Source organism: Bradyrhizobium sp. BTAi1 (assembly GCF_000015165.1).
In the GTDB taxonomy this organism is placed as follows: Bacteria; Pseudomonadota; Alphaproteobacteria; order Rhizobiales; family Xanthobacteraceae; genus Bradyrhizobium; species Bradyrhizobium denitrificans.
In genome coordinates this window covers 281725-395011 of record NC_009485.1, presented here as the reverse complement: position 1 = coordinate 395011, position 113287 = coordinate 281725, and the positions used below count along the sequence as shown (strand labels likewise).

At 66.1% G+C, this 113287-nt stretch carries 108 protein-coding genes, 2 tRNA genes, 1 pseudogene and 1 riboswitch (2 of these 112 running past the window's edge); of the genes and pseudogenes, 69 read left to right on the top strand and 42 right to left on the bottom strand.

Annotated elements, in window-relative coordinates:
- The 6 genes from sucD to BBTA_RS01860 form a co-directional block, all read right to left on the bottom strand.
- Nucleotides 1-467 carry the 5' portion of a succinate--CoA ligase subunit alpha gene (gene sucD / locus BBTA_RS01885; RefSeq protein ID WP_012040734.1) on the bottom strand. 418 nt of this gene lie to the left of the window's left edge, so only the first 467 of its 885 coding nucleotides appear in the window; its start codon is at nt 465-467; the stop codon falls past the left edge of the window.
- A 56-nt stretch (nt 468-523) separates the two neighbouring features.
- Nucleotides 524-1720: an ADP-forming succinate--CoA ligase subunit beta gene (gene sucC / locus BBTA_RS01880; RefSeq protein ID WP_012040733.1), complete on the bottom strand. Its 1197-nt coding sequence runs from the start codon at nt 1718-1720 to the stop codon at nt 524-526.
- A gap of 122 nt (nt 1721-1842) precedes the next feature.
- Complete coding sequence (mdh, locus tag BBTA_RS01875; RefSeq protein WP_012040732.1) at nt 1843-2811, bottom strand: malate dehydrogenase; 969 nt, start codon at nt 2809-2811, stop codon at nt 1843-1845.
- Nucleotides 2812-3036: 225 nt separating this feature from the next.
- Nucleotides 3037-4218: a cell division protein ZapE gene (gene zapE / locus BBTA_RS01870; protein ID WP_012040731.1), complete on the bottom strand. Its 1182-nt coding sequence runs from the start codon at nt 4216-4218 to the stop codon at nt 3037-3039.
- A gap of 204 nt (nt 4219-4422) precedes the next feature.
- Nucleotides 4423-4962, bottom strand: a complete 540-nt coding sequence (gene thpR / locus BBTA_RS01865; RefSeq protein WP_012040730.1) for an RNA 2',3'-cyclic phosphodiesterase — start codon at nt 4960-4962, stop codon at nt 4423-4425.
- Between the two features lie 205 nt (nt 4963-5167).
- Nucleotides 5168-5800, bottom strand: a complete 633-nt coding sequence (locus BBTA_RS01860; RefSeq protein ID WP_012040729.1) for an arylesterase — start codon at nt 5798-5800, stop codon at nt 5168-5170.
- Between the two features lie 55 nt (nt 5801-5855).
- On the opposite strand from BBTA_RS01860, the gene BBTA_RS01855 reads away from it, so the two are divergent.
- From BBTA_RS01855 to BBTA_RS01840, 4 genes are all read left to right on the top strand, one after another.
- Nucleotides 5856-6590 carry an ABC transporter ATP-binding protein gene (locus BBTA_RS01855; RefSeq protein WP_041750262.1) on the top strand — a complete coding sequence of 245 codons (735 nt, stop codon included), beginning with the start codon at nt 5856-5858 and terminating at the stop codon, nt 6588-6590.
- On the top strand, nt 6587-9157 hold the full coding sequence (locus BBTA_RS01850) for an ABC transporter permease (protein WP_012040727.1): 2571 nt from the start codon (nt 6587-6589) through the stop codon (nt 9155-9157). The genes BBTA_RS01855 and BBTA_RS01850 overlap by 4 nt, the downstream gene beginning before the upstream one ends.
- Before the next feature lie 263 nt (nt 9158-9420).
- Nucleotides 9421-10212 (top strand): Bax inhibitor-1/YccA family protein, encoded by a 792-nt coding sequence (locus BBTA_RS01845; protein WP_012040726.1) that lies wholly within the window; start codon nt 9421-9423, stop codon nt 10210-10212.
- 182 nt (nt 10213-10394) lie between these two features.
- Entirely contained in the window at nt 10395-10925 is a 531-nt protein-coding gene (locus BBTA_RS01840; RefSeq protein ID WP_012040725.1) for a GNAT family N-acetyltransferase, read from the top strand.
- A gap of 85 nt (nt 10926-11010) precedes the next feature.
- Here BBTA_RS01840 and BBTA_RS01835 read toward each other — a convergent pair whose 3' ends face one another.
- From BBTA_RS01835 to acnA, 3 genes are all read right to left on the bottom strand, one after another.
- Nucleotides 11011-11376, bottom strand: a complete 366-nt coding sequence (locus BBTA_RS01835) for a DUF2794 domain-containing protein (protein ID WP_012040724.1) — start codon at nt 11374-11376, stop codon at nt 11011-11013.
- Nucleotides 11377-11802: 426 nt separating this feature from the next.
- Nucleotides 11803-12543, bottom strand: a complete 741-nt coding sequence (locus tag BBTA_RS01830; RefSeq protein ID WP_012040723.1) for a thioredoxin family protein — start codon at nt 12541-12543, stop codon at nt 11803-11805.
- Nucleotides 12544-12732: 189 nt separating this feature from the next.
- Nucleotides 12733-15450: an aconitate hydratase AcnA gene (gene acnA, locus BBTA_RS01825; RefSeq protein WP_012040722.1), complete on the bottom strand. Its 2718-nt coding sequence runs from the start codon at nt 15448-15450 to the stop codon at nt 12733-12735.
- Between the two features lie 223 nt (nt 15451-15673).
- Here acnA and ccmA point away from each other — a divergent pair, with 223 nt between their 5' ends.
- From ccmA to BBTA_RS01800, 5 genes are all read left to right on the top strand, one after another.
- A complete protein-coding gene (gene ccmA / locus BBTA_RS01820; protein ID WP_041750261.1) occupies nt 15674-16285 on the top strand; it encodes a heme ABC exporter ATP-binding protein CcmA in 612 nt (203 codons plus the stop codon).
- A gap of 385 nt (nt 16286-16670) precedes the next feature.
- Nucleotides 16671-17339 carry a heme exporter protein CcmB gene (gene ccmB, locus BBTA_RS01815; protein ID WP_012040720.1) on the top strand — a complete coding sequence of 223 codons (669 nt, stop codon included), beginning with the start codon at nt 16671-16673 and terminating at the stop codon, nt 17337-17339.
- A 92-nt stretch (nt 17340-17431) separates the two neighbouring features.
- On the top strand, nt 17432-18208 hold the full coding sequence (locus tag BBTA_RS01810) for a heme ABC transporter permease (protein WP_012040719.1): 777 nt from the start codon (nt 17432-17434) through the stop codon (nt 18206-18208).
- A 1-nt stretch (nt 18209) separates the two neighbouring features.
- A complete protein-coding gene (ccmD, locus tag BBTA_RS01805) occupies nt 18210-18389 on the top strand; it encodes a heme exporter protein CcmD (RefSeq protein ID WP_012040718.1) in 180 nt (59 codons plus the stop codon).
- Nucleotides 18386-18982 (top strand): DsbE family thiol:disulfide interchange protein, encoded by a 597-nt coding sequence (locus BBTA_RS01800; RefSeq protein ID WP_012040717.1) that lies wholly within the window; start codon nt 18386-18388, stop codon nt 18980-18982. The genes ccmD and BBTA_RS01800 overlap by 4 nt, the downstream gene beginning before the upstream one ends.
- 106 nt (nt 18983-19088) lie before the next feature.
- On the opposite strand, the gene BBTA_RS01795 is transcribed toward BBTA_RS01800, so the two are convergent.
- Both BBTA_RS01795 and ftsY read right to left on the bottom strand, forming a co-directional pair.
- The gene (locus BBTA_RS01795) at nt 19089-19691 is read right to left on the bottom strand and encodes a septation protein A (protein WP_012040716.1); all 603 of its coding nucleotides are present in this window, start codon (nt 19689-19691) and stop codon (nt 19089-19091) included.
- A gap of 86 nt (nt 19692-19777) precedes the next feature.
- A complete protein-coding gene (gene ftsY / locus BBTA_RS01790; RefSeq protein WP_012040715.1) occupies nt 19778-20725 on the bottom strand; it encodes a signal recognition particle-docking protein FtsY in 948 nt (315 codons plus the stop codon).
- A gap of 60 nt (nt 20726-20785) precedes the next feature.
- Between ftsY and BBTA_RS01785 the strand changes: the two genes are divergently transcribed.
- The gene (locus tag BBTA_RS01785; protein WP_041750260.1) at nt 20786-21703 is read left to right on the top strand and encodes an RluA family pseudouridine synthase; all 918 of its coding nucleotides are present in this window, start codon (nt 20786-20788) and stop codon (nt 21701-21703) included.
- A gap of 52 nt (nt 21704-21755) precedes the next feature.
- On the opposite strand, the gene mtaB is transcribed toward BBTA_RS01785, so the two are convergent.
- Complete coding sequence (mtaB, locus tag BBTA_RS01780) at nt 21756-23060, bottom strand: tRNA (N(6)-L-threonylcarbamoyladenosine(37)-C(2))-methylthiotransferase MtaB (protein ID WP_012040713.1); 1305 nt, start codon at nt 23058-23060, stop codon at nt 21756-21758.
- A complete protein-coding gene (gene dapF / locus BBTA_RS01775; protein WP_012040712.1) occupies nt 23057-23926 on the bottom strand; it encodes a diaminopimelate epimerase in 870 nt (289 codons plus the stop codon). Before dapF ends, mtaB begins: the two co-directional genes overlap by 4 nt.
- A 169-nt stretch (nt 23927-24095) precedes the next feature.
- Between dapF and BBTA_RS01770 the strand changes: the two genes are divergently transcribed.
- Entirely contained in the window at nt 24096-24818 is a 723-nt protein-coding gene (locus tag BBTA_RS01770) for a GyrI-like domain-containing protein (protein WP_012040711.1), read from the top strand.
- Nucleotides 24819-24823: 5 nt separating this feature from the next.
- On the top strand, nt 24824-25534 hold the full coding sequence (locus tag BBTA_RS01765; RefSeq protein ID WP_012040710.1) for an SIMPL domain-containing protein: 711 nt from the start codon (nt 24824-24826) through the stop codon (nt 25532-25534).
- A gap of 86 nt (nt 25535-25620) precedes the next feature.
- Here the strand turns inward: BBTA_RS01765 and BBTA_RS01760 are convergent, their stop codons facing one another.
- Nucleotides 25621-26613 (bottom strand): MBL fold metallo-hydrolase, encoded by a 993-nt coding sequence (locus tag BBTA_RS01760; protein ID WP_012040709.1) that lies wholly within the window; start codon nt 26611-26613, stop codon nt 25621-25623.
- 345 nt (nt 26614-26958) lie between these two features.
- Here BBTA_RS01760 and ffh point away from each other — a divergent pair, with 345 nt between their 5' ends.
- The 7 genes from ffh to BBTA_RS01725 all read left to right on the top strand — a co-directional run bounded on the left by ffh (nt 26959) and on the right by BBTA_RS01725 (nt 33336).
- The gene (gene ffh / locus BBTA_RS01755) at nt 26959-28506 is read left to right on the top strand and encodes a signal recognition particle protein (protein ID WP_012040708.1); all 1548 of its coding nucleotides are present in this window, start codon (nt 26959-26961) and stop codon (nt 28504-28506) included.
- A 139-nt stretch (nt 28507-28645) separates the two neighbouring features.
- Nucleotides 28646-28978 carry a 30S ribosomal protein S16 gene (gene rpsP / locus BBTA_RS01750; RefSeq protein ID WP_008964221.1) on the top strand — a complete coding sequence of 111 codons (333 nt, stop codon included), beginning with the start codon at nt 28646-28648 and terminating at the stop codon, nt 28976-28978.
- 128 nt (nt 28979-29106) lie between these two features.
- Nucleotides 29107-29703, top strand: a complete 597-nt coding sequence (rimM, locus tag BBTA_RS01745; RefSeq protein ID WP_012040707.1) for a ribosome maturation factor RimM — start codon at nt 29107-29109, stop codon at nt 29701-29703.
- 167 nt (nt 29704-29870) lie between these two features.
- Nucleotides 29871-30629 (top strand): tRNA (guanosine(37)-N1)-methyltransferase TrmD, encoded by a 759-nt coding sequence (trmD, locus tag BBTA_RS01740; RefSeq protein WP_012040706.1) that lies wholly within the window; start codon nt 29871-29873, stop codon nt 30627-30629.
- Between the two features lie 107 nt (nt 30630-30736).
- Nucleotides 30737-31120 (top strand): 50S ribosomal protein L19, encoded by a 384-nt coding sequence (rplS, locus tag BBTA_RS01735; RefSeq protein ID WP_012040705.1) that lies wholly within the window; start codon nt 30737-30739, stop codon nt 31118-31120.
- Nucleotides 31121-31522: 402 nt separating this feature from the next.
- Complete coding sequence (leuC, locus tag BBTA_RS01730; protein WP_012040704.1) at nt 31523-32929, top strand: 3-isopropylmalate dehydratase large subunit; 1407 nt, start codon at nt 31523-31525, stop codon at nt 32927-32929.
- A gap of 191 nt (nt 32930-33120) precedes the next feature.
- A complete protein-coding gene (locus BBTA_RS01725) occupies nt 33121-33336 on the top strand; it encodes a hypothetical protein (RefSeq protein ID WP_012040703.1) in 216 nt (71 codons plus the stop codon).
- An 84-nt stretch (nt 33337-33420) separates the two neighbouring features.
- Here the strand turns inward: BBTA_RS01725 and BBTA_RS40600 are convergent, their stop codons facing one another.
- The gene (locus BBTA_RS40600; protein WP_012040702.1) at nt 33421-34128 is read right to left on the bottom strand and encodes a hypothetical protein; all 708 of its coding nucleotides are present in this window, start codon (nt 34126-34128) and stop codon (nt 33421-33423) included.
- Nucleotides 34129-34323: 195 nt separating this feature from the next.
- Here BBTA_RS40600 and BBTA_RS01715 point away from each other — a divergent pair, with 195 nt between their 5' ends.
- Nucleotides 34324-34638, top strand: coding sequence for a DUF1330 domain-containing protein (locus BBTA_RS01715; protein ID WP_012040701.1), 315 nt, complete (start codon nt 34324-34326; stop codon nt 34636-34638).
- Between the two features lie 418 nt (nt 34639-35056).
- On the opposite strand, the gene BBTA_RS01710 is transcribed toward BBTA_RS01715, so the two are convergent.
- Both BBTA_RS01710 and BBTA_RS01705 read right to left on the bottom strand, forming a co-directional pair.
- Nucleotides 35057-35329 carry a hypothetical protein gene (locus BBTA_RS01710; RefSeq protein WP_012040699.1) on the bottom strand — a complete coding sequence of 91 codons (273 nt, stop codon included), beginning with the start codon at nt 35327-35329 and terminating at the stop codon, nt 35057-35059.
- 278 nt (nt 35330-35607) lie between these two features.
- On the bottom strand, nt 35608-35913 hold the full coding sequence (locus tag BBTA_RS01705) for a hypothetical protein (RefSeq protein WP_012040698.1): 306 nt from the start codon (nt 35911-35913) through the stop codon (nt 35608-35610).
- A 141-nt stretch (nt 35914-36054) separates the two neighbouring features.
- On the opposite strand from BBTA_RS01705, the gene BBTA_RS01700 reads away from it, so the two are divergent.
- The 5 genes from BBTA_RS01700 to BBTA_RS01680 all read left to right on the top strand — a co-directional run bounded on the left by BBTA_RS01700 (nt 36055) and on the right by BBTA_RS01680 (nt 38970).
- Entirely contained in the window at nt 36055-36453 is a 399-nt protein-coding gene (locus BBTA_RS01700; protein ID WP_041750257.1) for a metallopeptidase family protein, read from the top strand.
- A gap of 93 nt (nt 36454-36546) precedes the next feature.
- The gene (gene leuD, locus BBTA_RS01695; protein ID WP_012040696.1) at nt 36547-37149 is read left to right on the top strand and encodes a 3-isopropylmalate dehydratase small subunit; all 603 of its coding nucleotides are present in this window, start codon (nt 36547-36549) and stop codon (nt 37147-37149) included.
- 85 nt (nt 37150-37234) lie between these two features.
- Nucleotides 37235-38032, top strand: a complete 798-nt coding sequence (locus BBTA_RS01690) for a hypothetical protein (protein ID WP_012040695.1) — start codon at nt 37235-37237, stop codon at nt 38030-38032.
- A 110-nt stretch (nt 38033-38142) separates the two neighbouring features.
- A complete protein-coding gene (locus BBTA_RS01685; RefSeq protein WP_012040694.1) occupies nt 38143-38559 on the top strand; it encodes a DUF6455 family protein in 417 nt (138 codons plus the stop codon).
- Nucleotides 38560-38598: 39 nt separating this feature from the next.
- The gene (locus BBTA_RS01680; protein ID WP_012040693.1) at nt 38599-38970 is read left to right on the top strand and encodes a cytochrome c; all 372 of its coding nucleotides are present in this window, start codon (nt 38599-38601) and stop codon (nt 38968-38970) included.
- Between the two features lie 3 nt (nt 38971-38973).
- On the opposite strand, the gene BBTA_RS01675 is transcribed toward BBTA_RS01680, so the two are convergent.
- Nucleotides 38974-39852: a CoA ester lyase gene (locus tag BBTA_RS01675; RefSeq protein ID WP_012040692.1), complete on the bottom strand. Its 879-nt coding sequence runs from the start codon at nt 39850-39852 to the stop codon at nt 38974-38976.
- A 100-nt stretch (nt 39853-39952) separates the two neighbouring features.
- On the opposite strand from BBTA_RS01675, the gene BBTA_RS01670 reads away from it, so the two are divergent.
- Nucleotides 39953-40597, top strand: a complete 645-nt coding sequence (locus BBTA_RS01670; RefSeq protein ID WP_012040691.1) for a carbonic anhydrase — start codon at nt 39953-39955, stop codon at nt 40595-40597.
- A gap of 66 nt (nt 40598-40663) precedes the next feature.
- Here BBTA_RS01670 and BBTA_RS01665 read toward each other — a convergent pair whose 3' ends face one another.
- The gene (locus BBTA_RS01665; protein WP_012040690.1) at nt 40664-41230 is read right to left on the bottom strand and encodes a TIGR00645 family protein; all 567 of its coding nucleotides are present in this window, start codon (nt 41228-41230) and stop codon (nt 40664-40666) included.
- A gap of 42 nt (nt 41231-41272) precedes the next feature.
- Nucleotides 41273-42307 (bottom strand): aspartate-semialdehyde dehydrogenase, encoded by a 1035-nt coding sequence (locus BBTA_RS01660; RefSeq protein ID WP_012040689.1) that lies wholly within the window; start codon nt 42305-42307, stop codon nt 41273-41275.
- Nucleotides 42308-42421: 114 nt separating this feature from the next.
- Between BBTA_RS01660 and BBTA_RS01655 the strand changes: the two genes are divergently transcribed.
- Together BBTA_RS01655 and BBTA_RS01650 are read left to right on the top strand one after the other, a co-directional pair.
- On the top strand, nt 42422-43222 hold the full coding sequence (locus BBTA_RS01655; protein ID WP_012040688.1) for a hypothetical protein: 801 nt from the start codon (nt 42422-42424) through the stop codon (nt 43220-43222).
- A 228-nt stretch (nt 43223-43450) separates the two neighbouring features.
- Nucleotides 43451-43819, top strand: coding sequence for a hypothetical protein (locus tag BBTA_RS01650; RefSeq protein WP_012040687.1), 369 nt, complete (start codon nt 43451-43453; stop codon nt 43817-43819).
- A gap of 1037 nt (nt 43820-44856) precedes the next feature.
- Here the strand turns inward: BBTA_RS01650 and leuB are convergent.
- Nucleotides 44857-45969: a 3-isopropylmalate dehydrogenase gene (gene leuB, locus BBTA_RS01645; protein ID WP_012040686.1), complete on the bottom strand. Its 1113-nt coding sequence runs from the start codon at nt 45967-45969 to the stop codon at nt 44857-44859.
- Between the two features lie 268 nt (nt 45970-46237).
- Between leuB and BBTA_RS01640 the strand changes: the two genes are divergently transcribed.
- Nucleotides 46238-47437, top strand: coding sequence for a YbfB/YjiJ family MFS transporter (locus BBTA_RS01640; RefSeq protein ID WP_012040685.1), 1200 nt, complete (start codon nt 46238-46240; stop codon nt 47435-47437).
- A gap of 73 nt (nt 47438-47510) precedes the next feature.
- Here BBTA_RS01640 and BBTA_RS01635 read toward each other — a convergent pair whose 3' ends face one another.
- The 3 genes from BBTA_RS01635 to BBTA_RS01625 form a co-directional block, all read right to left on the bottom strand.
- Complete coding sequence (locus tag BBTA_RS01635; RefSeq protein ID WP_012040684.1) at nt 47511-48293, bottom strand: molybdopterin-dependent oxidoreductase; 783 nt, start codon at nt 48291-48293, stop codon at nt 47511-47513.
- Between the two features lie 14 nt (nt 48294-48307).
- Nucleotides 48308-48937 (bottom strand): cytochrome b/b6 domain-containing protein, encoded by a 630-nt coding sequence (locus tag BBTA_RS01630; RefSeq protein WP_012040683.1) that lies wholly within the window; start codon nt 48935-48937, stop codon nt 48308-48310.
- A gap of 207 nt (nt 48938-49144) precedes the next feature.
- Entirely contained in the window at nt 49145-49699 is a 555-nt protein-coding gene (locus BBTA_RS01625) for a fasciclin domain-containing protein (protein ID WP_012040682.1), read from the bottom strand.
- A gap of 453 nt (nt 49700-50152) precedes the next feature.
- Here BBTA_RS01625 and BBTA_RS01620 point away from each other — a divergent pair, with 453 nt between their 5' ends.
- Nucleotides 50153-50569, top strand: coding sequence for a hypothetical protein (locus BBTA_RS01620; RefSeq protein ID WP_244424294.1), 417 nt, complete (start codon nt 50153-50155; stop codon nt 50567-50569).
- Between the two features lie 12 nt (nt 50570-50581).
- Here the strand turns inward: BBTA_RS01620 and BBTA_RS01615 are convergent, their stop codons facing one another.
- The gene (locus BBTA_RS01615; protein WP_012040680.1) at nt 50582-51769 is read right to left on the bottom strand and encodes a DNA topoisomerase IB; all 1188 of its coding nucleotides are present in this window, start codon (nt 51767-51769) and stop codon (nt 50582-50584) included.
- A 381-nt stretch (nt 51770-52150) separates the two neighbouring features.
- Between BBTA_RS01615 and acs the strand changes: the two genes are divergently transcribed.
- The 7 genes from acs to cysC all read left to right on the top strand — a co-directional run bounded on the left by acs (nt 52151) and on the right by cysC (nt 61824).
- Complete coding sequence (gene acs, locus BBTA_RS01610; RefSeq protein ID WP_012040679.1) at nt 52151-54103, top strand: acetate--CoA ligase; 1953 nt, start codon at nt 52151-52153, stop codon at nt 54101-54103.
- Nucleotides 54104-54151: 48 nt separating this feature from the next.
- The gene (locus BBTA_RS01605; RefSeq protein ID WP_012040678.1) at nt 54152-54928 is read left to right on the top strand and encodes a hypothetical protein; all 777 of its coding nucleotides are present in this window, start codon (nt 54152-54154) and stop codon (nt 54926-54928) included.
- Between the two features lie 175 nt (nt 54929-55103).
- Nucleotides 55104-55640 (top strand): L,D-transpeptidase, encoded by a 537-nt coding sequence (locus BBTA_RS01600; RefSeq protein ID WP_012040677.1) that lies wholly within the window; start codon nt 55104-55106, stop codon nt 55638-55640.
- A gap of 167 nt (nt 55641-55807) precedes the next feature.
- A complete protein-coding gene (locus tag BBTA_RS01595) occupies nt 55808-57838 on the top strand; it encodes a methyl-accepting chemotaxis protein (RefSeq protein ID WP_012040676.1) in 2031 nt (676 codons plus the stop codon).
- 106 nt (nt 57839-57944) lie between these two features.
- A complete protein-coding gene (locus BBTA_RS01590) occupies nt 57945-58964 on the top strand; it encodes a hypothetical protein (RefSeq protein WP_041750255.1) in 1020 nt (339 codons plus the stop codon).
- On the top strand, nt 58961-59929 hold the full coding sequence (gene cysD / locus BBTA_RS01585; RefSeq protein ID WP_012040674.1) for a sulfate adenylyltransferase subunit CysD: 969 nt from the start codon (nt 58961-58963) through the stop codon (nt 59927-59929). The genes BBTA_RS01590 and cysD overlap by 4 nt, the downstream gene beginning before the upstream one ends.
- Entirely contained in the window at nt 59929-61824 is a 1896-nt protein-coding gene (gene cysC, locus BBTA_RS01580) for an adenylyl-sulfate kinase (RefSeq protein ID WP_012040673.1), read from the top strand. Before cysD ends, cysC begins: the two co-directional genes overlap by 1 nt.
- Nucleotides 61825-61851: 27 nt before the next feature.
- Here the strand turns inward: cysC and BBTA_RS01575 are convergent, their stop codons facing one another.
- The gene (locus BBTA_RS01575; protein WP_012040672.1) at nt 61852-62082 is read right to left on the bottom strand and encodes a DUF1674 domain-containing protein; all 231 of its coding nucleotides are present in this window, start codon (nt 62080-62082) and stop codon (nt 61852-61854) included.
- 196 nt (nt 62083-62278) lie between these two features.
- Between BBTA_RS01575 and BBTA_RS01570 the strand changes: the two genes are divergently transcribed.
- The 3 genes from BBTA_RS01570 (at nt 62279) to purH (ending at nt 67339) form a co-directional block, all read left to right on the top strand.
- Nucleotides 62279-63631: an RsmB/NOP family class I SAM-dependent RNA methyltransferase gene (locus BBTA_RS01570; protein ID WP_012040671.1), complete on the top strand. Its 1353-nt coding sequence runs from the start codon at nt 62279-62281 to the stop codon at nt 63629-63631.
- A gap of 241 nt (nt 63632-63872) precedes the next feature.
- Nucleotides 63873-65588: a heparinase II/III family protein gene (locus BBTA_RS01565; RefSeq protein ID WP_012040670.1), complete on the top strand. Its 1716-nt coding sequence runs from the start codon at nt 63873-63875 to the stop codon at nt 65586-65588.
- 53 nt (nt 65589-65641) lie between these two features.
- Nucleotides 65642-65722, top strand: a riboswitch (ZMP/ZTP riboswitch).
- Between the two features lie 24 nt (nt 65723-65746).
- Nucleotides 65747-67339 carry a bifunctional phosphoribosylaminoimidazolecarboxamide formyltransferase/IMP cyclohydrolase gene (gene purH / locus BBTA_RS01560; protein WP_012040669.1) on the top strand — a complete coding sequence of 531 codons (1593 nt, stop codon included), beginning with the start codon at nt 65747-65749 and terminating at the stop codon, nt 67337-67339.
- A 75-nt stretch (nt 67340-67414) separates the two neighbouring features.
- Here the strand turns inward: purH and BBTA_RS01555 are convergent, their stop codons facing one another.
- On the bottom strand, nt 67415-68818 hold the full coding sequence (locus BBTA_RS01555) for an MFS transporter (RefSeq protein WP_012040668.1): 1404 nt from the start codon (nt 68816-68818) through the stop codon (nt 67415-67417).
- Between the two features lie 100 nt (nt 68819-68918).
- Between BBTA_RS01555 and ggt the strand changes: the two genes are divergently transcribed.
- Both ggt and BBTA_RS01545 read left to right on the top strand, forming a co-directional pair.
- On the top strand, nt 68919-70688 hold the full coding sequence (ggt, locus tag BBTA_RS01550) for a gamma-glutamyltransferase (protein ID WP_012040667.1): 1770 nt from the start codon (nt 68919-68921) through the stop codon (nt 70686-70688).
- A gap of 242 nt (nt 70689-70930) precedes the next feature.
- Complete coding sequence (locus BBTA_RS01545; protein WP_041750254.1) at nt 70931-72337, top strand: serine hydrolase; 1407 nt, start codon at nt 70931-70933, stop codon at nt 72335-72337.
- Between the two features lie 4 nt (nt 72338-72341).
- On the opposite strand, the gene BBTA_RS01540 is transcribed toward BBTA_RS01545, so the two are convergent.
- A complete protein-coding gene (locus tag BBTA_RS01540; RefSeq protein ID WP_012040664.1) occupies nt 72342-73007 on the bottom strand; it encodes a glutathione S-transferase family protein in 666 nt (221 codons plus the stop codon).
- A gap of 167 nt (nt 73008-73174) precedes the next feature.
- Between BBTA_RS01540 and BBTA_RS01535 the strand changes: the two genes are divergently transcribed.
- The 5 genes from BBTA_RS01535 (at nt 73175) to panE (ending at nt 77761) form a co-directional block, all read left to right on the top strand.
- Nucleotides 73175-73747, top strand: coding sequence for a DUF2239 family protein (locus tag BBTA_RS01535; protein ID WP_012040663.1), 573 nt, complete (start codon nt 73175-73177; stop codon nt 73745-73747).
- A gap of 105 nt (nt 73748-73852) precedes the next feature.
- Nucleotides 73853-75199, top strand: a complete 1347-nt coding sequence (locus BBTA_RS01530) for an MATE family efflux transporter (protein WP_041750253.1) — start codon at nt 73853-73855, stop codon at nt 75197-75199.
- A 106-nt stretch (nt 75200-75305) separates the two neighbouring features.
- Nucleotides 75306-75911, top strand: a complete 606-nt coding sequence (locus BBTA_RS01525) for a 2-hydroxychromene-2-carboxylate isomerase (protein ID WP_012040661.1) — start codon at nt 75306-75308, stop codon at nt 75909-75911.
- A 71-nt stretch (nt 75912-75982) separates the two neighbouring features.
- A complete protein-coding gene (locus BBTA_RS01520) occupies nt 75983-76720 on the top strand; it encodes an SDR family oxidoreductase (protein WP_012040660.1) in 738 nt (245 codons plus the stop codon).
- 117 nt (nt 76721-76837) lie between these two features.
- Entirely contained in the window at nt 76838-77761 is a 924-nt protein-coding gene (panE, locus tag BBTA_RS01515; RefSeq protein ID WP_012040659.1) for a 2-dehydropantoate 2-reductase, read from the top strand.
- 65 nt (nt 77762-77826) lie between these two features.
- Here panE and BBTA_RS01510 read toward each other — a convergent pair whose 3' ends face one another.
- Entirely contained in the window at nt 77827-78408 is a 582-nt protein-coding gene (locus BBTA_RS01510; protein WP_012040658.1) for a cytochrome c, read from the bottom strand.
- A 142-nt stretch (nt 78409-78550) separates the two neighbouring features.
- The gene (locus tag BBTA_RS01505; RefSeq protein ID WP_012040657.1) at nt 78551-79828 is read right to left on the bottom strand and encodes a sorbosone dehydrogenase family protein; all 1278 of its coding nucleotides are present in this window, start codon (nt 79826-79828) and stop codon (nt 78551-78553) included.
- Nucleotides 79829-80157: 329 nt separating this feature from the next.
- On the opposite strand from BBTA_RS01505, the gene BBTA_RS01500 reads away from it, so the two are divergent.
- The 3 genes from BBTA_RS01500 (at nt 80158) to BBTA_RS01490 (ending at nt 84439) form a co-directional block, all read left to right on the top strand.
- Nucleotides 80158-81504, top strand: a complete 1347-nt coding sequence (locus BBTA_RS01500) for an amidase (protein ID WP_012040656.1) — start codon at nt 80158-80160, stop codon at nt 81502-81504.
- A 98-nt stretch (nt 81505-81602) separates the two neighbouring features.
- Nucleotides 81603-82907 (top strand): nicotinate phosphoribosyltransferase, encoded by a 1305-nt coding sequence (pncB, locus tag BBTA_RS01495; protein WP_012040655.1) that lies wholly within the window; start codon nt 81603-81605, stop codon nt 82905-82907.
- Between the two features lie 113 nt (nt 82908-83020).
- A complete protein-coding gene (locus BBTA_RS01490) occupies nt 83021-84439 on the top strand; it encodes a caspase family protein (RefSeq protein WP_012040654.1) in 1419 nt (472 codons plus the stop codon).
- A 70-nt stretch (nt 84440-84509) separates the two neighbouring features.
- Here the strand turns inward: BBTA_RS01490 and BBTA_RS01485 are convergent.
- Nucleotides 84510-84584: transfer RNA gene (locus BBTA_RS01485), tRNA-Gly, on the bottom strand.
- A gap of 285 nt (nt 84585-84869) precedes the next feature.
- On the opposite strand from BBTA_RS01485, the gene trxA reads away from it, so the two are divergent.
- On the top strand, nt 84870-85787 hold the full coding sequence (trxA, locus tag BBTA_RS01480; RefSeq protein ID WP_012040653.1) for a thioredoxin: 918 nt from the start codon (nt 84870-84872) through the stop codon (nt 85785-85787).
- A 54-nt stretch (nt 85788-85841) separates the two neighbouring features.
- Complete coding sequence (locus BBTA_RS01475; RefSeq protein ID WP_012040652.1) at nt 85842-86516, top strand: LON peptidase substrate-binding domain-containing protein; 675 nt, start codon at nt 85842-85844, stop codon at nt 86514-86516.
- Here BBTA_RS01475 and BBTA_RS01470 read toward each other — a convergent pair whose 3' ends face one another.
- From BBTA_RS01470 to BBTA_RS01460, 3 genes are all read right to left on the bottom strand, one after another.
- A complete protein-coding gene (locus BBTA_RS01470) occupies nt 86517-87347 on the bottom strand; it encodes an FTR1 family protein (protein ID WP_012040651.1) in 831 nt (276 codons plus the stop codon).
- An 11-nt stretch (nt 87348-87358) separates the two neighbouring features.
- Nucleotides 87359-87706 carry a cupredoxin domain-containing protein gene (locus BBTA_RS01465; protein WP_012040650.1) on the bottom strand — a complete coding sequence of 116 codons (348 nt, stop codon included), beginning with the start codon at nt 87704-87706 and terminating at the stop codon, nt 87359-87361.
- A 318-nt stretch (nt 87707-88024) separates the two neighbouring features.
- Nucleotides 88025-88375 carry a hypothetical protein gene (locus BBTA_RS01460; RefSeq protein WP_012040649.1) on the bottom strand — a complete coding sequence of 117 codons (351 nt, stop codon included), beginning with the start codon at nt 88373-88375 and terminating at the stop codon, nt 88025-88027.
- Nucleotides 88376-88464: 89 nt separating this feature from the next.
- On the opposite strand from BBTA_RS01460, the gene BBTA_RS01455 reads away from it, so the two are divergent.
- Genes BBTA_RS01455 through BBTA_RS01445 form a run of 3 tightly spaced genes read left to right on the top strand, consistent with a single transcriptional unit; the run spans nt 88465 to nt 90187 of the window.
- Complete coding sequence (locus tag BBTA_RS01455) at nt 88465-89007, top strand: TetR/AcrR family transcriptional regulator (RefSeq protein ID WP_012040648.1); 543 nt, start codon at nt 88465-88467, stop codon at nt 89005-89007.
- Nucleotides 89008-89063: 56 nt separating this feature from the next.
- The gene (locus BBTA_RS01450; RefSeq protein ID WP_012040647.1) at nt 89064-89261 is read left to right on the top strand and encodes a Trm112 family protein; all 198 of its coding nucleotides are present in this window, start codon (nt 89064-89066) and stop codon (nt 89259-89261) included.
- 2 nt (nt 89262-89263) lie between these two features.
- A complete protein-coding gene (locus tag BBTA_RS01445; RefSeq protein WP_012040646.1) occupies nt 89264-90187 on the top strand; it encodes an alpha/beta hydrolase in 924 nt (307 codons plus the stop codon).
- Between the two features lie 60 nt (nt 90188-90247).
- Here the strand turns inward: BBTA_RS01445 and BBTA_RS01440 are convergent.
- Nucleotides 90248-91471: pseudogene (locus BBTA_RS01440) on the bottom strand (ubiquinone biosynthesis hydroxylase); the annotation flags it as partial.
- Between the two features lie 151 nt (nt 91472-91622).
- On the opposite strand from BBTA_RS01440, the gene tesB reads away from it, so the two are divergent.
- Nucleotides 91623-92498, top strand: coding sequence for an acyl-CoA thioesterase II (gene tesB / locus BBTA_RS01435; protein WP_012040644.1), 876 nt, complete (start codon nt 91623-91625; stop codon nt 92496-92498).
- Between the two features lie 6 nt (nt 92499-92504).
- Here tesB and BBTA_RS01430 read toward each other — a convergent pair whose 3' ends face one another.
- Nucleotides 92505-93377, bottom strand: coding sequence for a DUF4339 domain-containing protein (locus BBTA_RS01430; RefSeq protein WP_012040643.1), 873 nt, complete (start codon nt 93375-93377; stop codon nt 92505-92507).
- A gap of 205 nt (nt 93378-93582) precedes the next feature.
- On the opposite strand from BBTA_RS01430, the gene BBTA_RS01425 reads away from it, so the two are divergent.
- The 4 genes from BBTA_RS01425 (at nt 93583) to BBTA_RS01410 (ending at nt 97529) form a co-directional block, all read left to right on the top strand.
- Nucleotides 93583-93921 carry a P-II family nitrogen regulator gene (locus tag BBTA_RS01425; protein ID WP_009031848.1) on the top strand — a complete coding sequence of 113 codons (339 nt, stop codon included), beginning with the start codon at nt 93583-93585 and terminating at the stop codon, nt 93919-93921.
- 84 nt (nt 93922-94005) lie between these two features.
- A complete protein-coding gene (locus BBTA_RS01420; protein ID WP_012040642.1) occupies nt 94006-95316 on the top strand; it encodes an ammonium transporter in 1311 nt (436 codons plus the stop codon).
- A 332-nt stretch (nt 95317-95648) separates the two neighbouring features.
- The gene (locus BBTA_RS01415) at nt 95649-95987 is read left to right on the top strand and encodes a P-II family nitrogen regulator (RefSeq protein WP_006611147.1); all 339 of its coding nucleotides are present in this window, start codon (nt 95649-95651) and stop codon (nt 95985-95987) included.
- Between the two features lie 39 nt (nt 95988-96026).
- Nucleotides 96027-97529 carry an ammonium transporter gene (locus BBTA_RS01410; RefSeq protein WP_012040641.1) on the top strand — a complete coding sequence of 501 codons (1503 nt, stop codon included), beginning with the start codon at nt 96027-96029 and terminating at the stop codon, nt 97527-97529.
- A 536-nt stretch (nt 97530-98065) separates the two neighbouring features.
- Here BBTA_RS01410 and BBTA_RS01405 read toward each other — a convergent pair.
- The 3 genes from BBTA_RS01405 to tsaD all read right to left on the bottom strand — a co-directional run bounded on the left by BBTA_RS01405 (nt 98066) and on the right by tsaD (nt 100973).
- The gene (locus BBTA_RS01405) at nt 98066-98479 is read right to left on the bottom strand and encodes an EVE domain-containing protein (protein WP_012040640.1); all 414 of its coding nucleotides are present in this window, start codon (nt 98477-98479) and stop codon (nt 98066-98068) included.
- 214 nt (nt 98480-98693) lie between these two features.
- On the bottom strand, nt 98694-99674 hold the full coding sequence (locus BBTA_RS01400; RefSeq protein WP_012040639.1) for an NAD(P)H-dependent glycerol-3-phosphate dehydrogenase: 981 nt from the start codon (nt 99672-99674) through the stop codon (nt 98694-98696).
- A gap of 231 nt (nt 99675-99905) precedes the next feature.
- Complete coding sequence (gene tsaD / locus BBTA_RS01395) at nt 99906-100973, bottom strand: tRNA (adenosine(37)-N6)-threonylcarbamoyltransferase complex transferase subunit TsaD (protein WP_012040638.1); 1068 nt, start codon at nt 100971-100973, stop codon at nt 99906-99908.
- 140 nt (nt 100974-101113) lie between these two features.
- Between tsaD and BBTA_RS01390 the strand changes: the two genes are divergently transcribed.
- The 5 genes from BBTA_RS01390 (at nt 101114) to BBTA_RS01370 (ending at nt 107119) form a co-directional block, all read left to right on the top strand.
- Nucleotides 101114-101851 (top strand): uroporphyrinogen-III synthase, encoded by a 738-nt coding sequence (locus BBTA_RS01390; protein ID WP_012040637.1) that lies wholly within the window; start codon nt 101114-101116, stop codon nt 101849-101851.
- Between the two features lie 50 nt (nt 101852-101901).
- Nucleotides 101902-103200: a COG4223 family protein gene (locus BBTA_RS01385; RefSeq protein WP_012040636.1), complete on the top strand. Its 1299-nt coding sequence runs from the start codon at nt 101902-101904 to the stop codon at nt 103198-103200.
- A 7-nt stretch (nt 103201-103207) separates the two neighbouring features.
- Entirely contained in the window at nt 103208-105133 is a 1926-nt protein-coding gene (locus BBTA_RS01380) for a heme biosynthesis protein HemY (protein ID WP_012040635.1), read from the top strand.
- A gap of 155 nt (nt 105134-105288) precedes the next feature.
- Nucleotides 105289-105364 (top strand) — tRNA-Thr (locus BBTA_RS01375).
- Nucleotides 105365-105715: 351 nt separating this feature from the next.
- Nucleotides 105716-107119 carry a GSCFA domain-containing protein gene (locus BBTA_RS01370; RefSeq protein ID WP_012040634.1) on the top strand — a complete coding sequence of 468 codons (1404 nt, stop codon included), beginning with the start codon at nt 105716-105718 and terminating at the stop codon, nt 107117-107119.
- A 33-nt stretch (nt 107120-107152) separates the two neighbouring features.
- On the opposite strand, the gene BBTA_RS01365 is transcribed toward BBTA_RS01370, so the two are convergent.
- A complete protein-coding gene (locus tag BBTA_RS01365; protein WP_371260222.1) occupies nt 107153-107716 on the bottom strand; it encodes a hypothetical protein in 564 nt (187 codons plus the stop codon).
- A gap of 429 nt (nt 107717-108145) precedes the next feature.
- Here BBTA_RS01365 and BBTA_RS01360 point away from each other — a divergent pair, with 429 nt between their 5' ends.
- Complete coding sequence (locus BBTA_RS01360; RefSeq protein WP_012040632.1) at nt 108146-108574, top strand: hypothetical protein; 429 nt, start codon at nt 108146-108148, stop codon at nt 108572-108574.
- A 94-nt stretch (nt 108575-108668) separates the two neighbouring features.
- Here the strand turns inward: BBTA_RS01360 and BBTA_RS01355 are convergent, their stop codons facing one another.
- Nucleotides 108669-109721: a polysaccharide deacetylase family protein gene (locus tag BBTA_RS01355; RefSeq protein WP_012040631.1), complete on the bottom strand. Its 1053-nt coding sequence runs from the start codon at nt 109719-109721 to the stop codon at nt 108669-108671.
- 327 nt (nt 109722-110048) lie between these two features.
- Here BBTA_RS01355 and BBTA_RS01350 point away from each other — a divergent pair, with 327 nt between their 5' ends.
- Both BBTA_RS01350 and BBTA_RS01345 read left to right on the top strand, forming a co-directional pair.
- Nucleotides 110049-110336 (top strand): hypothetical protein, encoded by a 288-nt coding sequence (locus tag BBTA_RS01350; RefSeq protein WP_012040630.1) that lies wholly within the window; start codon nt 110049-110051, stop codon nt 110334-110336.
- A gap of 128 nt (nt 110337-110464) precedes the next feature.
- Nucleotides 110465-110668 carry a hypothetical protein gene (locus BBTA_RS01345; RefSeq protein WP_012040629.1) on the top strand — a complete coding sequence of 68 codons (204 nt, stop codon included), beginning with the start codon at nt 110465-110467 and terminating at the stop codon, nt 110666-110668.
- A gap of 45 nt (nt 110669-110713) precedes the next feature.
- On the opposite strand, the gene BBTA_RS01340 is transcribed toward BBTA_RS01345, so the two are convergent.
- A complete protein-coding gene (locus BBTA_RS01340) occupies nt 110714-112396 on the bottom strand; it encodes an MFS transporter (RefSeq protein ID WP_012040628.1) in 1683 nt (560 codons plus the stop codon).
- A gap of 179 nt (nt 112397-112575) precedes the next feature.
- Here BBTA_RS01340 and BBTA_RS01335 point away from each other — a divergent pair, with 179 nt between their 5' ends.
- Nucleotides 112576-113287 carry the 5' portion of a hypothetical protein gene (locus BBTA_RS01335; protein ID WP_012040627.1) on the top strand. It continues 653 nt past the right edge of the window, so 712 of the gene's 1365 nt are visible here — the first part of the coding sequence; its start codon is at nt 112576-112578; its stop codon lies off the right edge, out of view.

Below are 113287 nucleotides of genomic sequence, written 5' to 3'. Positions count from 1 at the left end.
GTGCCGGAGCGTGACACGATGCCGACCGAGCCGGGCTTGAAGATATTGGCCGGCATGATGCCGATCTTGCACTCTCCGGCGGTCATGACGCCCGGGCAGTTCGGGCCGATCAGGCGCGACTTGGAGCCCTGCAGCGAGCGCTTGACCCTGACCATGTCGAGCACCGGGATGCCCTCGGTGATGCAGACGATCAGCGGGACCTCGGCGTCGATCGCCTCGCAAATGGCGTCGGCCGCACCCGGCGGCGGCACGTAGATCACCGACGCGTCAGCGCCAGTGGCCTCGCGAGCCTCCTTGACGGTGTCGAACACCGGCAGGCCGAGATGGGTCGAGCCGCCTTTGCCCGGCGAGGTGCCGCCGACCATCTTGGTGCCGTAGGCGATCGCCGCCTCGGAGTGGAAGGTGCCGTTCTTGCCAGTGAAGCCCTGACAGATGACCTTGGTGTTCTTGTCGATGAGAATGGACATCGTGCTTTCTCTAAAAGCGTTGCGGTGAGGAGCTAAGCGAGCGCCTGAAACGGCGCTCAGCCTCCCTTGACGGCCTTGACGATCTTCTGCGCGGCGTCGTCGAGATTGTCGGCGGGCAGCACGTTCAGACCGGACTCGCTGATGATCTTCTTGCCGAGATCGACATTGGTGCCTTCGAGGCGCACCACCAGCGGCACCTTCAGGCCGACTTCCTTGACCGCGGCCACGACGCCCTCGGCGATGACATCGCACTTCATGATGCCGCCGAAGATGTTGACCAGGATGCCCTTCACGTTCGGGTCGGCGGTGATGATCTTGAACGCCGCCGCGACCTTCTCCTTGCTGGCGCCGCCGCCGACGTCGAGGAAGTTGGCCGGCTCCATGCCGTAGAGCTTGATGATGTCCATCGTCGCCATCGCGAGGCCGGCGCCGTTGACCATGCAGCCGATGGTGCCGTCGAGCGCGACATAGTTGAGATCGTATTTGGAGGCCTCGATCTCCTTGGCGTCTTCCTCGGTCTCGTCACGCAGCGCCACGACCTCGGGGTGCTTGAACAGCGCGTTGGAGTCGAACGACACCTTGGCGTCGAGCACACGCAGCTGGCCCTGCTTGGTGACGACCAGCGGGTTGATCTCGAGCATCGCCATGTCCTTGGCGACGAAGGCGGTATAGAGCTGGATGGTCAGCTTCTCGGCCTGCTTGGCGAGATCGCCCGAGAGCTTCAGCGCCTTGGCGACGGCGCGACCGTGATGCGGCATCACGCCGGTGGCCGGATCGACTGAGAAGGTGATGATCTTCTCAGGCGTGCTGTGAGCAACGTCCTCGATGTTGACGCCGCCTTCGGTCGACACCACGAAAGCGACCTTCGAGGTCTCGCGATCGACCAGCAGCGACAGGTAGAATTCCTTGTCGATATCCGAGCCGTCCTCGATGTAGAGGCGGTTGACCTGCTTGCCATCGGGGCCGGTCTGCACGGTGACGAGGGTTGCGCCGAGCATCTGCTTGGCGAACGCATTGACCTCGTCAATCGACTTGGCGAGGCGGACGCCGCCCTTGTCGCCGGCCGAGGCCTCCTTGAACTTGCCCTTGCCACGGCCGCCGGCGTGGATCTGGCTCTTCACGACCCAGACCGGACCGCCGAGCGCCTTCGCCGCCGCATCCGAGTCCTCCGGACGGAGCACCGGCACGCCCTTGGAAATCGGCACGCCGAACTCGTGCAGCAGTGCCTTGGCCTGATATTCGTGAATGTTCATAAGCGGTTGCTCCCCGAACCCGCGAGAGGGTGACGTATGGAATTGTTTCGAGGATGCTTGGTATACCATATACCAAGCATCCTGCAACTCGATCGGGCGGGCTTGGGGTCCGCCCGGCCAGGTCAGCGACCGAGCAGGTCGGGCGCGATCTTCTTGCAGGCGTCGACCAGGCCCTGCACGGCGGCCACCGACTTGTCGAACGCCTCGCGGTCCTTGCCGGCCAGCTCGATCTCGACAATGCGCTCGACGCCCTTGGAACCGATCACGACGGGAACGCCGACATACATGTCCTTGACGCCGAACTCGCCGTTGAGATGGGCGGCGCAGGGCAGCACGCGCTTCTTGTCGCGCAGATAGCTCTCGGCCATCGCGATCGCCGAGGCCGCCGGCGCGTAATAGGCCGACCCGGTCTTGAGAAGGTTGACGATCTCGGCGCCGCCATTGCGGGTGCGGTCTACGATCTCGTCGATGCGGGCCTGCGAGGTCCAGCCCATCTTGACGAGGTCGGGCAGCGGAATGCCGGCGACGGTGGAGTACTTGGTCAGCGGCACCATCGTGTCGCCATGACCACCGAGCACGAAGGCGGTGACGTCCTCGACCGAGACGTTGAACTCATCGGCCAGGAAGTAGCGGAAGCGCGCGGAGTCGAGCACGCCGGCCATGCCGACGACCTTCTTGGCCGGCAGGCCCGAGGCCTTCTGCAGCGCCCAGACCATCGCGTCGAGCGGGTTGGTGATGCAGATGACGAACGCGTCGGGGGCGTACTTCTTGATGCCGGCGCCGACCTGCTCCATGACTTTGAGGTTGATCGACAGGAGATCGTCGCGGCTCATGCCCGGCTTGCGCGGCACGCCGGCGGTGACGATGCAGACCTTGGCGTTATCCAGCGCTTCGTAGGAGTTGGCGCCACTGTAATGGGCGTCGAAGCCATCGACCGGGGAGGACTGGGCGATGTCGAGCGCCTTGCCCTGCGGGACGCCTTCAGCAATGTCGAACATGACGACATCGCCGAGCTCCTTGAGGCCGATGAGGTGAGCCAGCGTTCCGCCGATCTGACCGGAGCCAATCAAAGCAATCTTGTCGCGCGCCATGGGAAATTTCCTTTGAACCCGAAGGGGTGAGGGAGGTTAAAAGTCGATTGGGTGGTTATCCCTTTCGCCCCGGCCGTTCAAGTCACGCTATGGCCAATTGACAGGCCTGCCTTGATTTCGATCAGGTCCGAGGCGGACGGGCGCTAATGATCCTTTCAGCCTGATTGACGTGGCCTTTTCACGGCTGTGTGCCCGAAGGCAGGCGCTCCCGAAATCCGGTGTTTGTCAGGTTTCGACCAGCCCCGTAGAAGTCCCGGAGGCTGCCGAGTCCTTCCGGCCGTGCGGCAGAGCCAAGTAGGATTCCGACCCCATCTCGATCAGGCGCGAGGACGTCCGCTTGAACTCCATGGCCTCGATGCCGTCGGTCGCGACGTAAAGCGAGATCGGATCCGCTTCGGCGGAAGCGATCAGCTTCACGGCGTTGTCATAGAGCGTGTCGATCAAGGTGATGAAGCGCTTGGCGGCATTGCGCTCCGCGTAGTCCATCACCGGAATATGGTCGATCAGGATGGTGTGATAGTCGTGCGCCAGGCGCAGATAGTCCGACGCTGCGAGCGGCTTCTCGCACAGGTCGGCAAAGCCGAAACGGGCAACGCCATTGGCCGAACAGGGCACATGCAGAAGGCGCCCCTTGATGGTGATGTCGCGCGACCTGCAGCGGGCGTGGCCGGTCAGCCTGCCCCAGGCGTTGTCGAGCGCGGTGCGGGCCTCGACGTCCGCCGGCACCAGCCACATCTTGACCCCGGCCAGTTTCTCCAGCCGGAAATCGGTCCGCGCGTCCAGCCGTACCACGTCCATGTGGTCGGCAATATGCTTGATGAAGGGCAGGAACAGCGCGCGGTTGAGGCCGCCCTTGTAGAGGTCCTCCGGCGCAACGTTGGAGGTCGCCACGACCACGGTGCCGAGCTCGAACAGCCTGGCGAACAGCCGGCCCAGGATCATCGCGTCGGCGATGTCGGTGACGTGGAATTCGTCGAAGCAGAGCAGCCATGACTGCTCGAAGATGGCCTGCGCCGTCAGCCCGATCACATCCGTATCGGCGAGCTCGCCGCGCGCAATGTTCTGGCGGTAGCCGTAGATGCGCTCATGCACCTCGGCCATGAATTCGTGGAAATGCGCCCGCCGCTTATGCTCGACCGGACAGTTCTGATAGAACAGGTCCATCAGCATGGTCTTGCCGCGGCCGACCTCGCCGTGAACGTAGAGGCCGCGCGGCGGCTCGCTCTTGTCGAAGAACAGGCGCCCCAGCAGGCTCTGCTTGCGCGCCGGCTTGTAGGTGGAAAGCCTGCGCTCGAGCGCGGCCAGCGCGTCGGCGACCTCGGCCTGGGCCGGGTCGGCCTCGATCGCTCCAGTATCGACCAAAGACTGATATTGCGCGCGGAACGCGTCTGACGGAGTGGACAGCATGAGCCCACTCTAGGTCATGAGACTTACGGAAAATGCAATCCGCAAATGGTGGAAGCGGCCATGCAGCCGAGCCGTAAGGACTTGGTATATGGCACGCAAACGCCGGCCGGCCCGTTAGTCCCGGGGTAACGACGTTGTTCTGCGGCTTGGCGTCCGTGGCTCGGCGCTTGCGAGTTGGCGTTTGCGGCCCGGCTCCGGCAATCTTTAGACGGCGCAGAGGTCGTAGGCATCCTCCACGACATAGGGCCCGCCCCCCGTCGAAGCACGGGACGAGAACAACACGAAGCGCTCGGCGACGAACACCCGGCTCGGGAAGTAGCCCCGGACCGACAGATAATCGGCGACGTCCTGGCTCGATGCGTCGTGCAGCCGCGCCAAGGTCACATGCGGCACGAATTTGCGTCCCTCGGGATCGAGCCCGATCCGCTGCATCATGCGTTCCAGCTCGGCCTGCAGCTCGATCAGCGGCCGGCTGGGCGCGATGTTGGCGACGACAGCGCGCGGCTTGCGGCCGCCGAAGCTCGAGAGACCCTGCACCGTGACTTCGAACGGCTTGCGGTTGACCCGCCACAGCATCGCGGCGATCTCGTTGGCCGACGCGCCGTCGATATCGCCGATGAAACGCAAGGTGACGTGGTAATTTTCCGGATCGATCCAGCGGGCGCCGGGAAGGCCACCCCGCAAATTGGAGAGAGTCTGGCCGACCTCGGCCGGGATCTCCAGTCCAGTAAACAGACGCGGCATCGTTGCAGGACTCCCGATGCTGGAGGCTGATCCCGAAAATTGACGAGATCATGCCTTGACGAAAGGATCGACGACGAATCGCCAATGCATAATTCCTACCGAATTTATATGACTCCGCGACGGACGCAGCGTTAACGCCGGTAAAAGCTGCGGAAAACCTCGCCCGCAAGGTGACCGCGAATGATCCGACCGCGGCTTCGTTCCATCATTGCTCACGAAGCGGACGCAGGAATGCTTCCACCATAGGCAACATCCGGGAGACGATGATGTCGACGCCCGCGGCCGTGGGGTGAATGCCGTCGGCCTGGTTCAACTTGGGATCGGCGGCAACACCGTCGAGAAAGAACGGGTAAAGCTGGACGTCGAACTGCTTGGCGAGGTCGGGGTAGATCGCGTTGAATTTCGCAGCGTAATCGCTGCCGTAATTCGGCGGCGCCAGCATGCCGCACAGCATCACCGCGATGCCCCGCGCCTTCAGCCGCTGGACGATCTCGGTCAGCGCCTGCCGCGTGACCGACGGATCGATGCCGCGCAAAGCATCATTGGCGCCGAGCTCGACGATCACGGCCTCGGTGCCATCGGCCACCGACCAATCGAGCCGGTCGCGTCCGCCCGAGGAGGTGTCGCCGGACACCCCGGCATTGGTCATCTCGACCTTCAGCCCCTTGTCGTTCAACGCCTTTTGAAGCTTGGCCGGAAACGCATCCGAAGCCGACAGGCCGAGGCCCGCGCTCAAGGAGTCGCCAAGCACCACCAGCTTGATCGGCTTGCCGGCCTCGGCGCCCGCGAATGCCGGCCCCATTGTCATCATGGCGAGCATCAACACGAGTATGTGCACGAAGATGCGCCCGCGCCTCTCGACCCGGCTTGCGGAGTTGCCATATGACCGAGCCATGGACAGTCTCATCGAAACCTCGCCTTTGGCCGGCACAGCGCCGGACACCATTACCATCGCCAACGTCAATCTCTCGCTCGGCACCGGAGCGGCGCGTGTTCACATTCTCAAGGACATCAGCCTGCGGGTGGGACAAGGCGAGACGATCGGCCTGATCGGACCGTCGGGCTCCGGCAAGTCCACGCTGCTGATGGTGATGGCGGGATTGGAACGTCCAGACAGCGGTCAGGTGGTGGTCAATGGCACCGCTTTCAATGCCCTGGACGAGGACGCGCTGGCCCGGTTCCGCGGCCGCCAGGTCGGCATCGTCTTCCAGTCCTTCCACCTGATCCCGACCATGACCGCACTCGAGAATGTCGCGGTGCCGCTGGAGCTGGCCGGGCATTCCGGCGCCGCCGAGCGGGCCGCGCGCGAGTTGGACTCGGTCGGCCTCGGCCACCGGCTGCACCATTATCCGACCCAGCTGTCCGGCGGCGAGCAGCAGCGCGTGGCGCTGGCGCGCGCCCTCGCCCCCGACCCGGCCATCCTGGTGGCCGACGAGCCGACCGGCAATCTCGACGAGACCACCGGCCGGCAGATCGTCGACCTGCTGTTCACCAAGCATGCCGAGCGCGGCATGACCCTGGTGCTCGTGACCCATGACAGCGGGCTTGCGCATCGCTGCGACCGTGTCGTGCGGCTGCGCTCGGGACGGATCGAAGCCGACGGCGCACACGAGCCTGCCCTGGCATGAGCAGCGTCGCCGAACCGATCCCCGCCGGCCGCATGGCCTGGCTGCCGGTGCGTTACGCCCTGCGCGAGCTGCGCGGCGGCCTGCGCGGCTTCTACGTCTTCATCGCCTGCATCGCGCTCGGCGTGCTCGCCATCGCCGGCGTCGGCTCGGTGGCCGCGAGCCTCAATGACGGTCTCGTTCGCGAGGGCCGCACGCTGCTCGGCGGCGACGTCGCGTTTTCGCTGTTTCAGCGCGAAGCCAAGCCGGAGGAGATCGCGTTCCTGCGTTCGCGCGGCGAGGTGTCGCTGGCGGCGACCTTACGGGCCATGGTGCGCTCCAACGACGCCAAGCTGGCGCTGGTCGAGCTCAAGGCTGTCGACGACGCCTATCCGCTGCTCGGCAAAGCCGAGCTGCAGCCCGACCTGCCGCTCTCCGACATTCTGGCCGAGCGCGGCGGCGCTTATGGCGCGGCCGCCGATCCGGCGCTGCTGGCGCGGCTCGACCTCAAGGTCGGCGACACCGTCAGCATCGACACCGTGCGCTTCCAGATCCGCAGCGCGCTGCAGGCCGAGCCGGACAAGCTGTCGGGCGGCATCGGGCTGGGACCGCGCTTCCTGATCAGCGAGGCCGGCTTGCGCGCCACGCCGCTGCTGCAGCCGGGCAGCCTGGTGCGCTGGACCTACCGGGTCCGGCTGCCGGACAACGCCAAGGACGATCATGCCGCGGCGTCCTTCATCGCCGACACCCGTCTGACCTTGCCATCGGCCGGGTGGGAGATCCGCAGCCGCAGCAATGCCTCGCCGCAATTGGAGCGCACCATCGGCCGCTTCACCCAGTTCCTGACCCTGGTCGGTCTCGCCGCGCTGCTGGTCGGCGGCGTCGGCGTCGCCAATGCGGTCAAGAGCCATGTCGACCGCCGCACCGAGGTGATCGCGGCGTTCAAGGCGCTGGGCGCCACCAGCCGCGACGTGTTCGGAATCTACCTCGTGCAGGTCATGGTGCTCGCCACGATCGGTTCGATCATCGGACTTTGTGCCGGCGCCGCCCTGCCCTTTGTGATCGTCGGACTGTTCGGCAAGATCCTGCCGCTGCCAGTGATCCCGGCGCTGCATCCGGACGAGCTGGCGCTGTCCTTCGTCTACGGTCTGCTCACCGCCCTCGCCTTCGGCCTGTGGCCGCTCGGGCGCATCCGTGACGTGCCCGTGGCGGCGCTGTTCCGCGAGGCGGTGATCGCCGAGTGGCACCGTCCGCGCTGGAGTTATCTGGCCCTGATCGCCGGCACGGTGGCGCTCTTGGTGGCGGTGGTGATCGGCCTGTCCTACGACAAGAATATCGCCGCCGTGTTCGTGGTCGCCGCTGCGCTCGTGTTCGTGCTGCTGCGGGGCATCGCCGCTGTCGTGATGGCGAGCGCGCGCGCCATGCCGCGCAGCCGCTTCCCGATGCTGCGGCTCGCCGTCAGCAACATCTATCGCCCGGGCGCGCTGACGCCGTCGGTGGTGCTGTCGCTCGGACTGGGGCTCGCGGTGCTGGTCACGATCACCCAGATCGACGGCAATCTGCGGCGGCAGTTCCTCGCGCAGCTGCCAGAACAGGCGCCGTCATTCTTCTTCATCGACGTGCCCTCCGGCGAGGCCGAGCGCTTCCGCGGCTTCCTGAAGGAGCTTGCGCCACAATCCTCGGTCGACGACGTGCCGATGCTGCGCGGCCGGATCGTCTCCGCCCGCGGCGTGCGCGCCGAGGACCTCAAGGCCACGGCGGAGACCGAATGGGTCCTCCAGAGCGACCGCGGCCTGACCTATACCGGCGAGATCCCCAAGGGCTCCAAGGTCGTCGAGGGCGAATGGTGGGGCGAGAGCTACAGCGGACCGCCACTGGTCTCGATCGAGAAGCGGATCGCGGATGGCCTCGGCCTCAAGCTCGGTGACGACATCGTGGTCAACGTGCTCGGACGCGATATCGCGGCGCGGATCGGTAACATGCGCACCATCGACTGGCAGGGGCTCGGCATCAATTTCGTGCTGGTGTTCTCGCCGAATGCCTTCAAGGGCGCGCCTCATACCCATGTCGCCACCCTGACCGAGGTGCGCTCCGATGCGGCCGAGGATGCTCGCGTCATCCGCAAGGTCGCCGACGCGTTCCCGATGGTGACCAGCGTGCGCGTGCGCGAGGTCATGGAGACGGTCGGAACTGTCGTTTCCAACCTGGCGCTCGCGATCCGCGGCGCCAGCGCGGTGACCCTGATTTCGGCGATCCTGGTGCTGGGCGGCGCGCTCGCCGCCGGCCACCGTCACCGCGTCTATGACGCCGTCATCCTGAAGACGCTCGGCGCCACCCGGCTGCGCTTGCTGGGCGCCTACGTGCTTGAGTATCTCATGATTGGCTTCGCAACCGCTGCGTTCGGTGTGATTGCCGGCTCGGTCGCCGCCTGGTTGATCGTGACCCGGCTGATGACGTTGAGCTTCGCCTGGCAGGCCGGAAGCGCCGCTATGGTCGTCCTGGCGGCGCTGGTCGTGACCGTCGGCCTCGGACTGGCCGGAACGCTGCTGGCGCTCAATCAGAAGCCGGCAAGCGTTCTGAGGAATCTGTAGCGGCTTGCGCGATCATGCCGCACGGTTAACGCGCGTTATAGAGGGCGAACGCCTGCGGAGCGACATTCAGCCGCGCGTGGAAGCTTGCAGCGGATATGCTAGTTTCCCATCTAGGGAATGGGCTCAGAGACCTGCCAAAGATGGCAAATTTGCCGATGACGCAAATTTAATGTCTGTGGTGGGGGGTATGAGATAGGGTTTTTCGAGAACCGGCATAAGGTCCGTCAGGACCTCTGTTCCGGGCAACCAACGGGAATTCGACCATGTCGGACCTAGACCGCAACTATGCTTCACCCTTTGGCCGGGTGGCCGGGCGCGCCGATGCCGCGACCGTCGACGCCGGTCTGCGCGCCTACATGCTGCGCATCTACAATTACATGAGCATCGGCTTGGCGATCACCGGTCTGGCGGCGCTCGGCGTCTACATGGCGTCGGTGACCGGCGACCCGGCGGCGGGCGTGTTCAAGTTCGGCAACGCCTACCTGACGCAGTTCGGCTACGCGATGTTCGTGAGCCCGCTGAAGTGGCTGTTCATCCTGGCCCCCTTGGTCATGGTGTTCGCGATCTCGGCCGGCATCAACCGCCTGGCGCCGTCGACCGCGCAGATCCTGTTCTGGGTGTTTTCGGCCCTGATGGGTATCTCGCTGTCGTCGATCTTCCTGGTGTACACCCACACCTCGATCGTGCGGGTGTTCTTCATCACCGCGGCGACTTTTGGTGCGCTCAGCCTGTACGGCTACACCACCAAGCGTGACATGACCGGCATGGGCTCGTTCCTGTTCATGGGCCTGATCGGCATCGTGCTGGCGAGCCTCGTGAACCTGTTCCTGGCGAGCTCGATGCTGCAGTTCATCGTCTCGGTGGTCGGCGTGTTCGTGTTCGCCGGTCTCACGGCCTGGGATACGCAGCGCCTGAAGAACGAGTACATCTATGGCTACGCCTCCGCGGGCGGCGACATCGCCGAGCGTGCAGCGATCACCGGCGCCCTGTCGCTGTACTTGAACTTCATCAACCTGTTCACGCTGCTGCTGCAGCTGCTCGGACAGCGCGACTGATCCAGCGGGCCACAGTCACAGCCTTCGGAAGCCCCGGCCTCACCGCCGGGGCTTTTCGTTGTGCCGGCCCGCTTAGACCTGCTCGCTCGTACCCTGCTCGTTTGCGCCGCGCGCAGACACGCGACGACAGCCATGCCGCAACGGCGGATTGATCGTCCGATCCGCCTTGCTATGGTTTCGCCATGCCTGACATCGACATCCGGCCCACCGGCGAGGCCGATCTTCCCGCCATCACCGCCATCTACGGTCAGGCCGTGCGCGAGGGCACGGCCACCTTCGAGCTCGATGCTCCGGACTTGACCGAGATGACCCGCCGCTTCCGCGCGCTCACGGATGGCGGCTTCCCTTATTTCGTCGCCCTGCTGGACGGAGAGGTGGTCGGCTATGCCTATGCCGGACCGTACCGGCCCCGCCCTGCCTATCGTTTCACGGTGGAGAATTCGATCTATCTGGCTCCTGCGAGCCAGCGCCGGGGCATCGGAAGGCGGCTGATGCAGCGCTTGATCACGGCTTGTGAGGAGCGGGGCTTCCGCCAGATGATCGCGGTGATCGGCGACTCCGCCAATGCCGGATCGGTCGGACTGCATCGCGCCTGCGGCTTCCAGATGATCGGCACCCATCCGAGCGTCGGGCTCAAATTTGGCCGATGGCTCGACACGGTCATGATGCAGCTGCCGCTCGGCGCCGGCGGGAGCAACGTGCCCGCCGCGTAACCACGGCGGGTCCTCTCCGCGATCGCGCCTCTCGAGCGCACCGGTCGGCGCGCAGGGATCACATGACGCGAGTCAAATCACCGGATCAAACCAGGGCCGGCTTTGGCGCGATCACCAGCAGCACGCGCTCGAGCTCGTGGCCGCGCCGCAGGATCAGGCCGGTCGCCGAGATGACGCTGTACATACCCTGCTTGCGGGCGAGGCGCGGGTCCTTCTCGATACGGTAGATCGGCACCTCGGACGCGCGACGAAATACGGAAAACACCGCCCGGTCGCGCAGGAAGTCGATCGAATAGTCCCGCCATTCGCCATCGGCGACCATGCGGCCGTAGAGATTGAGTATCCGGTTCAGCTCAAGCCGGTCGAACGTCACCCGATTGGGCGCTGCGGCCGCGCTGCGGGCCGCCGCGCGGTTCTCGCTCGGATCGGCATCCTCCGGGGTGAGCTTCATCGGCGTCCTCCTGTCATCTCTGTGACATGATCGCGCCATCCGCCGGAAGCCGCAAGGGGCGGCTTTGAGTGTTGAAGTGCGGCTCCAGCTACGACCAACACGAGTTCCGCGAACACGTCAGCGTCACGGGATCGTTAGCAGAATCATAATCGCGCCGTCTTTCCGCCCAGGGACCGCCCCCGATCTTGGGCATAAGATTCGTGTGCGTTGGCCCGGTCCTTTCGGTTCCGGATTCCTCAGCCCCCAGCCCCCCGGGGTCGTCAGGATCGGGTCTATTCACAAGTGATGGCAAAGGGCCAACGCAAGTTGGTCCTTTTGCTTTTTGGACCAGCGCAAGGCTGCGTCGCTGCCGGTTGTGCGCGATCAAGCCGGACGCACCTGAACGCGGCCGGGAACGGCTCCAAGACCAGCGGATTTGGACAGGCGCTAATGCAGCTCGGAATAGGCTGCGCCGAGCATCGGACCCGGCCGGTCACGGCTGCCGTCCTGCACATAGACAACGGCACCGTCGACGCCCTCTTTGGCGATCTTCTCCAGCGGCACGCTCCAGCTGGTCGACGCTCCGGTCCAATCGCCAAGCTTCAACAGATTGCGAACGACGTTGTAGTAGGTCAGCTCGCGCCCGCTGTTCTCGCCACGCCCGACCTGGATCGGGACGGCCCGCGAGATCGAGCAGACCCAGACCTCGCCATGTCTGCGCGGCATGTGCTCATCGGCCGCGGCGATCGAGACGGTCAGCTCCTGGCCCTCGATCGACAGTCTGACCGGCACCGACATGGCGGCACCGCCCTGCGCGGTCTCCTCAATGGCGCCCTCGATCGCCTCGCGATCACTGCCGATGACATGAACCGAGCCGTTGACCACGGCCTGGGGCGTATAGACCTCACGATCGCCGCGAACGCGCGAATAAGCGCGCTGCCGCGCCGTGAAGCGGGAATCCGCCAGGGTGTCCTTCCAACCGAGATAGTCCCAATAGTCGATCGGTAGCGACAATGCGATCACCGACGGATCTCTGGCCAGATCGCCAAGCACCTTGTCGGCCGGCGGACAGGAGGAGCAGCCCTGAGAGGTAAATAGTTCGATGACCGCACGCGGATCGGAGGCGGCTGGCCGGACGAAAGCGATGACCGCACAGACACTGAGCGCCGCGCGCGACCACCACGACATCTGTCCACCCATCATCACTGTCCTGTCCGGAACAACACTGTCCGCCGCACCCTGCCGCGTCAATAACTGCGAAGCCGCCCTCGGCGTTGACAACCAAAAATGCAAAGGAGGCGGCCTATGTCATAGGCCGCCTCCTTCATCACCCGCTACTCACTTCAGAGTGAGCCAATCTGTCGCATCGCGCCTTGGTTAAGCGGCGAGCTTGCGCAGCACGTAGTGCAGGATGCCGCCGTTGCGATAGTAGTCGAGCTCATCGAGCGTATCGATGCGGCAAAGCAGCGGCACCTGCTGCGCCGCGCCGTCAGCCGAAACGATCTCGGCGGTCAGCGTCTGACGCGGCTTCAGGTCGCCCTGCAGCCCCTTGATGGTGACCTTCTCATCGCCCTTGAGCCCGAGCGAGGACCACGACGTGCCTTCCTGGAAGGTGAGCGGGAGCACACCCATGCCGACCAGGTTGGAGCGGTGGATGCGCTCGAAGCTCTGGCAGATCACGGCACGGACGCCGAGCAGACGGGTGCCCTTGGCCGCCCAGTCACGCGACGAGCCGTTGCCATATTCGGCACCGGCGAACACGACCAGCGGCACGCCCTCTTCCTGGTACTTCATCGCGGCATCGTAGATCGACATCTGCTCGCCGTCGGGCCAGTGCTTGGTCAGGCCGCCCTCCGGGATGTTGCCGTCGGCGCCCTTGAGCATGAAGTTCTTGATGCGGATGTTGGCGAAGGTGCCGCGCATCATGATTTCGTGATTGCCGCGGCGGGTGCCGTACTGGTTGAAGTCGGCCGGGCGGACCTGGTGCTCGCTGAGGAATTTACCGGCGGGCGAGGTCAGCTTGATCGAACCGGCCGGCGAGATGTGGTCGGTGGTGATCTTGTCGCCGAACAGCGCCAGCACGCGGGCCTCGACGATGTCCTTGATCGGCTCCGGCTCCTTCTTCATGCCCTCGAAATACGGCGGGTTCTGCACGTAGGTCGACGACATGTTCCAGCGATAGGTCTCGCTCTCGACCGTCTTGATCTTGCGCCAGTTGGTGTCGCCCTTGAACACGTCGGCGTAGCGCTTCTTGAAGATCGAGGCCTTGACGAACTTCTTGACGAAGTCATTGACCTCCTTCGTCGTCGGCCAGATGTCCTTCAGGTAGACTGGCTTCTTGTCCTTGCCGATGCCGATCGGCTCGACCGCCAGATCCTTGGTCACGGTGCCGGCGAGCGCATAGGCGACGACCAGCGGCGGCGAGGCCAGATAGTTGGCCTGCACGTCCGGCGAGACGCGGCCTTCGAAGTTGCGGTTGCCCGACAGCACGGCCGCCGCGACGACGCCGTTGTCGTTGATCGACTTCGAGATCTCCTCCGGCAGCGGCCCGGAATTGCCGATGCAGGTGGTGCAACCGAAGCCGACCAGGTTGAAGCCGACCTTGTCGAGGTCTTTCTGCAGGCCCGAATTTGCCAGGTATTCGGCAACCACCTGACTGCCCGGGGCGAGCGAGGTCTTCACCCACGGCTTGGCCTTGAGGCCCTTGGCCGCAGCGTTGCGGGCCAAGAGGCCGGCGCCGATCAGCACGCTCGGGTTCGAGGTGTTGGTGCAGGAGGTGATGGCGGCGATGACGACGTCGCCGTGGCCGATGTCGAAATCCTTGCCCTCGACCGGGAAGCGCTGGGTGGCATCGCTCTTCTTGTACTCGCCGGCCAGCGCGGTGGCGAAGCCCTCGGCGACGGCGGGCAACGCGATGCGGCCCTCGGGACGCTTCGGACCGGCCATCGACGGCACGACGTCGCCCAGATCCAGCGTCAGCGTCTGCGTAAACACCGGATCCGGCGACTTGGCGGTCCGGAACAGGCCCTGGGCCTTCGCGTAGGCTTCAACAAGCGCGACGCGCGGTGCCTTGCGGCCCGAGGTCTTGAGATAATCGATCGTGGCGGCGTCGACCGGGAAGAAGCCGCAGGTCGCGCCATACTCCGGAGCCATGTTGGCGATCGTCGACTTGTCGGCGACCGAGAGATGGTCGAGGCCGGGGCCGAAGAATTCGACGAACTTGCCGACCACGCCGAGCTTGCGCAGCATCTGGGTGACGGTCAGCACGAGGTCGGTGGCGGTCACGCCTTCCTTGAGCGCGCCGGTCAGCTTGAAGCCGACCACGTCGGGCAGCAGCATCGACAGCGGCTGGCCGAGCATGCAGGCCTCGGCCTCGATGCCGCCGACGCCCCAGCCGAGCACGGCGAGACCATTGACCATGGTGGTGTGCGAATCAGTGCCGACCAGCGAATCCGGATAGGCGACCTCGAAGGTGCCCTTGGTCCGGCCGACCGTCATCTTCTCCTTCTTGGTCCAGACGGTCTGCGCCAGATATTCGAGGTTGACCTGGTGGCAGATGCCGGTGCCGGGCGGCACGACGGAGAAGTTCGAGAACGCCTTCTGACCCCATTTCAGGAATTCGTAACGTTCCTGGTTCTGCTTGTACTCCTCGGCGACGTTCTTGCCGAACGCCTTGTTGTCACCGAAGTAGTTGACGATCACCGAGTGGTCGATGACGAGATCGACGGGGACCAGCGGATTGATCTTCTCGGCATCGCCGCCGAGCTTCTGCATCGCATTGCGCATGGCCGCGAGGTCGACGACGGCGGGCACGCCGGTGAAATCCTGCATCAGCACGCGCGCCGGGCGAAACGCGATCTCGTGCTCCAGCGATTTCTTTCGCAGCCATTTCGACACCGCGACGATGTCGTCCTTGGTGACGGTGCGACCGTCCTCGTTACGCAGCAGGTTCTCGAGCAGCACCTTCATCGAGTAGGGCAGCTTGGAGATGTCCTTGAGACCGTTCTTCTCGGCTGTGGGCAAGCTGTAATAGATGTAGCTCTTCGTTCCGACCTTGAGGGTCTTGCGACACTTGAAGCTGTCGAGCGAGGTCATGCGTGGGAATCCCAATTGATCTGTATACCCTGAGGGGGTATTTAAGAACCGTCAGCGCGAGGCGCCGGATGGCTTGCAGCGGACGATTGTGTGCTGCATCAAGGTCGGGCTTATAGAAGCTTTCTAACTGCGCCGCCACAGCCACAAGCAAGTCGCGACGTGGCATCACCCACAAATTCTCACACGCTAGCCTTCAATTTCGTAAGGGCTGTCACGACGGGCCATGCAGCTTGCTCCCAGATTGTTCGGACACGACGTCAGATGCGTGCGCGGCGGCCGCGAGGTGTTCGCCGGCCTTGCCTTCGAGGCGGTCGCGGGCGAGGCGCTGGCGGTGACCGGGCACAATGGCGCAGGCAAGACCTCGCTGCTGCGGCTGATCGCAGGGCTCCTGCTGCCTGCCGGCGGCACCATCGCCATCGAGGGCAGCGAGGCCGAACTGACGGTGCCGGAGCAGGCGCATTATCTCGGCCACCGCGACGCGCTGAAGCCGGCGCTCAGCGTGCGCGAGAATCTGGCGTTCTGGGCCGACTTCCTCGGCGGCGGCACGACGCGGCCGATCCCCGACTGTCTCGCCGCCGTCGGCATCGCCCACGCGATCGATCTGCCCGCCGGCTATCTCTCCGCCGGCCAGCGCCGCCGACTGTCATTGGCCCGCCTGCTCGCCGTTCCCCGGCTGCTGTGGCTGCTCGACGAGCCGACCGCAGCGCTCGACGTCGCAGGCCAGGCGATGTTTGCCGGCCTGATGCGCGAGCATCTCGCCGGGGGCGGGCTGATCGTGGCGGCAACGCACGGCCCGCTCGGCATCGACACGCGCGAACTGCGGATCGGAGCATGAGTACGATGACCGTCAGCATTGTTTGCGCCAAGCCCACCGCGCTTTCCGTTCCCTCCCCCCTTGTGGGGGAGGGTCAGGGAGGGGGGTCCCCCACGACGGGCCCTATCGCTTTGGACAAGATCCCCTTCCGTCAGATTCCGTCCCATCGGCTTGCGCTCCCCTTCCCCTTGCGGGGAGGGCAACCGGCCGCATTCGCGGCCAGCTTCTTTAAGGCACGCCGAAGCAAAACTTCGGCTATAGGTGGGGGTCCCCACGGGCAGTATCGCCCGGAGCCACCCCCCTCCCTGACCCTCCCCCACAAGGGGGGAGGGAACGCAGTGTGCGGGTGGAGGGAGGGTGGCTCGCCCAATGACCACGCGGCATCAACATCCGAGACCCTTCCCGCATGACCGCCCTCGCTGCCCTCATTCGCCGCGACATCAGAATCGCGCTGCGCATCGGCGGCGGCGCGCTGATTGGGGTGCTGTTCTTTCTCACCGTCGTGGTGCTGATGCCGTTCGCGGTCGGGCCCGACCTCGCGCTGCTGACCCGGCTCGGCCCGGCGATCCTGTGGCTCGGCGCCCTGCTCGCCAGCCTGCTGACCCTCGACAGGTTGTTCACCGCCGACCATGAGGACGGCTCGCTCGACCTGATCGTGATGAGCCGGACGCCGCTGGAGCTCGCCTGCGCCGCCAAGGCGCTGGCGCACTGGCTCGCCGCCGGCCTGCCGCTGGTGATCGCCACGCCGGTTCTCGGCCTGCTGCTGAACCTCGACGCGACCGCCACCGGCGCTGTCGCGCTGACCTTGCTGGCCGGAACGCCGGCGCTGACCTTCATCGGCATGATCGGTGCGGCGCTGGCGGTGACGATGTCACGCGGCGGGTTGCTGTTGGCCGTGCTGGTGCTGCCACTATCGATCCCGGTGCTGATCTTCGGCGTGGCGGCGTCGCAGGCGGCGATTGTAGGCCCGCTGCCGTTCGGCGCGCCGTTCTCGATCCTTTGCGCCTTGTCGCTGGTTAGCTTCGTGATCGGTCCCTTCGCAGCCGCAACAAGCCTCCGCAACGGCCTGGACTAACGGAACACCGGCGGGGTTTGACCATGATCAACTCTTGCCGAGCGGCACCGTGCTGATTGCCTGCAACTGCTTCCGCCTTTAACAAGGTTCTCATGTCGCTGATCGACCTCGCCAATCCCACCCGGTTCCTTGCGCTGACGGCACGGCTGCTGCCGTGGCTGGCGCTGGTCACGGTCGTGCTGCTGGCCGCCGGCCTGTACCTCTCGGCGCTGGCGCCCGACGATTATCAGCAGGGCGCCACCGTCAAGATCATGTTCATCCACGTGCCGAACGCGTGGCTGTCGATGTTCGTCTGGGGCGTGATGAGCCTCGCCTCGCTCGGCACCCTGGTGTGGCGGCACCCGCTCGCCGATGTCGCGGCAAAAGCAGCCGCCCCGATCGGCGCCAGCTTCACCTTTCTCGCCCTGCTGACCGGCTCGCTGTGGGGCCGGCCGATGTGGGGCACCTATTGGGAATGGGATGCGCGGCTGACCTCGGTGCTGATTCTGTTCCTGATGTATCTCGGCCTGATGGCGTTGTGGCGCGCGGTCGAGGATCCGACGCGCGCCGCCCGCGCGGCCGCCGTGTTGACGCTGGTCGGCGCGATCAACCTGCCGATCATCAAGTTCTCGGTCGACTGGTGGAACACGCTGCACCAGCCGGCTTCGGTGATGCGGATGGGCGGACCGGCGCTCGACAAGTCGTTCCTGATTCCGCTTCTGGTGATGGCGATCGGCTTCTCGTTCCTGTTTGTGACCTTGCATGTCGCTGCCATGCGCAACGAGATTCTCCGCCGGCGCGTGCGCAGCCTGCAGATGATGCAGGCGCGCGCCTATACTGGCAGCGCCCCTGCGAGCGGGGCAACCGGTCCGATCGTGGGAGCCGCCTGACATGGACCTCGGTCCCTACACCTCCTTCATCGCAACCTCCTATCTCGCCGCCGCGCTCGTCGTGGTGCTGCTGATTGCCTGGATCGCGATCGACTACCGCACCCAGAAGGCGCGGCTGCGCGCGCTTGAGGAGAGCGGCATCGTCAGGCGCTCGGGCCGCGCGGCGACGGACATCCAATGACCGAACAGGCTGCAACGGAGCCTGCGCCGCGGCGCCGCTCATTCCTCATGCTGCTGCCGCTCGTGGTGTTTCTCGGGCTTGCGGCGCTGTTCTGGTTCCGGCTCGGCAATGGCGATCCGTCGCGGATTCCCTCCGCCTTGATCGGCCGCCCCGCCCCGAACACGCCGCTGCCGGCGCTGCCCGAGCTGGCCAAAGACGGTACGCCGGTGCCCGGACTCGACCCGGCCGCGCTCAAGGGCAAGGTCAGCATCGTCAACGTCTGGGCGTCGTGGTGCGTGCCGTGCCACGACGAGGCGCCTCTGCTGGTCGAGCTCGGCCGCGACAAGCGCTTCCAGATCATCGGCATCAACTACAAGGACGGCGCCGACAACGCCCGCCGCTTCCTCGGCCGCTACGGCAACCCCTATGACGTCGTCGGCGTCGACGGCAACGGCCGCGCCGGCATCGAATGGGGCGTCTATGGCGTGCCCGAGACCTTCGTCGTCGGACGAGAAGGCACCATCGTCTACAAGCTGGTCGGCCCGATCACGGCCCAGAACCTCGACGCCGTGCTGAAGCCGGAAATCGAGAAGGCGCTGAAGGCGGGCGGGTAGTTCGAAGGCAAACAGGTCGTTTCTCGTCATTGCGAGCGAAGCAATTCAGGGCGTCACCCGGAGCTCTGGGTTGCTTCGTCGCTTGCGCTTGACGGCGGTGGTGGAACTACCCCTTGCTCACATCCCCTTCCGCTGCATCGCTGGCTTCCAGCGACGCCGGGTCCTGGTGGTAGCGCTTGATCAGCGGCATCTGGGCAATGGCGAAGATCATGGTCAGCGGCACCACGCCGAACGCCTTGAAGCCGACCCAGAAATCCGTGCTCTGGGTGCGCCAGATGATCTCGTTCAGCACCGCCATCGCGGCGAAGAACAACGCCCAGCGGAAGGTGAGGATGCGCCACCCCGCCGGCGTCAGATTGAACATCTGATCGAACATGATCGCGATGAAGGAGCGATTGAACAGCAGCCCGCCGCCGAGCACGGCCGCGAACAGGCCGTAGATGATGGTCGGCTTCAGCTTGATGAAGGTCTCGTCGTGCAGCACCAGAGTGAGCGTGCCGAACACCAGCACGACGATGCCGGTGACGATCGCCATCAGCGGCACGTGCTTCGTCACGACGTAGGAGGCGATCATCGCCGCCACGATCGCGACCATGAAGGCGCCGGTCGCCGCGAACAGATTGAACTTGGCGTTGACGACGAAGAACACGATCAGCGGACCGAGTTCGGTCGCGAGCTTGAACAGCGGATGCGGCTGGGTCTTGTCCATTCCATGTCCCGTTGGCTGTCATCAGCCGCGGCCGCGGCTGATCCAGTAGTCCGTTACGCGTCGCCCGCCAGGAGCCCGCCGCGGTGTCAATCGTCGATGCCGGCAATCGCCCGCGCAAAATCCCTGGCGGCGAAGGGCTGCAGGTCGTCGACGCCTTCGCCGACGCCGATGAAATGCACCGGCAGCTTGAACTTCTCCGACAGCGCCACCAGGATGCCGCCGCGCGCCGTGCCGTCGAGCTTGGTCATCACCAGGCCCGTCACACCTGCCGTACGATGGAACGCCTCGACCTGCGACAGCGCATTTTGTCCCACCGTCGCATCGAGCACGAGCAGCACCGCGTGCGGCGCCGAGGCGTCGACCTTGCGAATGACACGCACCACCTTTTCAAGCTCGTTCATCAGCTCGGCCTTGTTCTGCAGCCGGCCGGCGGTGTCGATCAGCAGGATGTCACGGGCCTGCTCCTTGGCCGCGGTGATCGCCGTGAAAGCGAGGCTCGCCGAATCCGAGCCCTGCGCTCCGGCGATGACAGGCGCCTTGGTCCGCTCGCCCCAGACCTTCAGCTGCTCGATGGCCGCGGCGCGGAACGTATCGCCCGCCGCCAGCATGACCTGCTTGCCGTCGGAAGCGAATTTCGCTGCCAGCTTGCCGATGGTCGTGGTCTTGCCGGAGCCGTTGACGCCGACGACGAGGATGACGAACGGTTTGTGACTGGCCTCGACGACGAGCGGCTTGGCCACCGGGGACAGCACCTTTTCGACCTCGGTCGCGACCACCGCCTTGACCTCGTCGGCGCTGATCGCCTTGTCGTAGCGGCCGGCCCCGACCGCCTCGGCGATGCGCGCGGCCACCTGGGTGCCAAGATCGGCGCGCAGCAGGACATCCTCGATGTCGTCGAGCATCGCGCGATCGAGCTTGCGCTTGGTGACGAGATCGGCCACGGCCGTGCCGAGCGCGCCGGAGGTGCGCTTCAGGCCGGCCGACAGCCGCCGCCACCACGACAGCTTGGGTGTTTCGGAGGTGGTATCGTTCATGGCGTGGTGTTAGCCCTTTCCTCCCGCAAACGAAAGCCTCGCACCCGCTTTACGGTTTCCATGGACATTAACCAACCTTCCGATGAGGAGATGCTCGCCCGCGTGCTCCACCGCGACGGGCTGATGCTGGTGATCGACAAGCCGGCCGGCATTCCCGTGCACAAGGGACCGAAGGGCGGAGCCAATCTCGAAGCCTCGTTCGACGCGCTGCGCTTCGGCCTGCCGCGCCCACCGGTGCTGGCGCATCGGCTGGACAAGGAAACCTCGGGCTGTCTGGTGCTCGGCCGCCATCGCAAGGCAACGGCCTCGCTCGGGCTTTTGTTCAAGCACGGCAAGATTTCGAAGACCTACTGGGCGGTCGTCGAGGGCGGCCCCGACGCTGACGAAGGCGTGATCGAACTCCCGCTGGGCAAGCTGAATGCGGAACGCGGCTGGTGGCAGAAGCCGGACCCGCAGGGCCAGCCGGCGGTGACGAAATGGCGCGTGCTGGGGCGGTCGTATTCCCTCGTCCCTCCGTCTCCGAACTCGGCTTCCACTTGCAGCACCGACTCCCCTCCTCCTTATGGAGGCCAGACGAGCGAATCTCGCTCTGCAGGGTCGGGGGTGGGGGTCCCCACCGGCAGTCTCGCCCGGAGCCACCCCCCTCCCCAACCCTCCCCCACAAGGGGGGAGGGAGCGCAGGGTGCCGGAGGTGAGTCGGTACACGCCACTGGCAGCCCGCGCCTCACCTGGCTCGCCATGGAGCCCATCACCGGCCGCACGCATCAATTGCGCGTCCATGCGGCATCTCAGGGCTGGCCGATCGTCGGCGACAACATCTATGGCAACGGCCCCCGCTTCGGCGAGCCGCGGCTGCACCTGCATGCGCGCGAGATTTCCATTCCGCTGTCGAAGAACAAGCCGCCGGTCCATGTCGTCGCGCCAGCGCCGATGCACATGCATGAGCGGCTGCGGCTGTGCGGATGGAACGGGGAGTGAGGCCCCGATCAGGCACGAGTGAGACCCAGCGCTCTCGCCACGCCCTCAGCTGTCATCGCCCGGCTTGACCGAGCGATGACAGCGAGGACTGGACTAATAGCTTCGACTCATCATGCCCGGCGATTTTGAGCCGCTGCACCGTCCCCGACGCCGCGCCGGTGACTGCGACAGGCAGGTAGTGCTCCGTCCTGCCCTGCGTCGCGCTCTCGATCAGCACCTCGCGCTCGCAGCCGATCTCAGCATCCAGCCGCTGCCGCAACGCGACTTCGCCTGCGGCCCGTAGCCGCCGTGCACGCTCGCGGATGACGGCGCCATCGACCTGCGGCATGCGCGCCGCCGGCGTGCCCGGGCGCGGCGAGTAGGGAAAAACATGCAGGAAGGCCAGTCCGCATTCCTCGACGAGTTCGAGCGAGCGCACGAACATGTCCTCCGTCTCGGTCGGGAAGCCCGCGATCAGATCCGCCCCGAGCGCGATATCCGGCCGCAGCAGCCGCACATGGTCGCAGAACGCGACCGCATCGGCGCGCGAATGCCGCCGCTTCATCCGCTTCAGGATCAGGTCATCGCCGGCCTGCAGCGACAGATGCAGATGCGGCATCAGCCGGGCGTCGTCTGCGAGCGCGTCGAGCAGATCGGCATCGGCCTCGATCGAATCGATCGAGGAGATGCGCAGCCGCTGCAGTTCCGGCACGTGGCGCAGGATCTGCTTCACCAGCCGGCCGAGCTTCGGCGTCCCCGGCAGGTCGTGGCCGTAGCTCGTCAGATCGACGCCGGTCAGGACGATCTCGGCATGACCGCGCGCGGCCAGCGCACGCACCTGGTCGACGACCGCCCCCATTGGCACCGAGCGCGAATTGCCGCGACCGAACGGGATGATGCAGAAGGTGCAGCGATGATCGCAGCCGTTCTGCACCTGGACGAACACCCGCGGCAGGCCGCGCTGAAAACCCTCGACCAGATGCGGCGCCATCTCCGTCACGGCCATGATGTCGGAGACGGCGACCTTCTCGGATGTATCGATGCCGAAGCGCGGCGGCGCCAGCGCCTGCGCCGTCGCGCGCCAGGCATCGAGTTGCAGCTTGTCCTCATTGCCCATGACGCGATCGACCTCGGGCATGTCAGCAAACATGCCGGCCTGCGTCTGCGCCGCGCAGCCGGTCACGACGATGCGCGCCGCCGGGCGCTCGCGTTTCAGCTTGCGGATCGTTTGCCGTGCCTGCGCCACGGCCTCATTGGTGACCGCGCAGCTGTTGATGACGATGGTGTCGGAGGCGCCCGCCGCCTCCGCGTGTCGCGCGATCAGCTCGGACTCGAACGCGTTCAGCCGGCAGCCGAAGGTGACGACATCGACGCTCATGCCACGCTGGCGAACAGCTGTGGCTCGAACCGGCCCTCGAACTCGAAGGTCGCGGTGCCCGTCATCAGCACGTGATCGTCGCGCTCGCGCCATTCGATTGTCAGCTCGCCACCGGGCAAGGTCATCTGGACGATGCGATTGGCCCGCTTCAGCCGGGCGGCCGCGACCGCCGTGGCGCAGGCCGCCGAGCCGCAGGCCTTCGTCAGCCCCGCGCCGCGCTCCCAGGTGCGCATCGTGATGTGATCGCGATCGACGATGTGGGCGAGCGTGATGTTGGCGCGCTCCGGGAAGATCGGGTGGTTCTCCAGCAGCGGTCCGAACCGCTCCAGGTCATAGGAGTTGACGTCGCCGTCCACCCAGAACACCGCGTGCGGATTGCCCATGTTGACGACCGAGGGCGAGTGCAGGATGGGCGCATCGATCGGCCCGATCTGCAGCTCGATATAGCGGGTGTCGCGGAACTCCTCGGCCAGGGGAATCTCCTGCCAGCCGAATTTCGGCACACCCATGTCGACGGTGTAGAGGTCGGGCGCGGGCCCCTGCCAGCAGTTCAAGAGTCCGGCACGGGTCTCGAAGGTCGCGCTGGCCTGGCCGGTCTTCTCGAACACCTGCCGGACAACGCAGCGCATGCCGTTGCCGCAGGCGCCGGACTCCGACCCGTCATTGTTGTAGATGCGGATGAACGCCTCGGTGCCGTCGAGCCGGGGCGGCTGCAGCACCATCAACTGGTCGTAGGGAACGCGGGCTGCAACCGCCCGCGCCTCGTCGGGCGTGACCACATGCTTCACGTCACGCAGATCAAGCACGACGATCTCGTTGCCGATCCCGTTCATTTTGACGAAGCTGTGGTTGGCCAGCGCGCTCATGAAATTATCCAAATTTTGTCCGCTTTATATGGCCTCAGCCGCGGCCTTGACCAGTCCGCAGACTGACATGACGCATCTGTCATGGGACGCCGCGCCGCCGGGCATGTTAGGACCGGTCGTTCGCCGGCACGAACCGGGCAAAGGCAGCACGGCACTGGAGAATAGTCGAATGAATTTCAGCACTTTCCGCCTCGTTCTGGCCGTGAGCTCGGTCGCCGTTGCGCTGGGCGGTCCGGTCGCCCGGGCGCAGGCGCCGGCAGCCCCCACGGCTCCGGCGGTATCGGCGACGCCCTCCCCTGCCCCGAGCACGCCCCCGGCGCCGGCCGCGGCGGCCCCCGCAGCCAGCCCGACGCCGGCTGCCAGCGCCAGCCCCTCACCGCCACCGTCTCCCGCTCCCGGCCAGGCGCCGGCCGCGGCGCCCACCCAGACGACCGACGCCTTCGGCGACGAGATCAAGCTCGAGGCCAAGAAGGTGGTCCTCGTGAAGGGCACCGCCAATTGGGACAATGCCTTCGACACGCTGATCGATTCCTTCAAGGCGCTGTCAACCATGTTGGACAAGCAAGGCGTGAAGCCCGCCGGCAACGGCATGATCGTCTACACGTCGACCGACGACAACGGCTTCACCTTCCTGGCCGAGATGCCGATCGAGCAGGAGCCGAAGACGCTCGGCAAGGGCATGAGCATCGGCCAGTCGCCGGAGGGCAAGGCCCTGAAGTTCGTGCATCGCGGCTCCTACGACAACATGGACAACACGTATGAGGCGATCACGAACCATCTCGACGAGCGCCGCCTCGAAGCCAAGGACACGTTCATCGAGGAGTATATGACCGACCCCTTGAAGACCGCCGAGGACAAGCTCGTCATCAACGTCTATGTGCCGCTGAAATGAGCGCCATGATGATCAGACCGATCCTGGCAGCCGCGATCGCGAGCTGCGTCGCGCTTCCTGCGGTCGCGCAGGACGGACCGCGGCTGGACATGCCGGCCATCACCGTCAGCGGCGAGGCCAGCGTCTCGGCGCCCCCGGACCTGGCGCAGATCGATGCCGGGGTGGCGTCCGACGCCAAGACCGCGCGCGAGGCCGCCGAGGCCAACAATGCCGCGATGGCCAAGGTGCTCCAGGCGCTGAAGACGGCGGGATTGGCCGACAAGGATGTCCAGACCTCGCGGCTGTCGCTGCAGCCGCAATATGCCCCGAACCGACCGGGCCAAACGCAGGTCACCGGCTATCGGGCCTCGAACCGCGTCACCATCAAGCTACGGGAAGTGGGCAAAGTGGCCAGCGTGATCGACACGGTGGTCGGCGCCGGCGCCAACGATGTCGGCAACGTCTATTTCACCGTTGCCGAGCCGTCGAAGCTGCTCGATGACGCGCGCGAGAAGGCTGTTGCCGACGCGCGGCGAAAGGCCGAGATCTACGCCAAGGCGGCCGGCGTCACGCTCGGCAAGCCGCTCAGCATCTCCGAGGACGGCGCCTCCGCGCCGGTGTTCCGCGCCAAGAACTTCGGCGCACCGATGGCCGCGACGCCGACCCCGGTGGCGCAAGGCGAGGAGACGCTGTCGATCACGGTCAATGTCACCTGGGCGATCAAGGCCGGGCCGTAGGGCGCCGCCCCCTTCGGCGCGCGGCCCATTCACGCGCGGCCGCAAACCGACAGCGCGACAACACCTTTTGCGATTGCGAGGGCGAACTAAACCTCCACAACTTGTCCCGGCTTGAGCGTGCCAAAACGGTCGCGCGGGATGCCTGCCAAATCGAGCGCGGCGTGCAGCGCGTGAACCGGCGCGTCGATCGCCTCGTCGGTGAGCTGGAACGTGCCGTGATGATGCGCCAGCGCGGTCTCGGCGCCGCAATCCTGCAGCGCCTGCACGGCCTCCTCCGGGTTCATGTGCTGGTCGCGCATGAACCAGCGCGGCTCATAGGCGCCGATCGGCAGGATCGCGAGCCTGATGGGCGCATGCAGCTCGGCGACACGGCGGAAATGTTTGCCGGTGCCGTAGCCGGAATCGCAGACGATGTAGAACTTGCCACGCGGCGTCTCCAGCACGAAGCTCGCCCACAGCGCCTTGTTGCGGTCGAACACGCCGCGCGCCGTCCAGTGCCGCGTCGGCACCAGGGTGACCGCGACCTCGTCGTTCAGCGCGACGCGGTCATGCCAGTCATAAGCCTCGGCGCGGATCTTCGCATCCGCTGCGGTCATGGTGAGGTCGTTACCGAGCGGCGTGACGACACGCGGGGCAAAGCGCGCGGTCAGCCGCGACAGTGTGCGGAGGTCGAGATGGTCGTAATGGCCATGCGAGACAAGCACGACGTCGATATGAGGCAAGGCCTCGAAGGCGATGCCGGGATCGTTGTGCCGGCGGGGGCCGGCGAACGAGAACGGCGACACCCGCTCCGACCATACGGGGTCGATGAGGATGTTGAGCCCTCCGGTCTGGACCAGCCAGCTGGCATGGCCGATGAAGGACAGCCGCGCCGCCTGGCCATGAACCTTGTGCGGCGGCGTATCGGCATGAGGGCTCGGCGCCCATTTCGGCCAGCGGGCGCGCTTGCCGTTGCGGTCGAATTGCCAGCGCAGCACTTCAGAGAGGGATTTGGGCGGGGCGCCGTCGGGATCGTAGAAGCGTTTACCGTCGAAATGGTCGGTGACGGGGCCGGAATAGGTCCTGGAACGGCGGAGCAAGGCGTCCTCGCGGAAAAGCTGAACTGGCGCAAGAGGTAGGGAGCCCCGCAAGGTCCGGCAACGGGACACCAGGACGCAAGTTTCCTTGACTTTTCGGTCTCCCAAGGGTTTAACCCGGCCGAATTTCGGAAAGTTTCGTCTTTTCGAGCCACCGCCCGGCCCTGGAGGCCGGAGGTCAACGCCCGACAGCGCTATGCGCCCTCGGGCGCAAATGTGTTTGGACGACCCTCATCCTGAGGAGCCGCGAATGCGGCGTCTCGAAGGATGGGGCCGACGATGTGGCCGCCCTTCGAGACGCAGGCTTTGCCTGCTCCTCAGGGCGAGGCAGCAACAGGGATAACGGCATTGTTCGACAATCTGTCGGAAAGGCTTGGCGGCATTCTCGATCGGCTGACGGGGCGTGGTTCGCTCTCGGAAGCCGATGTCGACGCCGCGATGCGCGAGGTCCGCCGGGCCCTGCTCGAGGCGGACGTCGCGCTGGAAGTTGTCCGCAGCTTCACCGAGCGCGTGCGCGAGCAGGCGATCGGCGCCACCGTCGTCAAGTCGGTGACCCCTGGCCAGATGGTCGTCAAGATCGTCCATGACGAGCTGGTCAAGACGCTCGGCGACGACGGCCAGACCATCGACCTCAACGCCGTGCCGCCGGTGCCGATCATGATGGTCGGCCTGCAGGGCTCCGGCAAGACCACCACCACCGCAAAGCTCGCGCGCCGCATGGTCCAGCGCGACAAGCGCAAGGTGCTGATGGCCTCGCTCGACGTCTACCGTCCGGCCGCCATGGAGCAGCTCGCGGTGCTCGGCCGCGACCTGGACATCCCGACCTTGCCGATCGTCGCCGGCCAGATGCCGCCGCAGATCGCGCGCCGCGCCATCGAGGCTGCCAAGCTCGGCGGCTACGACGTCGTGCTGCTCGACACCGCCGGCCGCACCACGCTGGACGAGGACATGATGAAGGAGGCCGCCGAGATCAAGGCGGTCGCCAACCCGCACGAGGTGCTGCTGGTCGCGGACTCTCTGACCGGCCAGGACGCCGTCAATCTCGCCCGCGCGTTCGACCAGCGCGTCGGCCTCACCGGTATCGCGCTGACCCGGATCGACGGCGACGGCCGCGGCGGCGCCGCGCTGTCGATGCGTGCCGTCACCGGCAAGCCGATCAAGCTGCTCGGCACCGGCGAAAAGACCGATGCGCTGGAGGATTTCTATCCTTCGCGTATCGCCGGCCGCATCCTCGGCATGGGCGACATCGTCTCGCTGGTCGAGAAGGCCGCGGCGAACATCGACGCCGAAAAGGCCGCCCGCGCCGCCGAGAAGATGCGCAAGGGTCAGTTCGACCTCAACGACATGCGCGAGCAGCTCCTGCAGATGGCGCAGATGGGCGGCATCAGCGGGCTGATGGGCATGATGCCCGGCATCTCCAAGATGAAGAACCAGATCGCGGCCGCCGGGATCGACGACAAGATCCTCAAGCGCCAGGTCGCGATCATCGATTCGATGACCCGAGAGGAGCGCAAGCATCCCGACCTGCTCAAGGCCAGCCGCAAGAAGCGCATCGCCGCCGGCTCCGGCCAGAGCGTCGAGCACGTCAACAAGCTGCTCAAGATGCACCGGAACATGGCCGACGTGATGAAGGCCATGGGCTCCGGCAAGCGCGGCCCGCTGGCCGGCATCGCCCAGGCGATGGGGTTTGGCGGCGGTGGCGGCATGCCCTCGCCCGAGCAGCTCAAGGCGCTCGCGGAAAAGATGCCGGGTGGCATGCCCGGCGGTCTGCCGAACCTGCCGAAGGATCTTCCCGCCGGCCTGCGCGGCGGTTTGCCCAATCTGCCGGGCCTCACCGGCCTCAGCGGCAAGCCGACGCTGCCGGGCCTTGGCCTGCCTCCGGGGAAAAAGAAATGACGTCACTCTCGTCATTGCGAGGAGCGAAGCGACGAAGCAATCCAGAGTCGCGCATGCCGCTCTGGATTGCTTCGCTTCGCTCGCAATGACGACTTCCATCCAACTTCACATCGATACATCGACCTAAAGGAGAACCTACATGTCCGTCGTCATCCGTCTCGCCCGTGCCGGCACCAAGAAGCGCCCGGTCTATCATGTCGTCGTCGCCGACTCGCGCTTCCCGCGTGACGGCCGCTTCATCGAGCGTCTCGGCTATTTCAATCCGCTGATGCCGAAGGACAACGAGGCGCGCCTCAAGCTCGACATGGAGAAGGTGAAGGGCTGGCTCGCCAAGGGCGCGCAGCCGTCCGACCGCGTCGCCCGCTTCCTCGATGCCGCCGGCGTCAAGAAGCGCGAAGCCCGTCAGAACCCGATCAAGGCCGTGCCACGCAAGGAGCGCAAGGCGCAGGCCGAAGCCGCCGCCAAGGGCTAAGGTCCCTTGACGCTGATGGCCTCATGCTTCGAGACGCACAGCTTACGCCGTGTTCCTCAGCATGAGGACGTGGCTCCTCGTCGTGAGGCGCGCGCCGTTGCACGCGTCTTGAAGGACGAGGCCTTCTGATGTCCAAGCTCATCTGCGTTGCCAAAATCGGCGCCGCGCACGGCGTGCGCGGCGAGGTTCGCCTGTGGACCTTCACCGAGGATCCGCTGGCCGTGCTGCATTACGGCCCGCTCACGACCAAGGACGGCAGCCGATCTTTCGAGGTCGCCAAGGCGCGCGAGGCCAAGGATCATCTCGTCGCAACGATCAAAGGCGTCACCGACCGCAATGCGGCCGAGCGGCTCAACGGGCTCGAGCTCTATGTGCCGCGCGACCGCCTGCCGGAGACCGATGACGACGAATACTACCATGCCGACCTGATCGGCCTGGCTGCAGAGACGACGGCGGGCGCACCGCTCGGCCGTGTGCTCGCGATCCATAATTTCGGCGCCGGCGACATCATCGAGATCGCCCCGCCCTCCGGCAGCACGCTGATGCTGCCGTTCACAAATGCTGTGGTGCCGACGGTGGATCTCGCCGGCGGGCGGGTGATCATCGAACTGCCCGCGGAGATCGAGGGCGAGGATCAAGACTCGTCTGACAATGCAGGTTCACCAGAGGGCGATGCTGCCGCCTCAAACTCAGCTCGTCATCCCCGCGAAAGCGGGGATCCATAGCCACCGCGGCTGATTTGCTTGTGCGGGACAGGCCACGTGCCTCCTCCTAACATCACGCGTTATGGGTCCCGGATCGGCGCTGGTGGTGGAGCCGCAGCCGTGGGAGATGACAGCGCCGCATTGATCGGGGGCTCGATCTCACCGCTCCGGTGCCGTAACAGAGCATCATGACCGCTTCACCTGCCGCACCCTGGCGCGCCACCGTGCTGACCTTGTTTCCCGAGATGTTTCCCGGGCCGCTAGGCGTCAGCCTGGCCGGCCGCGCGCTGACGGGCGGCATCTGGTCGCTGGAGGCGCGCGACATCCGGGCGTCGGCCACCGACAAGCATCGCAGCGTCGATGACACGCCGGCCGGCGGTGGGCCCGGGATGGTGCTGCGCGCCGACGTGCTGGCGGCAGCGATCGACGCGGCGGACGTCGCGCCGGAGCGGCCGCGGCTGCTGATGAGCCCGCGCGGTCGGCCATTGACCCAGGCCGCGGTCCGCGACCTCGCGGCCGGCCCAGGGCCGTTGATCGTGTGCGGCCGGTTCGAAGGCATCGACCAGCGCGTCATCGATGCCCGGGAGCTCATCGAGGTCTCGATCGGCGACTATGTGCTGTCGGGCGGCGAGATCGCGGCGCTGGTGCTGATCGATGCCTGCGTACGGCTGCTGCCGGGCGTGATGGGCAAGCTCGAATCGGGCACCGATGAGAGCTTCTCGGACGGCCTACTCGAATACCCGCAATACACCCGCCCGCAGCTGTTCGAGGGCCGGACCATTCCGGATGTACTCACCTCGGGCGATCACGCCAAGGTCGCCGCCTGGCGGCGGTCGCAGTCCGAGGCGCTGACGCAAGCACGCCGGCCGGATCTCTGGGCCGAATGGCAGACCCGAGAACAAAGCAGGACCGGCCAAAAAGCGCCAAAAAGCACGACAGACGGGTGACAAGCCTCGCGCTTTGGCTTATAGGAGCGCCCAATTCCGCAAGTGACGGCAGGAACAAGCGCAGCCCGCGTGACCCGGCTGGGCGCGCCGCCGATGGAGATTTACCCGTGAACCTGATTCAGCAGCTCGAAAAAGAGCAGTTCGATAAGCTGTCCGCCAACAAGACCATTCCGGAGTTCGGACCCGGCGACACCGTGATCGTCAACGTGAAGGTGGTCGAAGGCGACCGCACCCGCGTGCAGGCCTATGAGGGCGTCTGCATCGGCCGCTCCGGCGGCGGCATCAACGAGAGCTTCACGGTGCGCAAGATCTCCTATGGCGAGGGCGTGGAGCGCGTGTTCCCGATCCTCTCCCCGATGATCGACTCGATCAAGGTCGTGCGCCGCGGCAAGGTGCGTCGCGCCAAGCTGTATTACCTGCGCCAGCTGCGCGGCAAGTCGGCCCGCATCGTCGAGAAGCAGGACCGCCAGCAGGCCGCCGTCAACGAGTAATCGTCGCCACCTTTGGATTGACGAAGAGCGCGGGCCGGTCCCGCGCTTTTTTGTTTCGCCACGTCGTCATGGCGAGCGAAGCGAAGCAATCCAGGGCCGAGCAAGGACTCTGGATTGCTTCGCTTCGCTCGCCATGACAGCGGCCACAAACGCATCTCGCACTCCGCGCCGTGCGTGCTATATATCGCCCTGAAATGGTTCTAGATCGCACCAGCATGGCCTGCCGCCGCGTCGTCATCGACGATCGCCGCCGGCTGCCCGGGCGGTTCTTCGGACGCTTCGCCACCTCGGCGACATCGGAGCTTAGGCGCGCGCTGTAAGTCGCAGCGCCTCAGTCCCGATCGTTCACGCGTGCCCGTCACGCGTCCTGATTCAAACCTTCATTCCCGGGAGCATTCGCTCATGTCGAAACCGACCACGCTGTACGACAAGATCTGGAACGACCATCTGGTGCACGAAGCCGAGGACGGCACCTGCCTGCTCTACATCGACCGTCACCTGGTGCACGAGGTGACCTCGCCGCAGGCGTTCGAGGGCCTGCGCATGACCGGACGCAAGGTGCATGCGCCGGAGAAGACGCTCGCCGTCGTCGACCACAACGTGCCGACCACCGATCGCTCCAAGCCCAATCCGGATCCGGAGAGCATCGAGCAGATCAAGACGCTGGCCGAGAACGCCCGCGAATTCGGCATCGAATATTACAACGAGTTCGACCGCCGCCAGGGCATCGTCCACGTCATCGGCCCCGAGCAGGGTTTTACGCTGCCCGGTACCACGATCGTGTGCGGTGACAGTCACACCTCGACGCATGGCGCGTTCGGCGCGCTGGCGCACGGCATCGGCACTTCCGAGGTCGAGCACGTGCTGGCGACGCAGACGCTGATCCAGAAGAAGGCCAAGAACATGCGCGTCACCGTCGACGGCAAGCTGCCGGACGGCGTGACAGGCAAGGACATCATCCTCGCCATCATCGGCGAGATCGGCACCGCGGGCGGCACCGGCTACGTGCTCGAATACGCCGGCGAGGCGATCCGTGCGCTGTCGATGGAGGGCCGCATGACCGTCTGCAACATGTCGATCGAGGGCGGCGCCCGCGCCGGCCTGGTTGCGCCGGACGAGAAGGCCTACGACTTCCTGCGCGGCCGTCCCAAGGCGCCAAAGGGCGCGGCCTGGGATGCGGCGATGCGCTACTGGGAGACGCTGCGCTCCGACGACGGCGCGCATTTCGACCACGAGATCCGGCTCGATGCCGCCAAGCTGCCGCCGATCGTGACCTGGGGCACCTCGCCCGAAGACGTGATCTCGGTGACCGGCGTGGTGCCGGATCCGGACAAGATCGCCGATGAGGCCAAGCGCATCTCCAAGCACCGCGCGTTGAAATATATGGGCCTGACCGCCGGCACGAAAATCACCGACATCAAGCTCGACCGCGTCTTCATCGGCTCCTGCACCAATGGCCGCATCGAGGATCTGCGCGCCGCCGCCAAGATCGCCGAGGGCAAGACCGTCAGTGCTCACGTCAACGCGATGGTCGTGCCGGGCTCGGGCATCGTCAAGGAGCAGGCCGAGGCTGAGGGTCTCGACAAGATCTTCATCAAGGCCGGCTTCGAATGGCGCGAGCCGGGCTGCTCGATGTGCCTCGCCATGAACCCGGACAAGCTGACGCCGGAAGAGCGTTGCGCCTCGACCTCGAATCGCAATTTCGAGGGTCGCCAGGGCTTCAAGGGCCGCACCCATTTGGTGTCGCCTGCGATGGCCGCAGCGGCCGCGATCGCCGGCCACTTCGTCGACGTGCGCGACTGGCGCTGAAGCCCTGATACGCCGACGCAGCAGAGCTGCTCGGCGACCGATCTGCGACCACGCGCGATGGCCCCGAGCCATCGCGCTTTCATTTTGACTCAATGTCGACCCCGCCCGGCAAGGGCTCCTTAAGCTTCCGCATGCATGATGCTACCGCCGGACGCGCGGCGTCTGCAGAGGAACGTGCCGAGGAGCCTGCCATGGCCGACAAGCCGGAATTCGTTGACCTCATCCGCGACGCAACGCGGCAGCGCCGGCGGACGCCGCCAGCCAAGATCATTGCCAAGCCCGAGGCACCGAAGGACGAGCGTCGGCTGTCCAACTGGCCGCCAGGACGCTTTGCCAAATGGCGACTGGAGACGCTGGTGCCGTGGAAGCTGACGGTGAAGAACTGGCAGTTCAAGGACTGGCTCTGACCACCGCACCGGATCGGGCGCGCTCAAACGACAGAAGGACGCCGTTGGGCGTCCTTCCATGTCGTGCTCGAGCTCTCGGCCTCGTCAGTAATAGCGCCAGTGGTGGCGGTGATGACGATGGTGCCAGCGGTGATGGTGCCGCCAATGATGTCCCCGCCAATGCCGGTAGTGGCAGATGCGGCGTGGTCCGTAATGGGTCCAGACAACGCGGCAGCGACGGTAGGGATAATAATAGCCGGTCGTGTAGGTCGGATAATAGTAACTGCGATAGCCGTAGAAGTGCCGCCGATGGTGGTGGAAGTACGGCCGGTAGGCATAGTGCGGATGATGATGATAGCCGCCGCCATGGAAGATCGGCCGTGGACCGCCGCCGCCATGAAACACCGGGCCACCGCCATGGAACACAGGACGCGGTCCGCCGCCTCCGAAGGCGTGGCCCCCATGGAAAGCAGGGCCTCCACCACCTCTGAACATGGCCCCGCCGCCGTGGAAGGCGGGACCAGCGTGGAAGCCACCGCCGCCACCGTGGAACCCGCCACCGCCATGGAAGCCGCCACCACCGTGAAATCCGCCGCCGCCGTGAAAGCCGCCGCCTCCACCATGACCGCCAGGGCCACGCACCTGGATGGTCAGTGCGTCGGACGGCGCTTGCGCCCTCGACCCGACACCGGGACTGACCGGCGACATCGCAAGCGCAGGCCGACTGGATGCGCCCGCCAGTAGGAACAAAGCTGCCGCCGCAAGACTGAGGCGACGAGCAAGACCAGCACGCTGGTCTTTCATCCTCATCATGGTCCCTTCTCCCTGAATGCTGTGCAACGATGGACCCATGCAGCGCCCTTGCTGGTCGTCCGATCGGTGGATTGGCGCACCCCCAACATGAACGTAGTGATAGGGACGTGAATGCGGCATGAATGATACACGTAACGCGCGCATCTGCGGCGTGGCGTCGCGGCAGGGAGACTCTGCATCGGCGTCTCCATCGTCGTGCAACTCAAGATCATCGATCGCGCCGCCTATGATCGTTACCTCGCCGGCTTCTTCGACGTCTTTCGCAACTACAACGTCCGGCTGCCCGCCGCCGACGAGGCACCAATCTCGGTCGAAGGACGCTGGGACGGTGACAAGATTGTGCTGATATCGTTTCCCGACGAATACGATTTTCGCGCCTGGGCAGAGTCGGCTGCGTACCAGGAGCTTGCGCCGGATCGCAAAGCCGGCGCTGAGGCCATCGTGCTACTCGTGCGTGGATTTGGCGAGCGACCCGACCGCACTGCAACGTTGATACGCCGACGATCTTGATCGCTGGCGTTCTTAGTGAAGGAACGGCGTGAACAGCACCACGGGCCCTGGTGGATAGGACGGCCTATAATGCACCGGACGACCGTAATAATGCGGTGCTTCGACCCAACAATCGGCCGGTTTGCAGGGACGAGGCCGCAGGCGGAGATCGAGTGCAGTGACCATCGCTTGGCGGCTTGCCTGTCGCTTCTCCGGTGATGAGACAACGGGAGATGTTGCGGCAGAGCTTGCAAGCAACATCGCCACGGTCACGATGCCGATCCCAAGCCAAGTCTTATTGTGCCAAGTCGTATTATGCCGAATCGTGTCGAGCGGTGCATTCATGGCAGACCCCATCGCCAGCCCGCCATGAAACTACAGGCCCGCGAAGCGGGCCTGTTTGATTTCGATCATGACCCGCAAAGCAGGGTCGCGAGGCTCACCAGTGCCGGTGATGCCGATGCCAGTGGCGGTGCGGATGCCAATGGCGATGCGGGTGCCAGTGACGCCGCGGGTGCCAATAGTGCCGGCGGGGATGCCAATGGCGGCGTCCGTGCCAATGCACCTGAGAGGTCTCCTGGACCGTGCCCTGCTGCACCGCCGTCGCGGCGCCCGGATTGATGAGCGACAGCGCTTGCGCGCGTTCGGCCGGTGCCGCCAGCGCCAGGACAGCACCGATCGCCGCGATGCCCAACAGCTTCGTCACAGTCATGAACTTCTCCTTGGATCGGCTGAGATCACGTCAGGCACCGAACGCTCGTTCATCAACTGAATGATGGCGACCGTCACGGCACGACGCAGATCAATCTCGAACGAGCGACGTGAATAGGACCTGAAGACCTGCGCACGGAGCAGAATGCCGAATCGCCGCGCGCGGTTCCGCCGCAGCGCGCGACATATCGCGCACTGTGTCGAGAAGGTCACGCCAGATGAAAGATCATGACAGCCCGATGGGGACTATGCCGCTGCTCCGTGCCGCACGCGCGTCGATCAGCCTCGCCGCCATGTGCAGCTCATATGGGGGACGATGACGGTCCCGCTCGGCCGATTCTCTTGGACATAGGTCGCGTCGCACACCCTGACCGCATTCGGCCCCGGATTATAGCGCGGCACCACGTCCGGCTCCCAATGCCCCTCATAGCGGGGATAGATCGGAACCCGCCGCGGACGGCGCTGCGCCGAAACATCCGTGCTCGCGCCGCTCGGGATGGAGCGCAACTGCGCACCGGTCGGCTGCTCCGCCCGGGCCGGGATCGAGATCAGGAACGCCGCTGCGAGCGCTGTTCCAGCGAGCATCATCGACATCCGGCTCATGCATCCCCCTACCCAAATCGTGCGGCACGACGGTCGCCGTTTTCACCCCTCGCGTCAACGGCCACCGCGCCTGAGGACATAAACCAGGATGCATCATGATCAAAGCCGGGCTAGAAGGCGGCGATGTGGACAGATTTGAAAGCTCCCTCGCTCGCCGACATGGAAGTCATGGCGCATGAGATGTTCGAGCGCCTGCCCGAGCATTTCCGCACCATGTGCGAAGGCGTCATCATCCGGGTCGACGACTTCCCGACCGAGGAGGTGCTCGACCAGTTGGACGCCGAGAGCGAATTCGACCTGCTCGGCCTGTTCCAGGGCACCGGGGTGCCGTTCCGCAGCAATGACGACCTGCCACGCCTGCCCAACATGATCTGGCTCTATCGGCGCCCGATCCTCGATTACTGGGCCGAGCACGACGAAAGCCTCGGCCACATCGTCCGCCATGTCCTGATCCACGAGATCGGCCACCATTTCGGAATGTCCGACGACGACATGGCCGCGATCGAGGCCTCCGTCGACTGACGATCGCGGCCGACTCTCCGGGGATTTTGACTTTATCCGCCTCGGCAATCGGGCTAAACAGCAGCCTGAACGATATTCTCGAAGGTGCCCCCGATGGACAAGTTCACCACGCTGGAAGGCGTCGCTGCGCCGCTGAAGATCATCAATGTCGACACCGACATGATCATCCCCAAGCAGTACCTCAAGACCATCAAGCGCACCGGTCTCGGCAAGGGCCTGTTCTCGGAGCAGCGCTACAAGGACGACGGCAGCGAGAACCCTGATTTCGTCCTCAACCAGCCGGCCTATCGCAACGCCAAGATCCTCGTCGCCGGCGACAATTTCGGCTGCGGCTCGAGCCGCGAGCACGCCCCCTGGGCGCTCCTGGACTTCGGCATCCGCTGCGTGATCTCGACCTCGTTCGGCGACATTTTCTACAATAACTGCTTCAAGAACGGAATCTTGCCGATCCGCGTCTCGCAGGCCGATCTCGACAAGCTGTTCGACGACGCCGAGCGCGGCGCCAATGCGACCCTGACGGTCGACCTTGCGAGCCAGGAAATCCGCGGCCCCGACGGCGGCACGGTGAAATTCGACATTGACCCGTTCCGCAAGCACTGCCTGCTCAACGGGCTCGACGATATCGGGCTGACGCTGGAGAAGAAGGCCTCGATCGACAGCTACGAGGCCAAGCTGGCGGAGCGCGCCTGGGCCTGATCACGGGGCTCAGCACCAGAGTTCACAGGCCCCGGACCTTGTCCGGGGCTTTGTTTCGAGCGTGGTTCACGAGAGCGGTCCTCATTTGACGCGTGTATTGCCCGAGGTCGTCACCTTCTGGCGCGGACCGCTCGACCGGCTGCGCCAGACCTGCCTGCGCTCGCAGCTCGCCGCCGGTCACAAGGTCACGGTCTACAGCTTCGACCCGCTGCCCGGGCTGCCCGATGGCGTCGGTAACGCCGAGGCCGAGGCGATCCTGCCTTATGCGTTCTCCGAACGTCTCAGGCCGCCGCAGCCCGACGGCAGCTGGCGCGACTGGACCACCTTGCAGTTCAGCGACTTCTTCCGCATGCGGCTGATGGCGCAAGGCGCCGGACTCTGGCTCGACGCCGACGTGCTGCTGCTGCGCCCGGTCGAGATCGATCCGGCCAAGCCTTATTTCGCCTGGGAACGGCCGCGGCAGCTCGGCAACTCGGTGCTCTATCTGCCGCCGAACGATCCGATCGTCGCCGAATTCGACGCGCTGATGGCGCAGGAGGAGCTGACGCCGAACTGGCTGTCGCTGCGTCACCGGCTGACCTTTGCGCTCCGGCGGCTGCGCGGCGTCTCGAACCGCCTGTCGGACATCCGCGTCGCCATTTTCGGCCCGGCGGCGCTGACCGCGCTGGCCCGCCGCCACGGCTTGCTCCGCCATGCGCTGCCGAAGCGCAGCTTCTATGCGGTGCATGCCGAGCCCAAGGCGTTCTTCGATCCGTCCGACTTCGCCGGGCTGATCGGCGACCCGGCCATCATCGGGCTGCACATCTCGCCCAAGGGCCGCGGCGGCGAAGCCCCGCTGCCCGGCAGCCTGTACGGCTGGGCGGCCGACCGCTTCGGCGCCTGAGCCCTCCGCCTGCTCCCTGCGCGGTCCGCACGGCCGCCCCCCTGCTTGATCTAACGCAACGTCGGTTCGCCGGCCCGGTGATTGATTGCAGCCATCATCGGAGACGAGCCATGACCGCCCAAGCGAAGCCCTATCCACGCGTCCAATTCCTGATCGACACGTTCGCGCAATGGCTCCGGCATCGGCGCGAGCTCAGCGAGCTGAGGCAGCTCGATCGCGACGATTTCGAGCGCATCGCGATGGACCTGCAGGTCACGCCGGCGGATCTCGACGAATTGGTCCGGCACGGCGAGCACGCCGCCGACGAGCTGCCGCAAATGCTCAAGGCGCTCGGCATCGACGAGGCCGCGCTCGGCCGCGCCGAGCCGCTGGTGTTGCGCGACATGGAGCGGGTTTGCGCCATGTGCAAGGACAAGCCGCGCTGCCATCGCGATCTGGCGGCGGGCACATCCGCCGCGCATTACGAGGACTATTGTCTCAACGCACCGACCATCGACCGCCTGGGCGCCGCCGCCGCGAAGCACTGACGGCGTCTCACCTCACGTCCCCGAGAGCGGAGCAACGCGATGAGCCTGCCAAAGCTGCACCGCAACACCTGGCTCCATGTCGGCGCCGCGATCCTGCTCGCGCTCGGCGCGATGCTGCTGATCCGGCTGCACAATGCCGGCGGCGTCACGCCGGCCACCGAAAGCGTTCAGGCCGGCCGCAAGCTGGCGGAAGCGTGGTGCAGCTCCTGCCACGCCATCGACGCCGGGGGATCCCGGGCCCAGACCACGACGGCGCCTGATTTCGTCGCCGTCGCCAACATGCCGTCGACCACGGAGCTGGCGCTGAAAGTGTTCCTGCAGAGCAGTCACCCGACGATGCCCAACGTCGTCCTGACGGCCGAGCAGCGCGGCGACCTCGTCAACTACATCCTCAGCCTGAAGCACATCTGAGAACTACTTCCCCACCGCGGCGATCGCATCCGCGATCGCGATCGTCCGTCGCGCCATGTCGGCATGCAGCCGCTCGACCATGCGGCCATCGATCTGAATCGCTCCGCGCGACGCGTTTTCCGGCAATTCGAAGGCGGCGATGATCCTGCGCGCGGCCGCGACCTCCTCGGCCGGCGGCGTGAAGATGGCGTTGCAGGCATCGATCTGGCCGGGATGAATCAGCGTCTTACCGTCGAAGCCGAGGTCGCGGGCCTGGATGCATTCCTGCGCGAAGCCGTCAGTATTGGCGAAATCGCTGTAGGGCCCGTCCAGAATCTCCAGCCCATGGGCGCGCGTCGCCAGGATGCAGTGGCTGATCATCGGCAGCATCGTCGCGCGACCCGGCAGCATGCGGATGCGGGTCTCGCGCGAGATGTCGTTCGGGCCGAACACGAAGCCCGCCAGCCGCGAGCCCGCCTCGTGCACCGTCGCCGCGAGGCGATCGGCATCGAGCACGGCCCGCGCGGTCTCGATCATCGCCCACACCTTCAACGCCGGATCGGCGCCGACCTCGGCCAGGCGGTCGCTCACCAGGCGCAGATCCTCCACCGTCGAGACCTTGGGAACCAGGATGCCGTCGGTCGCGGCCTGGCCGGCCATCGCGACGTCGTCAGCCCACCACGCCGTGTCCAGGCTGTTGATGCGGATCAGCAGTTCCCGCTTGCCGTAACCGTCGGCGGCAACCGCCTTGGCGATCTGCTCGCGCGCGGCGGCCTTGGCATCGGGCGCCACGGAATCCTCGAGATCCAGGATCAGCCCGTCGGCCGGCAGGTTCCGGCCCTTCTCCAGCGCGCGTGCATTGGAGCCGGGCATGAAGAGAAGACTGCGGCGCGGGCGGATCATTCGGCGTTTCCCTTGGTTTATCGAAGCGGCCCGCGATACCATTTCGGCGGCCGCCCCGAAAGGCTTGTTCCCGTCAGCCGCATGTGTTTAGGCATGGTCCATGGTCTCGTTTCCGCAACGCCTGCTCGACGGCTATCGCGCCTTCACCACCCAACGCCTGCCCACCGAACAGAGCCGCTATCTGGAGCTGTCCGAGCGCGGCCAGTCGCCCGACGTGATGGTGATCGGCTGCTGCGATTCCCGCGTCTCGCCGGAGGTGATCTTCGACGTCGGTCCGGGGGAATTGTTCGTGCTCCGGAACATCGCCAATCTGGTGCCGATCTATCAGCCTGATGCCAATGCCCATGGCGTGTCGGCGGCGCTGGAATATGCCGTCACCGTGCTCAAGGTGAAGCACATCGTCATCCTCGGCCATGCCCAATGCGGCGGCATCCGCGCCTTCGTCGACAAGGCGGCGCCGCTGTCGCCTGGCGATTTCATCGGCCGCTGGATGTCGATGTTCATCAAGCCGGGCGAGGTGGTCGAGCAGCGCAACCACGAGTCCTTCCAGGATTTCGTGACAAGGATCGAGAAGGCCGCGGTGTTCCGCAGCCTCGAGAACCTGATGACCTTTCCGTTCGTGCGCAGCCGCGTCGAGGCCGGTGACCTCCAGCTGCACGGCGCCTATTTCGGTGTCGCCGAGGGATCGCTGTTCGTACTCGACACGGCCACCAAGGAATTCAAGAGCGCGCGAAGTGGCGAATAGCGAATTGGGCGTGGCGAGTAGTTCGTCTGCCCTCTTCGCCATTCGCTACTCCCTATTCGCCCCGCGTCAGTGCCCGCCGCTCCAGCGATCCGACAGCGCCAGCATCACGGTCGAGACGACGAAGGTCATGTGCACGCCGACCAGCCAGGCGAGCTTGACCGAGTCGTAGCCCGCGTCGAGATTCATGAACGCCTTGAGCAGCTGGATCGCCGAGATCGCGACGATCGAGGCGAGCAGCTTCTGCTTCAGGCCGGCGAAGTCGACCTTGGTCATCCATTCCGGCCAGTCCGGATGGCCGCCGGGATCGATGCGCGAGACGAAGTTCTCATAGCCTGAGAACACCACGATCAGCACCAGATTGCCGGTCAGGCAGACATCGATCAGGCTGAGCACGCCGAGGATGATGTCGCTCTCCTTGGCGGTGGGAAGATGCACGACATTCTCCCACAGCAGCAGCACGAATTTGAACAGGAGCACGGCGAGGCTGACGATCAGCCCGACATAGAAGGGCGCCATCAACCAGCGGCTCTTGAACAGGAAGCCCTCGAGCCCGCGCTCCAGCTTCGACGGCGCATGCTGGCCGGACACGGGCGCCTGCACCCGCGTCGGCTCGGTCGTTGTTTTTTCAGCCACGTTCGATCCCACCCCGAAGCCGCTGCGTGCTGAAATCCTCGCTCAGGCGGCCTTCTTCTTGGCCGTGATCAACTTGCGATTGATGAGGACTTCCGCGATCTGGATGGCGTTGAGGGCCGCGCCCTTGCGCAGATTGTCCGACACGCACCAGAAGGCGAGGCCGTTCTCGACCGTCGCGTCCTCGCGGATGCGGCTGATATAGGTCGCGTCCTCGCCAGCGGCCTCATAGGGCGTCGCGTAGCCGCCGGGCTCCTGCTTGTCGATGACCAGGCAGCCCGGCGCACGGCGGAGAATCTCGCGCGCTTCATCCGCGGTGATCGGCTGCTCGAACTCGACGTTGACCGCCTCGGAGTGGCCGACGAACACCGGCACGCGCACGCAGGTCGCGGTCAGCTTGATCTTCGGATCCAGGATCTTCTTGGTCTCCGCCATCATCTTCCACTCTTCCTTGGTGAAGCCGTCTTCCATGAAGACGTCGATGTGCGGGATGACGTTGAAGGCGATGCGCTTGGGGAATTTCTTGTTGACCAGCTCGTCATTGGTGTAGACGGCCTTGGTCTGCGAGAACAGCTCGTCCATCGCGTCCTTGCCGGCGCCCGAGACCGATTGATAGGTAGACACCACGACGCGCTTGATGTGGGCCTTGTCATGCAGCGGCTTCAGCGCGACGACGAGCTGCGCGGTCGAGCAGTTCGGATTGGCGATGATATGCTTCTTGGTGAAGCCCGCGGCGGCATCGGCATTGACCTCGGGCACGATCAGCGGCACGTCGGGATCCATGCGCCAGGCCGACGAATTGTCGATCACGACCGCACCGGCGGCGCCGATCTTCGGCGACCACTCCTTCGAGACCGTGCCACCGGCGGACATCAGGCAGATGTCGACATCGGCAAAATCGTAGTGCTCGAGCGCTTTGACCTTCAGCGTGCGGTCGCCATAGGACACTTCGACGCCGACGCTGCGGCGTGAGGCGAGCGCCACGACCTCGTCCGCGGGGAATTTGCGCTCATCCAGAATATTGAGCATTTCCCGTCCGACATTGCCGGTCGCGCCGACCACTGCGACTTTGTAACCCATCATTCACTCTCCGAAGAAAAATGGCCGACCGCGCATATCAGCGGAAACGGAAGCGGCAGCGCTTCTATGCGAGAAACGTCCCTGACACAACGTTACCACGATGTCTCGCCTTTGATGCATTCCGATTCGGCCAGAACAGCCACCGCCTCCCGATCCGCATACGTCCTGCAGGGGCTTGAAAGCTTCGCGGACGAGGTCTGCGGCACGGTGGCGCGCCTGTTCGCTTATGTGGGGGCTCTGGCGCTGCTCGCCATGCTCGGCGTGGCCGGCTGGCAGCATCTCGACGGCGACGACGCGCCCACCGGCCGGGCCGGCTGGACGCTGGCCGACGGGGCGGTGCCGGCATTCTCCCTCCGTCTGACCGACCAGCCCGACAAGACGGCCACCTATACGGTGCTCACCCATCCCGAGGGCGGCCGCAAGGACGTGCTGCGCTGGGGCGAGCCCGCTGACCGCCCCGCGGCGGAACTCGAGGTCTATCGATTCGGCCCAGAGCGCGATGCGCGGCGTGACCCCCGCGCCGATCTCGCAATCCGGATGGGCCAAGGCGGCGCCGCCGACCTGGAGACCGCCGGGGTGATCGACAGCCGGTTCGGGCCGGTCAGCCTGATCCGGCCGGCCGGCGCGTCCGAAGGCCCCCGCGCCTGCCTCGGTTTTCTGAAGACCATCGCCGAGCCGGCCTTGCGGATCTCCGGCTGGTCCTGCCAGGGCGTCACCATGCCGACGCGGCGCGCGATGGTCGGCTGCATGCTCAACCGGCTGACCTTGCTCGCACCTGAACAGGACCGCGCGCTGGGCCAATTGTTCGCCGGACCCGAGCCGCGGCGCGGCGGTTGCGACGCGCCCGCGACGGCCGGCAGCGCCGGCGATTGGGTGATGTCGACCGCCAATCCGAGGCTGCGCGGCGCGCTTTGAATGTCTGAATGGGTCTGCCCGTTGCTGCACGCGACAGCGCCACATTGGCGCCGCCGCCCTTGCTGCCAAGTGACGGATTTTGATGCAACTTTCCCGCCACAGCGGGAATTTATCTTGCGGCCGGCCGCCGGAATGACCTTGTGATGCCACAGCCGACGCAGATATTGTGCGGGCCAAATCATGCGCATGGCGTGCGCCGGCCGCTTGAGGCGCGAGGAAGAGGACGTGATGATTGAATTTTCTGCCGCAACCCGGGCCTTGACCCTGGCGGTGATCGCCGCGACCGGTCTTGCCGTCACGTCTGCCGATGCCGCCCCGACCAAGCGCCGCGCCACCGTGGCCTATTCCGGCAACGGCCCGAACTATTCCTATCAGTCCGGCCCGCGGACCCGCGTGTATGTCAGCAAGCGCTCCTGGCTCGATGGCGGCACCGAAGTGCTGCCGGGTGACCGCAAGTTCAGCGACTATGCCTTCCCGCCGGCCGTCGGCTATCCATCGTTCGCCCGCGAGAACCTCAACCGTCCGATCGATCGCCAACCGCTGATGGCGCCGTCCGATCTCGGCGGCTATCCGACCCGGATTCCGATCCCCTACTGAGGGCTGCGGCATCACCCGATCACCAAGGCCGGGCTCTGCCCGGCTTTTTGCGTTCGGAGGGCGATCCAAGCATTCTCTCGTCATTCAAGCATCTTCGAGCAACTCACGCTGCCATCGCCCGGCCCGACCGGGCGATCCAGTAGTCCAGAGGCGGCGAAGAGTGAGCCGAGAGGCCGCGGCGTACTGGATGTCCCGCCTGCGCGGGACATGACGATCGCGACAACAAGCGAGCGCTTTCTCGCGGCGCCGTCGCGTCCGAGTCATCCGGCACGTTCCGCCCTCATCCAAAGCAAGGGCGCAGGGAAGGCCAGGCCTCCGCTGAGGCCTGCGGCCCGCCTGCGAAAGAAAATGCAGGCGGCAGGTACCACAGGTCCAGCCGGCGCGACCCGGCCCTCCCTGCGCGATGGGCTCACGCTTACTCTGCGCTCTCCTCGGTGTCCGGCTTGATAGCCACCGTCGCCATGGGGATGATCACCCCACAGGCTTGGCGCCGGCATCGGGGCGCCAGGACCACGCAGCTTCGCGTCCGCAAGAGCCTCGTTCGTCCGCACGTCCGTCAGGACATGCTGCGCGCCCGCGCGGCCACCGCATCCCCGCCTCACGCCTCGTGACGATCGCGAAACGCCCCTTGCAAGCGAAGCGGGATGGCCCGAGAAACCATGAATTCTGGAAAAGAGAAAGCCGATTCTTGCCCGCGGCATGGACGGATCGTCCGATCCATTTGAAGGCGCGGATGAAATCAGTTTTTCGCCGCAGCAGATTTGGCGGATGAGTGCGTCTGTAGGAGCCCATGATTGGCTGCAATCGCGCAACTGCGCCGCACTGATTTGCCCGACGAGTCGTCTTTGTGGATCAGCCCGCGGAAGCGGTCTTGATCGTCACCCCATCGCAACCACAGATCACGTCATGGCAGCAAAGTCGCATCTGCGATGCTTCGAGCTATGCAGATGCGCCGCGACGGCTCACCTCCCCTTGCGGGGAGGGGAGCGCAAAGTTCGCGCGGCGGGACCTCGGCTCCGATGAGCATCCGCGTCCGACTACGCGGTGAGCTTCTCCAGCTCCTTGATGATCGCCTCGCCCATCTGCGCGGTCGATGCGGGCGTCGAACCTTCGGCCTTGATGTCGGCGGTGCGCAGGCCTGATGCGAGCACGGCGGCGATCGCGGCATCGAGCTTGTCGGCGAGGGCGCCGAGATCGAACGAATAGCGCAGCGCCATGCCGAACGAGGTCAGCATCGCGATCGGATTGGCGAGACCCTTGCCGGCGATGTCGGGGGCCGAGCCATGCACCGGCTCGTACAGCGCGCGGCGCTTGTGGGTCTTCGCATCGACCTCGCCGAGCGAGGCCGAGGGCAGCATGCCGAGCGATCCCGTCAGCATCGCCGCGATATCCGACAGCATGTCGCCGAACAGATTGTCGGTGACGATGACGTCGAACATCTTCGGATATTTCACCAGGTTCATGCCGCCGGAATCGGCGAGCTGGTGTTCGAGCGTTACGTCCTTGTACTCGCGATTGTGGACCGCAGTGACGACCTCGTTCCAGAGCACGCCCGACTTCATGACGTTGCGCTTCTCCATCGACGTCACCTTGTTGCGGCGCTTGCGCGCGAGGTCGAAGGCGACGCGGGCGATGCGCTCGATCTCATAGGTGTCGTAGACCTGGGTGTCGACGGCGCGCTTCTGGCCGTTGCCGAGATCGGTGATGGTCTTGGGCTCGCCGAAATAGACGCCGCCGGTGAGCTCGCGGACGATCATGATGTCCAGCCCCTCGACGATCTCGCGCTTCAGGCTCGAGGCATCGGCCAGCGCCGGATAGCACACCGCCGGACGCAGATTGGCGAACAGGCCGAGATCCTTGCGCAGGCGCAACAGACCGGCCTCGGGCCGCACCTCATAGGGAACGCCGTCCCATTTCGGACCGCCGACGGCGCCGAAGATGATCGCGTCGGCCGCCTTGGCCTTGTCCATGTCGGCTTCCGAGATCGACGCGCCGTGGGCGTCATAGGCCGCGCCGCCGACCAGGCCCTCTTCGGTCTCGAACGACGCGAGACCCTTGCCGTTCAGCCAGCCGATCAGCCGCTTCACCTCGGCCATGACTTCGGGGCCGATGCCGTCGCCGGGCAGCAGAAGGAGCTTGTGGGTCGCCATGGTCGTTGTCCTCATGTGGGTCGTTGTCATGGCCGGTCTCGTCCGGCCATCCGCGCCTCTGCGAGCAGGGACGGGAGGCCCGGCGTGCGGCCGGACATGACGAAGAGCGGCTTTAAAATCCGCGCGGAGTGCTAAAGCCCTCCTGCGCCGTTGGCAAGCCACCAATGTCACCGCCCGTCTTCTGTACCTGCAGACCGCGCTGTAATGTGCTCGAAAATGGCGGCCAAACAGCATGAATTGCCCGATCATCGCCGCACCGGAGCATTTCTTGCCAACATCCCAATCCGTCCCGACAGCGGTCCGCCCGGCGTTGACCAACCTCACGCTCTCGCTCGGCCCGATCATCGGTCTCGGCATCGGCCGCTTCGCCTATGCGCTGGTCCTGCCGGACATGCGCGACTCGCTGCACTGGTCGTATTCGGCCGCCGGCTTCATGAACACCGTCAATGCCGCCGGCTATCTGCTCGGCGCCCTGATCGCAGCACAACTGGCGCAGCGCGTCGGCGGGCTGGCCGCAGTGCGCGGCGGAACGCTGGCAGCGCTGGCGTCGCTTGCCGTCTGCGCCATGACGAGCGACTTCGCGGCGCTCAGCTTGGCGCGGCTCATGACCGGCATCGGCGCCGGCGTGGCGCTCGTGGCCGGCGGCGCGCTGGCGGCGCGGGTTGCACTGGCCCAGCCGGCGCGGGCGAGCTTCGTGCTCAGCCTGTTCTATGCCGGGCCGCCGCTCGGCATCGTGGTCTCCGGCCTGATCGCACCGTTCGTGCTGCAGGCGTTCGGGCCCGGCTCGTGGTGGATCGTGTGGGCGGTGCTGGCGGCGCTCGGCGCGGTGCTGATCGTGCCGCTGCTCGTGATGCCGATCCCGGCGAGCGCAGCGGCGGTGGAGACCCGCGCCGACCGCGTCTCGCTGCGGCCAATGGCGATCTATCTGGTCAGCTACTTCCTGTATGGTGCCGGCTACATCGCCTATCTCACCTTCATGATCGCCTATGTCCGCGATCTCGGCGGCGGCGCGGTGGCGCAATCCGCCTTCTGGTGCCTGATCGGGGTTGCCGGCTTCAGCACGCCCTGGGTCTGGCGCCGCGTGCTGGCGCTGGACCGCGGCGGCCGGCCGACCGCCTTCATCCTCACGGTGAACGCGATCGGCGCTGCGCTGCCATCGCTCGGCCATTCACCGGCGATGCTGGCACTGTCGGCCGCCGTGTTCGGCATCGCGTTCTCCACCGTCACCACGGCGACCACCGCCTTCGTGCGTTTCAACCTGCCGCAGAGCGCCTGGCCGCGCGCGATCGCCGCGCTGACGATCTCATTCGGTATCGGCCAGACGATGGGCCCATTCGGCGTCGGCGCGATCACCGATGCGATGGGGAGCCTGACTTATGCGTTGAACGTGTCGGCGGCGTTGTTGCTGCTCGGCGCCGCGATGGCGGCGATGCAGAGCAAGTTGAAGCGCACGGACCGCGCCTCATAAACGCTGTCGTCCCCGCGTTCGCCGGGACGACAGCGGAGATCGTGAGCACCATCTGGGCTCGACCAGCTGGAGGTCAACTCCCGCTGAACGAATTGTAGCCCTGGTCCTCCCAGTAGCCGCCCTTGTAGTCGTTGGTGACCTCCATCGCGACCACGTATTTGGGGTTCTTGAAGCCGAGCTTGGTGGGGACGCGGATCTTCATCGGGTAGCCGTAGGCGCGCGGCAGGATCTGGTCGGCGAATTTGAACGTCATCTGGGTCTGCGGATGCAGCGCGGTGCGCATATCCAGCGGCGAGTTGTAGCCGTCCTTGTCGGCGCAATTGAACCAGACATATTTCGCGCGCGTATCGGCACCGATCAGCTTGAGGAAGTCGCGCAAGGGCGTGCCGGTCCAGGAACCGATCGCGCTCCAGCCCTCGACGCAGATGTGGCGTGTCACCTGCGTGACCTGCGGCAGCGCGTGCAACTCGTCGAGCGTCCACGACTTCTTGTTGTCGACGAGGCCGCGCACATCGAGCTTCCAGTCGGCGGCATCGATCTCCGGTGCCTCGTCGAGCGTGTAGTAGGCGTTGAACGGGAACGGCTTGGTGATCGCGCTCTCCGGGAAGGTCGGCGCCAGCGCGTCCGGATTGAACATCCAGGCCTGCACCGCATCGTTGAACTTGGAGACCTTCTTCAAGAGTTCCTCGGCCGTGTCGCTGTCGACGACGTCGCAACCGGTCAGCAAGGTCAGCGCACCCAGGCTGGCACCGCCGGTGAGGAAGCGGCGTCGGGTCAGGTCAGGCATCGTCTTGAGCGAGTCCTTGATCAAGAGCCGCTTGTCGACGCCGGGAATCAGGAACGGGCGTTTGGCCATGACGATGTCTCCTCTCAGCGCCCTGTGATCATCGCGCGCAGGCTCTTCGGCACCAGCAGCGCGAGCAGGATGTGAATGACCAGGAAGGCGCAGATCAGCGCCATGCAGACGAAATGGACATAGCGCGCGGCAGGATAGTCGCCGAACAGGCTGACCAGCCAGTGCAGCTGCACCGGCTTCCACATCGACAGGCCCGTCAGCACGACGACGATACCGACCAGGATGATGCCGAGATAAAGCAGCTTCTGCACCGCGTTATAGGCGGAGAGGTCGTCATGCGACAGCTTGAAGGTCAGCGCCGCCTTGAGGTCGGCGATGACGGACGCCGGCGAAAGCGGCAGCAGCTTGCGGCGGAACCGGCCGGTGACGAGACCGGTGACGAGATAAGCGAGCCCGTTCAGCATCAGCACCCACATCGCGGCGAAGTGCCACAGCAGCGCGCCGCCGAGCCAGCCGCCGAGCGTGATGCTGCGATCGAAGCGGAAGTCGAACAGCGGCGAAGCGTTGTAGATCTGCCAGCCCGACATGATCATGACGATCATCGCCGCGGCGTTGATCCAATGCATGACGCGGACCCAGGCCGGCTGGATCACCTTGGTGCGGGACGTGCTGATCGTCGTTGCGGTGGCGGCGATGCTGGACATGACAGGCTCGGTCGTTCGGGGGTGGTCGAAAGGTTCCAGACGAATATACGCGACCTGATGACTGGTCGTTACGGGCGCAAACCGGCAAATCGATGCAGATTGCGTCCAAGCTCTCACAAAAAAGCGAGCCGGGGTGGGCCCGGCTCGCTCGTGGTCACATCCGCGAGGAGGAGGATGAACGGATGTGGCCGGTATTCCCGGGCGCGATCAGGAGGCCGGCATCAGCACGGTGTCGACCACATGGATCACGCCGTTCGACTGATTGACGTTGGGGATCGTGACCATCGAGGTTCCGCCCTTGGCGTCGACGATCATGACGTTCTTGCCCTCGCGCTTGACGGTGAGCTGCTCGCCCTCGACCGTCTTCAGAGTCTGGCCATCCTTGAGGTCGGCGGCCTCGAGCTTGCCGGGCACGACGTGATAGGTGAGGATCTTGGTCAGAGTTGCCTTGTTCTCGGGCTTGACCAGCGTGTCGACGGTGCCGGCCGGCAGCTTGCCGAAGGCGGTGTTGGTCGGCGCGAACACCGTGAACGGGCCCTTGCCCTCCAGCGTCTGCACGAGGCCCGCAGCCTTCACGGCGGCGACCAGCGTCGTGTGATCCTTCGAATTGACGGCGTTCTGGATGATGTTCTTCGACGGATACATCGCCGCACCTCCGACCATCACGGTCTTTTCCTCGGCGCGCGCGGGCGCAACGAAGGTCGAGGTCAGTGACAACGCGCTGAAGGCGGCGGCGGCGAGATAGGCAATGCGCTTGGACATGGGTAGCTCCCTAATGAAGGCGGCGGCAGTGCCGCGTGATCAGTTCGACTGCGACACCGATGCGATGGTGAGCGATGTTGCTCTTGCGTCGTGTCGGACCGAGTTACGCCGCCTCAGGCGAGCGGGTTTCGCGCCATAATTTAACGTGATGTTTGAAACCTCGGCGCGTCGAGATCGTCTCGCTCTCCGCATCGCCGGTCGATCGACGACAGAATGTCGCGCGCCGCGATGTCACAAGCGCGGAACTGATTGCGTGCCTGTCGGTCAATGGCCGATGACGCTCGACGGCGCGCACGCGCTTGAACGCGTTAACTACAATCACAACCGGCGGCGCTGCCGCACCCGGAAATTATTGCAGTTAACAATCTCTTAAGGTTGACTGATCGGCACACGGCGCCATTGCGGGAAGGGGATGTCCCGCAACTCCGGCGCTCTCGGCGGGGGTTTCCTAAAGTGAACAGAACGATCTGGATCGCGGGGTTTTGCCTCGTGATAATCTGCTGCTTGCTTGCAACAAAGATGGTGCTGGCGGCGGTTTCGCCAGCAGATCTCGACAACGAGACGACGTCGACAGTGATCGGCACGTCGGTTCCCGGCGTTGATACTCTAAGCGACACCGATCGTAGCTTCGGCACGCCGATTGACGTCAGGGAAACAACGGCTTTGCCGTTGGTCTCAAGATCGGTGCGCGCGGAAGCGCGCGGCGCGTCTGCCGCACGCCGTGTGCGAGCGGCTCATAAGAAGCAGGTGCTGCGTCCGCTCAAGCGGCATGTCGAGCCGGTGAAGACCGTGGCCGTGCCATGCCGCGAGCTCGATCCGATCGCGCGCTTCCTGGCATCGTCCAAGATCGGTCCGGGCTGTCAGGCCTGAGCTCATGGGCCGCTAGGCCGCCACGGCCATCACCACCTGGGCCAATAATTGCTCGCGCCGCGTCTGCGAGCGCTGGCCCTTCATGGTGGCCGCGAAGCGCTCAAGGATGCCGTCCTCGAACGCGGTCACGATGGTGTCGTGCACATAGCTCTTGCGACAGATCGCCGGCGTGTTGGTGAGCTCGTCGGCAGCGGCGCGGATCGCTTCCAGGATCTGCTTCTTGCGGCCGCGCGCGCTCGCCGCCGGCGTGATCCGCGACAATGTCTCCAGCGCCACCGCCGAGGCCATCAGCGTGCGGAAATCCTTCAGCGAGATCTTGATGCCGGCGATCTCGCGCAGGAAGGCGTTGACCTGCGTGGTGGAGACGGCGCGCACCACGCCCTGGGCATCGCGATACTGGAACATGCGGCGGCCGGGCAGGCCGCGCAGGATCCCGACGGCGCGCACCAGCTTGGCGGCGTCGCATTCCTTGCGCACCGCCTTGCCGCCCTTGGCCTTGAAGGTCAGCACCAGGCCGTCGTCTTCGAGAATGACGTTCGACTTCAACAATGTGGTGGCGCCGCGGGTGCCGTTCAGCCGCGCATAGGATTCATTGCCGGGGCGAATGGCGGTGCGCGCGATCAGTTCGATGACGGCCGCGAGCGCGAACTCGCGCGTCGGCTCGTCGCCGGCGAGATTTTTGGACACCGCGCGGCGGATGCGCGGCAGCGCGCCGACCAGCTTCGCCAGCCGATGCGCCTTGCGATGCTCGCGCACCTTCTCCCAGTCGGCGTGATAGCGATATTGCAGCCGCCCGGCGGCATCGATGCCGACCGCCTGCAGATGCAGACTCGGATCGGGCGCGTAGCGGACGTCGCGATAGGCCGGCGGCACCGCCATCGCGTGCAGCCGGCGAATCGTGCCGGCATGGCGGATCGGCGTGCCGTTGGCCCGGATGAAGCTGTAGCTCTTGCCGCGCTTGATGCGACGGATGGTCAACTCGGTCTGGTCGCCGAGCTTGAGGCCGATGCGCTGGGCAAGTTCCTCGACCGAGGTCTTGGCATTGGCTTGCGCGTTGGCGGCCTTGGTATGGGCGAGGTCCTTCAGCGTCAGCTTGCGCCGGGGCGGCTTGGGCGGCCACTGACCCAGCGCTTTCGCGAGCGCCACCTCGGCATCGGCCGGGCCGACCCGCGAGCTCTCGAAATTCTGCTGATCCGTCATTGCTTTAGACGCCCTGCCGTCGTGCTTATCCGCTCAATGCCCCGCGCCGCAATTTGGTTCCGGCGAGGTTATCCACAGCTTCAAGGCGATTTAGGGCGTCATCGCCCGGAAGGCGAGTCCTGAAATTTAGGCAAAACGGTTTCAGGATACCGCAAACCGACCGGTTTCGGGGTAACCTTGATGATTGGCAGCCCTCCCTGCGGCAAACCGATCTCACCTGCTGCAACCTCCACGCACAATTCTTTGATCCTGCGCAGACCGCCTCCCCGCCGAAGGTTCTACTTGTCTTGCCTTGTCGCCGCCGGTTACGCGGACGCATAGTGGAAACAACGACGGCCTGTGACGGGGTCCATCCGCAGGCCGCATGGTGGAGGGTGTGAAATGTCCGAGAAGATCTACGACGTCCCGGCTGAGTGGGCGAAACGCGCCTTCGTCGACGACGCGAAATACCAGGAGATGTATGCGCGCTCGATCAAGGATCCGAACGGCTTCTGGGCCGAGCAGGCCAAGCGCGTCGACTGGGTGAAGGCGCCTACCATCATCGAGAACGTCTCCTACGCCCCCGGCAACATCTCGATCAAATGGTTCGAGGACGGCGTCCTCAACGCCGCCTATAATTGCATCGACCGCCACCTCGCCACCCGCGCCAACCAGACCGCGATCATCTGGGAGGGCGACGATCCCTCGCAGTCCAAGAACATCACCTATCGCGAACTGCACGACGAAGTGTGCAAGATGGCCAACATCCTGCGCAACCGCAACGTCAAGAAGGGCGACCGCGTCACCATCTACCTGCCGATGATCCCGGAGGCGGCCTATGCGATGCTGGCCTGCGCCCGCATCGGCGCCATCCATTCGGTGGTGTTCGCCGGCTTCTCGCCGGATTCGCTCGCGCAGCGCATCAAGGACTGCGACTCCAAGGTCGTCATCACCGCCGATGAAGGCCTGCGCGGCGGCCGCAAGGTGCCGCTGAAGGCCAATGTCGACGCGGCGCTGAACAAGGTGGACAATGTCGACTGGGTCGTCGTGGTCAAGCGCACCGGCGGCAAGGTCGAGATGAACCCGACGCGCGACCTCTGGTATCATGAGGCCGCGGAGATGGTGACGACGGAGTGCCCGTGCGAGCCGATGCATGCGGAGGATCCGCTGTTCATCCTCTACACGTCGGGCTCGACCGGCCAGCCCAAGGGCGTGCTGCACACCACCGGCGGCTATCTCGTCTACGCCGCGATGACGCATCAATATGTGTTCGACTATCACGAGGGCGACGTCTACTGGTGCACCGCCGATGTCGGCTGGGTCACCGGCCACAGCTACATCCTCTATGGGCCGCTGGCGAACGGCGCGGTCACGCTGATGTTCGAAGGCGTGCCGAACTATCCGGACAATTCGCGGTTCTGGAACGTCATCGACAAGCACAAGGTCAACATCTTCTACACCGCGCCGACCGCGATCCGTGCGCTGATGCAGGGCGGCGATGCGCCCGTGACGAAGACCTCGCGCGCGTCGCTGCGCCTGCTCGGCTCGGTCGGCGAGCCGATCAATCCGGAGGCCTGGGAGTGGTATCACCGCGTCGTCGGCGGCGGCCGCTGCCCGATCGTCGACACCTGGTGGCAGACCGAGACCGGCGGCATCCTGATCACGCCGCTGCCCGGCGCAACCAAGCTCAAGCCCGGCTCGGCGACGCGGCCGTTCTTCGGCGTGGTTCCCGAAATCGTCGACGCCGACGGTAAGACGCTGGAGGGCGCGACCGAGGGCAATCTCTGCCTGACCCGCTCCTGGCCGGGCCAGATGCGCACCGTCTATGGCGACCATGCCCGGTTCGAGATGACCTACTTCTCGACCTACAAGGGCAAGTACTTCACCGGCGACGGCTGCCGCCGCGATGCCGATGGCTATTACTGGATCACCGGCCGCGTCGACGACGTCATCAACGTCTCCGGTCACCGCATGGGCACCGCCGAGGTCGAGAGCGCGCTGGTCGCGCATGCGAAGGTCTCGGAGGCCGCCGTGGTCGGCTATCCGCACGACATCAAGGGCCAGGGCATCTACGCCTATGTTACCCTGATGGCCGGCGAGACGCCGAGCGAGGAGCTGCGCAAGGAGCTCGTCGCCTGGGTGCGCAAGGAGATCGGACCGATCGCCTCGCCCGACCAGATCCAGTTCGCACCGGGCCTGCCCAAGACTCGCTCCGGCAAGATCATGCGCCGCATCCTGCGCAAGATCGCCGAGGACGAGCCGAGTGCGCTCGGCGATACGTCGACCCTGGCCGATCCCGGCGTGGTCGACGATCTCGTGCAGCACCGGCAGAACCGCAAGGAGAAGCAGGCCTAGCGAATGCCTGCGGGGCTGATCAGGAAACGGTTGGAGAACGTAGCCCGGATGGGCTGCGTTCTCTGGCTTTTTGCGGGTGGGATCGGGCCCTCGGCCGCGCAGCTCATCCCGCAGTCGCCCGAGCTGAAGACATCGATCGCGTTCTTCTACAGGGATCCGCGGATCGAAACCCTCACCCATGTCTTTGCGACCCTGACCACGGAAGGACGCGATTGGACGGCCTACCCGCCGGTTGCCGGCTTGCTGGGACGGACGTTTGCGCTGCATCCGGACTGGATCGACCGGCTGGCACCATCACCCGGAAACAGCAAGGCCGCTTCGGCCTTCCTCGCCGCCGTTCGGCTCTCGGGCCATGCCGCGGAAGCCGGCAAGTATCGCAGCCGCTTCGGCCCGAACGACCTCGACTCCACGCTGGAGGATCAGTTCGGCAGCGCTCCCGACCGGCTCGAGGATATCAGGATCCGGACGCCGACAGACCTGGACCTGCTGTGGGGCGCCTCGTTCGCCGAGGGTGACGGCCGTTACGTGCGCATGATCCTCGACTTCTTTGCTTCGATCACCAATCAATCTGAGCTGATTGCACTCGACACCGCGCGCATCACGGTCGCGATGGTCGGCGGTCCGAAGGACATCTACGACGCCCTGAAACATCGCTATGACGCGGCACAGCGCGGCCGGATGGTCGTTGCAGCCGCTGCGCTCTGGGCCACCGGGTCGAACGTGCGCCAGCACGACTATGTCCGGCAAGCGACGACGGCCTACATCCACGACCATCCCGGCACCTACGCCGTCCGGGCCCTGTCGGCGATCACCGGCATCAAATAGGGCTGCCCGGCGCCGGCGCAGCCCCTGTCAGGAACCGATCAGACCCACCACAACCCGGTTTGCGGGCGAGTGTTGTTTTCGGGTCATTTACTTGGGCGAGAAGTTTTTCTTTCCTCGAATGGCCCGGTGTGGCCCGGCGCGCACGGGAACCAGGCCGACAAAAGAGAGAATGACGATGCGGTTCGCGGCGATCAGGACGGCGACGGCAAAGGCGGTGGTGTTCGCAGCGGCCGCTCTGGGCGCAGGCCTTGCCACGACCGCTCCCGCGTCGGCCCGCCCCGAGCTGGTGGACATGGCCGGCGACTTTTCGCCCGGCACGATCGTGGTGAAGACCGGCGAACGAAAGCTCTACCTTGTGCTCGATGGCCGCCACGCGATGCGCTACCCGGTCGGCGTCGGCAAGGCCGGGCGGCAATGGGCCGGCACCACCAAGATCGACGGCAAGTACAAATATCCGGCCTGGGCGCCGCCCGCCGAGGTGAAGCGCGACAAGCCCAACCTCCCCGACGTCATCGCCGGCGGCTCGCCACACAACCCGATGGGCGTCGCCGCCATGACCTTGGCGGGCGGCGACTACGCCATCCACGGCACCAATGTGCCGGGCTCGGTCGGCGGCTTCGTCTCCTATGGCTGCATCCGCATGCTCAACGCTGACATCACCGATCTCTATGAGCGGGTGTCGATCGGCACGACTGTCGTGGTGACGCGCTGAAGCGCGGTCCGGCTGAAGCTATCGCAGCCGAAGCCCCCACAGAACGAACTCTCCGTTAACGACATATCCGTGGAACTTTTCACCTGTAGTTGTACGGGGTGGAGGATTTATATCTTGTTTATCTTGGTTGCGCCAACTACCCAATTACAACTTTGGGGAGTTGGTGCATGTTTCGGTTCAATTTCAAGATAGGGACGAAACTCGGGATTACGGCCGGGATCGGGGTGGTTCTGGTGGCCGGCATGTTGGCCAACCAGATCATCGGCAACCAGTCGATCGAACAGTCCAGCAAACTGGTCGTGATCAACACGGCCAACCGGGCCAACGCCCAGGCCGCAGAAGCGGCGATGCTGCGGGCGCAGATCAGCGCGCAGGACATCGGCAGCGTGGCCGCCCCGGATCGCCTGCAGGCCAGCCTGCAGGCGCTGCAGGACCATCTCGCCGCCGCAGCCAAGGAAGTTGACGCCGCACGCCAGCGCGCAACCCGTGCGGTGGCGCGGGAGATGTATGGCGAGATCCGCACGCTGATCGACAAAGCGGCGGCCGCCGGGACCGACTATGCCAAGGCGCAAGCCGATGTGCTCGCCAAGGTCGCAGCCCGCGGCCAGGCGTCTGAGGCCTGGGAACGAAGCTTTCCCAAACTCCTGACCAACCCCAGCCTCGCCGCTTCCCCCAATCATTTCAGCCTCGAGGCCGAGTTGCGAGCCGCCGACGCGGCGCTGGCGGCCGTCCGCGCGGCAAGCTGGCATTTCGCCAAGACCGGCGATGTGAAGCAGCGGGATGTCGCAACCGCGAGCGTCGACCGGCTGGTCGCAGCCCTGCAGAAGGCACGCAGCCTTGCGACCGAGAAGGACCTGCAAGCGGGAATCGACGAACTGATCGCCATCGCGACCTCGTTCAAGACGGCCGCGCTGGATTATTTCAGGGCCGATGAGGTCAGCAAGCGCGTCTTCAACGACAATGTCGCGACAACCTCGAAGGAGATCGCGAAGCGGATCGGCGAAGCCGCCACCATGGGCTCCGAAATGATGGCGCTGCGCCAGAATCAGCTGGTCGCAGAGCTGGAGCGGGTCGGCACTGTCGCGCTGATCGTCGGCGCGCTGGTCGTGCTGGTGCTGATTGGCTCCGCGGTCTTCTCCTCGCTGAGCATCGCGCGTCCGATCCGGCGGGTCGGCGAGGTGCTGCTCGAGCTCGCCGGCGGCAACAAATCGGTGACGATTCCCTACACCGAGCGCGGCGACGAGGTCGGCGACAACGCGCGCGCGGCCAGCACCTTCAGGGACAACCTGATTCGCATCGAGCAGATGGAGCTCGCCCAGAAGAACCAGGACAAGATCGCCGCGCAGCAGCGCAAGGCGGAGATGATCAAGCTCGCCGACGCGTTCCAGGCCGCCGTCGGCGGCATCGTCACCACCGTCTCGTCAGCGGCGCATCAGTTGGAGGGGGCCGCAGGCACGCTGTCCGGCACCGCCAACCAGACGCAGGTCCTGTCCAGCATGGTGGCCGCAGCCTCGGAGGAAGCCTCGACCAATGTTGGCGCGGTGGCCTCGGCGACGGAGGAGATGAGCGCCTCCGTCACCGAGATCAGCCGCCAGGTTCACGATTCCAGCCGCATCGCCAACGAAGCGGTCAAGCAGGCGGAACGCACCGACGCCCGCATCAACGAACTGCAGGCCGCCGCGGGCCGCATCGGCGACGTCGTCAAGCTGATCACCGCGATCGCCGAACAGACCAACCTGCTGGCCCTGAACGCCACGATCGAAGCCGCTCGCGCCGGTGAATCCGGACGCGGATTTGCCGTCGTGGCCAGCGAGGTCAAGGCGCTTGCGGCCCAGACCGCAAAAGCCACCGAGGACATCGGCACCCAGATCGCCGGAATGCAGGCGGCGACGCAGGAATCGGTCGCTGCGATCAAGGAAATCGGCGCAACCATCACGCAGATTTCCGACATCGCCGCGACGATCGCCGCCACGGTCGAGCAGCAAGGCGCTGCCACCCGCGAGATCGCGCGCAATGTCGGCGAGGCAGCCAAGGGGACCGCGGAGGTCGCGGAGCGGATCACGGAAGTGAACCGCGGCGCCAGCGCGACCGGCAACGCATCCGGCCAGGTGCTGGACTCGGCGCGCTCGCTCACATCCCAGAGCAGCAATCTCAAGACGGAGGTGGAGAGATTTCTAGAGACCGTGCGCGCGGCGTGACCCATTCGGCACTGCCGCGCGCCACGGCCGTGCCGTCGCCCGCCGACACGCGGGCCGGATTTTTTCGAACTTAAAGATTTTTTTAAACTCATAAGGGAGCGAACACATGATTCTCGATGTGACATCGGCTGACTCCATTGCCCAAATGGCCGCGCTGATCAGGGCCGAACACCCATCGCTTGACACGATGCCGCTGTCGCCCGTCGGCGCATTCCAGAGCCGGACGGTCGCGCTCGCGACCTTGATGCGCGAGGTGACGGATTGCCTGGCTGACAATTTTCGTGATCGCGCGGCGCAGGATTTCCCGATGCTCTATTTCGCATGCGGCAAGGCGCGCGTCGGATCGACCGCGCTGAGCAACCTGTTCGGCATGACCGGAATGCCGTCTTATTATCAGCCGTTGAAGGCCATGCTGCGCGATGCGATGGTCGGCCGGCCGCTGACGCCCTGGGTCATTCCATCCGCCACCGGCGAGCCGAACCTGTTCAGCAAGGAGACGATCGGCCCCTACGTCCTCGCGGAGAGCCTGTTCAATCCGCTGCAGCTGCTGATCGAGGCCGGTTACCCGCCGTCGCGGCTGCATCTCATCGCACTCGACCGCGAGCCGGCGAGCGCGCTCGCTTCCTGGCTGGACAAGCTGATCTCGCGAGCGTCGCACAGCACGCTCCTGGCGCATTACGTCATCGCCGCGCTCAGTGCCGCCCGGGTCGCAAGCTACGCCAGGCAGCACGGCATTCCTGTCACCCATTATGTCTACGAGGTCAGCAAGGAGCCGCTTTCCTCGATCCGGGTGCTGTTCGACCGCCTCGGCCTGTCCGGCATCTTCGCGGAGAAAGCCGTGACCTCCTGGCAGGAGCCGGGGCATGCGCAGGGGACCAATGCGAGGGTGATCTTTCCCGCCGAGGCGACCATCTACAAGGTGCCCAATCTCCACACCTCCGACAGCGCCTATCGCTACCAATTCCGGGCGACAAGCTCGCTCAGCGACCATCAGCTCGCCGTCCTGGAGCGCTGCGGCGTCAACGACGTCTATCGCAATTCGGTCGCGGCCTGCGTTCGTGACCTCGACCTGAATGCGTCGACGGCGGCGCGCCTGTTCGGCGAGCGCGCGGGAGTGGCGGCATGAGTTCACTGCGTCACGCGACCGAGATCGCAACCACGCGCTGGCCGGCGGCTGCTGAGCCGCGGCCAGCGGCGCTCAACCATCTGCACCAATTGGAGGCCGAGAGCATCGCCATCCTGCGCGAGGTCGCAGCCGAGTTTCGCAAGCCGGTCATGCTGTATTCGATCGGCAAGGATTCCTCGGTCCTGCTGCATCTGGCCATGAAGGCGTTTCATCCGGCCAAGCCGCCATTCCCGCTGCTGCACATCGACACGACCTGGAAGTTTCGTGACATGATCGCATTCCGGGACCAGCGGGCACGGGAGCTCGGACTCGAGCTCCTCGTCCACGTCAATCCGGAGGGGCTGGCGCAGAAGATCAGTCCCTTCACCCATGGCTCGGCGCTCTACACGGACGTGATGAAGACCCAGGCGCTGCGCCAGGCGCTCGATGCGCATGGCTTCGACGCGGCGATCGGCGGGGCGCGGCGCGACGAGGAGAAATCACGCGCCAAGGAGCGCATCTTTTCCCATCGCAGCGCCACGCATCGCTGGGATCCCAAGAACCAGCGTCCGGAGCTCTGGCATCTGTACAACACCATGCTGGCGCCGGGCGAAAGCATGCGGGTGTTTCCGCTGTCGAACTGGACCGAGCTCGACGTCTGGGACTACATCCAGCTCGAACGCATCCCGATCGTGCCGCTGTATTTCGCCGCACGACGCCCGGTGGTCGAGCGCGACGGCGCGCTCATCATGGTCGACGACGAGCGTATGCCGCTGCGGCCGGGGGAGACGCCGCAATGGCGATCAATCCGATTCCGGACGCTCGGCTGCTATCCGCTGACCGGCGCAACGCCATCGACGGCCTCTGACCTTGCCGCCATCATCCGCGAGATGAGGACGTCGCGGACATCGGAGCGGCAGGGCCGCGTGATCGATCGCGACAGCGCCGCCTCGATGGAGCGAAAGAAGGTGGAGGGCTATTTCTGATGGCCGTTCACGAACCAGTTCTGGGACGGACGCGCGAGTCCGCCACAATATCCACCGACGACCGGCCGACGCTGCACCTGGTCACCTGCGGCAGCGTCGACGACGGCAAGAGCACGCTGGTCGGGCGCCTGTTGTATGATTCGAAGATGCTGCTCGACGATCAGCTCGACGCGCTCGCCTCGGACAGCAAACTCGCGGGCACGGCTGGTCCGGCGCTCGATTTCGCGCTGCTGGTGGACGGGCTGCAGGCCGAGCGCGAGCAGGGCATCACGATCGACGTCGCCTATCGCTTCTTCGCGACACAGCGCCGCCGCTTCGTCATCGCCGACACGCCGGGCCACGTCCAGTACACCCGCAACATGGCCACAGGCGCCTCGCATGCGGACCTTGCCGTGGTGCTGATCGATGCCCGCAAGGGCGTTATCAGCCAGACCCGACGGCATACCCACATCCTCGCGCTGCTCGGCGTGCGTCACGTCGTGCTGGCGGTCAACAAGATGGACCTGATCGGCTTCGACGCCGACCGCTTCATGGCAATATCGGCTGATTTCCGGAGCATGGCGAAGCGGCTCGGCATCGCCGACGTACAGTGCATCCCGGTGGCAGCTCGCGACGGCGACAACATCTTCCGCGCCAGTCCGCGCATGCCTTGGTATGCAGGACCAAGCGTGATGGCGCATCTCGAATCCATCGACGTCACCGACGGCATCGATGACCGGCCGTTCCGCTTCCCGGTGCAATGGGTCAATCGGCCAAACGCGGACTTCCGGGGCTATAGCGGCCGTGTCGTCAGCGGCACCGTCCGGTGCGGCGACGCCGTGGTGGTGCACCCGTCCGGACGCCGGAGCCGCATCTCCGGCATCGTCACCGCCGATGGCCGGCTGCAACAGGCGGTGGCGGGAGAGTCCGTGACCCTGCTGCTTGCCGACGAGGTCGATGCAAGCCGCGGCGACGTGCTCGCATCGGGCGCACCGCCGATCGTGGCAGATCGGATCGCGTCCCATCTGATCTGGCTCGACGATGCCGCCATGCAGGCCGGTCGCCGCTACCTGCTCAAATCCGGAACCTCGTCGACCGGCGCCGTGATCTCGGCGTTGAAGCATCGCGTCTGCATCGATTCGATGGCGCAGGAGAGCGCGCAGACGCTGGAGGCCAACGAGATCGGCTACGCCGATCTGACGCTCGATCGGCCCCTGGTCTGCGATGCCTATCGCGACAGCCGCGAGCTCGGCAGCTTCATCCTGATCGATCCGGTGAACCGGCGAACGGTGGCAGCGGGCTTGATCGATGCGCCGCTGCGGCACGCGACCGATGTCCGCTGGCACACACTCGATATCGATAAGTCGGTGCGCGCCGGGCTGAAGCAGCAGAAGCCCTGCGTGCTGTGGTTCACCGGACTGAGCGGTGCCGGCAAATCGACCATCGCCAACTTGGTCGACCGAAGGCTGTGTGAGCTCGGCCGTCACAGCGCACTGCTCGACGGCGACAATCTCCGTCACGGCATCAACCAGGATCTCGGCTTCGCGCCGGAAGCACGGGTCGAGAACATTCGACGGGTCAGCGAGATCGCGGCGCTGTTCGTCGATGCCGGCCTGATCACCCTGGTGTCCCTGATCTCGCCGTTTCGCGCCGATCGTGACGCCGCGCGCCGGCGTTTCGCCGATGGCGAGTTCATCGAGGTCCACGTGGCCACCCCGCTCGCCACCTGCGAGGCGCGCGATCCCAAGGGTCTGTATAAGCGCGCACGCGCAGGCGAGCTGTCGAATTTCACCGGGATCGACCAGCCCTACGAAGCGCCCGACCGGCCGGAGATCGCGATCGACGGCGCGACCCTGTCGGCATCGGACGCGGCCGACCTGATCGTGAGCTATCTCCGTGAGCAGCACTATTTCTGACCGAAGAACCGCAGCGGGCGGCTCACGTCAGAAATCCGAGATGATGCCCTTGTTTTCCCAGTCGCCGTAGCGGGTCGGTTCCGGCCCCTTCGGCCCCTGCAATTCCTTGGGCCTGGGCATCGCCTCCTCCGCTGCGCGGCGACGCCGCTCCTCGGCCTCGGCCAGCGCGCGCTGCGCGGCCGGCGTCAGCGGCTTTTTCGGCGCGTCGTGGCTCGCGACCACGGACAATGCGGGTTTGCGCGGGGGCTCGTTGCTCATCCTACCATTCCACCGTTAAACCGGATCATTCCCGACCTCATCAGATCGTGTGCCCACGGCCGATGAAACAGGTCTAAAAAAAGCAGAGCCGATTCTTACATTTGGCATATTCCCGTGGCAGAGGTCCCGCAAGCTGATGGCATGCACCGGATCGTCGCGGAACTGCCTTTCTTCTTTTCGCGAGTAATCTCCAGGCATGCCCCCGCCGCGTTTTGCGACCTCTTCCGAAGTCCCTGGTCTCGCCGCCCGGCGAATCGCCGCCGACGTCGTCGACGGCGTGCTGCATAAGCATCGGACGCTCGATGACCAGCTCGACGGCACCGGCGCGCATCCGGGACTGAAGCAGCTTGCCGATCGCGACCGCGCGCTGATGCGCCGGCTGGTGGCGACCACCCTGCGGCGGCTCGGTACGCTCGGCCATGTGCTCTCGCGCCTGCTCGATCGCGGCGTTCCGACCGACGCGCCGCGGGCACAGAGTGCGCTTCTGATCGGCGCGGCCCAGATCCTGTGGATGGATGTTCCTGACCATGCCGCCGTCGACCTGTCGGTGCGGCTGGTGCAGGCCGACCGTCGCGCTGCCAAATATGCCGGGCTCGTCAACGCCGTGCTGCGTCGCTGCGCGCGCGAGGGCGCCGGGCTGCTCGATGATGTCCAGGGCCAGCCGCTCGACATCGCGCCATGGCTGCTCACGCGCTGGATCGCGCATTATGGCGAGGCGACCGCGAAGAACATTGCCGCCGCACTCGGCCAGGAGCCGTCGTTGGACCTGACCGTCAAGTCGGACGCGGCGCAATGGGCCGCGCGACTCCATGGTGAGGTGCTGCCGACCGAGACCGTCCGGACCTTGCTGCATGGCTCGGTGACGGTGCTGCCCGGCTTCGCCGAGGGACAATGGTGGGTGCAGGACGCCGCGGCCGCGCTGCCCGCCCGGCTGTTCGGCGACGTCGCCGGCAAAACCATGGCGGATCTTTGCGCCGCGCCCGGTGGCAAGACCGCGCAGCTCGCCCATGGCGGAGCGCATGTCACGGCGGTGGACCGTTCACCCGCGCGCATGGCGCGGCTGAAGGACAACATGACGCGGCTGCAGCTCACGGCCGAGACAGCGGTGGCCGACGCCGCCGAATGGCAGCCCGCAGCGACAGGCGGCTTCGACGGCATCCTGGTCGACGCGCCCTGCACATCGACCGGGACCATTCGCCGCCATCCCGACGTGGGCTGGCTGCGGAGCGAGGCCGACATCGCCGCGCTGTCGAGCGTGCAGCGCCGGCTGCTGACCAGGGCCGCCAGCCTGCTCAAACCCGGTGGGATGCTGGTCTACTGCACCTGCTCGCTCGAGCCCGAGGAGGGCGAGCAGGTCGTCGAGAGCGCGCTGGCCGATACGACCGAGTTGCGCCGAGTCCCGATCACGCCAAGCGAGGTGGCGGGATTGGCCGAGCTCATTACCGAAGCGGGCGATCTGCGGACATTGCCCTGCCACCTGCCCCACCAGGACCCGCGGCTCGGCGGCCTTGACGGTTTTTATGCGGCCAGGCTGGAGCGGCGGCCATGAGCGTGCCATCGTGCATGGGTTGCACCGGCCTGCGCCGGTAGCGGTTGAGGGCTTTCGCGTTGCGTTAGTCGTTAAATCCTGATTTCGCACCACATTTTGGCTCCGCGATGGTGCTGCACCGAGACCAAAAATGGTGTATCGGCGGCAGTCGCGATCCACTATGGGTCGCAACCGGAATCCCTTCTCAAATCCAAGGCTTGGCGTGCCCGCCGCTCAACGCAGACGCATATCGACGCTGGTTTTGGGCCGCTTCGCGCGCAGCCTGATCTCCAACGTCAGCGGCGTGTCGGTATCATTGTCCGGCGTATGGCCGGGGCGGGCCGATCGGCTGATCATTGCTCCGCACGATCTGCGCACGTCGGACGCCACGCGGGCCGCCGAGATCTATGCCGGCCGCTTCGTCTTCGCCGGCAAGATCGTCACCTGCCATGGCCGTTCGATCTTCGACCTGGAGCCGCCCTCGGAGGATTGGGAAGTCGCGCTGCTCGGTTTCGGGTGGCTGCGACATCTGCGCGCAGCCGACACCGCACTCACCCGTGCCAATGCACGGGCGCTGGTCGACGACTGGATCACCAACCAGATCGGCCGCCATCCGCTGAGCCGCCGTGCCGACGTGCTGGCGCGCAGGGTCATCTCGCTGCTGTCGCAGGCGCCATTGGTACTGGCCGATTCCGACGGCAAGTTCTACCGGCGCTATCTGCGCGGCCTCACCCGCGAGATCCGCTTCCTGCGCTATTCGACCATCGACATTCCCGACGGCGCACCGCGGCTGCAGGTGCTGATCGCGCTGTGCTATGCGGCGCTGTGCCTCGCCAATCAGGCGAAGCACATCCGCAGCGCCAGCCGCAAATTGTCCGACGAACTGCAGCGGCAGATCCTGCCCGACGGCGGCCATGTCTCGCGCAATCCCGGCGCCCTGATCGAACTTCTCATCGACCTGCTGCCGCTGCGCCAGACCTTCGCCGCGCGCAACATCGCGCCACCGCCAGCGCTGCTCAACGCGATCGATCGCATGATGCCGATGCTGCGCTTCTTCCGTCACGGCGACGGCAACATGGCGCTGTTCAACGGCATGGGCGGCACGCCGTCCGACCTGCTGGCGACGCTGCTCGCCTATGACGACACGCATGGCACGCCGATGGCGAGCATGCCGCATTCCGGCTTCCAGCGGCTCGATGCCGGCGGGATGACGGTCATCGTCGACACCGGCCCGCCGCCGCCGCCGCATCTGAGCCACGAGGCGCATGCCGGCTGTCTCGCGTTCGAACTCTCCTCGGGCGCGTGCCGCATCGTGATCAATTGCGGCATGCCGTCGACCGGTCGCGAGAACTGGCGCACCTTCGCCCGCAGCACCGTGGCGCATTCGACGCTGACCTATCACAACACCTCGTCCTGCACCTTCGTCGAGATGTCCGCGATGAAGCGCCTGCTGCATGGCGCGCCGATCGTCTCCGGGCCGACGCGGGTCGAGAATTTCCGCGAGGTCGTGCCGGACGGCACCGTGCTGTCGACGTCCCACAACGGCTACGCCGCCAAGTTCGGCCTGATCCATCGCCGCGTCCTGGTCGCGGCCGAGGACGGCTCACGGCTCGACGGCGAGGACACGGTGACGCCGGCGCAGGGCGCCCGGTTGCGCGGCGGCGGCTCCGACTATGCACTGCGCTTTCACTTGCACCCGGCGGTCAAGGCGAGCCGGCTCAGCGACGGCCGCGGCGCGATGCTGGTGCTGCCCAATCGCGAGGTCTGGACGTTCGAAACCTTCGAAGACCGGGTCGAGCTCGAGGACAGCGTGTTCCTCGCCGGCAATGACGGCCCGCGCCGGACCACCCAGCTGGTGATCCGCCAGGACGCGCAGCAGGCGGCCTCGATCCGCTGGAGCTTCGTGCGCTCGTCGACCTCGCCGAGCGACAGCAACGGCCGCCGCAACGCGCGGCGGGAGCCTGAACCGCCGCTGTGAGCGCGGCGTCGGGAACTGCCCGTTGTCGCGACGGCCAAAAGCTGATATGAGCCCGGCTCTCGCGCGACTGGCGACTTTGGATGGAGCACCATCGGGGAGCGCGGGGTGGATCGCCGTGCGCCTGGGCAAATTGAACTCCTGCAACAGGACTCTTTGCCATGACAAACCAGCTTCGTCCCGTTCATCGTGCTCTGCTCTCCGTGTCCGACAAGACCGGCCTGGTCGAGTTCGCCCGCTCGCTCGCCGCACGCGGCATCGAGCTGATCTCGACCGGCGGCACCGCCAAGGCGATTGCCGATGCCGGCCTGAAGGTGAAGGACGTCTCCGACCTCACCGGCTTTCCCGAGATGATGGACGGCCGCGTCAAGACCCTGCATCCGAAGGTTCACGGCGGACTGCTCGCGATCCGCGGCAATGACGAACACGCCGAGGCGATGAAGACCCACGGCATCGCGCCGATCGACCTGCTGGTCGTCAATCTCTACCCGTTCGAGGCCACGGTCGAGCGCAGCGCGCCGTTCAGCGACTGCATCGAGAATATCGACATCGGCGGCCCGGCGATGATTCGCGCGGCGTCGAAGAACCATGAGGATGTCGCCGTCGTCGTCGACGTCAATGATTACGACGCCGTGCTGGAAGACCTCGCCCGGCATGAGGGCTCGACCACGCTGCTGTTGCGCCGCCGCCTTGCGGCCAAGGCCTATGCCCGCACCGCTGCCTATGATGCCGCGATCTCCAACTGGTTCGCCGCCACCATTCAGAACGACGCGCCGGATTACCGCGCCTTCGGCGGCAGGCTGATCCAGTCGCTGCGGTATGGCGAGAACCCGCACCAGCACGCCGCGTTCTACGCACTGCCCGGCCGCCGTCCCGGCGTCGCCACGGCGCGCCAGGTGCAGGGCAAGGAGCTCTCCTACAACAACATCAACGACACCGACGCCGCCTATGAATGCATCGCCGAATTCGACCCGGCGCGCACCGCGGCCTGCGTGATCGTCAAGCACGCCAATCCGTGCGGCGTCGCCGAGGGCCCGGATCTGATCACCGCCTATCAGAAGGCGCTGGCCTGCGATTCGACCTCGGCATTCGGCGGCATCATCGCGATGAACCGCAAGCTCGACGCCGCCACCGCGCGCGCGATCACCGGCATCTTCACCGAGGTGATCATCGCGCCCGACGCGACCGAGGAGGCGATCGCGGTGATCGCGGCGCGCAAGACTCTGCGGCTACTGCTGGCCGGCGCCCTGCCCGATCCGCGCGAGGCCGGCCTGACGGCAAAGACGGTTGCCGGCGGGCTCCTGGTGCAGAGCCGCGACAATGCCGTCGTCGATGACATGACGCTGAAGGTCGTGACCAAGCGGGCGCCGACCGAGGCGGAGTTGCGCGACCTGCGCTTCGCCTTCCGCGTCGCCAAACACGTGAAGTCGAACACCATCATCTATGCCAAGGATTCGGCCACTGTCGGCATCGGTGCGGGCCAGATGAGCCGGGTCGATTCCGCCCGCATCGCGGCGCGCAAGGCGCTGGATGCCGCGAGCGAGCTGAAGCTCGCCGAGCCCCTGACCAAGGGATCGGTGGTCGCTTCCGACGCCTTCTTCCCGTTCGCCGACGGCATGCTGGCCTGCATCGAGGCCGGCGCCACCGCAGTGATTCAGCCCGGCGGATCGGTGCGCGACGACGAGGTCATCAAGGCCGCCGACGAGCACGGCATCGCCATGGTGCTGACCGGCGTCCGGCATTTCCGGCACTGATGAGATCGGATTGCCGGGCTTGCCCCGGCAATCCGTCGTCCAGCGAGGCTGGTCGAACTGAGATGGCTGCGCGGGTCAAGCCCGCGCATGACCATGGGCGTTGACCCGCGCCAGCAGCAGCAGCCCGGCGGCGAAGAACAGCACCAGCACGGCCATGCCGGCCTTCTGGCTCGCAGTGAGCGCGGTGACGGTGCCGATCAGCAGCGGGCCGATGAAGGATGTCACCTTGCCCGTGAGCGCGAACAGGCCGAAATATTGCGCGACCTGATCCCGCGGCACCATCCGGATCAGCAGCGAGCGCGACGCCGCCTGCAGCGGCGCGCCGCAGGCGCCGATGATGCAGCCGAGCAGCAGATAGGCGCGCTCCGGCAGCGACGCGAACAGCGGACCGCCGGGCATCGCCGGCGTCACCGGAATGAACAGGATCGAATCGCGGCTCACCAGCAGGATCGCAATGATCGCGAGCAGCAGAAGCGTCATGCTGCCGGCGATGACGCGCTTCGGTCCGAGCCGGTCGTCAAGCTTGCCGCCGAACCAGCCGCCCAGCGTGCCGGCCGCCGCGAGGATGATGCCGAACGTGCCGATCTGGATCGTGTTCCAGCCGAACGTGCCCGCCGCATAGATGCCGCCGAAGGCGAACAGCGACACGAGGCCATCGGTGTAGATCATGTTGGCGATGAGAAAGAGCGCGATGTCGCGCTGCTGCGGCAGGCTGCGCAACGTCGCCTGCAATTGACCGAGGCCCTCGCGCATCGCGGCGCCGAGCCGGTGCCGCGCCGGATAGTCCGGCGTGAACAGGAACATCGGCAGCACGAACACGATGAACCAGAGGCCGGTGAGCGGACCGGAGATGCGATCGCCCTCATGCGTCACCGGATCGAGACCGAACAGCGGCTGCAACCCGAACAGAGTGCGGCCACTGTCGGGATTGGCGGCGAGGAAGCCGAGCACGAGGATGAGCGAGACGATGCCGCCGATATAGCCGGTGGCCCAGCCGGTGCCCGAGAGGCGGCCGATGCGCTCGGGCGGCACCAGGGTCGGCATCATCGCATTGTTGAACACGGTCGCGAATTCGACGCCGATCGTGGCGAGGACATAGGCTGCGAGCAGCGGGACGATCAGCTCCGGCGCGCCGGGACGGCCGATCCACATCAGGCAGGAGCCGACCACGAGCATCGCGCCGAACGCCGCGATCCACGGCTTGCGCCGGCCGGTGGCATCGGCGATGGCGCCGAACACCGGCGACAGCAGCGCGATCACGATGCCGGCCGCGGCGGTGGCAAAGCCCCACAAGGCCTGACCGCTCGCCGCGTCGGGCGCGACATGGGCGGCGAAATAAGGCGCAAACACGAAGGTGGTGATCAGCGTAAAATAGGGCTGCGCCGCCCAATCGAAGAAGATCCAGCTGACGACGGCGGCGCGCCGCGGATAGACCCGCTGCTGAGCCGCATCTGACGTCTCGATCGTGGTAACAGCCATTGCAAAGTCCCTTGCGATCACGGCATCGCGTTTTACGCCGACGACGCGGCCCTATAACATCTGATGATCCCGGACGGATGTCAGCGACGGCAGAATCTCGATGCGCACGTTCACGTTTGATCGACGACGTTTCCTTTCGCGGCTGGCATGGGCGGCCGGCGTCACGCTGCTGCTGGCCGGTGGCGCGCCGGCGCGGGCCTTTGACGCGCAAGGCATCGACATCCCGCTGCCGCCTGGCGTCACCGCGCCGGCGCAACCACCCGCGCATGGCATGGTGGTGGCGCAGGAGCGGATCGCGGCGCAGGTCGGCGAGCGGATCCTGGCCCTCGGCGGCAACGCGATCGATGCCGCGGTCGCCACCGGCTTTGCAATGGCGGTGACCTACCCGGTCGCCGGCAATATCGGCGGCGGCGGCTTCATGGTCATCCATCTCGCCGCCAGCCATGAGGACGTCGCTATCGACTATCGCGAGACCGGGCCGGCCGCGATGACGCGCGACAGCTTTCTCGGCGCCGACGGCAAGCCCGACAATGCCAAGTCGCGCGATTCGGCGCTCTCGATCGGCGTGCCCGGATCGGTGGCGGGACTGGCGCTGGCGCTGGAAAAATACGGCTCGGGCAAATTCACTTTGGCGCAATTGCTTCATCCGGCCATCGTGCTGGCGCGCGAGGGCATCCCCGTCGCCGACGACGTCGCCGTCACCCTGCCGATGATGGCGCCGCGGCTGGCGAAGTGGACATCCTCGGCGGCGATCTTCATGCGGCCCGATGGCGCCGCGCTCAAGGAAGGCGATCGGCTGGTCCAGCGCGATCTCGCCACCACGCTGACCGCGATCGCCGAGCAGGGACCGCGCGGCTTCTACGAAGGACCGGTCGCCGACAAGCTCGCCAAGGCGATCCAGGATGCCGGCGGCATCATGACGACGGACGATCTGAAATCCTATCAGCCGGTGCTGCGCACGCCGGTGCGAGGCACCTATCGCGGCCATGACATCGTCTCGATGCCGCTACCCTCCTCCGGCGGCACCGTGCTCGTCGAGATGCTGAACATCCTGGAGGGCTTTCCGCTGGCCGAGCTCAAGCAGGGCTCCCCGGCGTCGTTGCATCTGCTGATCGAGGCGATGAAGCGGGCCTATGCGGATCGGGCCCGCTATCTCGGCGACCCGGCCTTCGTCGATGCGCCGGTGCGCGCGATGCTGTCCAAGGATTACGCGGCGCGTCAGCGCGCCAGCATCGATCCGATGCGCGCCACCAGCGCCGGCGACGTGCTCAACATCAAGCCGCTGCGCGAGGGGAGCAACACCACGCATTTCTCGGTGGTCGACAATGACGGCAACGCCGTCAGCAACACCTACACGCTGAATTTTCCATACGGCGTCGGCCTGGTCGCCGCAGGCACCGGCGTGCTGCTCAACAATGAGCTCGACGACTTTACCGCGGCGCCCGGCGCCTCCAACGCCTTCGGCCTGGTCGGCTTCGAGGCCAATCTGCCCGGTCCGGGCAAGCGGCCGCTGTCGTCGATGTCGCCGACCATCGTGCTGAAGGATGGCCAACCGGTGCTGGTAACGGGCTCGCCGGGCGGCAGCCGGATCATCTCGACCGTGCTGCAGGTGATCGTGAATGTGCTCGATTATCAGCTGGACGTCCGCGAGGCGGTCAAAGCGCCCCGCCTGCACCATCAATGGATGCCGGACGAGGTGCGTGTCGAAAAGGGCTTTGCCGATGATGTGCTCGCCGATCTGCGCGCGCTAGGCCACCGGATCGAGGAACCGATGGGGCGGACGTCAGCCAACTCGATCCTGGTCACGCCCGCAGGGCTGATCGGTGCCCCGGATCCGCGCAGCAAGGGGGCAGCCGCCGCAGGACGTTAGATCATGATGTCCTGGAACGATCGGTCTCGATCGTGTCGCACCATGATCTGCCGTTCCCGCGCGGAACCGGCCGGCGGAAGGTGCGAGGCGAGCCTGGCGGCCAGAATGAGGCAGCAGGACGATTTGCCGCCGTCTGGCGCGTCCATTCGGCCGTTCGCGCCGTTGGCGTGCCGGCCCGGGCGGGCTAGAAGAAGTCCAGGGCGCAGCGAGGGCTCGCCCGCGAGGCGACGTCGGACGTTCTGGTGCATTTGCGAAGATTCGTAGTCGGTCTGCTGGTGCTTGTGGGTCTGCTGGTGGCAGGCTGGCTCACCTATCGGCCCGATCGTGCATTACGGTCCGCGACGACGGCGGTCGCTCAGATGGTCTGTGCCAAGACCTTCGTGTCCGGCCTGGACCCGCAAACCACATTTGCCGAAACGATGGAGCGGCCGGGCCTGCGTCGCCTGCGCGCCGTCATGCGCTATCGGGTCGAGCGGGACACGCGCATCGTCGATGCCTCGCTGCTCGGCCTGCATGTCAGCCGGGCCTCCTACCATGACGGCCTCGGCTGCGTGTCGCTGCAGGGCCAGAAGCCACCTTACCTGCCGCACAGCAATGTCGGGGCGCTGCGCGCGGCCGCGCCTGCACCGGACCTGCCGGACATTGCCGCAGCCGATCCGGTCGAGCCTGCTGACGCCGGCCTGAGGGCGGCGCTCGATCACGCCTTCGAGGAGCCTGCGAGCCCGCCACTCCGGCGCACCAAGGCGGTCGTCGTCATCAAGGACGGCCGGCTGATCGCCGAACGCTACGCCGCGACGATCGGTGTCGACACGCCGCTGATCGGCTTCTCGATGACCAAGACGGTCACCAATGCCCTGCTCGGGATTCTCACCCGGCAGGGCAGGCTCAGCCCACAAATGCCGGCTCCGGTCGCGGAGTGGCGCGACGCGGCGGACGGCCGGCACGACATCACACTCGAGCAGCTGATGCGGATGACCAGCGGGCTGGCGCTGGACGAGACCAATTCAGGCTTCGATCCATCGAGCCAGATGGAGATCCACCGCGACATGGCGGCGTTTGCGGTGCATGCCCCGCTGATCGCGCCGCCCGGGCAGCGCTGGGCCTATTCAAGCGCCTCGACCCAGATCCTGGCCCGTATCATCCGCGATGCCGCCGGTGGACCGGAGCAGACCATCGAGCTCGCCTGGCGCGAGCTGTTCGGCCCGCTCGGCATGCGCAGCGCGACGCTGCAATATGACGGCACCGGAACGATGCAGGGCTACGCCAACATGCTGGCGAGCGCGCGCGACTGGGCGAAGCTCGGCCTGCTCTATCTCGGCGACGGGGTGGTCGGCGACCGACGCATTCTCCCGGAAGGCTGGGTCGCGATGTCCGCCAAGGCGACGCTGGACACCGACTATGGCGCGGGCCTGTGGACCAACCGCAGCCAGCATGCCCACGCGCTCGGACGCGCCAAGCAGGGTATCCCGGCGGACGCGTTCTTCGCCTTCGGCCTGCTCGGCCAGCGGCTCGTGATCATGCCGAGCCAGCGCATGGTGGTGGTCCGCCTCGGCGATTCCGTCGATCCGGACGGCGACATCAGGGGCGTCGCCCGGCTGGTCCGCGAGGTGATCGCGGCAACCGAGTCGCCGGCGACCGCCGTGAAGTAGCCTCTCAGCGGCCGACCTCGTAGGGGCCGCCCTTCTCCAGCGCGATCTTATAGGCAGGCCGCGCTTCGATGCGGGCCAGGAAGTCCATCGCGCGGGGATGACCGTGCTCCAGCCCGCCGCGCGACGCCGCGGCCTGCAGCGGGAAGCTCATCTGGATGTCCGCCGCGGTGAACTGATCGCCGGCGAACCATTCGCTCTTCTGGAGTTCGCTCTCCCAGAACGCCATGTGCTGTTTCAGCTGCGGGTTGACCAGCGTGGTGAGCGCCTGGTTCGACACTTTGCGCACCAGCGGACGCAGCAGCGCCGGGGCGCGCTTGGGCATGATATTGAACAGCAGCTTCAACAGCAGCAGCGGCATCGCCGAACCCTCGGCGTAATGCAGCCAATAGGAATAGCGCAAACGCTCCGGCGTCTTCGGCGGCGGGATCAGGCGGCCGTTGCCGTAGGTATCGATCAGATATTCGACGATGGCGCCGGATTCGGCGACCGTGTTGCCATTGTCGGTGATGACCGGCGACTTGCCGAGCGGATGAATGGCGCGCAGCTCCTTCGGCGCGCGCATGTCAGGCTGGCGCTCGTAGCGGATGATGTCATAGGGCACGCCGAGCTCCTCGAGCAGCCAGAGCACGCGTTGCGAGCGGGAATTGTTGAGGTGATGAACGGTCAGCATGAGGTCCCCGAAAGACGGATCGCGGAAGCAGGCGGTGTTCCGTAGCAGGGCCCGATGACTTCGGCGAGCGGCAGGGCTCGCGGCGGCGCGAATAAAATACCCGGATAATATTGACTTTAATTTCTACCCGGGTGATATTTGCCCAACATATAGGGGACCGCAAGCATATGGATACCTATACGGCCTTCGGCGGGCACACCCGGATCACGACCGGCCCGCTGGCCAAGGTGGCGCTCGTGCTCAAGCACGCTGCTCCGACCGACGCGCCGGTCATGATCTTCAGCGACCGCACTGGACAACCGATCGATCTGGACCTGCGGGGCAGTGACCGGGAAATTCTGGCACGGCTGCCGAGCGATGCCGGCTCTGCGGCCACGGAGCAGCCGACCGAGCCGCGCGGCCGCGGCCGCCCGAAGCTTGGCGTCGTCGCGCGCGAGGTGACCTTGCTGCCCCAGCATTGGGAATGGCTGAACGCGCAGCCGGGCGGTGCTTCGGTCGCATTGCGGAAGCTGGTCCATGACGCCCGGCGCGCCAGCGGCGACACCGATCGCGCCCGCGAGGCGCGCGATGCGGCCTATCATTTCATGTCGGGGATCGGCAGCCATCTGCCGCAATTCGAGGAGGCGTCACGGGCGCTGTTCGCCGGCGATCTCCCGCGCCTGGCTGCGCTGATCGCGACCTGGCCCGCCGACATCCGCGACCATGTGGTCGCGCTCGCCAACCGCCACCGCGGCGAGTAAGCCGGACAAAAAACGCCGAGGCCGACCATTCGTGGCAGGCTCCGGTCTCACCTTCTTCAACGCGACGGCCGATCCAAGCATGACGGCGGTCGACGGAAACATGCTGTGTCCGCTCCCGCTCCGCTTCGCAAGCCGTTCCTGATGTTTCTCGCGCCGATGATGCTGAGCAACATCCTGCAATCGCTGTTCGGTACCATCAACAACGTCTATCTCGGCCAGATGATCGGGGTGGACGCGCTCGCCGCAGTCTCGGTGTTCTTTCCAGCGATGTTCTTCTTCGTGGCCTTTGTCATGGGGCTCGGCTCCGGCGCCAGCATCCTGATCGGCCAGGCCTGGGGCGCCAAGGAGCCCGCGAAGGTCAAGGCGATCGCGGGTACGACGCTGACCATCACATTGCTGCTCGCCGCGCTGATCGCGGTCGGCGGACTGTTCAGCCGCGACTTGCTGAGCGCGCTCGCAACGCCCGCCAACATCCTCGATGCCGCGGCGGGCTATGCCCGTATCATGATGATCACGATGCCGCTGACCTTCGCCTATATCCTGCTGTCGTCGCAGATGCGCGCGGTCGGCGACACCGTGACACCGCTCGCTGCGCTGGCTGCATCCACCGTGCTCGGCCTGGTGCTGACGCCGATCTTCATCCGCGGCTGGCTTGGGGCGCCGCAACTCGGCGTCGCGAGCGCAGCCTGGGCCTCGGCGATCTCGACCTTGGTGACGCTCGGCGGACTCCATCTTCATCTGCTCCGGCGCAAGCATCCGCTGGCGATCGATGCGGCCTTTCTGCGCGGCATGCGGCCCGATCCGAAGCTGCTGCGCATCGTGCTGCGGCTCGGCATTCCCGCAGCGATCGGCATGATCGTGATGTCCCTGGCCGAGATGGTGCTGATCGGCCTCGTGAACGGCTTCGGCTCGGACGCGACCGCCGCCTATGGCGCGGTCAACCAGGTGCTGGGTTATGTGCAGTTTCCGGCGCTGTCGATCGCCATCTCGGTCTCGATCTTCGGCGCCCAGGCGATCGGCCGCGGCAGCCCGGAGCAGATCGGCCGCATCGTGCGCACCGGGGTCGAGATGAATGTCGTGCTGACCGGCGGCCTGGTCGTGCTGGGCTATCTGTTCTCGCGAACGCTGATGGGGTTCTTCATCACCGATCCTGAGGTGATCGAGGTCGCACAGCGCTCGCTGCACATCGTGCTGTGGAGCTCGGTTCTGTTCGGCATGTCCACGACCTTCTCGGCGGCGATGCGCGCCGGCGGGACGGTGTGGATGCCGTTGGCGATTTCCGCTTTCTCGATCGCAGCGATCGAGGTGCCCGCGGCAACGTGGCTCAGCCGCAGCATCGGCCTCGACGGCGTCTGGCTCGCTTATCCGATCACGTTCACCGCGATGATGCTGCTGCAGATGAGCTATTATCTCCTGGTCTGGCGCAAGCGGACAGTGCGCCGCATGGTCTGACGCGGGCCGCAGCATCCCGCCGCGTGCAATATGACGCTCATCATAAAGCCCTGGACGCAATTGGCGCCTTGGATCACAATATGAAAAATATCCGAGGAGACTGCCTGTGAGCCGACCAGCCCCCGAGTTCCTGTTCGATTTCGGCAGCCCCAACGCCTATCTCAGCCATGAGGCGATCCCGGCGATCGAGCAACGTATCGGCGTCCGCTTCTCTTATGTCCCCGTGCTGCTCGGCGGCATCTTCAAGGCGACCAACAACAAGTCGCCGGCCGAGTCGCTCGCCGGCATCAAGAACAAGCGCGAATTCCACGAGATCGAGACGCAGCGCTTCCTCAAGCGCTATCACGTCCAGCCCTGGGTCTGGAACCCGCATTTCCCGGTCAACACGCTGAACCTGATGCGCGCGGCCGTCGCCGCCCAGTTCGAAGGCGTGTTCGAGGCCTATGTCGACGCGGCGTTCCACCACATGTGGCGCGAACCCAAGAAGATGGACGATCCGGCAACCGCCATCGCGGCGATCACGTCATCAGGTCTCGACGGCGCGAAACTTTTCGCGCGCGCCCAGGAGCCGGAGGTCAAGGCAAAGCTCGTGGAGAACACGCAGGCCGCGGTCGAACGCGGCGCATTCGGCTCGCCGACCTTCTTCGTCGGCACCGACATGTTCTTCGGCAAGGAACAACTGCGCGATGTCGAGGAGATGATCCTCGGATGATCTCCACCGTCGCGACGAGGCCGTGCGGATTCAGGTCCGAGAACGCGTAGACGAGCTGAACGGAGACGACCATGCAGCAGCGCAACGCCACCGTCGCCGTGATCGGCGCCGGTGACTATATCGGCGCCGAGATCGTCAAGAAGTTTGCTTCTGAAGGCTTCACGGTGTTCGCCGGCCGTCGCAATGGCGACAAACTTGCGCCGCTGGTGGCCGAGGTCGAAGCCGCCGGCGGCCGGATCGTGGCACGCTCGCTCGATGCGCGCAAAGAGGAGGAGACCACCGCCTTCCTCAACGAGGCCGACAAGCATGCGCCGCTGGAGGTCGTCATCTTCAACGTCGGTGCCAACGTCAATTTTCCGATTCTGGAGACGACCGACCGCGTGTTCCGCAAGGTCTGGGAAATGGCGTGCTGGGCGGGCTTCGTCACCGGACGCGAGGCTGCCCGGCTGATGCTGCCGCGCGGCGGCGGCAAGATCTTCTTCACCGGTGCCACCGCCTCGCTGCGCGGCGGCTCCGGCTTTGCCGCCTTTGCATCGGCGAAGTTCGGCCTGCGCGCGGTGGCACAATCCATGGCCCGCGAGCTGATGCCGAAGAACATCCATGTCGCGCATCTGATCATCGATTCCGGCGTCGACACCGCCTGGGTGCGCGAGCGCCGCGTCCAGCTCTGGGGCGAGGAGGCGCTGGACAATCCCGACCTGCTGATGCCGCCGGCCTCGGTTGCCGGCGCCTATTGGCAGCTCTACCAGCAGCCCAGGACGGCGTGGACCTTCGAAATGGAGATCCGGCCGTTTGGTGAGAAATGGTAGGGGCGAATAGAATGGCAGGGCGAGTAGCGAATAGGGAATGGAGGGCATCTCTATTCGCTACTCGCCATTCGCCATTCGCTTCTGCATGATGCGCCCCGCTCAAAGAAGGATCCACACATGCGCATTCTCGTCGTCGGCGCCGGTGCCATCGGCGGATATTTCGGCGGCCGGCTGCTGCAGTCCGGTGCCGATGTCACCTTCCTGGTCCGGCCGCGCCGCGCCGCCGAGCTCGCCAGTGCCGGGCTGGTGATTCGCAGCCCCGCCGGTGACGCGACCTTGCCCAACCCGCCGACGGTGCAGGCGGACAGCCTCAAGCAGACCTTCGACGTCGTGCTGCTGAGCTGCAAGGCCTACGACCTGGACGATGCGATCACGTCATTCGCGCCCGCGGTGGGTCCTCACACCAGCATCATTCCGCTGCTCAACGGCATGAAGCATCTCGACGTGCTGGATGCGAAATTCGGACGCGAGCGGGTGCTCGGCGGACTCTGCGCGATCGCTGCGACCTTGAACGAACGCCGCGAGGTGGTGCAGCTGCAGCCGATGCAGTCCCTGACCTTCGGCGAGCGCGACGGCGGATCGTCGGATCGCATTCGCGCGATCTCCGAGGTTTTCGCGCGCGGCAACTTCAATGCATCGGCCAGCGACCACATCATGCAGGACATGTGGGAGAAGTGGGTGTTCCTCGCCTCGCTGGCAGCGTCCACGACGCTGATGCGGGCGCCGGTCGGCGTCATCCTGACCGCGCCGGGCGGCAAGGACTTCCTGCTCGGCATGCTCGACGAATGCAGCGCCACGGCGGCGGCCGCCGGCTACGCGCCGGCCGGCGCGTTCTTCCAGCGCGTCTCGGGGATGATCACCGCCGAGGGATCACCGATGACCGCTTCGATGTTCCGCGACCTCCACGCCGGCCTGCCGGTCGAGGCGGATCACGTAATCGGCGATCTCGTTGCCCGCGCCGATGCCGCCAAGGTGCCGGTGCCGCGGCTGCGCATCTCCTACACGCAGCTGAAGGTGTACGAGGCGCTGCGGGGCCAATAGCTGCGATCCTCCGCCTCGCGCGGGAGCTGACCGCGACGACAGCTGATTATGTCGCGGGGCCCCGGCTACAAATGCGCCAGATAATGCGCCAGCGCCGTGATCTCCTCGGCGCTGAGGGGATAGGCGACATCGGTCATCGCAGCCTGGCTGCCGCCGACGCGCTGGCCGCTTTTGTAGTCGTGCAGCGCCTTGACCAGATATTCCTCGCGCTGGCCGGCAAGCCGGGCGACGCCCTTGGTGCCGGCATAGCTGTCGAGATGGCATGAGGCGCAGCGGCGGCCGGCGGCGGCTTCGGCGCCCTTCCTGGAGAGGTCCGGATCATTGTCGGGCGGCGCCTTGGCGGGCGTGAGCGATGCGAAATAGGCGCCGAGATTGCGGATGTCCTCATTGGTGAGCTGATCGACGATCGGCTTCATCGCCTCGTTCTTGCGGGTGCCCGCGCGAAAGAACACCAATTGCCATTGAACGAACTGATCCTGCTGGCCGGCCAGCGAAGGAATGTTCTCGGTCTGCGAGACGCCGTTCTCGCCGTGACAGCCGGCGCAGAGCTCCGCCTTGGCCTTTCCGGCTTCGAGATCGGCCGCCTGAACGGACACGCTCATCAGGGCCAGGGCCAGCGCTCCGCCGGCGACAACACCATGACGCATTTCAAATCCTCCGAATGGCCCGCTTCGTCTGCGCGGACAGAACCTGGTTTCGCGCAACGCGCTGCGATCAACGCAGCGGACCGAAAATAGTTGGGGCTGCGGCCGCCATCATGGCAGCGCGCAGCCCCATCAGGTCAAAAGCTCACTTCTTCTCGTAGCTGATGCGATAGATCGCGCCGGCCCAGTCGTCCGCCACCAGGATCGAGCCGTCCTTGGCGAGGATGATGTCATCGGGACGGCCGAGATAGCCCTGATCGCCCTCGATCCAACCGGAGGCGAACACCTCCTGCTTGGCATCCTTGCCGTCGGGGCCGACGATCACGCGCATGATCCGGGCGCCCTGGTACTTGTGCCGGTTCCAGGAGCCGTGCTCGGCGATGAGAATGTTGTTCTTGTACTCGGCGGGGAACTGGTCACCGGTATAGAACTTCATTCCGAGCGGCGCGACGTGAGCACCTAGGTTCAGCACCGGCGGCGTGAACTCCGAGCATTTGTGGCCCATCGCAAATTTCGGATCCGGCATGTCACCCTGGTGACAATAGGGATAGCCGAAATGCTCGCCGATCTTCGAGATCATGTTGAGCTTGTCGCTCGGCAGGTCGTCGCTGACCCAATCACGCGCATTCTCGGTGAACCAATAGCGGCCGGTGCGCGGATCGACGTCGCCGCCGACGCTGTTGCGCACGCCGAGCGCCCAGATCTCGGCATTGCCGGTGCGCGGATCGACGCGTCGGATCTGCGACACGGATGTCGGCGGAATGCCGATATTGAAGGGCGGTCCGAACGGAATATAGAACCAGCCCTCTTTGTCGACCGCGATGTATTTCCAGCCATGCGCGGCATAAGAGGGCATGTCGTCATAGACCACCTTGCCCTGGCCGAGATTGTCGAGATTGGCCTCGGCATTCTCGTATTTGATGAGCTTGTCGACGGCGATGACGTAGAGATTGCCGTCCTGGAAGGCGAGGCCGGTCGGCATGTTCAGGCCCTTGAGGACCGTCTTGACCTCGCGCTTGCCGCCCTTGTCGCTGATCGCATAGACGTTGCCGAGACCGAATGAGCCGACGAACAGCGTGCCCTTGTCGCCCCACGCCATCTGCCGCGCGGCCAGCACGCCCGAGGCCCAGACTTCCATCTTGAAGCCGTCCGGCAGCTTGACCTGCTTGACGATCTTGGCGAGCTCCGCGTCCGACGCGCCGGTCGGCGGACCGGACGGCGGCGCGAGCCCCTTCTGCGCCTCGGTCTCGTCGCCGAGGAACCAGTCATCCGGCGGATGCGTCCAGAACTCCTTGGTGCCGGATTCGTATTTCTTCAGACCCTTACCCTGGTCGGATTGCTGCTGCGCGCCGGCGATGCTGGTGCCGGCGAGAAGACCAATTGTAGCAAGCGCAAGAATGCTTCGGTGAAAAGCCGATGTCATCGCTTCACTCCCATGAGGCAGCTCGGATGGCCGCGTCTACTTATCGGAACGTATTTGAAGACGTCCTTTGGCCGGCCACATCGGTGGTCCGACACGAAAATGGTAGCACATCCTGAGCGCGTGAGAAGCGGATTACGGCCCAGCTCGCGCGAGACTGACGGCGCGCCGCAGCACGCGAACTTTGCACGCCGACATGCGCTGTATTCATACGTACCGATCGGCAGCGCGATTGGCGCGAGATCGAACAGCCGATAGGATCGGAACACATCAGCGAAGGGCTGCGACCGTTCACCGCGCGGCAAAGAGATGTCTCGAAAACAGGACCGTCGATGTCAGATGCGTTCATTCTGCCGCCACCGCAGGCCGGCGCCGGCGTCCTCGATTTGTTGCGACAGTTCGCAGCCGATCCGCAAGCAGCGGAGAGCTATGGTGCAGACTGCCTGAAGCGCACCGAGGCGATCGAGGCGCGGCTGAAGTCGTTCGAATATCTGCCGAAGGATGTGTCCGCGAAAAATGGTCCGCTCGGCGGAATTCCGGTTGCGGTCAAGGACATCATCGCCACCTCGGACATGCCGACCAGCAATGGCTCGCCGATCTACCGGGATCATGTGCCGGCCGCGGATGCCTGGGTGGTCGCGCGGCTGCGCAATCTCGGCGCAACGATTTTCGGCAAGACCGTCTCGACGGAATTCGCCTGGCGTCATCCCGGGCCGACGGTCAATCCATGGAACCCGGCGCATACCCCCGGCGGCTCATCCTCGGGCTCGGCGGCCGCCGTGGCAGCGGGGCTGGTGCCGCTGGCCTTGGGCACGCAGACCCTGGGATCGGTCATCCGCCCGGCGGCCTTCAACGGCGTCGTCGGCTTCAAGCCGAGCTTCGGCGCGATCCCGCGCGTCGGCGTGCATCCGCTCAGCCCGTCGCTGGATCATGTCGGCTTCTTCGCCCGCCGCGTCGATGACGTGGCGCTGGCACTGTCGCTGCTGGCGGGACGCAGCGACGATGATCCCCACGGCCGCCCGCTGCCCGGTTTTACCGTCGACATCGCCCACGGCCTCCGTCCGCTGGCGAGTCCACGGCTCGCGGTCGTGCGCTTTGCCAAATGGGAGCTCGCCGAGCCTGAGCAGAAGGCGGTGTTCGAGGCTGCCGTCGAGCGACTGCGCAGCGCCGGCGCGGTGGTCGAGGAGATCGCCCTGCCCGCGCTCGACGCGGCGCATTGGGATGCGATCAATACGATCATGCTGAGCGAGGCGACGACGATCTTCTCCGATCTGATCGCACGCTTCCCCGACCGCGTCAGCGACGTGATGAAGGCGCATGTCGCGAGCGGGCGGAGCAAGACGGCGATGGAGTATCTGACCGCCAAGGCGGCGCAGGCCGAACGGCAGCACGCCCTCGCCACCGAGCTCGGCGGCTTCGACGCCGTGCTCACCTTGCCGGCCTTCGGCGAAGCCCCGCATGGCCTCGACTGGACCGGCGACGCCGAATATTGCGCCCCCTGGACGTTCGTCGGCGCGCCCGCGGTGTCGCTGCCGGCAGGATTCGGCCGGCACGGCCTGCCGCTGGGCGTGCAGATCGCCGGCGTCTACCGCAACGACCTCCATGTTCTGCGCGTCGCCAAATGGGCCGAGGCGGCGCTGGCCTTCGATCCCGGCCTGCCACTGCTGGCGCGTCACTAAAGCACGCCTGCTTCAGACCAAGCACTGCCATGGGCCGGAGCCGCCGTCGGCGGCAAAGCCCAGTGGCGGGTTTTCAACCAGCGCTGTAGAATTTTCGCATGACCGTCACAGATATCGCGAGCAGAACCTATAATCACGGCTGGCGCCTCGATCCGATCGTGCGCAGCCTGCTCGACACCGATTTTTATAAGCTGCTGATGCTCCAGATGATTCGGGAATTCTACCCGGATCAGAAGGTGACCTTTTCGGTGATCAACCGCACCAAGCGCGTGCGGCTGGGCGACGTCATCGACGAGGGTGAGCTGCGCGCGCAGCTCGACCACGCCCGCACCATCCGCTTCACCAAGAAGGAGCTGATCTGGCTGGCCGGCAACACTTTCTACGGCAAGACCCACATGTTCTCGCCGGACTTCCTGGCCTGGCTCGCCCATTTCCGCCTGCCCGATTACGAGCTGCACAAGGCCGACGGCCAGTATGAGTTGCATTTCCACGGGCCGTGGACCCACACCACGATGTGGGAGATCCCGGCGCTGGCCATCGTCAACGAGCTGCGCTCCCGGCAGGCGATGAAGGGCCAGGGTCGTTTCGCGCTCGACGTGCTGTTCGCGCGCGCCAAGGCCAAGCTGTGGGCCAAGGTCGAGCGGCTGCGCAGACTGGAGGGGCTGCGGCTGTCGGATTTCGGCACCCGCCGCCGCCACGGCTTCCTGTGGCAGCGCTGGTGTGTCGAGGCCGTCAAGGAAGGCCTGGGCCCATCCTTCACCGGCACCTCGAACGTCCTGCTGGCGATGGACAATGATCTCGAAGCGATCGGCACCAACGCCCATGAGCTGCCGATGGTCGCGGCCGCGCTCGCCAGGGATGACGACGAGCTGCGCTTTGCGCCGTACCGGATTCTCGACCAATGGCGGCAGACCTATGCCGGCAACCTCCTGATCGCATTGCCCGACGCGTTCGGTACCAAGGCCTTCTTGCGCGATGCGCCGGACTGGGTTGCCGACTGGACCGGCTTCCGTCCCGACAGCGCGCCACCGATCGAGGCCGGCGAGGAGATCATCGCCTGGTGGAAGTCGAAGGGCCGCGATCCCAAGCAGAAGCTCTTGGTGTTCTCCGATGCGATGGATGTCGAATCGATCGAGCAGATCCATCATCGCTTCTCCGACCGGGTGCGGCTGTCATTCGGCTGGGGTACCAACCTGACCAACGACTTCGTCGGCTGCGCGCCGGACGGCTCGGTCGATCTCGACCCGATTTCGCTGGTCTGCAAGGTCACGTCAGTCGACGGCCAGCCCGCGGTAAAACTGTCCGACAACCCGGAGAAGGCGACCGGCGATCCCGCAGAGATCGCCCGTTACCTGCGCGTGTTCGGCGATGCCGGCCGGGTGCGGACGCCCGTGGTCGTCTGAACCGCTGAGCGCAATGTCGCGCGGGTGCCAGATGATTCCTGTTCCGGTTTTGTTCAGCTTGCGGTAAAATCAGCGGGCGAGCAGGTCAAAACCGGTGGCAGGAGATTGTCGTCATGCATGGGCTCAGCGGCCGAGGCACACAGCTGTGGTCCGCAATCATCATCGTCATCGCGATGTTCACCGCTGCGGAGCCGGCGGCGGCCGACAAGCGCGTGGCGCTGGTGATCGGCAATTCCATTCACGAACATGCGCCGCTGCTGGACGAGCCTGCGACCGATGCCCGGCTGCTGGCCGACAGGCTCACGCGGCTCGGCTTCACCTTGAGCGGCGGCGCTGCCCAGATCGACCTCGACAGAAAGGGTTTTGACCGCGCGCTGGCCGAGTTCAAAGGGCGGATTGCTGATGCCGACCTCGCGCTGATCTACTACGCCGGCTACGGGCTCAATCTCAACGGCACCAGCTACCTCGTTCCGGTCGATGCGGCGCCGGCTAAGGCTGACGACTTGGCCACCGAGTTGCGCGACCTCGGCGCGATCCTGCGCGAACTGGACGGGCCGAGCGGCCGACAGAACGTCGTCATCCTCGATGCATTCCGCGCCAATCCATTCGCTGCGCGCGGCATCGCCGGACTGGCCGCGGGCCTCGTCCCGGTCGGCATGCCCGCGCGGACCGTGCTGTCCTTTGCCGCGCAAGCGGGGACCATCGGCCAGCGCGGCCCGGACGGGCACAGCGCGTTCACGGCCGCACTTGCGGACGTGCTCCAGCAGCCCGGCCCACGCCTGATCGACATCTTCAACCAGACCAACATGGCGGTGCAGCGCGCCACGAGCGGCGCGCAGCAGCCCTTCGTGATGTTCACCCTGCTCGACGGTGGTGCCCAGCTCAGCCCGGCCGCGGCCAAGCCGGCGAGCCCGGTCGCCAGCCAGGCCCCCGCTCCGCCGCGCCCCGCCGCGTCAGCCGTGGCAGCCGATGCAAGGACGCCCGGCCTCGCCGTGCTGTATGACGAGGACGTTTCGGAGCCCCGGGGCAAGCGCTATTCCGGCTCGGTCGTCTGGCGAATAGAGACCGTCAAGAGCGCGCAATCGGGAGCAGACACGGCGGCGATCCGCGCCGAGATCGATATTCCCGAGCGCAAACTGAAAGTGAGCCTGCAGCTGCGGCGCAACGACGATCCGACCCTGCCGGCCAGCCACGTCGCCGAGCTCACCTTCAAGCCGGCACCCGAATTCGTCGGCGGTGCGATCAGCAACGTTCCTGGGATGCTGATGAAGACGAGCGAGCAGGCGCGCGGGACGCCGCTGGCGGGGCTCGCCGTGAAGATCACCGAGGGATCGTTCCTCGTCGGCCTGTCCAACGTCGAGGCCGATCGCGCACGCAACGAGGAGCTCCTGGCTGGTCGCGAATGGTTCGATATTCCGCTCGTCTATGCCAGCCAGCGCCGCGGTATCCTGGCGATCGGCAAAGGTCCGAGCGGGGACAGGGTGTTTGCCGATGCATTCGCGGCCTGGGGCAGATCCCAGGCAGCCAAATGATCACCTTTCGTGATCACATCCAGATGATCGGCCGTGCTGTGAGGAAGAAGCGATCGCGGAGCGAGATATTTGGAGCGGGCGAAGGGGTTCGAACCCTCGACCCCGACCTTGGCAAGGTCGTGCTCTACCACTGAGCTACACCCGCATCCGTGACCACTGGGCGGCGTGGCCGCCAGCGACGGGCAGACCTATGCCAAAAGCCGCGGACGAATGCAACAGGTCTGCGACAGCTTTCGTCGTGGAACAGTATCGTTTTTTACGTCCAGGGCGCCCCAGCGATCGAAACCGAGCAATTGGCGGGTTCGGGCATGAGCAGATTGAAATTTCCGGGAGGACCGCCACTTAAAGCGGAGGAAACCGTGTATTGAGGCACGGCGGCGGCCGGTTCCGGCCGGCCGGCCATCCCAGCATTTTCGGACGAGGGATTCCCGTGACCATTGTTGAGCAGGGCGGCGGAACGGCACAGGTGCCGGATCTGATCAAGGACACCACGACGCAGAGCTTCGTTAAGGATGTCATCGAAGAATCGAAGCGTCAGCCGGTTCTCATCGACTTCTGGGCTCCCTGGTGCGGCCCGTGCAAGCAGCTGACTCCGATCCTGGAGAAGGCCGTCAAGGCCGCCAAGGGCAAGGTCAAGCTGGTCAAGATGAATATCGACGAGCATCCGGCCATTCCCGGCCAGATGGGCATTCAGTCGATTCCGGCGGTGATTGCGTTTGTCGGCGGCAGGCCTGCCGATGGGTTCATGGGCGCCGTTCCCGAGAGTCAGGTCAGTGCCTTCATCGAGAAGCTGACCAAGGGCGTCCCGGGTGTCGGCGAACCGGACATCGGCGAGATCCTCAAGGAAGCCGAAGCCGTGTTGGCCGAGGGCGACCCCACGGGCGCCGCGCAGATCTATGCCGAGATCCTGTCGTTCGACGCCGCCAACATCGCGGCCCTGGCGGGACTTGCCAAATGTTACGTCGAGACCGGCGCGATCGAGCAGGCCCGCGAGACGCTCGCCCAAGTCCCGGAAGCCAAGCGCGGCGATTCCGCGGTCTCGGCAGTGCAGGCGGCGATCGATCTGGCCGAACAGGCGCAGTCGCTCGGACCGATCGGCGAGCTCGAACAAAAGGTCGCCGCTAATCCGCTGGATCATCAGGCGCGTTTCGATCTCGCCACGGCACTCAACGCCGCGGGCAAGCGAAAGGAAGCCACCGATCAATTGCTCGAGATCGTCAAACGCGACCGCAAGTGGAACGAGGATGGCGCGCGCAAGCAGCTCGTGCAATTCTTCGAGGCCTGGGGCGGCGCCGACGAGGCCACCATCGAGGGCCGCAAGCGGCTGTCGACGATCCTGTTCTCGTAAACCGGCGGGGCCCACGCTTCAGCGGATACGGGTTTAGCGGACACGAGGTATCGCATGCCGATCAATGCCGAATATCGCGGTCCTGCCGAACTGCCGAAGGTCATTCCGGTGTTTCCGCTGGCCGGCGCCCTGCTGCTGCCGCGCGGCCAAATGCCGCTCAACATTTTCGAGCCGCGCTATCTCGCGATGGTCGACGACGCGTTTCGCGACGGTCGTCGGCTGATCGGGATGATCCAGCCTGACGTCAGCCATTCTTCCAGCGAGGAGCGTCCGGCCCTTTTCAAGGTGGGCTGCGTCGGCAGGATCACGCAACTCGCCGAGTCCGGCGACGGGCGCTACATCCTCGAACTGACCGGCGTGTCCCGCTTCAAGGTCGTCGAGGAGATGTCGGTGCTGACGCCGTACCGGCAGTGCAAGGTCGACTATTTTCCGTATGTCGACGACTTCAAGGCCCGCAAGGGCGAGGACGCCGTTGATCGCGAGGCGCTGCTGGCCGTTCTCACCGACTTCCTGAAGGCCAACAATCTCAAGGTCGACTGGGCGGGCATCGAGGCGGCCCCGAACGAGGCGCTCGTCAACGCGCTGGCCATGATGTCGCCGTATGGTCCGGCCGAGAAGCAGGCCATGCTCGAAGCGCCGGACCTGAAAACCCGCGCCGAGATCCTGATCGCCGTGACCGAGATGGATCTCGCAAAGAAGCGGACCTCGGGCGATCCGCCGCTGCAATGATCACTCGGCCGCGATCACGCGCGGCGCGCGCGTTCCCGCGGTCAAGCGCATCAATATCACCGTGAGCAGGATCACGCCGACATAGGCGGCGAGCTGCATCACCGTCGGCTGGTCGGTATATCCAATCAGCGCCTTCAGGGTTCGGCCGGCCACGCCGCCCTCGGGCAGAACAGCGCTCGAATCCCACACCACCTGATCGAACGAGGTCAGCCAGTTGGCGCGAGCGAGAAAGAACACCGCCTGGGCCGCCATGCCGGCCGACAACAGCGTGATCAGCACGGTGGTGGTCCTGAACAACGCGCGCGGCGGAATCCGCATCAGACCGAAATAGGTCGCAAGACAGACGGCCACGCCGAGCAGCAGGCCCAAGGCACCGCCGCCGAGCAGCGCCCGACCGCCGCCCTCGCTTGTGGCCGCGACACCATAAAGGAACAGCGCGACCTCACTGCCTTCGCGGAGCACAGCGATGGCGATCACGGTCGCCAACGCAACCAACGGCCTTGCGCCGTCGACCACCGCCTGCCCCATCGTCCGCAGCTCGTTGGCCATCTCACGACCATGCCGGGCCATCCACACATTGTGCCACGTCAGCATGATCACCGCCGTCGACAGGATCGCCGCGTTGAACAGCTCCTGCCCCATGCCCTCGAACAGCTGGGTCAACGTCCCGGCGAAGGCCGCGACGGCACAGGCGCCGACAAGCCCGGCAAACAATCCGCCGCCGATCCAACGCAGCCGATACGGCACAGAGCTCGTGACCGCGAGCACGATGCCGACGATCAGACCGGCCTCGAACACTTCACGAAAGACGATGATCAGCGCGGCAAGCATGAGACCACCCTTTATTGAACAATGAGGAAACCGCGTGCTTTTTCGTTGAAGTCGTTGTGGAATTCGTAGCGTCCCGACTTCACCGCACGAACGTTGAGGACGGCCTCGCTGTTGCCGGCAACGACCTTTTCGATCTTGAGCGTCTCGCTCTCGAACTCCATCGCCTTGGCGTCCAAGTTCTTGACGCGGATGGTCAGCGGCGCGTCGGCCGGCACGGTCGGCTCTTTCGGCTCGAATTGTCCATTCGCATAAGTGAGGCAGATCTCGTTCCGCCCGTCTGCCTGGGCCTGCGTCATCGCCAGCATCACGCCGAGGCTGCCGGCAACGACCATCAACTTCCGCACCACGTCGACCAACATCGATCAGTCCCCTCGTATCACGACAAACAAATCGGAGAACTGGTACGCGGCCGCTCGATGGCGAGTACCCGTTCGCGACGACGAACAGCTAATCGGCCCGCCGCCGGGTCTGCAAAGAGACTCCTTCTAAGTTGGAACCATTCTTCGCGAATATGTCTTGGCAGTGGCGAGTGCTTGGCCGCCGGCGGTCGTCCGGCGTTGTTTCGTTAAGATCGTTCGTCGGCTTGCCACACCGCGGCCGCGCATTGCCGTTTTGCGGCAAAACATTGACCGCCGATCGGAGCAGGCAAACGACGTGAGGCTGGTGTCCGGCGCACCTCAATAGCCCGCTGCGGCGAGCACAACGGCTCCCGCGAGCATGACCCAGCCGAAATGGCGCGCGCGTGTCGCCACGGCATTGGCGCAGGCGGCGGACGCGAACACGACGATGGCCGTGATCGCGATCCAATGCCGCGCGGGCTCCGAGCCCATCCAGGGCGCAGCAATCAGCAAGAGACCATAGCCGATCCATGCCACCGTGCCAGCCTGCCACACCAGGCGGAGCAAGGTGCGCAGCCGCTCCGGCGCGATGCTGGCCCGCGCGAACACGGTGGTCTCGCCGAGCAGGCCATGGATCAGCGCCACCACGATCACCGCCAACCCGGCACATTGCAACAGCATATCGCGCATCGCCACCTCCATACAGTTCTGTATGGAGCCTGCCCGAGAGGATGGCGCCCGTCAATACACTTGTGTATGGTCGATCGGGTGGTGACGACATGAACGAACAGCTCTCGGCGAAGGACTGGCTGGACCAGGGTCTCAAGGTGCTGGCAAGCCGTGGCTTCACCGCGCTCAAGGCCGAGCCGATGGCCAAGGTGATGGGGGTGTCGCGCGGCAGCTTCTACTGGCACTTTGCCGACGTGGCCGCGTTCCATGCCGCGTTGCTGAAGCATTGGCGCGACATCGCAGCCGAGCAGATCATCAGCGGGGTCGAGGCGAGCGCTGGCGACGAACCGGCGATCGCCGTGCTGCTGCGTCGCAGCTTTACCATCAGGCTCAGTCTGGAGCGGGCCGTCCGCAGCTGGGCCGCGTCGGACGCGGCGGCGCAGCACGCCGTGCAGGCGATCGACAAGCGCCGACTGGGCTATATCGAGGGCTTGCTCACCGCCCGAGGTCTGCCGCCGGATGTCGCCCAGGCCCGCGCGCAGGTGCTGTATTGGGCGTTTCTCGGCCACGCATTGTCCGGCCGACCGCTGCCGGCCGGACAGCAGGAGGCCGCGCTCGGCGAGCTGATCCGGATCGCGCTGCATGAGCCTTGAGTAGACGACAGCGCGACCGTGAATATGTTAGGACAGCGCCCGCCGGAGACCATGCCATGAACGCCCCGCTCGATCGCCCCGCCAATTCCGTCGACCCGAAGCTGCTCGAGATCCTGGTCTGCCCCATGACCAAGGGACCGCTGGAGTATGACGCCGCCAAGCAGGAGTTGATCTCCCGCTCGGCCAAGCTCGCTTATCCGATCCGCGACGGCATTCCGATCATGCTGCCCGAGGAAGCGCGGAAGATCGGCTGACGATGCGCTCGGCCCTGATTCGCGGCGCGCTTGCCCTGGTCGTCCTCACCTCGGCAGCGACGGCCGAGGAGAGCACGATCCGCGTCGGCGCGCTCGACGCCGTTCTCACCACCCCCGCAGGCATCGAACGGCCGCCGGTCGCGCTCCTGATCGCCGGATCCGGGTCGACGGATCGGGACGGCAACGGGCCGCAGCTCAAGCCGGCGACATTGAAGAAGCTGGCCGATCAGCTCGCCGCCCGCGGCATCGCCAGCCTGCGCTTCGACAAGAGAGGCGCGCGCGGCTGGAAGGCGGAGTTCGGCCGGCCGGAAGATTTCCGGTTCAAGGACTATGTCGGCGATACCGCTTCTCTCGTCGACTTCTTGCGCGGCAAGTTCGCCCGCATCGCGCTCGTCGGCCACAGCGAGGGTGGCTTGGTGGCGATCCTCACCGCCCGACGCACGCCGGTCGACCGGCTGATCCTGCTCGCGACCTCGGCGCGGCGGCAGGGCGATCTGCTGAAGACGCAGCTTGAGAGGAAGCTGCCGGCTGCCAAGATGGAGCCGGTCGCGAAGGCGATCGACGCCATCATGGCCGGGCAGATTGTCGATCCGCCGCCCCCTGACCTGCCGATCGCGCCCCAGATGCAGCCCGGCATCGGCTCGGCCTTCGCGGAGGACCCGATCGATCCGCTGAAGCAGATCACGATCCCGATCCTGATCGTCGGCGGCGCCCGCGACAGCCAGATTGCGCGGCTCGACATGGTCGCGCTCGCCGCCGCCGCGCCGGCCGCCAAGACGCTTTGGCTGCCGGAGATGAATCACGTGCTGGTCGACGTCGCCAATGAGGACGAGAATCTCGCCTCCTATAACGACCCGGACCGGCCGCTCGACCCCGACATGGTCGAGGCGGTCGCCGGTTTCATCGCGGCCGCAGGCCCGCGCTGAGCTCCTTGTTGGAGCATCATCCTTTCGGAAAGCCGGTTACAGCTTGTCCGGATCAACGCTCTACAGCGCCTCCCCCTTCAACAGCCGCGGCATCTCGCCGGTCAGGCCGGCGGCCTGCTTGATGAACAGCTCCTTCAACGGCGGCGCGCGATCGACGATCCCGAGCCCGATGTCGCGCACGGCGCGCAGCAAGGTCGATTTGTTCGAGAACAGGAAGTTCAGCGAGTTGGTGGCGACGCCCATCGCCATCGTGTCGAAGCGCCGCCAGCGCTGATAGCTTTCGAGCACGTCGACCTGGCCCGGATCGATTCCCATGCGAGCGGCGTCGACAACCACCTGAGCCAGCGCCGCGACGTCCTTCAGCCCCATATTGAGGCCCTGTCCCGCAATCGGATGGATCACATGAGCGGCGTCGCCGACCAGCGCCAGCCGCGGCGCGATGAACGAGCGCGCCACGAAATAGGACAGCGGGAACGCACGCGGCTGGTCGAGCACCTTCAATTCGCCGAGGTGAAGGCCGGCGCGCTTCTCGAGCTCGGCATGGAATTCGTCGGCGCTCAGTTCGACGAGGCGTTTTGCCTCCTTGCGGCGCTCGGTCCACACCAGCGACGAGCGCTTGCCGGTCAGTGGCAGGATCGCGAACGGACCGGGCGGCAGGAAATGCTCCTCGGCACGGCCGCCATGGTCACGCTCATGGCCGACGGTGACGACGATGCCGGACTGGTCATAGTCCCAGCCATGGGTCTGGATCCCGGCGCGCTCGCGCAGCTTCGAGCGCGCACCATCGGCCGCCACCAGCAGGCTGGCCTCGACCTCGCTGCCGTCGCCCAGCGTGACGGTGACAGCGTCCGTCCGGGTCTTGAAGCCGGTCACCGGCATCGCCTTCAGCTCGACACCAGCCGCCTCCGCGTGCCGGACCAGGGCGTCGATCAACAGCCGGTTTTCGACCATATGCGCGAACGGCTCGCCGGCCTCGACCTGGCCGGCAAAGGTCAGAAAGGCCGGCCGCGTGGCATCCTCGAGCTTGGAATCGGTGATGACCATGTCGAGGATCGGCTGCGCCTGCGGCGCGACATCGGCCCAGACGCCGATCGCGTCGAACAGCTTGCGGCAGGCGGCGACGATGGCGCTGGCGCGCGGATCGCGGCTCGGCCGGTTGGCCAGCGCCGGATCGGCCACGATCACCGGCACCTCGGCACCGAGTCCCTGCCGGAGCGCAAGCGCGAGCGCCAGGCCGGCGAAGGCCCCGCCACAAATGACAATGCTTCGCTGTGTCGTCATGCCACTCTGCTCACGGTTGCTCTTGCGGGTGGACTATAGCTAGGCGAAACAGGGGCGTGAACCAAGGGCCGCCACCCCAGGCCGTCATTTCCGGATGCCTGTCCCGCTTTGGCGCGGCCGGCGCCGGCGGCCGAGCCAGCGAAAGCACCGTGCCATGTCCAAGGGACTGATCGACCTGATCTCGATCCTCGACCTCGAGCCTATCGAGGTGAACCTGTTCCGCGGCAACAGCCCGAAGACCAGCTGGCAGCGCGTGTTCGGCGGCCAGGTCATCGGCCAGGCGATGATGGCGGCCTGCCGCACCGTCGAGGGCCGGCTGCCGCATTCGCTGCACTGCTATTTCATCCTGCCCGGCGATCCGCAGGTGCCGATCATCTACCAGGTCGAGCGTCTGCGCGACGGCAAGAGCTATGCGACCCGCCGGGTCACCGCGATCCAGCACGGCAATGCGATCTTCTCGATCATGGTCTCGTTTCACAGCGACGAGGAGAGCGCGTTCAACCACCAGGACAGGATGCCGGACGTGCCGCCGCCGGAGAAGCTCACCGCGGAGGAGATCTCCAAGCAGCCAATGTTCCAGGAAGTCTTCCAGCGGATGCCGGATTTCATCCGCCGCTATTACGAATCCGATCGTCCCATCGAGCTGCGCCCGGTCGAGCTCAGCCGCTATTTCGGCCAGAAGATCGATGACGGCCGCATTCACGTCTGGATCAAGACGGCGGCCACGCTGCCGGACGATCCGGCGCTGCACATGTGCGCGCTGGCCTATGCATCGGACTTCTCGCTGCTCGACGCGGTCATGGCGCGCTACGGCCGGACGTTGTTCGACAAGCGCATGATGCCGGCCTCGCTGGATCATGCGATGTGGTTTCACCGGCCGTTCCGCGCCGACGAATGGCTGCTGTATGCGCAGGATTCGCCGAGCGCGCAGGGCGGCCGCGGGCTGACCCGCGGCTCGATCTTCAAGCCCGACGGCACGCTGGTCGCCTCCGTCGCGCAGGAGGGCTCAATCCGCGAGCGAAGGTCCTAGCCCGCGTCACACCGGCTGCGCGGTGCGTGGCACGAGCGCGAATTGCGACACGTACCAGGTGCTGTACCAGCGCAACAGCCACGGAATCGGAATGATGAAGGCGCAGCCCACCGCAAACAGCAGCGTGCGCCACAGCACATCCAGCCCGGAGGCGTTGAACACCAGCTCGCGCCGCGAGCCCTGGACGTTGCGGCAGATCCAGCGCATCCAGGCCGTCAGCACCCAGGCCCAGCCGATGATGGTGATCGCCGACACCAGCGTTGCGAGATACCAGCCGAAATAGGCAAGCGGGCTGCCTTCGAAGCGAAGCGGCAGCGGTTCGCCATTCGACGCGATCTTGGTGGCCACCCAGCGCAGGATCATCCAGCCCAGCAGCGCCTGTCCGACCACTGAAACCAGCTGCAAGAATGGCCTGTCGCTGGTGCCGATATAGGTCAGCACGCCGAGACCGACGAAGACATACCAGATGTCGAGCGGCTGACCGGTGAAACTGAGATTGGGCCGACCGGGCACCCTGATCCGCTCGACCACGTAGCGGTAGAGATAGACCGCAGTCCAGGGCGCGAGAATGATCACGAGCTGGCCGACGACATACAGCAGCGCCCAGCCGAAATAGGGCCAGGTGTCCAGCTTGGCCGAGAGCGCCCCGGCCGAGGCAGGCCCCCCGATATCGAAAGCAGGTGCCGCCGGCGGGATCTCGGGCACGCCCGACATCAATCCGGGAATGCGTCCGGCCTTCTCCCAGCCGGCCATGCCGTCGCTCCACAGCAGCGTGTCGGCGGTCACGACGCTCCTGGCGATCAGGTCGCGCAGTTCGTCCTCTGATATGGGCCCCTGTTGCTGACCTTGCGCAGCGTAATACCAGGAACGATTCGACATAGTGGGTCCTTGGCTGGAGGAGGCGGACAACGTCTTCGATCTGTCGGGCGATGCCGCATTTCGTTCAGTGATATCGGTCACTCCTTGACGTTTTCGCTTAACGCTGCGCTCATTTTGTGCCATTTGCCTAGCAACAGCCCAAACGGCCGCCTGCAATCTGCCTTCGAAACAGGCTGCCCTGCTCCGAGGAACCCAAGGCCCGACCATGAAGCTCGTCGTCGCGATCATCAAACCTTTCAAGCTCGACGAGGTCCGCCAGGCCCTCACCGCGATCGGCGTCCACGGCATGACCGTGACCGAGGTCAAGGGCTATGGCCGCCAGAAGGGCCACACCGAGATCTATCGGGGCGCCGAATACATCGTGAATTTCCTGCCAAAGCTGCGCATCGAGATCGCGGTCAATTCCGACATCGCCGACAAGGCGGTCGAGGTGATCACCACGCATGCACGCACCGGCCAGATCGGCGACGGCAAGATCTTCGTGACGCCGATCGATCACGCCCGCCGCATCCGCACCGGCGAGACCGACAGCGACGCGCTGTAGGCCGTCGCGACAGCGGCACGCCCGCCGCAACGGCGCGGCGGCGGAAGACATCTCAATCTGATCTGACATGCCGGGGGGACTGTCATGGGGACCTATGCGTCTCGTTGCCTTCGCGCGTCTGCAGCTTCGGCTGCAGCAGGCGCGGCCATCTTCACCACGCCTGCCTTGGCGGCTGCACCATCGACGATCGAACCGGCCGACACCGCCTGGATGATCGTGGCCACGGCCCTCGTGCTGATGATGACCATCCCGGGGCTGGCGCTGTTCTACTCGGGCATGGTGCGCAAGAAGAACGTGCTGGCGACGATGGCGCAGAGCCTCGCCGCGGTCATGCTGATCTCGATCCTGTGGGTTGCGTTCGGCTATTCGCTGGCCTTCGTCGGCGACGGCGCCTGGATCGGCACGCTCGACCGCGCCTTCCTCGCCGGCATGGGCATGGAGAGCGTGCATCCCGGAGCCAAGACGATTCCGGAAGCGCTGTTCATGCTGTACCAGATGACCTTCGCGATCATCACGGTGGCGCTGGTGGCCGGCTCGGTGGCCGATCGCATGCGCTTCTCGGCCTATCTTGTGTTCGGCGTCGCCTGGTTCGTCTTCGTCTATGTGCCGCTGGCGCATTGGATCTGGGGCGGCGGTTTCCTCGCCCAGGCCGGCGTGGTCGATTTCGCCGGCGGCCTCGTGGTACATCTGTCCGCCGGCACCGGCGGCCTGGTCGCGGCCGTGGTCATGGGACGCCGCCACGGCTATGGCAGCGAGAACCTGTCGCCGTTCGACCTGTCGCTCGCGGTCGTCGGCACCGGCCTGCTCTGGGTCGGCTGGTTCGGCTTCAATGGCGGATCGGCGCTCGGCGCCAACGCGCATGCCGTGATGGCGATCCTGACCACGCATCTTGCCGCCTGCGCCGGCGCCGTCACCTGGGGCGCGCTGGAATGGTCGACCCGCCGCAAGCCGTCGGTGCTCGGCATGATCTCCGGAGCGGTCGCCGGCCTCGGCACCATCACCCCGGCATCGGGCTTCGTCGCCCCTTGGCACGGCCTGGTCATCGGCGCGCTGGCCGGCATCATCTGCTACTGGGCCTGCACCTCGCTGAAGCACCGCTTCAATTATGACGATTCGCTCGACGTGTTCGGCGTCCACGGCATCGGCGGCCTCACCGGCACGGTGCTGGCCGGCGTGTTCGCCACGGCAGCGATCGGCGGCACCGCCGGGCTGATCGAGGGCAACCCGAAGCAACTCGCGGCGCAGCTCTACGGCGTCGCCGTCACCCTGGTCTGGTCGGGCGGCGTCACCTGGGGTCTCCTGAAGCTGGTCAGCGTCTTCGTGCCGTTGCGGGTGTCCCGCGAGCAGGAACTCGAGGGTCTCGACATCTCCCAGCACGGCGAAGCGCTGCAATAATTGCAGGATTTGGCGGCAATTGACCTGTTCTGAGTCGCGGAATTCTGCCCGCGCAGTGAGCAGCATTGTGTCTTGAGCCTGGCATGCGCAATTTTTGCGCATACCTGCCCATTCCCTGGGCGCGACGGAATGGCGCAGCCCGCGCCTTCCCCCCTGAAGGCCGAAAAGGTCAGGATTCACGGGTCGTTAGCCCTGACCAGCCGACTGGCACGGCATTTGATTCTAAGTCCCCCGGCTGTGCCCGCGTCGTGAAGCTCTCTCCGCGTGGTGAACCTCAGTCGACAAGCAGCGCTCGGTAACGTCCGTGCCGGGCCCAAGCGGGGATAGGACCCATGAAAATTGTTATGGCGATCATTAAGCCATTCAAGCTCGAAGAAGTCCGGGACGCCCTGACCGCCATCGGCGTTCATGGTCTCACGGTGACCGAAGTGAAGGGGTACGGCCGCCAGAAAGGCCACACGGAAATCTACCGCGGCGCCGAATATGCCGTGAGCTTCCTGCCCAAAATCAAGATCGAAGTCGCGATCCCGTCGGACCAGGTCGACAAGACCATCGACGCCATCAGCTCGGCCGCTAAGACCGGCCAGATCGGCGACGGCAAGATCTTCGTCATCAGCCTCGACCACGCCGTGCGCATCCGCACCGGCGAAGCGGACGCTGCGGCTCTCTGATTTCGCGCTCACACCAGAACACTTACGGAGTAGAATAAAATGACGTTCAAGCGTCCAACCAGCGCGGGATGGGTTACGCTCGCAGTCGCAGGGCTCTGCGTCGCTGGCCTCGTCGATGTGGCATTCGCCGAAGATGCGCCGGCCGCCGCGGCCGCGGCCGCCCCCGTTCCCAACAAGGGCGACACCGCCTGGATGCTCGTGTCCAGCGCGCTCGTCCTGATGATGTCCGTCCCCGGCCTCGCGCTGTTCTATGGCGGCCTCGTCCGCACCAAGAACATGGCCTCGGTCCTGACCCAGGTGTTCGCGATCGTCGCCATGGTCGGCGTGGTCTGGACGCTGTACGGCTATTCGCTCGCCTTCACGGATGGCGGCAGCATGACGTCGTGGATCGGCGGCTTCTCCAAGGCCTTCCTGCACGGCGTCGACGCCAACTCGGTGGCGGCGACCTTCTCCAACGGCGTCGTGATCCCGGAACTCGCCTATTTCGTGTTCCAGATGACCTTCGCGATGATCACCCCGGCCCTGATCGTCGGCGCCTTCGCCGAGCGCATCAAGTTCTCGGCGGTGATGCTGTTCGTGCTGCTCTGGGTGACGTTCATCTACTTCCCGATCGCGCACTGGGTCTGGTACATCGCCGCGCCGGATGACGTTGCCGCCGCTGCCAAGGCTGTGGCTGCCGCAACCGACGCTGCCGCCAAGACCGCTGCCCAGGCCAAGCTCGACGAGCTCACCGGTGCCGTTGGCTGGCTCGCCGGCGCTGGCGCCCTCGACTTCGCGGGCGGTACCGTCGTTCACATCAATGCCGGCATCGCCGGTCTGGTGGGCGCGGTTCTGATCGGCAAGCGCACCGGCTACGGCAAGGAGTTGATGGCTCCGCACTCGCTGACCATGACCATGATCGGCGCCTCGCTGCTGTGGGTCGGCTGGTTCGGCTTCAATGCCGGTTCGAACCTGGAATCGAACGGCGTCACCGCGCTGGCCTTCGTCAACACGATGGTCGCCACTGCCGGTGCGGCGCTGTCCTGGCTGCTCTGCGAATGGGCCGTCAAGGGCAAGCCCTCGCTGCTCGGCATCTGCTCGGGTGCGGTCGCCGGTCTCGTCGCCGTCACCCCGGCCTCCGGTCTCGCCGGCCCGATCGGCGCCCTGGTGCTCGGCCTGATCGTCTCGCCCGTCTGCCTGTTCTTCGTCTCCACGGTGAAGAATTCGCTCGGCTATGACGACGCACTCGACGTGTTCGGCGTGCACTGCATCGGCGGCATCATCGGCGCTCTGGCCACCGGCATCCTGGTCAACCCGGCCCTCGGCGGCGTCGGCATCACCGACTACACCAACATCACCGGCAACAACGCCGGCACCTACGACTTCGCCACGCAGATGCTGGCGCAGGTCAAGGCTGTCGTCGCCACGCTGGTGTGGTCGGGTGTCGGCTCAGCGATCCTCTACAAGGTCGTCGACGTGGTCATCGGCCTGCGCCCGACCGTCGAGCAGGAGCGCGAAGGTCTGGACATCACCGACCACGGCGAGCGCGCCTACAACTACTGAGTTCTCCCGGGACTCGGTCCCACGGGACCAGGTCCGCAACTTCGGTTCGGGCAAATACCCGGCAATGCCCTGACCGTTGAGGGGCTCCAGCGCAAGCTGGGGCCCCTTTCTTTTTGGTCGCTGCACGATCTGCGCAAGATTCACTTCCGAACCTGATGGGGGCCGCTTCCTCCCTCCCCTGGAGGGGGAGGGCACCGTCCGCGTATCTTGACTCATCGGCATCACGACAACCCATGGGGGTGGCTGAATTCCGGACGAGCATCCGTCTCGCGGCGCAATGACGCCCGAGTCATGCTCATCATCATCGCCCTCATCAATAGAGGGCGCGGGGAAGGCCGGGCGCTCGCCAAACAGGGACGCGCGGAAATGTGCAGGCGATTTGCCCGACGGTGCAACGCGATCCGCGTGCGACAAAGTAGCTCGACGGGCAGCTTGCGCATGCGAGGCATGCCGAGCGCCAAACCCGCGAGCGCCCCAGGATGACAGCGAGTCCTGCTACAGCGGATCGCGCAAGCGGAGGCAATAGCCTTCGGCCCCTACACGCCACCCATCTTGCACACCAGCTTCCATTCCTCCGGCGTCACCGGCTGCACCGACAGGCGCGACTGTTTCACCAACGCCATCTCGGCGAGCTTCGGCTCAGCCTTGATGGCGGCGAGCGTCACCGGGGTCTTGAAGGGTTTGTGGGCCTTGATGTCGACGCAGACGAACTTGCCCGTCTTGTCGGTCGGATCGGGATAGGCCTCCTTGATGATCTCGGCGATCCCGACGATCTCCTTGCCCTCGTTGGAATGGTAGTAGAAGGCGAGCTCGCCCTTCTTCATCGCCACCAGGTTCTGCCGCGCCGTGTAGTTGCGCACGCCGGTCCAGGCTTCGCCCTTGGCGCCCTTCTCCACCTGCTGGTCCCAGGACCACACCGAGGGTTCGGATTTCACCAGCCAGTAGCTCATGATGCTCGTCTCTTTCCACTCGTCATGGTCGGGCGGCGGCGTCAGGCGCGTGTTTCGCAAGCCCCCGCCATGCGCGTCTTAGATCGCAACGCATTATCAAGACGTGGATGCCCGCGACAAGCGCGGGCATGACGGCGGAAGACGGCGCAACCCGTTCGTCAACATGGAAGAGCGTCGCGATCCGCGCCGTTTTCGCGTCGTGCCGGTCCGGCGCTCACTCCTCCGCCTTGAACGGGCGCAGCATCAGCGCCTCGATCGCGGCATCGATCGTGACGGCGCCCGCGAGAATCGCCGCCACCGCCTGCGCGACCGGCATCTCGACGCCGCGCGCGGCGGCGAGCTCGACCAGCACCGGTGCGGTGTATTGCCCCTCGGCCAGCTTGCCGGCCGGCAGCGGCTCGCCGCGGCCAAGCGCCAGGCCAGCGGCGAAGTTGCGCGATTGCGGGCCGGCGCAGGTCAGGATCAGATCGCCGAGACCCGAGAGGCCGGTCAACGTCTCGCTGCGCGCGCCATGGGCGCGGCCGAGCCGCACCAGCTCGGCAAAGCCGCGCGTGGTCAGCGCCGCCAGCGCCGAAGCGCCGAGCTGCCGCCCCGCCACGATGCCCGCCGCGATCGCCAGCACATTCTTGGCGGCGCCGCCGATCTCGACGCCGCGCACATCGGTCGAGTGGTAGGGCCGGAAGGTCGGCGAGCCCAGCGCCTGGACCAACGCCGCCGCCAGCGCCTCGTCGGGAGCGGCGAGCGTGACTGCCGTCGGCAATCCGCGCGCGACATCGTGGGCGAAACTCGGGCCGGACAGGATCGCAGGCGTCGCGCACGGCGCGGCCTCGGCGATCACCTCGGTCATGAATTTGTGGGTGCCATGCTCAATGCCCTTGGCGCAGGCCACAAGCGGCGTGCCGGGCGCTAGCAGCGGCGCAACATGCATGACGGCACCGCGCAGATGCTGCGCGGGCACGACAATCAGGACAGTGTCGGCGCGGGCGGCGCGAGCCAGATCGGCGGTGACGGCGATGCGCGACGCGAGCGGAATGCCGGGCAGGCGCGGATTCTCGCGGGCGCTTGCAATGTGCGAAGCATGATCGGCGTCGCGCGCGTAAAGGGTGACATCACGCCCAGCGCGCGCGGCGACGGCGGCGAGCGCCGTGCCCCAGGCTCCGGCGCCGATGACGGCGATGGTTTGGAAGCACGTCATCGCCCCGCGCCCAACTGCGCTCCCTCTCCCCGTTCTTCACGGGGACGCGACGAGCTTCGCTCGCGCTGAGAGGGTTGGGATGAGGGGCAGCCCCGCACCCTGACCGTGCGGAGAGCCCCCCTCACCCGGATTGCATCTGGCGATGCAATCCGGCCTCTCCCCGCACGCGGGGAGAGGCTGACGACTGCTCCGCGCGCCAATGAGGGATGAAGAAACAGCCCAGGCACGCCCTCAAAACCCCGCGCGCGTATTCGCGAACTTGCCGGGCACGCTGGCATTCGCATCCAGCAGCCAGCGCGCGCGTGGCGCGGCGTCCATGCCGTCGATCATTCCCAGGGCGAGACGCTCCAATCCGGCCCAGGCGATCATCGCGCCATTGTCGGTGCACAGCGCCGGCGGCGGCATGATCAGGCGGGTGCCGGCTTGCTGCGCGACATCATCGAGCGCGGCGCGGATCGCCTGATTGGCCGCGACGCCGCCGGCCGCGACCAGCGCGGTCGGCGCCCCGAAGCGCTGCTTGAACAGATCGAGGCCGACGCGCAGGCGGTCGGCGGTCGACTCCAGCACCGCGGCCTGGAAGCTCGCGCAGAGATCGGCGATGTCCTGCGCGCTGACATGGGCGATCCGGCCGATCTCGTTGCGCACGGCGGTCTTGAGACCGGACAGCGAAAAATTGGCGTCGCTGCGGCCCAGCATCGGACGCGGAAACGCAAATCGCGCGGCGTCACCGCGCTGCGCGGCCTCTTCGACCTGCGGCCCGCCGGGATAGGGCAGGCCGAGCATCTTCGCCACCTTGTCGAAGGCCTCGCCCATCGCATCGTCGACGGTCGTGCCGAGCCTGACATAGTCGCCGACGCCGGCGACCGCGACGATCTGGGTGTGGCCGCCGGACGCCAGGAACAGGCAATAGGGGAAATCGATTGCATCGGTGAGGCGCGGCGTCAGCGCATGCGCCTCGAGATGATTGACCGCGATCAACGGTGTATCATGCACCAGCGCGATCGCCTTCGCCGTGGTGAGCCCGACGATCACGCCGCCGATCAAGCCGGGACCAGCGGCCGCGGCGACGCCATTTAGATCGGCATAATCAATGCCGGCCTCGCGCATCGCCGCATCGATGAGATGATCGAGCATGTCGACATGGGCGCGCGCGGCGATCTCGGGAACCACGCCGCCATAAAGGGCGTGCTCGTCGGTTTGCGAGCGCACCACGTTGGAGAGGATCCGCCCCTTGCCGTCCGAATCACGCGCAACCACCGCCGCGGCGGTCTCGTCGCAGGTGGTTTCGATGCCGAGCACGAGCGTTGTCGAATCGTTACCCAATCTCAACCCTTTTGGTCATTATGAGTGCGCAGAACCGCCTAACACCACGAGGTCGCCAGGTGCAATCGTCCGTCCGTTGCAGCCCGGCTGATCCGTATTCGACGGGAGCATAGCACATGGCCGTGCTGGTGACCCGTCCCGCTCCCGACAATGACCGCAGCGCCACAGCGCTTCGTGCGCGCGGCTTCGAGGTGCTGCTGGCGCCGATGTTGCGATTCGAGCCCGTCGCGCTGCCCGATGACGCCGGCCGCGATGCCGCGGCTGTCATCGTGACGTCGTCGAACGCGCTGCGCGCGGCAGCACCGCAGCTCGCGCGGTCCGCGTTGCTGACCCTGCCGCTGTTCGCGGTCGGCGAGCACACCGCGGCGGCGGCGCGCCAGGCCGGCTTCACCCAGGTGATGTCCGCCGACGGCGATGCAGGCGCCTTGCGCGATCTCGTCACGCGCGAGCGCGCCAACGGCCGCATCAAGGCGGATGCGCCGCTGCTCTATCTCGCCGGAGCCGACATTTCGCGCGATCTCGCGGGCGAGCTCGCCGGGCGCGGCTTCGAAGTGATCACCCAGACCGTCTACCGCATGGCCCCGGTGACGACGCTGCCGCGCGACGTCTGCGATGCATTCGCAAAGAACGCCATCACGGCCGTGCTGCATTATTCGCGGCGAAGTGCCGCGGCCTTCGTCGCGGCGATCAGGGCCGATGGCGTCGAAATTTCGGCGCTGGCCGTGCCGCATTGCTGCATGTCGGCCAATGTCGCCGAGGTGCTGCGCGAAGCTGGCGCGACGCAGGTCACAATCGCGGCGCATCCGAATGAAAACGACATGCTGGAGGGGCTGACCCGTGCGCTACGGTCGTGAATGGCGTAAGAGGGCCTGCTCAATCTTGCCTCAGCCAGGGAACTTCCACCATGGTCGATGAACCCGACACCGTTGCGCCGGCCTCCGATACCGGGCGGCCGAAACGGCCACCGCCGACCATCGACCTGGAGCCGACCTCGCGCGAGGAGCGTCCGTCGGCCGCCGAGAGTGCGGCCGAGCGGCCGACCGCCTCGCCCTGGTCAGCCCCGGCCGAGGCCGTCGCCGAGGGATCGTCGGGCGCCGCGAGCCAGTCGCATCCCCATGCGGCGCCGGACGCCGCACCCGAAGCGGCCGAAAGCGCGACGCCCGAGGAGCCTGTCGCCGCGGCCGAGCCGCCGCGCGCCGACACGCCTCCACCGCCCCGGCCGGTATCGCCCTGGATCATCGCACCGTTCTCCGGCGCGGCCGCAGCGGCGCTGGTGATCGGCATCGGCTGGATGCTGGGCTGGCCGCCGGTCCAACCGCCGTCGGCCACGACGCCCCAGGACGCAGCCGTCACGGAGCTGACCTCGCGCGTTGCGGGGCTGGAGCAGCGCATCGGCAGACCGGATACGGCCGTGACCGGCCGGCTCGACGCGGCCGACAAAGCGATCGCGGCGGTACGGAACGACATTGCCGGCCTGCGCGCGCAGTCTGACAAGACGATCGCGGCGCTCAACGACGTCAAGGCTCAGCCGCGCGACGGCGCGGCATCGGCGCCCGCGCCGGCCCCGGTCGACCTGTCTGGCCTGATTGCGCGGATCGACGCGCTGGAGCGGGCCAGCAGGAGCCAGAGCGCGGCGCTGGCGCAGGAGAGCCAGAAGCTCGCCGACGCCGCCAAGCCGGCCGACGATGCGCCGCTGCGCCGGGTGGTCGCCGCCGCGCTGCTCGACGTCGCGGTCCGCCATGGCGATCCCTATGCCGCGGCGCTGTCGACCGCGAAATCGCTCGCGCCCGATGCCGCCGCGCTGAAACCGCTGGACGCCTTTGCCGCCACCGGCGTGCCGAGCCCGGCCGCGCTCAGCCGCGATCTCCTCACCATCGTGCCGAAGCTGGCGCCGCCCGCCCCGGAAGGCACCACGGGAAGCTCGATCCTGAGCAAGCTCTCGGCCGGCGCCGCCGGCTTGGTGAAGGTCGAGCGCACCGACGGCGCCGGCACCGACCGCGGCGCGGTCGTCGCGCGGATCACCGCGGCCGCGCTGCGCAATGATTTCGCCGAGGCGCGGCGCGAGCTGAAGGGACTGTCGCCTGACGAGCGCGCCCCCGCCAAAGACTGGCTCGACAAGGCCGATGCCCGCGACGCGGCGCTGTCGACCGCCCGCAAATTTGCCGACGACGCGATGACCGCGCTCGCCAAACCCGCGCAATAGGACGCCCATGCTCCGGATCGTTGTCTTCCTTATCCTGGTCGGGCTCGCCGCCGCGGGCTCGGCCTGGGTCGCCGAGCAGACCGGCGATGTCGTGCTGAACTGGGGTCCGTGGCGCATCGCCATGACCCTGCCAGTCTTCGTGCTGGCGCTCGGCCTGACCATCACGGCCTGCGTGCTGGTCTGGAACCTGATCAGCGCGCTGTTGCGGGCGCCGGGACGGATTCGCAACCATCACCGCGCCCGCCGCCACCAGCGCGGACGGCATGCCATCACCCACGGCTTGCTGGCCATCGGCCATGGCGATCTGACCGCGGCGCGCCAGCACGCCGATGCCGCCAAGCGGCTCGCCGGCGACGATCCGCTGACCCTGCTGCTGCATGCGCAGGCCGCCCAGCTCGGCGGCGACCGCGATGGCGCGCAGCGCGCCTTCCGGGCGATGGCCGAGCGCCACGACACCCGGCTGCTCGGCCTGCGCGGCCTGTTCATCGAGGCGCAGCGCGCCGACGACGCCTATGCCGCGGTCATGATCGCCGACGAGGCGCTCAAGCTCGCGCCGAACGCGACCTGGGCCTCGCACGCCGTGCTCGGCTTCCGCTGCGCCCAGGGCGACTGGAACGGCGCGCTGGCCATCCTCGACAGCAACTACACCGCCGGCATGATCGACAAGCCGACCTATCGCCGCCAACGTGGCGTGCTGCTGACCGCGCGCGCCATTGCGCTGGAAACCGAGAACCGCGATCTGGCCCGCGCGAGCGCGATGGAGGCGGTGAAGCTGGCCCCGACGCTGATCCCGGCCGCGGTGCTGGCGGCAAAATTCGAAAGCGAGGCCCACCAGGTGCGCCGCGCGATGAAGATCATCGAGGCGGCCTGGACCGCCGGCCCGCATCCCGACCTCGCCGACGCCTATGCCCATGTGCGGCTCGGCGATTCGGCGCGGCAGCGGCTCACGCGGATCGAGAACCTCGCCGCCCGCACGCGGGATCATATCGAGGGCGCGCTGGCGATCGCTCGCGCGGCGATCGACGCCGCCGAGTTCGGCCGCGCCCGCGCCGCGCTGGCGCCGTTCACCGACGACCCGACCCAGCGCGTGGCGATGCTGATGGCCGAGTTGGAGCGAACCGAGCACGGCGACGCCGGCAAGTCACGCGAATGGACCCTGCGCGCGGTGCGCGCCCGCCACGACCCGGCCTGGACCGCGGACGGCTATGTCAGCGACCATTGGCGGCCGATCTCGCCGGTGACCGGCCGGCTCGACGCCTTCCAATGGCAGACCCCGGTCGCCAGCCTGCCGTCGGAGCGCAACAGCGTCATCGAGAGCTCCGAATTCGCCGATGCGGTGCTGGCGCCGCCGACCCGCGCCACTATTCCCGAAGGCCTGGCCGAGCCGCCGCGCGAGGTCGCCCGTCAGAGTCAGCTGGACGTGATCGCGCCGACCCCGCAGGACAACGTTCCGCCGCGGCCCGCCGAGACCGCGGTGTCCGACCCGGCTGTGGACACACCTGTGCAAGAGGCCGTTGATAAGCCTGTCGACAGGCCGGTGGATAACCCTGTTGAGAAGACTGAGGACAACCGGCTGATCGAGGTGAGTAGCGCGACGCCGGCCGAGCCGGCGCCGCCGCTGCAGGCGTCCGGACCGACCGATGCCGATAGCGAGACGCCCGAGGCCGAGCGGGACGAGGCGGAGAGCGAGGCCGAGGCGCCTGCCAAGCCGGCCGACCCGGTGGCGACCGCGCCGACGCCGCTGTTCCGCACCCGCAGCGATCTCGGCAAGCCGCCGGAGACACCGCTCCAGACGATCGTTCCGATCATGCGGCCCCCCGATGATCCCGGCGTCGACGACGAAGATCAGACGCGCGACGAGTTTGCCGAGCAGATCGCGCCCAAGGCGCAGGCCGGCGGCTGGCGCGGCTTCTGGTCGCGCTTCGGGAGCTAGGGACGGCCGGTCCCTCCGGCGTCGGTTCCGGGTCACAGCGGCACGATTCCGCGGCATGGCGGCGCGCGTTGTCCTTGCCAACCGCCGATTGGCCCGATATCAGGAGCGCGTTCGCGTGGTCCGGCGTCATGCCGGGCACGTGCTGCTTTTGGTTCGCCGCAATAGCTCAGCTGGTAGAGCACGTCATTCGTAATGACGGGGTCGGGGGTTCGAGTCCCTCTTGCGGCACCAGCTCCCACCCTCTCGGCCGTCCCCTCCCCCGGTTAAGAATTGCTTAACCCAAATCGCGCCATCGTCCTGCGCGAGCCGCGGGCCGGGTTTCCCGCACTGGCAGCAGGTGATGATCCGGCGCGTCCCGACGCGTTCGAGTCTCGCGAATGTCGGTTGCGCTCGGCGTGCGCGCCAACGGCTGAGCCGGTGGCGATGAGTACCCAGAGGTCATGGTCGAGACGTTCCGCTCGCGGTCGCGACGCCCGCGCGCGTGACGATTCGGTCAGACGACACACGGCAATGCGCGGCCGGGGCCGGCGCAGGGCGGGATCGACCGCCGACACGCAACGAGAGACAAAGGCGATCCTCGACATGAGCACCACTGCCCTCGACAATCATACCCAGTTCCAATCCATCGTCGGCCAGATCCGGACGCTCGCCTACAAATATATCGAGGACAAGGACTTCGTCAGCGCGCAGCTCGCGTTCCAGAAGCTGCTTGAGCTCGACCCCAAGGACATCAATGCCCGCTTCATCTATGCGCAGCTGATCGACGACGGCTCGCACAAGAAGCGCGCCGAGGCGCGCGACATGATGCTCGCGATCCTCGACGAGCATCCGGAGATCTTCAACGATCCGAGCGAGGGCAATCTGCACCTGATCCGCAGCGCCGCGGTGCGCTGCAGCCATGTCGGGCCGTTCACGCGCTCGATGGAGCTGTTCCGCAAGCTCGCGCGCGCCTCCAACCAGGCCGCCGATTACTTTTCGCTCAGCGAGATCCTGACCCAGGGCAACGAGTTCGAGGAGGCGGTGGCCGCGCTCGAAAAGGCCATCCAGCTCAATCCGGCCTACGACAATCCGATCAACCGCGAGACACTGGAGCTCGCGCGTTCGAACGCCAAGAAGGGTAAGGCTAAGGACGTCAAGGCCCGCGCCAAGGTCGGACGTTATCCGGAAACCAAGGATTTCCTCGGCGATCTGCAGACGCTGATCACCAGCCACATTGCGGTGAACCTGGCGGCAGCGCCCAAATTCCTCGACAAGAGCACGCGCTTCTTCACCATGGGTTCGTGCTTCGCGCGCAACCTGTCCAAGAGCCTCAACGACAGCGGCTATTCCAGTCACCACATGGAGATCTCGGAATATATCAACACGACGTTCGCCAACCGCGTGTTCGTCGACTGGCTGCGCGACGCCAAGATCAATCCGGAGATCGAGGAGCGCATCGTCGAGCTGTTGCCGCCGGGGTCGAGCAAGTGGAGCACGCTGACGGCCATCAAACAGGCCGACGTCTTCATCCTGACGCTCGGCGTTGCCGCCGCGTTCTTCGACCGCGAGACCGGCGCTTTCGTGCTGCCGCGGCCCAGCGCGCTGAACTCCCGCGCGCTGGCCGAGAAGTACAAGTTCCGCACCGCGAGCGTGCAGGAGAATGTCGACAACGTGCTCTATCTGATCGACTTCATCCGCAGCATCAAGCCGGGCATCAAGGTCATCGTCACGGTGTCCCCCGTGCCGCTGCTGACCTCGTTCGAATATGAATCGGTGGTGCAGGCCGACTGCCTGTCGAAGAGCACGATGCGGCTGGTCGCGCACGAGGTCGTCAACAATTCGAACCTCCCGGACATCTGGTACTGGCCGTCCTTCGAAGTCTTCCGCTGGGGTGGCTCCAACGCGTCGAGCTTCTTCGCCGCCGATGACGGCGCTGCCTGGCATGTCTCGGAGGACAAGGTGGCGGCCACGGTGCGCGCCTTCGTGCAGACCTTCTCGCCGGCCTGACCTCGTGTCGGACGGCGGCGCGGAGCGGCGGCTTCAGGGCAGCCGCTTCCGCCACAACCGGATGATCACGATGCCGGCCTGGGCATAGCCCGGCGGCGAGCTCTCGGGGCCGAACGGGGTCCTCGAATACAGCGAACTGGAGATCAGGAAGCCGCCGACATAGGGCTCGGGCAATCCGGACAACGCCAGGAAACAGCGGTGCGTCAGCAGCCCTTCCTCGGGCTGATTGCCGCGCACCAGCCGGCAATCGCCGACGCCGTTGAAGGCAATTCCGTTCAGCTGACCTTCGGTATAGGTGCCGAGCAATGTCGGATCCATTGCCTGGCCGATACACACCCGCAACTCGCCGATGCTTTTCTCACCGGTGTCGGTCATGCGACCATCCGATGGCCGGACCGTCACCGCGTGGATCGTGAGCTGATCCTCCAGCGCTGGCGCAAACCCGGTCTTTGTCGGCGCACAGAAGTCCGACGGCACCACGCGACCATGGCGCACGGTCCGTGCGACAAAGATCTCCTCGACGTCGTTTTCACCGGACTGCGCCCAGACCCGCCCGGTCGCCGGGAGCAGCGCGGTGACCGCCAGCGAAAGTGCCATCACGAAGCGGCGCATGCGCCCACCCTTCCCCCGAATCGATAGGTTTCACTATCGGATTCGGAGAGGTTTCTGAATCGCACCAACGAATAGTACATGTGCATACAATCATACCTCAACCGTGGGTCGTCCGGGCGCTCGTAAACAGCTCCGGGTGACGGTAACAAAGTAGCCAGTAAAGCGAGCAGAATTGCAGCACAGCCGCTCCGCGGGCCGCTGCAATCGATGCCATGTGTGTGCCTGCTCGCCGTCGGAGCACCTCGTCCCTGCAGGGAAGTCGCGGCGACTGCGAAAAGGTTCTCAGAAAGAACGAACCGCTGCGCATGACCGCGTGCCCTCGCCGGGCCTCGTCGTCGCCGCACGTGACTGCCGTCACATCCCAGGCCGCCGCGGCGGCCTATTGCTTTGCCATCAACGACGGGAGCTTTGACGATGAACAAGATGATGCTGATCGGCGCTATTGCGCTGGCATCCGCCACGACCGCCCAGGCCGGCGGGACCCGCAGCCTCTCACTGGCACCGAACGACACCGCCGCACCTGCGCCGCGCCCGGCCTATGTCCAGCAGGCCGGCGAGGTCACGATCACACCGGCGCCGGTGCCGGCTGGCGCAGCCGGCCAGCCAGCAACACAGCCCGTGCAACCAGCCCCGGCAGCTGCAGCCCCTGTCGCCAATTCAACGCCGGCCACGCAGCCCGCGGCCGCCGCGGCGCCGACGCCAGATCCGACCGGCTCAGTGCAGAAATCATCGCGGCGCTCGACGTCTGCAGCAAAATCAGCACGGGCCGGCAAGCCGCGCGGCAAGAGCTGGACCGAAGCGCGGATCATCCGCGAGTTGCATCGCCACGGCATCTATTGGTGAGCGCAAGACTGCAGGCGGCCACGAAGCCGACGACGCGCAACGAAAAGGCCGGGCGAACGCCCGGCCTTGGCACGTCAGCTTTGTCGCAGCGGCATCACTGCGAGACGGTCTGGATCACGCTCGAGATCGGCCGCGCATTGGTCATCGTGGTCGGCAGCTTCGGGTCCTGGCCGACCATCGCGTCATATTCCGGCAGCGTGTCCAGCGTGCCCTTCGCCTTCATCGCGACCACCTTGTAGCCGCCGGCCTTGAGACGCCGCAGCAAAGTCGGCAGCGCCAGCGCCGTGTTCTTCTGGAAGTCGTGCATCAGGATGATGCCCTTGCCCTTCTTGTCGAGCCCGGTCATCACCGTGTTCACGACCTGGTCGGGATCCTTGGAGCGGAAGTCGAAACTGTCGACGTCACAGGAGAACATCGCGACGTTGCGGCTGCCGAGATAGGCGACGGCCGACGGCCGGTGCTGCAGTTGCGGGAAGCGGAAGAATGGCGCCGGGTTGGTGCCGAGCGCGAATTTCACGGCGCTGAACCCCTTCTCCAGCTCTTCCTTGGCCGCCTCGTCGGTCATCTTCTTGCCGTTCAGATTGGCGTGCGACCAGGTATGCACCCCGACGGTGTGGCCAGCCGCCAGCACCTGGCGCAGGATCTCCGGATGATAGGTCGCGTGCTTGCCGATCGAGAAGAAGATGCCGGTGGTGCATTCGTCGGCGAGCGCCTTCAGCACGGCCGGGGTGTTCACGGGCCACGGGCCATCGTCGAAGGTCAGCACCACCTCGCGGTCGGCGAGAAAGTCGAACTGCTTGAAATGGTCGAGACCGAAGCCGGGGCCGCCGGTGGTGTCGACCACGACCGTGCGCGAGATGCCGAGCGCGTCCGGATTGGCGCAGGTCGACTTCGGCAGCGCCAGCGCGGAGGATGCCGCGGCGGTCTTGGACGGCAGGGTCCCGGTAATCTCGACATCGTCCTTGGGCGCGTCCTTGCTGGCCTTGGCGGCCACGCGGGCGGGCGGCGGCGCGGACTCGGACGGCTTCGCCGCTGCGCTCTGCGCGGCGGCATTGGCGGGGTTCGGCTTCGACAGCCAGTACCACACACCGGTGATCGCCAACGCCGCGACGACGGTGGCCAACAGCAAGCCTAACGCATTACGCATGGTTACTTTCCCGAAAACGCGAGATACGCGAGGGACGGATACGACGGTATTCGTCCCATTCCATTAGCTTCCATTAATGCCAACGAATCCTTAACGGGGTGCCAACGCCGCCGGGACGGTCGCGGTTTTCCCGCGCACCCTCCGCGTCGCATCAGGACTTCACCGGAGCGACACGTCGTCGCGGCGATTGCTCTGCTCGACGCGCGGACCGGGGTTGATGGGCCTGATCTGGCGTGACCCGCGTCACGGTTGCTAGAGAGCGATCCGGCCATGATGGACGCATCGAACACGGGGCTCGCAATCACGCCGAGCCAATGGGAGCCAGCCATGACGAAGTCCTTCAATCTCCTGCGCACGACCGTTCTGACTGCCGTCAGCGTCGCCGCCATCTCGGCCGTCACGTCCAGCACGAGCTTCGCCTTCAGCGCCGAGGCGCAGCAGATGTGCACCGGGGATGCGTTCCGCCTCTGCAGCAGCGAGATCCCGAACATCCCTGCGGTCACCGCTTGCATGATCAAGAACCGGTCGTCGCTGAGCTCCGGCTGCCGCGCCGTGCTCGACAAGGAGGTCGCCAAGCGCAGCGGCAAGATCGCCGAGATCAACGACGCGAATTGAAGGCCCGCTTGCGGCTCCAGCCTGCGCGCCATAGCTGCGACCGCGACGCTTGCGACGGCCAGTTGTGACCACTAAAAGCGCCGCCAAGCTTCAATGCCGGGAGAGAGGCGTCGTTCATGCGAGTAATAATGGTTGTCATCCCGCTCATGCTGGCGGTGTCGGCAGCGTCAGCCCAGCAGCAGGCCAACCAGGACGCCTGCGCGCGCGACGTGTCGCGGCACTGCCGCGCCGTGATGAACAATGGCGATCAGGCCGTCCTGGCCTGTCTCAAGGAGCATCGCGCCAAGCTGTCGAAGGCCTGCGACAAGGTGCTGACCGAACACGGGCAGTAACCCCTCCGGGACGCCCGCATCGGGAGCGCCCGGGCAGACCGCCAATCAGGGCCCGCTACGGGCCGCCGTCGCAACCGCCGGCGCCTGTTCGGCGGTCCGATCGACATCATCCTTGGGCCGGACCGAGCCGAACGGCCGCTCCAGCATGCGGCGGATCCGCACCGGATCCGGACCGATGTGGAAGCCGATGGCGCGCTGATGCAACTCGCGCTCGGCGCGCGTCGCACGGTTGCGCTGGCGCAGATAATCGATCCAGGTCGGACAATGATAGCGCTCGGTCCACAATTCCGGATCGGCGATGTCGCGAGCGATCGACCAGCCATAGGCGCCGTTGCGCTGCCGGCTGAGCTGCACGTCCTGCATCAGGTCGTGGAACGCACGGGCATCATCTTCGGCGACGCGATACTCGATCTCGACCACCAGGGGACCTGAGCGCGACGTCAGCTCGAGCTGCACCTCCGGATCCGCCAGGGTCTCGCCATCCTCATTCCGCGCGCCGATCGGCGGCATCCGCAGCCACAGGCCGAGCAGCGGCGAGACCATCATCAGCGCGCCCGAGACCAGCAGCGCCACCTCGACGCCGGCAGCGTCGGTCAGGTGCCCCCAGCCCCAGCTGCCGATCGCAATCCCGCCGGAGATCGCCGCCTGAAACGCCGCCAGCGCCCGGCCCGCCACCCAGCGCGGCGCCGACAGCTGTACGCCGATGTTGAACAGCGCCACCGCCAGCATCCACACCGCGCCGGCGACCACCAGCGCCGCCGCGGTCAGCACCGGCTCGCCGCTGAGACCCACGGCCGCTGTCGCAGCGCCAAGGGTCAGCGCGCAGCTGCGGATGGCCGCCTCGCCCGACAGCCGTTTCCTGATCTCGCCGATGTTGAGTGCGCCGACCACGGCGCCCATCCCGAACGCGCCGAGCATGATGCCATAGGTCTGCGCGCCGCCATGCAGCAGGTCGCGCGCAACCAGCGGCATCAGCGCCGAGATCGAGCCGCCGATGACGCCGGTGACCAGGGTGCGGATCAGCACGATCCGGATCGACGGCGAATGGATGATGTAGCGAACGCCCGAGACGATGGCGCGATTGAGCGGCTCGCGCGGCAGCCGGCTCGGCTCGACCACGCGCCGCCACAGGAACAGCGCCGCAAGCAGCGGCAGATACAGCAGCGCGTTGGCGGCGAAGGCCGCGACCGCGCCGGCAGCGGCGACGACGACGCCGCCGATCGCCGGACCGAAGCTGCGCGCGATGTTGTAGCTGATGCCGTTGAGCGCGACCGCCGCTGGCAGCGTCTCCGGCGGCACCTGCTCGCTCACCGAGGATTGCCAGGCCGGCCCCATCAGCGCCATGCCGCTGCCGATCACGAAACACAGCGCCAGCAAGCGCTCCGGCGTCACCAGGCCGAGCCACGCCAACACCGTCAGGGTGACAGCGCCGCCGAGCGCGACGAGCAGCGAGACGAGCGCAACGATGCGCCGGTCATACATGTCGGCGATGGCACCGGCCGGCATCGAGATGAACATCACCGGCAGCATCAGCGCGGTCTGCACCAGCGCCACCTTGTCGGCCGACGACGTCATCTGCGTCATCGCCCAGGCGGCGCCGACAGCCTGGATCAAAAGTCCGAGATTGGACAGCAGGCTCGCCAGCCAGATGCGGCGGAACACCATGTGACGCAGCGGCGCGGCAATGCCTTCTGCCGCGAACGGCTCACGCTTCTGCGGCGCATTCATGCAGGTCCGTCCACGTCGCCCAACCGTTCTGAATGATGTCGCATTGAACTATCGCTTGATTCCGACCGGACCGATGTGATGCCTGCGAATGTCCGCCGCTGTCCAGTGCCGCCATGCGCAACGCATCCTGGACCACGGCCAACGAACACCAAATGAACGAGACGACGGGGAGATCGCCGATGAAATTGACGCGCCGCACCATTCTCAAGAGCATGGGAACTCTGCCCCTGCTCACCGGCGGTCTGAGCTTACCGGCGTGGGGGCAGGCCGCGCCTGCGGGCGCCGACCTGCCGCCGGTGTTGTTCGTTCATGGCAATGGCGACCATGCAGCGCTCTGGATGACGACGCTGTGGCGCATGGAATCCAACGGCGTGCCGCGAACGCACCTTGCTGCGCTCAATTTCACCGATCCGCTGGCGCGGAACGATGATGCGGTGGCGCAGCCCAACCGATCGTCGACGGATGATCAACGCCGCGAGCTTGCCGAGGCGGTCAAGGCACTGAAGGAGCGCACGGGAGCGGCGCGCGTCGCGCTGGTCGGCAGCTCGCGCGGCGGCAACGCCATTCGCAACCTCGTGAAGAATGGCGGGGGCGCCGATGTCAGCCATGCGGTGCTGTGCGGCACGCCCAATCACGGCGTGTTCGATTGGGAGGACAGCCCGAACAGCGAGTTCAACGGCCGCGGACCGTTCCTGCGCGGCCTCAATGCGGGCGACAGCGAGGTCACCGCGGGCACGGCCTTCATGACCCTGCGCAGCGACGGCCTCGACAAATACGCCCAAGCCGATGGCCGCCTGCTCGGCAAGCCCGGAGTTCCCACCGGGATCACCGCCGACGGCCCGGCGCTGAAGGGCGCGACCAACCTCGTGATCGGCGCGCTCGACCATCGCG

Bases quoted from the DNA above. Each gene is read 5' to 3' on its own strand.
- sucC (WP_012040733.1), bottom strand. From the start codon at position 1,720: ATGAACATTCACGAATATCAGGCCAAGGCACTGCTGCACGAGTTCGGC.
- mdh (WP_012040732.1), bottom strand. From the start codon at position 2,811: ATGGCGCGCGACAAGATTGCTTTGATTGGCTCCGGTCAGATCGGCGGA.
- zapE (WP_012040731.1), bottom strand. From the start codon at position 4,218: ATGCTGTCCACTCCGTCAGACGCGTTCCGCGCGCAATATCAGTCTTTG.
- thpR (WP_012040730.1), bottom strand. From the start codon at position 4,962: ATGCCGCGTCTGTTTACTGGACTGGAGATCCCGGCCGAGGTCGGCCAG.
- BBTA_RS01855 (WP_041750262.1), top strand. From the start codon at position 5,856: ATGGACAGTCTCATCGAAACCTCGCCTTTGGCCGGCACAGCGCCGGAC.
- BBTA_RS01850 (WP_012040727.1), top strand. From the start codon at position 6,587: ATGAGCAGCGTCGCCGAACCGATCCCCGCCGGCCGCATGGCCTGGCTG.
- BBTA_RS01845 (WP_012040726.1), top strand. From the start codon at position 9,421: ATGTCGGACCTAGACCGCAACTATGCTTCACCCTTTGGCCGGGTGGCC.
- BBTA_RS01840 (WP_012040725.1), top strand. From the start codon at position 10,395: ATGCCTGACATCGACATCCGGCCCACCGGCGAGGCCGATCTTCCCGCC.
- BBTA_RS01835 (WP_012040724.1), bottom strand. From the start codon at position 11,376: ATGAAGCTCACCCCGGAGGATGCCGATCCGAGCGAGAACCGCGCGGCG.
- BBTA_RS01830 (WP_012040723.1), bottom strand. From the start codon at position 12,543: ATGTCGTGGTGGTCGCGCGCGGCGCTCAGTGTCTGTGCGGTCATCGCT.
- acnA (WP_012040722.1), bottom strand. From the start codon at position 15,450: ATGACCTCGCTCGACAGCTTCAAGTGTCGCAAGACCCTCAAGGTCGGA.
- ccmA (WP_041750261.1), top strand. From the start codon at position 15,674: ATGCAGCTTGCTCCCAGATTGTTCGGACACGACGTCAGATGCGTGCGC.
- ccmB (WP_012040720.1), top strand. From the start codon at position 16,671: ATGACCGCCCTCGCTGCCCTCATTCGCCGCGACATCAGAATCGCGCTG.
- BBTA_RS01810 (WP_012040719.1), top strand. From the start codon at position 17,432: ATGTCGCTGATCGACCTCGCCAATCCCACCCGGTTCCTTGCGCTGACG.
- ccmD (WP_012040718.1), top strand. From the start codon at position 18,210: ATGGACCTCGGTCCCTACACCTCCTTCATCGCAACCTCCTATCTCGCC.
- BBTA_RS01800 (WP_012040717.1), top strand. From the start codon at position 18,386: ATGACCGAACAGGCTGCAACGGAGCCTGCGCCGCGGCGCCGCTCATTC.
- BBTA_RS01795 (WP_012040716.1), bottom strand. From the start codon at position 19,691: ATGGACAAGACCCAGCCGCATCCGCTGTTCAAGCTCGCGACCGAACTC.
- ftsY (WP_012040715.1), bottom strand. From the start codon at position 20,725: ATGAACGATACCACCTCCGAAACACCCAAGCTGTCGTGGTGGCGGCGG.
- BBTA_RS01785 (WP_041750260.1), top strand. From the start codon at position 20,786: ATGGACATTAACCAACCTTCCGATGAGGAGATGCTCGCCCGCGTGCTC.
- mtaB (WP_012040713.1), bottom strand. From the start codon at position 23,060: ATGAGCGTCGATGTCGTCACCTTCGGCTGCCGGCTGAACGCGTTCGAG.
- dapF (WP_012040712.1), bottom strand. From the start codon at position 23,926: ATGAGCGCGCTGGCCAACCACAGCTTCGTCAAAATGAACGGGATCGGC.
- BBTA_RS01770 (WP_012040711.1), top strand. From the start codon at position 24,096: ATGAATTTCAGCACTTTCCGCCTCGTTCTGGCCGTGAGCTCGGTCGCC.
- BBTA_RS01765 (WP_012040710.1), top strand. From the start codon at position 24,824: ATGATGATCAGACCGATCCTGGCAGCCGCGATCGCGAGCTGCGTCGCG.
- rpsP (WP_008964221.1), top strand. From the start codon at position 28,646: ATGTCCGTCGTCATCCGTCTCGCCCGTGCCGGCACCAAGAAGCGCCCG.
- rimM (WP_012040707.1), top strand. From the start codon at position 29,107: ATGTCCAAGCTCATCTGCGTTGCCAAAATCGGCGCCGCGCACGGCGTG.
- trmD (WP_012040706.1), top strand. From the start codon at position 29,871: ATGACCGCTTCACCTGCCGCACCCTGGCGCGCCACCGTGCTGACCTTG.
- leuC (WP_012040704.1), top strand. From the start codon at position 31,523: ATGTCGAAACCGACCACGCTGTACGACAAGATCTGGAACGACCATCTG.
- BBTA_RS01725 (WP_012040703.1), top strand. From the start codon at position 33,121: ATGGCCGACAAGCCGGAATTCGTTGACCTCATCCGCGACGCAACGCGG.
- BBTA_RS40600 (WP_012040702.1), bottom strand. From the start codon at position 34,128: ATGATGAGGATGAAAGACCAGCGTGCTGGTCTTGCTCGTCGCCTCAGT.
- BBTA_RS01710 (WP_012040699.1), bottom strand. From the start codon at position 35,329: ATGACTGTGACGAAGCTGTTGGGCATCGCGGCGATCGGTGCTGTCCTG.
- BBTA_RS01705 (WP_012040698.1), bottom strand. From the start codon at position 35,913: ATGCTCGCTGGAACAGCGCTCGCAGCGGCGTTCCTGATCTCGATCCCG.
- BBTA_RS01700 (WP_041750257.1), top strand. From the start codon at position 36,055: ATGTGGACAGATTTGAAAGCTCCCTCGCTCGCCGACATGGAAGTCATG.
- leuD (WP_012040696.1), top strand. From the start codon at position 36,547: ATGGACAAGTTCACCACGCTGGAAGGCGTCGCTGCGCCGCTGAAGATC.
- BBTA_RS01685 (WP_012040694.1), top strand. From the start codon at position 38,143: ATGACCGCCCAAGCGAAGCCCTATCCACGCGTCCAATTCCTGATCGAC.
- BBTA_RS01680 (WP_012040693.1), top strand. From the start codon at position 38,599: ATGAGCCTGCCAAAGCTGCACCGCAACACCTGGCTCCATGTCGGCGCC.
- BBTA_RS01675 (WP_012040692.1), bottom strand. From the start codon at position 39,852: ATGATCCGCCCGCGCCGCAGTCTTCTCTTCATGCCCGGCTCCAATGCA.
- BBTA_RS01670 (WP_012040691.1), top strand. From the start codon at position 39,953: ATGGTCTCGTTTCCGCAACGCCTGCTCGACGGCTATCGCGCCTTCACC.
- BBTA_RS01660 (WP_012040689.1), bottom strand. From the start codon at position 42,307: ATGGGTTACAAAGTCGCAGTGGTCGGCGCGACCGGCAATGTCGGACGG.
- BBTA_RS01655 (WP_012040688.1), top strand. From the start codon at position 42,422: ATGCATTCCGATTCGGCCAGAACAGCCACCGCCTCCCGATCCGCATAC.
- BBTA_RS01650 (WP_012040687.1), top strand. From the start codon at position 43,451: ATGATTGAATTTTCTGCCGCAACCCGGGCCTTGACCCTGGCGGTGATC.
- leuB (WP_012040686.1), bottom strand. From the start codon at position 45,969: ATGGCGACCCACAAGCTCCTTCTGCTGCCCGGCGACGGCATCGGCCCC.
- BBTA_RS01635 (WP_012040684.1), bottom strand. From the start codon at position 48,293: ATGGCCAAACGCCCGTTCCTGATTCCCGGCGTCGACAAGCGGCTCTTG.
- BBTA_RS01630 (WP_012040683.1), bottom strand. From the start codon at position 48,937: ATGTCCAGCATCGCCGCCACCGCAACGACGATCAGCACGTCCCGCACC.
- BBTA_RS01625 (WP_012040682.1), bottom strand. From the start codon at position 49,699: ATGTCCAAGCGCATTGCCTATCTCGCCGCCGCCGCCTTCAGCGCGTTG.
- BBTA_RS01615 (WP_012040680.1), bottom strand. From the start codon at position 51,769: ATGACGGATCAGCAGAATTTCGAGAGCTCGCGGGTCGGCCCGGCCGAT.
- acs (WP_012040679.1), top strand. From the start codon at position 52,151: ATGTCCGAGAAGATCTACGACGTCCCGGCTGAGTGGGCGAAACGCGCC.
- BBTA_RS01605 (WP_012040678.1), top strand. From the start codon at position 54,152: ATGGGCTGCGTTCTCTGGCTTTTTGCGGGTGGGATCGGGCCCTCGGCC.
- BBTA_RS01600 (WP_012040677.1), top strand. From the start codon at position 55,104: ATGCGGTTCGCGGCGATCAGGACGGCGACGGCAAAGGCGGTGGTGTTC.
- BBTA_RS01595 (WP_012040676.1), top strand. From the start codon at position 55,808: ATGTTTCGGTTCAATTTCAAGATAGGGACGAAACTCGGGATTACGGCC.
- BBTA_RS01590 (WP_041750255.1), top strand. From the start codon at position 57,945: ATGATTCTCGATGTGACATCGGCTGACTCCATTGCCCAAATGGCCGCG.
- cysD (WP_012040674.1), top strand. From the start codon at position 58,961: ATGAGTTCACTGCGTCACGCGACCGAGATCGCAACCACGCGCTGGCCG.
- cysC (WP_012040673.1), top strand. From the start codon at position 59,929: ATGGCCGTTCACGAACCAGTTCTGGGACGGACGCGCGAGTCCGCCACA.
- BBTA_RS01575 (WP_012040672.1), bottom strand. From the start codon at position 62,082: ATGAGCAACGAGCCCCCGCGCAAACCCGCATTGTCCGTGGTCGCGAGC.
- BBTA_RS01570 (WP_012040671.1), top strand. From the start codon at position 62,279: ATGCCCCCGCCGCGTTTTGCGACCTCTTCCGAAGTCCCTGGTCTCGCC.
- purH (WP_012040669.1), top strand. From the start codon at position 65,747: ATGACAAACCAGCTTCGTCCCGTTCATCGTGCTCTGCTCTCCGTGTCC.
- BBTA_RS01555 (WP_012040668.1), bottom strand. From the start codon at position 68,818: ATGGCTGTTACCACGATCGAGACGTCAGATGCGGCTCAGCAGCGGGTC.
- ggt (WP_012040667.1), top strand. From the start codon at position 68,919: ATGCGCACGTTCACGTTTGATCGACGACGTTTCCTTTCGCGGCTGGCA.
- BBTA_RS01540 (WP_012040664.1), bottom strand. From the start codon at position 73,007: ATGCTGACCGTTCATCACCTCAACAATTCCCGCTCGCAACGCGTGCTC.
- BBTA_RS01535 (WP_012040663.1), top strand. From the start codon at position 73,175: ATGGATACCTATACGGCCTTCGGCGGGCACACCCGGATCACGACCGGC.
- BBTA_RS01520 (WP_012040660.1), top strand. From the start codon at position 75,983: ATGCAGCAGCGCAACGCCACCGTCGCCGTGATCGGCGCCGGTGACTAT.
- panE (WP_012040659.1), top strand. From the start codon at position 76,838: ATGCGCATTCTCGTCGTCGGCGCCGGTGCCATCGGCGGATATTTCGGC.
- BBTA_RS01510 (WP_012040658.1), bottom strand. From the start codon at position 78,408: ATGCGTCATGGTGTTGTCGCCGGCGGAGCGCTGGCCCTGGCCCTGATG.
- BBTA_RS01505 (WP_012040657.1), bottom strand. From the start codon at position 79,828: ATGACATCGGCTTTTCACCGAAGCATTCTTGCGCTTGCTACAATTGGT.
- BBTA_RS01500 (WP_012040656.1), top strand. From the start codon at position 80,158: ATGTCAGATGCGTTCATTCTGCCGCCACCGCAGGCCGGCGCCGGCGTC.
- pncB (WP_012040655.1), top strand. From the start codon at position 81,603: ATGACCGTCACAGATATCGCGAGCAGAACCTATAATCACGGCTGGCGC.
- BBTA_RS01490 (WP_012040654.1), top strand. From the start codon at position 83,021: ATGCATGGGCTCAGCGGCCGAGGCACACAGCTGTGGTCCGCAATCATC.
- BBTA_RS01475 (WP_012040652.1), top strand. From the start codon at position 85,842: ATGCCGATCAATGCCGAATATCGCGGTCCTGCCGAACTGCCGAAGGTC.
- BBTA_RS01470 (WP_012040651.1), bottom strand. From the start codon at position 87,347: ATGCTTGCCGCGCTGATCATCGTCTTTCGTGAAGTGTTCGAGGCCGGT.
- BBTA_RS01465 (WP_012040650.1), bottom strand. From the start codon at position 87,706: ATGTTGGTCGACGTGGTGCGGAAGTTGATGGTCGTTGCCGGCAGCCTC.
- BBTA_RS01460 (WP_012040649.1), bottom strand. From the start codon at position 88,375: ATGCGCGATATGCTGTTGCAATGTGCCGGGTTGGCGGTGATCGTGGTG.
- BBTA_RS01455 (WP_012040648.1), top strand. From the start codon at position 88,465: ATGAACGAACAGCTCTCGGCGAAGGACTGGCTGGACCAGGGTCTCAAG.
- BBTA_RS01450 (WP_012040647.1), top strand. From the start codon at position 89,064: ATGAACGCCCCGCTCGATCGCCCCGCCAATTCCGTCGACCCGAAGCTG.
- BBTA_RS01445 (WP_012040646.1), top strand. From the start codon at position 89,264: ATGCGCTCGGCCCTGATTCGCGGCGCGCTTGCCCTGGTCGTCCTCACC.
- tesB (WP_012040644.1), top strand. From the start codon at position 91,623: ATGTCCAAGGGACTGATCGACCTGATCTCGATCCTCGACCTCGAGCCT.
- BBTA_RS01430 (WP_012040643.1), bottom strand. From the start codon at position 93,377: ATGTCGAATCGTTCCTGGTATTACGCTGCGCAAGGTCAGCAACAGGGG.
- BBTA_RS01425 (WP_009031848.1), top strand. From the start codon at position 93,583: ATGAAGCTCGTCGTCGCGATCATCAAACCTTTCAAGCTCGACGAGGTC.
- BBTA_RS01420 (WP_012040642.1), top strand. From the start codon at position 94,006: ATGGGGACCTATGCGTCTCGTTGCCTTCGCGCGTCTGCAGCTTCGGCT.
- BBTA_RS01415 (WP_006611147.1), top strand. From the start codon at position 95,649: ATGAAAATTGTTATGGCGATCATTAAGCCATTCAAGCTCGAAGAAGTC.
- BBTA_RS01410 (WP_012040641.1), top strand. From the start codon at position 96,027: ATGACGTTCAAGCGTCCAACCAGCGCGGGATGGGTTACGCTCGCAGTC.
- BBTA_RS01405 (WP_012040640.1), bottom strand. From the start codon at position 98,479: ATGAGCTACTGGCTGGTGAAATCCGAACCCTCGGTGTGGTCCTGGGAC.
- BBTA_RS01400 (WP_012040639.1), bottom strand. From the start codon at position 99,674: ATGACGTGCTTCCAAACCATCGCCGTCATCGGCGCCGGAGCCTGGGGC.
- BBTA_RS01390 (WP_012040637.1), top strand. From the start codon at position 101,114: ATGGCCGTGCTGGTGACCCGTCCCGCTCCCGACAATGACCGCAGCGCC.
- BBTA_RS01385 (WP_012040636.1), top strand. From the start codon at position 101,902: ATGGTCGATGAACCCGACACCGTTGCGCCGGCCTCCGATACCGGGCGG.
- BBTA_RS01380 (WP_012040635.1), top strand. From the start codon at position 103,208: ATGCTCCGGATCGTTGTCTTCCTTATCCTGGTCGGGCTCGCCGCCGCG.
- BBTA_RS01370 (WP_012040634.1), top strand. From the start codon at position 105,716: ATGAGCACCACTGCCCTCGACAATCATACCCAGTTCCAATCCATCGTC.
- BBTA_RS01365 (WP_371260222.1), bottom strand. From the start codon at position 107,716: ATGGCACTTTCGCTGGCGGTCACCGCGCTGCTCCCGGCGACCGGGCGG.
- BBTA_RS01360 (WP_012040632.1), top strand. From the start codon at position 108,146: ATGAACAAGATGATGCTGATCGGCGCTATTGCGCTGGCATCCGCCACG.
- BBTA_RS01355 (WP_012040631.1), bottom strand. From the start codon at position 109,721: ATGCGTAATGCGTTAGGCTTGCTGTTGGCCACCGTCGTCGCGGCGTTG.
- BBTA_RS01350 (WP_012040630.1), top strand. From the start codon at position 110,049: ATGACGAAGTCCTTCAATCTCCTGCGCACGACCGTTCTGACTGCCGTC.
- BBTA_RS01345 (WP_012040629.1), top strand. From the start codon at position 110,465: ATGGTTGTCATCCCGCTCATGCTGGCGGTGTCGGCAGCGTCAGCCCAG.
- BBTA_RS01340 (WP_012040628.1), bottom strand. From the start codon at position 112,396: ATGAATGCGCCGCAGAAGCGTGAGCCGTTCGCGGCAGAAGGCATTGCC.